This is a genomic window from Niabella yanshanensis, assembly GCF_034424215.1.
In the GTDB taxonomy this organism is placed as follows: Bacteria; Bacteroidota; Bacteroidia; order Chitinophagales; family Chitinophagaceae; genus Niabella; species Niabella yanshanensis.
Genome location: NZ_CP139960.1, coordinates 1,441,785 through 1,557,127 on the forward strand (window position 1 = coordinate 1,441,785; position 115,343 = coordinate 1,557,127).

General features: G+C 43.0%; 69 protein-coding genes and 1 tRNA gene (2 of these 70 cut by a window edge). 21 read left to right on the forward strand and 49 right to left on the reverse strand.

Annotation, left to right across the window (positions count from 1 at the left end):
• From U0035_RS05660 to U0035_RS05670, 3 genes are all read right to left on the reverse strand, one after another.
• Positions 1-659: the 5' portion of a DUF5017 domain-containing protein gene (locus U0035_RS05660; RefSeq protein WP_114789056.1), read on the reverse strand. Its footprint begins 241 nt before the window's first position; only the first 659 of its 900 coding nucleotides appear in the window; it begins with the start codon at positions 657-659; its stop codon lies beyond the left edge, outside the window.
• A 10-nt stretch (positions 660-669) separates the two neighbouring features.
• On the reverse strand, positions 670-2,241 hold the full coding sequence (locus tag U0035_RS05665; RefSeq protein ID WP_114789057.1) for a RagB/SusD family nutrient uptake outer membrane protein: 1,572 nt from the start codon (positions 2,239-2,241) through the stop codon (positions 670-672).
• A gap of 101 nt (positions 2,242-2,342) precedes the next feature.
• A complete protein-coding gene (locus U0035_RS05670) occupies positions 2,343-5,519 on the reverse strand; it encodes a SusC/RagA family TonB-linked outer membrane protein (RefSeq protein ID WP_114789058.1) in 3,177 nt (1,058 codons plus the stop codon).
• A gap of 368 nt (positions 5,520-5,887) precedes the next feature.
• Here U0035_RS05670 and U0035_RS05675 point away from each other — a divergent pair, with 368 nt between their 5' ends.
• Positions 5,888-6,916 carry a winged helix-turn-helix domain-containing protein gene (locus U0035_RS05675; RefSeq protein WP_245957564.1) on the forward strand — a complete coding sequence of 343 codons (1,029 nt, stop codon included), beginning with the start codon at positions 5,888-5,890 and terminating at the stop codon, positions 6,914-6,916.
• Between the two features lie 57 nt (positions 6,917-6,973).
• Positions 6,974-7,540 carry a GNAT family N-acetyltransferase gene (locus U0035_RS05680; RefSeq protein WP_114789059.1) on the forward strand — a complete coding sequence of 189 codons (567 nt, stop codon included), beginning with the start codon at positions 6,974-6,976 and terminating at the stop codon, positions 7,538-7,540.
• Between the two features lie 183 nt (positions 7,541-7,723).
• On the opposite strand, the gene U0035_RS05685 is transcribed toward U0035_RS05680, so the two are convergent.
• Together U0035_RS05685 and dnaA are read right to left on the reverse strand one after the other, a co-directional pair.
• Positions 7,724-7,815: transfer RNA gene (locus tag U0035_RS05685), tRNA-Ser, on the reverse strand.
• A gap of 70 nt (positions 7,816-7,885) precedes the next feature.
• Entirely contained in the window at positions 7,886-9,319 is a 1,434-nt protein-coding gene (gene dnaA, locus U0035_RS05690; RefSeq protein WP_114789060.1) for a chromosomal replication initiator protein DnaA, read from the reverse strand.
• A 21-nt stretch (positions 9,320-9,340) separates the two neighbouring features.
• Between dnaA and U0035_RS05695 the strand changes: the two genes are divergently transcribed.
• On the forward strand, positions 9,341-9,682 hold the full coding sequence (locus tag U0035_RS05695; RefSeq protein ID WP_114789061.1) for a hypothetical protein: 342 nt from the start codon (positions 9,341-9,343) through the stop codon (positions 9,680-9,682).
• Between the two features lie 56 nt (positions 9,683-9,738).
• On the opposite strand, the gene U0035_RS05700 is transcribed toward U0035_RS05695, so the two are convergent.
• From U0035_RS05700 to ribD, 4 genes are all read right to left on the reverse strand, one after another.
• Positions 9,739-10,350, reverse strand: coding sequence for a DsbA family protein (locus U0035_RS05700; RefSeq protein ID WP_114789062.1), 612 nt, complete (start codon positions 10,348-10,350; stop codon positions 9,739-9,741).
• A 208-nt stretch (positions 10,351-10,558) separates the two neighbouring features.
• Positions 10,559-13,174: an ATP-dependent chaperone ClpB gene (gene clpB / locus U0035_RS05705; RefSeq protein WP_114789063.1), complete on the reverse strand. Its 2,616-nt coding sequence runs from the start codon at positions 13,172-13,174 to the stop codon at positions 10,559-10,561.
• Positions 13,175-13,378: 204 nt separating this feature from the next.
• Complete coding sequence (locus U0035_RS05710) at positions 13,379-13,990, reverse strand: IMPACT family protein (protein WP_114789064.1); 612 nt, start codon at positions 13,988-13,990, stop codon at positions 13,379-13,381.
• Complete coding sequence (gene ribD / locus U0035_RS05715) at positions 13,968-15,077, reverse strand: bifunctional diaminohydroxyphosphoribosylaminopyrimidine deaminase/5-amino-6-(5-phosphoribosylamino)uracil reductase RibD (protein ID WP_245957566.1); 1,110 nt, start codon at positions 15,075-15,077, stop codon at positions 13,968-13,970. Before ribD ends, U0035_RS05710 begins: the two co-directional genes overlap by 23 nt.
• 67 nt (positions 15,078-15,144) lie before the next feature.
• Here ribD and prmC point away from each other — a divergent pair, with 67 nt between their 5' ends.
• A complete protein-coding gene (prmC, locus tag U0035_RS05720) occupies positions 15,145-15,990 on the forward strand; it encodes a peptide chain release factor N(5)-glutamine methyltransferase (RefSeq protein WP_114789065.1) in 846 nt (281 codons plus the stop codon).
• Positions 15,991-16,003: 13 nt separating this feature from the next.
• On the opposite strand, the gene U0035_RS05725 is transcribed toward prmC, so the two are convergent.
• The gene (locus tag U0035_RS05725; protein WP_114789066.1) at positions 16,004-17,590 is read right to left on the reverse strand and encodes a hypothetical protein; all 1,587 of its coding nucleotides are present in this window, start codon (positions 17,588-17,590) and stop codon (positions 16,004-16,006) included.
• A 227-nt stretch (positions 17,591-17,817) separates the two neighbouring features.
• On the opposite strand from U0035_RS05725, the gene U0035_RS05730 reads away from it, so the two are divergent.
• The 3 genes from U0035_RS05730 (at position 17,818) to U0035_RS05740 (ending at position 21,659) form a co-directional block, all read left to right on the forward strand.
• Positions 17,818-19,188, forward strand: a complete 1,371-nt coding sequence (locus tag U0035_RS05730) for a hypothetical protein (protein ID WP_114789067.1) — start codon at positions 17,818-17,820, stop codon at positions 19,186-19,188.
• A 231-nt stretch (positions 19,189-19,419) separates the two neighbouring features.
• Positions 19,420-20,751 (forward strand): flippase, encoded by a 1,332-nt coding sequence (locus U0035_RS05735; RefSeq protein ID WP_114789068.1) that lies wholly within the window; start codon positions 19,420-19,422, stop codon positions 20,749-20,751.
• 23 nt (positions 20,752-20,774) lie between these two features.
• Positions 20,775-21,659 (forward strand): glycosyltransferase family 8 protein, encoded by an 885-nt coding sequence (locus U0035_RS05740; protein ID WP_114789069.1) that lies wholly within the window; start codon positions 20,775-20,777, stop codon positions 21,657-21,659.
• A 12-nt stretch (positions 21,660-21,671) separates the two neighbouring features.
• Here U0035_RS05740 and U0035_RS05745 read toward each other — a convergent pair whose 3' ends face one another.
• Positions 21,672-23,339 (reverse strand): GMC oxidoreductase, encoded by a 1,668-nt coding sequence (locus U0035_RS05745; RefSeq protein WP_114789070.1) that lies wholly within the window; start codon positions 23,337-23,339, stop codon positions 21,672-21,674.
• Positions 23,340-23,350: 11 nt separating this feature from the next.
• The gene (locus U0035_RS05750) at positions 23,351-23,914 is read right to left on the reverse strand and encodes a gluconate 2-dehydrogenase subunit 3 family protein (RefSeq protein ID WP_114789071.1); all 564 of its coding nucleotides are present in this window, start codon (positions 23,912-23,914) and stop codon (positions 23,351-23,353) included.
• Between the two features lie 245 nt (positions 23,915-24,159).
• Between U0035_RS05750 and U0035_RS05755 the strand changes: the two genes are divergently transcribed.
• Complete coding sequence (locus U0035_RS05755) at positions 24,160-25,020, forward strand: glycosyltransferase family 2 protein (RefSeq protein ID WP_114789072.1); 861 nt, start codon at positions 24,160-24,162, stop codon at positions 25,018-25,020.
• Complete coding sequence (locus U0035_RS05760) at positions 25,013-25,810, forward strand: glycosyltransferase (protein ID WP_114789073.1); 798 nt, start codon at positions 25,013-25,015, stop codon at positions 25,808-25,810. The genes U0035_RS05755 and U0035_RS05760 overlap by 8 nt, the downstream gene beginning before the upstream one ends.
• Positions 25,811-25,825: 15 nt before the next feature.
• Here U0035_RS05760 and U0035_RS05765 read toward each other — a convergent pair whose 3' ends face one another.
• The 15 genes from U0035_RS05765 to U0035_RS05835 form a co-directional block, all read right to left on the reverse strand.
• Entirely contained in the window at positions 25,826-26,698 is an 873-nt protein-coding gene (locus tag U0035_RS05765) for a beta-1,6-N-acetylglucosaminyltransferase (protein ID WP_162817732.1), read from the reverse strand.
• A gap of 4 nt (positions 26,699-26,702) precedes the next feature.
• Positions 26,703-27,905 (reverse strand): glycosyltransferase, encoded by a 1,203-nt coding sequence (locus U0035_RS05770; RefSeq protein WP_114789075.1) that lies wholly within the window; start codon positions 27,903-27,905, stop codon positions 26,703-26,705.
• A 14-nt stretch (positions 27,906-27,919) separates the two neighbouring features.
• Positions 27,920-29,074 (reverse strand): glycosyltransferase, encoded by a 1,155-nt coding sequence (locus tag U0035_RS05775; RefSeq protein WP_114789076.1) that lies wholly within the window; start codon positions 29,072-29,074, stop codon positions 27,920-27,922.
• A 94-nt stretch (positions 29,075-29,168) separates the two neighbouring features.
• Complete coding sequence (locus U0035_RS05780; RefSeq protein ID WP_162817733.1) at positions 29,169-30,608, reverse strand: O-antigen ligase family protein; 1,440 nt, start codon at positions 30,606-30,608, stop codon at positions 29,169-29,171.
• A gap of 20 nt (positions 30,609-30,628) precedes the next feature.
• The gene (locus U0035_RS05785) at positions 30,629-32,851 is read right to left on the reverse strand and encodes a GumC domain-containing protein (RefSeq protein WP_114789078.1); all 2,223 of its coding nucleotides are present in this window, start codon (positions 32,849-32,851) and stop codon (positions 30,629-30,631) included.
• Between the two features lie 85 nt (positions 32,852-32,936).
• Positions 32,937-33,635: a TolC family protein gene (locus tag U0035_RS05790; protein ID WP_114789079.1), complete on the reverse strand. Its 699-nt coding sequence runs from the start codon at positions 33,633-33,635 to the stop codon at positions 32,937-32,939.
• 26 nt (positions 33,636-33,661) lie between these two features.
• Positions 33,662-34,786 carry a sugar transferase gene (locus U0035_RS05795; RefSeq protein WP_114789080.1) on the reverse strand — a complete coding sequence of 375 codons (1,125 nt, stop codon included), beginning with the start codon at positions 34,784-34,786 and terminating at the stop codon, positions 33,662-33,664.
• Positions 34,731-35,129: a response regulator gene (locus U0035_RS05800; RefSeq protein ID WP_114789692.1), complete on the reverse strand. Its 399-nt coding sequence runs from the start codon at positions 35,127-35,129 to the stop codon at positions 34,731-34,733. The genes U0035_RS05795 and U0035_RS05800 overlap by 56 nt, the downstream gene beginning before the upstream one ends.
• Positions 35,130-35,245: 116 nt before the next feature.
• Positions 35,246-42,460 (reverse strand): non-ribosomal peptide synthetase, encoded by a 7,215-nt coding sequence (locus U0035_RS05805; protein ID WP_114789081.1) that lies wholly within the window; start codon positions 42,458-42,460, stop codon positions 35,246-35,248.
• Positions 42,460-47,658: a polyketide synthase gene (locus tag U0035_RS05810; RefSeq protein WP_162817734.1), complete on the reverse strand. Its 5,199-nt coding sequence runs from the start codon at positions 47,656-47,658 to the stop codon at positions 42,460-42,462. Before U0035_RS05810 ends, U0035_RS05805 begins: the two co-directional genes overlap by 1 nt.
• Positions 47,659-48,106: 448 nt before the next feature.
• Positions 48,107-52,108 carry a non-ribosomal peptide synthetase gene (locus U0035_RS05815; RefSeq protein WP_114789083.1) on the reverse strand — a complete coding sequence of 1,334 codons (4,002 nt, stop codon included), beginning with the start codon at positions 52,106-52,108 and terminating at the stop codon, positions 48,107-48,109.
• Between the two features lie 18 nt (positions 52,109-52,126).
• Positions 52,127-58,741: a polyketide synthase gene (locus tag U0035_RS05820; protein WP_114789084.1), complete on the reverse strand. Its 6,615-nt coding sequence runs from the start codon at positions 58,739-58,741 to the stop codon at positions 52,127-52,129.
• Positions 58,742-59,239: 498 nt separating this feature from the next.
• Positions 59,240-60,403 carry a glycosyltransferase family 61 protein gene (locus tag U0035_RS05825; RefSeq protein WP_114789085.1) on the reverse strand — a complete coding sequence of 388 codons (1,164 nt, stop codon included), beginning with the start codon at positions 60,401-60,403 and terminating at the stop codon, positions 59,240-59,242.
• 219 nt (positions 60,404-60,622) lie between these two features.
• A complete protein-coding gene (glgP, locus tag U0035_RS05830) occupies positions 60,623-62,281 on the reverse strand; it encodes an alpha-glucan family phosphorylase (protein ID WP_114789086.1) in 1,659 nt (552 codons plus the stop codon).
• A gap of 104 nt (positions 62,282-62,385) precedes the next feature.
• Complete coding sequence (locus tag U0035_RS05835; RefSeq protein ID WP_114789087.1) at positions 62,386-63,540, reverse strand: Gfo/Idh/MocA family protein; 1,155 nt, start codon at positions 63,538-63,540, stop codon at positions 62,386-62,388.
• 184 nt (positions 63,541-63,724) lie between these two features.
• On the opposite strand from U0035_RS05835, the gene U0035_RS05840 reads away from it, so the two are divergent.
• Complete coding sequence (locus U0035_RS05840; protein WP_114789088.1) at positions 63,725-64,642, forward strand: L,D-transpeptidase; 918 nt, start codon at positions 63,725-63,727, stop codon at positions 64,640-64,642.
• A 20-nt stretch (positions 64,643-64,662) separates the two neighbouring features.
• Positions 64,663-65,475, forward strand: coding sequence for a toxin-antitoxin system YwqK family antitoxin (locus U0035_RS05845; protein WP_114789089.1), 813 nt, complete (start codon positions 64,663-64,665; stop codon positions 65,473-65,475).
• Positions 65,476-65,487: 12 nt separating this feature from the next.
• Here U0035_RS05845 and U0035_RS05850 read toward each other — a convergent pair whose 3' ends face one another.
• From U0035_RS05850 to U0035_RS05875, 7 genes are all read right to left on the reverse strand, one after another.
• Positions 65,488-68,736: an amidohydrolase family protein gene (locus tag U0035_RS05850; RefSeq protein ID WP_211316328.1), complete on the reverse strand. Its 3,249-nt coding sequence runs from the start codon at positions 68,734-68,736 to the stop codon at positions 65,488-65,490.
• Positions 68,737-68,814: 78 nt separating this feature from the next.
• Positions 68,815-69,111 (reverse strand): SemiSWEET family sugar transporter, encoded by a 297-nt coding sequence (locus tag U0035_RS22910; protein ID WP_114789090.1) that lies wholly within the window; start codon positions 69,109-69,111, stop codon positions 68,815-68,817.
• Positions 69,112-69,375: 264 nt separating this feature from the next.
• The gene (locus U0035_RS05855) at positions 69,376-70,221 is read right to left on the reverse strand and encodes an aminoglycoside phosphotransferase family protein (RefSeq protein ID WP_114789091.1); all 846 of its coding nucleotides are present in this window, start codon (positions 70,219-70,221) and stop codon (positions 69,376-69,378) included.
• A 64-nt stretch (positions 70,222-70,285) separates the two neighbouring features.
• Positions 70,286-70,792, reverse strand: a complete 507-nt coding sequence (locus U0035_RS05860; RefSeq protein ID WP_114789092.1) for a GNAT family N-acetyltransferase — start codon at positions 70,790-70,792, stop codon at positions 70,286-70,288.
• Between the two features lie 267 nt (positions 70,793-71,059).
• Positions 71,060-71,695, reverse strand: coding sequence for a M23 family metallopeptidase (locus U0035_RS05865; protein WP_162817735.1), 636 nt, complete (start codon positions 71,693-71,695; stop codon positions 71,060-71,062).
• A 435-nt stretch (positions 71,696-72,130) separates the two neighbouring features.
• Positions 72,131-72,628 carry an SRPBCC family protein gene (locus U0035_RS05870; protein ID WP_114789094.1) on the reverse strand — a complete coding sequence of 166 codons (498 nt, stop codon included), beginning with the start codon at positions 72,626-72,628 and terminating at the stop codon, positions 72,131-72,133.
• Positions 72,629-72,750: 122 nt separating this feature from the next.
• Positions 72,751-73,914 carry an MFS transporter gene (locus tag U0035_RS05875; protein ID WP_114789095.1) on the reverse strand — a complete coding sequence of 388 codons (1,164 nt, stop codon included), beginning with the start codon at positions 73,912-73,914 and terminating at the stop codon, positions 72,751-72,753.
• A gap of 490 nt (positions 73,915-74,404) precedes the next feature.
• Here U0035_RS05875 and U0035_RS05880 point away from each other — a divergent pair, with 490 nt between their 5' ends.
• The 3 genes from U0035_RS05880 to U0035_RS05890 all read left to right on the forward strand — a co-directional run bounded on the left by U0035_RS05880 (position 74,405) and on the right by U0035_RS05890 (position 76,632).
• Entirely contained in the window at positions 74,405-75,388 is a 984-nt protein-coding gene (locus U0035_RS05880) for a helix-turn-helix domain-containing protein (protein ID WP_114789096.1), read from the forward strand.
• Between the two features lie 171 nt (positions 75,389-75,559).
• Positions 75,560-76,423, forward strand: coding sequence for a lysophospholipid acyltransferase family protein (locus U0035_RS05885; RefSeq protein ID WP_245957625.1), 864 nt, complete (start codon positions 75,560-75,562; stop codon positions 76,421-76,423).
• On the forward strand, positions 76,411-76,632 hold the full coding sequence (locus tag U0035_RS05890; protein ID WP_114789098.1) for a hypothetical protein: 222 nt from the start codon (positions 76,411-76,413) through the stop codon (positions 76,630-76,632). The genes U0035_RS05885 and U0035_RS05890 overlap by 13 nt, the downstream gene beginning before the upstream one ends.
• A gap of 345 nt (positions 76,633-76,977) precedes the next feature.
• On the opposite strand, the gene U0035_RS05895 is transcribed toward U0035_RS05890, so the two are convergent.
• Genes U0035_RS05895 through U0035_RS05920 form a run of 6 tightly spaced genes read right to left on the reverse strand, consistent with a single transcriptional unit; the run spans position 76,978 to position 88,249 of the window.
• Positions 76,978-80,019 (reverse strand): SusC/RagA family TonB-linked outer membrane protein, encoded by a 3,042-nt coding sequence (locus U0035_RS05895; RefSeq protein ID WP_114789099.1) that lies wholly within the window; start codon positions 80,017-80,019, stop codon positions 76,978-76,980.
• A 44-nt stretch (positions 80,020-80,063) separates the two neighbouring features.
• Complete coding sequence (locus tag U0035_RS05900; protein ID WP_114789100.1) at positions 80,064-81,797, reverse strand: RagB/SusD family nutrient uptake outer membrane protein; 1,734 nt, start codon at positions 81,795-81,797, stop codon at positions 80,064-80,066.
• Positions 81,798-81,818: 21 nt separating this feature from the next.
• The gene (locus U0035_RS05905; protein ID WP_114789101.1) at positions 81,819-84,899 is read right to left on the reverse strand and encodes a SusC/RagA family TonB-linked outer membrane protein; all 3,081 of its coding nucleotides are present in this window, start codon (positions 84,897-84,899) and stop codon (positions 81,819-81,821) included.
• A gap of 44 nt (positions 84,900-84,943) precedes the next feature.
• Positions 84,944-85,945, reverse strand: a complete 1,002-nt coding sequence (locus tag U0035_RS05910; RefSeq protein WP_114789102.1) for a DUF4961 domain-containing protein — start codon at positions 85,943-85,945, stop codon at positions 84,944-84,946.
• A gap of 25 nt (positions 85,946-85,970) precedes the next feature.
• On the reverse strand, positions 85,971-86,414 hold the full coding sequence (locus U0035_RS05915) for a DUF5004 domain-containing protein (protein ID WP_162817736.1): 444 nt from the start codon (positions 86,412-86,414) through the stop codon (positions 85,971-85,973).
• A 50-nt stretch (positions 86,415-86,464) separates the two neighbouring features.
• Positions 86,465-88,249: a RagB/SusD family nutrient uptake outer membrane protein gene (locus U0035_RS05920; protein ID WP_114789104.1), complete on the reverse strand. Its 1,785-nt coding sequence runs from the start codon at positions 88,247-88,249 to the stop codon at positions 86,465-86,467.
• A 190-nt stretch (positions 88,250-88,439) separates the two neighbouring features.
• On the opposite strand from U0035_RS05920, the gene U0035_RS05925 reads away from it, so the two are divergent.
• Positions 88,440-89,366: a prolipoprotein diacylglyceryl transferase gene (locus U0035_RS05925; protein ID WP_162817737.1), complete on the forward strand. Its 927-nt coding sequence runs from the start codon at positions 88,440-88,442 to the stop codon at positions 89,364-89,366.
• A gap of 7 nt (positions 89,367-89,373) precedes the next feature.
• On the opposite strand, the gene U0035_RS05930 is transcribed toward U0035_RS05925, so the two are convergent.
• The 4 genes from U0035_RS05930 to U0035_RS05945 all read right to left on the reverse strand — a co-directional run bounded on the left by U0035_RS05930 (position 89,374) and on the right by U0035_RS05945 (position 95,986).
• Positions 89,374-90,231, reverse strand: coding sequence for an ROK family protein (locus U0035_RS05930; protein ID WP_114789106.1), 858 nt, complete (start codon positions 90,229-90,231; stop codon positions 89,374-89,376).
• A gap of 29 nt (positions 90,232-90,260) precedes the next feature.
• Positions 90,261-92,561: a GH92 family glycosyl hydrolase gene (locus U0035_RS05935; protein ID WP_114789107.1), complete on the reverse strand. Its 2,301-nt coding sequence runs from the start codon at positions 92,559-92,561 to the stop codon at positions 90,261-90,263.
• Positions 92,558-93,952 (reverse strand): SGNH/GDSL hydrolase family protein, encoded by a 1,395-nt coding sequence (locus U0035_RS05940; protein WP_114789108.1) that lies wholly within the window; start codon positions 93,950-93,952, stop codon positions 92,558-92,560. The genes U0035_RS05935 and U0035_RS05940 overlap by 4 nt, the downstream gene beginning before the upstream one ends.
• 84 nt (positions 93,953-94,036) lie before the next feature.
• Positions 94,037-95,986, reverse strand: a complete 1,950-nt coding sequence (locus tag U0035_RS05945; protein WP_114789109.1) for a sialate O-acetylesterase — start codon at positions 95,984-95,986, stop codon at positions 94,037-94,039.
• Positions 95,987-96,216: 230 nt separating this feature from the next.
• On the opposite strand from U0035_RS05945, the gene U0035_RS05950 reads away from it, so the two are divergent.
• Positions 96,217-96,447: a hypothetical protein gene (locus tag U0035_RS05950; RefSeq protein WP_114789110.1), complete on the forward strand. Its 231-nt coding sequence runs from the start codon at positions 96,217-96,219 to the stop codon at positions 96,445-96,447.
• 8 nt (positions 96,448-96,455) lie between these two features.
• Positions 96,456-98,402, forward strand: a complete 1,947-nt coding sequence (locus U0035_RS05955; protein ID WP_162817738.1) for a sialate O-acetylesterase — start codon at positions 96,456-96,458, stop codon at positions 98,400-98,402.
• A 9-nt stretch (positions 98,403-98,411) separates the two neighbouring features.
• On the opposite strand, the gene U0035_RS05960 is transcribed toward U0035_RS05955, so the two are convergent.
• From U0035_RS05960 to U0035_RS05975, 4 genes are read right to left on the reverse strand one after another with little or no spacing between them, the layout of a single operon-like run.
• Entirely contained in the window at positions 98,412-99,965 is a 1,554-nt protein-coding gene (locus tag U0035_RS05960; protein ID WP_114789112.1) for a family 43 glycosylhydrolase, read from the reverse strand.
• A gap of 41 nt (positions 99,966-100,006) precedes the next feature.
• Positions 100,007-102,172, reverse strand: coding sequence for a glycoside hydrolase family 31 protein (locus U0035_RS05965; protein WP_114789113.1), 2,166 nt, complete (start codon positions 102,170-102,172; stop codon positions 100,007-100,009).
• Positions 102,173-102,204: 32 nt separating this feature from the next.
• Positions 102,205-104,481, reverse strand: coding sequence for a GH92 family glycosyl hydrolase (locus tag U0035_RS05970; protein ID WP_114789114.1), 2,277 nt, complete (start codon positions 104,479-104,481; stop codon positions 102,205-102,207).
• Positions 104,482-104,485: 4 nt separating this feature from the next.
• A complete protein-coding gene (locus U0035_RS05975; RefSeq protein ID WP_114789115.1) occupies positions 104,486-105,067 on the reverse strand; it encodes an RNA polymerase sigma-70 factor in 582 nt (193 codons plus the stop codon).
• Between the two features lie 198 nt (positions 105,068-105,265).
• On the opposite strand from U0035_RS05975, the gene U0035_RS05980 reads away from it, so the two are divergent.
• Entirely contained in the window at positions 105,266-108,400 is a 3,135-nt protein-coding gene (locus tag U0035_RS05980; RefSeq protein ID WP_162817739.1) for a ligand-binding sensor domain-containing protein, read from the forward strand.
• On the forward strand, positions 108,397-109,167 hold the full coding sequence (locus tag U0035_RS05985; protein ID WP_114789117.1) for a response regulator transcription factor: 771 nt from the start codon (positions 108,397-108,399) through the stop codon (positions 109,165-109,167). Before U0035_RS05980 ends, U0035_RS05985 begins: the two co-directional genes overlap by 4 nt.
• A 69-nt stretch (positions 109,168-109,236) precedes the next feature.
• Here the strand turns inward: U0035_RS05985 and U0035_RS05990 are convergent, their stop codons facing one another.
• Complete coding sequence (locus U0035_RS05990) at positions 109,237-111,960, reverse strand: glycoside hydrolase family 2 protein (RefSeq protein ID WP_114789118.1); 2,724 nt, start codon at positions 111,958-111,960, stop codon at positions 109,237-109,239.
• Positions 111,961-112,061: 101 nt separating this feature from the next.
• Here U0035_RS05990 and U0035_RS05995 point away from each other — a divergent pair, with 101 nt between their 5' ends.
• Both U0035_RS05995 and U0035_RS06000 read left to right on the forward strand, forming a co-directional pair.
• Positions 112,062-114,620: a glycoside hydrolase family 38 C-terminal domain-containing protein gene (locus U0035_RS05995; protein ID WP_162817740.1), complete on the forward strand. Its 2,559-nt coding sequence runs from the start codon at positions 112,062-112,064 to the stop codon at positions 114,618-114,620.
• A protein-coding gene (locus U0035_RS06000) for an alpha-L-rhamnosidase-related protein (protein WP_245957568.1) crosses the window boundary here: on the forward strand, positions 114,604-115,343 show its beginning. 1,654 nt of this gene lie beyond the right edge of the window; 740 of the gene's 2,394 nt are visible here — the first part of the coding sequence; it begins with the start codon at positions 114,604-114,606; the stop codon falls past the right edge of the window. Before U0035_RS05995 ends, U0035_RS06000 begins: the two co-directional genes overlap by 17 nt.

Consider the following 115,343-nt stretch of genomic DNA (forward strand, 5'->3'; position numbering starts at 1 on the left):
AGCTGTACGGAAGTGACACTCCATTTGGTTGTAGGGCCACTGAAGCTAAAAGAACTCCATCCTGCTGTTGCCATTGTAGCAATAGCGGTTTCTTCGTTTTGCTCATTTACGCTTTTCAGATCAAATGAACGGATCACCCAGCGGTTCTGGGCGCCATCAGGCTTCACAACATTAGTCTTATAACGGAAGGCTAATGCCATATTTTTATTACGTGCAGCAAACTCACTCAGGTCGATATTGCCAGAAGAGGTTTGATCCAGTCCGGATGACAGTATTGCTTTACTGGTAATATCCTCCCAGGTGGCGGCAAGTACATTAGCTGAATCATACTTTCCATTAAAATCGGTAGAAACCAGCAACTTTAAAGTGCTCTGATCTACAGGTTTGGGTCCGTATTGAGCAAAGCTTTTAAAGTTCAGCCCGATAATATTACCCTCTACTACGGTCCTTTCTCTAAACTCATACCTGCGGCCTGGTTCACCCGACCAGAACACTATATTATCGGGCTTACCATTAAATGTAAACAAGATCGGCTCTCCCACTTTATAAGTGGCTTTTTCAAGTGTAACAGAAAAATCTTCCACTGATGCCAGCTCATAACGCTTTGTGCAGGATACAAGCGCGGCAGATAGAATGACAATGGCTATAATCTTTTTCATAAATATAATTTTACCAGCCGGGGTTTTGTTGAATATTGGGGTTAACGGCCAGTTCACTGTTGGGGATAGGGAACAGGACCGAGCGTTCTGTGATTCTCTGAGCCTGGGCAATAGCCGGGTCTCTTAAGGCAGCAGGCATATTAGACTGGTATTCTCTTATCTGGGCCTGCATCGTGGAGGGATAAATGCCCCACCTGACAAGATCATGTTTGCGTAAGCCTTCAAAAGCCAGCTCCCTTAAGCGCTCACTCATAATTAAATCCTGGAAGTCCTGCTTTGAAAGTCCGGCGGGGGCGTCTATCGCGGGATCAGCGGAACCCACATCTTTACCGTATCCCCGTCTTCGCACCATATTGATAGCCATATATGCCTGCTGCGAAGGGCCATTATTAACTTCGTTATCTGCTTCCGCGAACATGAGCAAAACATCAGCATAGCGTAACAAAGGCCAGTTAGTACCGGTATAATTCTGATCACGGGGCAGTAGCGTTTCATATTCCCTTCTCCATTTACCATTGCTGCGTTCATATAACTGGTCTGCAGCCCAGGCAGTTCTTACAACGGTTTGCCCGGTTGTCACAAATCTGAAGGGCGCTACCGTCCAGTCTCTCCTTAAGTCGCCGGGATCATATGCGTTATAGAGCTTAGCAGTAGCATGAACATAATCATATCCGTAACCGGTATCTCTATTACCGCAAGTGATGCCGTTATAGCTGCCAATCATACCACCTTCCTGTATTTCGTTTTTGTTGGCTCCTTTAAACTCTACTTCCCAGATGCCCTCCCCTGTGTCGAATGCTTCCCGAACATGATTGATATAAATCTGCCTGAAATCCGGATTAAGCTTGTGTACGCCCGATTGTATGACGCTATCTGCATATTTTCTCGCTTCTGCATATTTTGACACATCGTTAAGGGGAGCGCCTGCCATGGTCAAATAAACCCGGGCCAGTATGCCCTGAACAGCCGTTTTGGTAATGCGAGTATTATACCCATAATCAGAGATGGTTCGCACCAAGCCTTCAGCCTTCTTCATGTCTTTGATAATTTGCTCATAGACTTGGGCAACCGGCGTACCCGGTAAGGGTGGTTCATAGGGGTTTTTACTCGACTGAAGTTTCAGAGGTACAGAACCAAACTCATCTGCAAGCATAAAATAATAGTATCCTCTTAAAAAAAGTGCTTGTCCTTTGATCTCGTTGCGCCTCTGTTCACTAACACTTGTAGCCTTATCAATATTCTCCAATAGCATATTAGCTCTTTCAATACCTACATAGATAGATTCCCAATGCCGGTTTATTTCCAATGTTGAGGCATCAATGATATTGGCATTAATACCCGAAGTTTGGCTCTTCATAAAAAACTCATCGCTGAAAACCAGATAACAGGCCATACCCTGGGAGTACATACGGTTATCGCCGAGCCTGTCGTACACGCCGGCAAGCGCTGACTCAAGCTCCATTTCGCTATTGTAGTAATTGGAAGGATGAACAAAGTCCTGTGGTGTAGTGTCCAGTATTTTATTACAGCTACCGGTTGCCACCAGTAGTACAACCAGAGTATAACAGTAAATCAATTTCATTCGCGGGTATTTATTGAGTTGAATCGAATGGAATATTTTCAAATACACTTCTTTATGAAAAGAATTTTTATGAGTACATTTCATTGTAAAAGCATTTATCGTTAAAAGGTAATATTCATTCCCAGCGTAATCGTTCTCGCCCTCGGGTAAGGGCTCCAGTCAAAACCAGGCGTCAATGCTGTATGTCGTACAGAGACTTCCGGGTCAAGACCGGTATAACCCGTCCATGTTACCAGGTTTTGAGCAGAAGCATGAAGCCTTGCAGATTGTATCTTCCATTTCTTCATTAGTGTTGCGGGAAAATTATAGCCAAGCGAAACCGTTTTTAGACGGATAAAAGACCCATCTTCAATATTACGGTCAGAATATACATTGGGCCCATACCCCCCCGCAACGGGCAATAAACTATTTTGATTATCGATGGACCATCGGTCTTCGTAGGTTTTAAACATATTGACATCCCGGCGGGCTTCTGCGCCTTCAAAAACGATCCTGTTGGCATTTAAGATATCGTTTCCGTAAGACCATTGCAGGAAAAGATTCAGATCAAATTGACGGTACCTGAAATTATTGGAGAAGCCCCCAATATGCACGGGATTAGGATTACCCACTATTGTCTGATCATTAGCATCCACTATCCCATCGCCATTAATGTCCTTGTATTTAATAAAGCCGGGCTTAATATTGGCCCTGTCACCCCCATTGTTAGGCACTTCCGGTTTCAGCTCATAGCTGCCGTTTGGCAAGGCATTGAAATCGTTCAGCTGATACAGGCCATCAAAAACATAGCCGTAGAAGAGAGCCACCGGCTTTCCTGGTAGCGCGATATAAGGCAGGGAGGTATTGAAATTTCCGTTCCAGTTAGATACCCGCGTCAATAAACTCGGCTCGTCACCATTTAGTTCTTCGATCCGGTTTCTGTTGAAAGCAATATTAAAATTAGAGGTCCATCCAAAGCGCTCTGTGTTAATATTTACCGTGTTGAGCGTTAATTCAAAGCCACGGTTCGACACGGTACCAATATTTTTGAAAGCTGTTAAATAGCCGGTGGATGTAGGCATAGAGGCATTCAGCAATAAATCCGTAGTTTTTTTGTAATAGTAATCTGCCGTTAAGCTGATCCGTTCTTTCAACAGGCTGACATCAAGTCCCGCATCCAGGTTGGCAGTACGTTCCCATTTTAAAAGATCATTGCCCACCATCACCGGCACCGTTCCCTTAACATAAGTTCCATTGAAATAATAACCACTTCTCGTGTTGCCCGTATTTGCGCCTACCTCCTGGTCCAATACGCTCAGGTAAGCAAAATCTGATACTCTGTTGTTACCGGTGATACCATAGGAAACCCTGAGTTTGGCAGCGGAAATCGTTTTTACCGGTTTCAGGAAGGGTTCATTTCCCAGGTTCCAGGCAAATGCTGCAGAAGGGAAATTACCCCACCGGTTCGCTGGGGTGAATTTGGAGGAACCGTCTGATCTGAACGAAGCAGTGAACAGGTAACGGGAATTAAACGCATAATTGACACGCCCCAAAAAAGAAACCAGTGTGGCATAAGAACCCGAGGTGGTTTTGTTCAGAATATTACCCTGATCGAGGCCTTTAACACCCAAAGCTTCATTGGGTAACAAAATAGACACAAATCCATTGCCCTCAGTACTACTGCGTTGCATTGTTAATCCTGCAACGGCATCGATACGATGCTTACTATTGAAGGTGCGGTTAAACGTAAGTAGGTTTTCATTCAGCAGGTTTTTTACATTCAGGTTGTCGATGGAACCATTCATCCCGTAAGTAGCGCCGTAGACCGTCCTTGGATTTCCTGCAGCTGTTTTGGAATTATTAAACCGTTCGAAACGCATATCGCTTTCTGTTAAACCTCCATTTACCCTGAGCTTAAAATATTTCAGAAAGGAATACTCCAGAAATGCATTGGTAAAAAATGATTTGTTCAAAACATGCATGTACATATTATTGGAGTTCACTACAGGGTTAACCCTTAGATCCGCATTACCTACCAGGTCATCAAAAGGCTGGTCTATAAAATCATCTTCATTATCCAAACCGGTAACCGGCCGGTATCCCCAGGTACTGAACAAGAGATAAGATGAGGCATTACCGGCTGAAGAGCTATTCAGATCATCGCTTGTTAAATTAGCAATCTGGCCGTTCTTAATAGCCTGGGTATAATTGGTATTAATACCTGCCCTGAAATTCTTGCCAATGCGCTGTTCTATCTGGAAACGTCCCTGGTACCTGGTAAAACCCCCATTAATAACAATACCATCCTGGTCTAAAAAAGAACCGCTTAAAGAATACTTGGTAGCTGCCGTTCCTCCTCTTAAAGAAATGGTGTGGTTTTGCATAAAGGCATCGCGAAAAACATGATCCTGCCAGTTAATCCCTTTTTCCTCTTTATAGGATTCTAAGGTTTTGCCATCCTGGAAGTATATCTGCTCACCAATTGAACGATTCAGTTCCAGCTGGTACTTCACAAATTCATAAGCACTCATCACAGGTATTTGCTTTGGCAGGTACTGCATGCCCAACCAATTATTATAAGACACAACAGGAGGTCCTGTCTTCCCTTGCTTGGTCTTGATCATAATCACACCATTGGCTCCCCTGGCTCCATAGATAGCGGTAGAAGATGCGTCTTTCAATACTTCAATGGACTCGATATCATCAGGGTTAACGGCATTGTTATCCGGGTTCTCTATTGGAAAGCCATCAATAACGTATAAAGGCGCATTGGATTGGGTGATAGAATTGCCTCCCCTGATCACGATATTGCTGGTACTGCCCGGCTGCCCGTCGTTAGAGCTCACCTGTACGCCGGCAACTCTCCCCGCCAGCGCATCTTCAAATGATGGCACAGGCGCCTTTTCCATATCCTTCATATTAACTGAGCCTACCGCCCCGGTTAAGTCTTTACGTTTTACTTCACCGTATCCGATTACCACCACGTCATCCATTACCTGGTTATTGGTGGCCATTTTTACCGCATAGCTGTTCTCATTGCTAATCTTAACCGATTGGGTCGTATAACCGATCATAGAAACGATCATCACGTCGTTCTCCCGTATGTTAGCAAGGGTAAATTTCCCCTGGGCGTCTGTAAGCACCGAGGCAGTTTTGCCCTGAATAGTAATAGTAACCCTGGGCAAGGGGCTTCCTTTTTCGTCTGTAACACTACCGGTTATAGTTTTTACAGCCTGCGCCAGGCAGGCTAATGGAAAACCGATGGCAAACAACAGTAACAATGTTAATTTTCGATTCATATGCAATAATCCTTATTTAAAAAGCTGGTTTATAAATGGGGAACAATCATTGTATCGTAGGCAATAACCATCCGTACTTCATTACAGCAGCCCTATGCTGACTATCATAAAGCTTGTACTGAATCAATAATATCCCTGGTAATGACAAACTACATTTAAGCATTTTACAATCGTTAAAAATAAAAATAGTCTGGTCTGGACTGGTTTGGCTTTACAAACATAAGAAAATATTTATTTCACAACTAATTTTTTTAAAAATCAATATAGATGGGACGTATGCGAGTGTGGATCGGTAACTCTATAGCAAAAGAAAATAACATAAATCTGTTCTGGTTTGGTTTGTTTATTATTTTTGTAAAAATGGTCATATGAATGCAGCGATGACGGCAGCTATCAAGAACGCCAAAATGCCTAAAGATAAAATGAAGTACCAGCAGCTGGCTGACTACATTATCACGCTTATAGAAAATGATGAATTGCATATTGGCGACCAGATACCCTCGCTGAAGCAATTACAGCTACAGCTAAAAATGAGCAAGGAAACATTACTCAAAGGATTAAATGAACTGGTGGAAAAAGGCATCATTGAATCGGTATACCGCAAAGGCTATTTTGTACGAAAAAAGACCATCCAGCATAATTTCCGCGTGTTTCTCTTACTCGATAAAATGAATATTTTGCGGGAGCAGCTTTACCGGAATCTTTTTAACCAGCTACAGCCTCGTGCTGATATTGACATTTACTTTCACCACCATAACTACCAGGTTTTCGAAAAACTAGTCAGGGAAAACCTGGGGAAATATACTCATTATGTGATCGCCACTTTTTTGAAAGAAGATGTAGCACCGCTATTGAATTTGATACCGGATAAAAAAAGAATTATCATCGATCTAAACCAGCAGGGATTAAATGGTAATTATACCTGCATTTACCAGGATTATGGCTATGACATTTTCCATAGTCTTCATAAACTGAAAGCCGAACTGGCCAAATATCAACGCCTGATACTGGTTGCGCATTCTGAGGCGATTCACGCAAGATTGGTGATAGAAGGCTTCCTGCACTATTGTACAGAGATGGAATACCCCTACCTGATCCAGTCGGAAATAGATGAAAAAAACTTTCAAAAAGGCAATGCCTATGTTACCTTTAGCAGGTACGACACTGACGACGTAAAGCTGATAAAGCTGGCCAGGAAAAAGAAGCTGAAACTGGGGAAGGATGTTGGCCTGATCTCTTATAACGATACCGAGGTAAAAGAAATACTGGAAGATGGTATCACTGTTATCTCAACAGATTTTGATGCGATGGGTAAGACCGTAGCCCAGGCTATATTAGACGATAAGATCATTGTAAAAAGAAACACCACCCGGGTAATTAAAAGACATTCCTTGTAAACCGGACTTCGCTGATCAATTTCGGCACTGCCCGCCAACAGGTACAAAAAGGAATCCATGCAAAAAGGAACGCGCAGCGACAAAGCGCTGATTGTTGATATATTAACGAAAGCGTTTAACGATAATAAAAGCGTTAACTATATTATTCAGCAAGACAAACGCAGAATGGAGCGCATCCGGGAGCTGGGTAACTACTCGTGTGAAATGTGCCTGCGGTTCGGGGAAATATTTATTTCTGAAGACCAAACCGCCTGCGCACTTATTCTTTTTCCCGACAGGAAACGAACGACAGCAGGATCGGTTGTATGCGACCTCCGGTTGATTATTAAGGCGATGGGATTATCCAATCTACCAAGAGCACTAAAACGCAACAAGGCGATCAGCAAAGTACATCCGCCGGGATTTCTTTATCATATATGGTATATAGGCGTTGAACCTCAGCAACAGGGTAAAGGTACCGGGTCATTGTTGCTCAGGGAGCTGATAGCCAGAGCCCGAAGGCTCAACAGGAAGCCCGTGTTAGAAACTTCAACAAAGCAGAATGTGCCCTGGTATCAGAAACATGGTTTTACTATTTACCGCCAGCTCAATTTCGGATTTGACTTTTACTGCATGAAATTATAATACATGAATGAATAAAGACCTGAAAAAAGCTGACTGTTGTACGCGCTAAAGAACAACGTGCGAGCAGGATCAGGAATCCATGGATCCCCAAATGCTCATTTAACGCAAAGCGCCATTAATATTTAATAGGATTCTCTTTAAAGTTAAAAAGTCTGAAGTAAATACTTCAGACTTTTTAACTTTTGGCGGTGAGGGCGGGATTCGAACCCGCGGTACAGTTTAACCCGTACGGCAGTTTAGCAAACTACTGATTTCAGCCACTCATCCACCTCACCAAAAGGGATGCAAATATAAGGGAAAATCTTTAAGATTATATGCTCTTAAAAAATGTTTTTTTGAGCCATTTTACATCGCTGCCAATTGCACTTTCTGGTGCAGCTCCAGCACGTTCTCACGGAACAGCGCATCGGTATCCATCAGGTCTTTCACTGTCTGACAAGAGTGTATTACCGTAGTATGATCACGTCCGCCGAAATGTTCACCAATAGTCTTCAAACTGTTTTTAGTAAAGGCTTTGGCCAGGTACATAGTAATCTGCCGGGCCTGAACAATTTCGCGTTTACGGGTCTTTTGTAATAATTTATCGTAGGCTACATCGAAATAATCGCATACCATTTTTTGAATGGTGTCGATCGTAATTTCTTTACTGGATGATTTAATAAAGTTACGCAATACTTTCTTGGCCAGTTCCAGGTCTATATCCCGGCGATTCAATGAAGATTGGGCTAATAAAGAGATCAGGGCACCTTCCAGTTCTCTTACATTGCTGTTAATATTATAAGCAATATATTTCACCACTTCTTTAGGCATATCCAATCCATCGGCCTTCATCTTCCTTTCGAGTATCTCAATGCGGGTTTCATAATCGGGGATCTGAAGATCGGCACTGAGCCCCCATCTGAAGCGGCTTAGTAAGCGCTCCTGCACCCCATCCAGATCTTTCGGCGATTTATCAGATGTAAGAACCAGCTGTTTACCGGATTGGTGCAAATGATTGAATATTGCAAAAAAGGCATCCTGTGATTTTTCAGCTTTGCTGAAAAATTGTACATCATCTACAATTAATACATCTATCAACTGGTAGAAGTGTATAAAATCGTTAATGGCGCCATTGCGGCTATGGTCCATAAACTGGTTGATGAACTTTTCTGAACTTACGTACAGTACTATTTTGTTAGGATGTAAGCGCTTTACCTCGTTGCCTATTGCCTGCACCAGGTGCGTTTTACCAAGCCCTACGCCCCCATATACTACCAAAGGATTAAAAGAATTGGCTCCGGGCTTATCCGCTACTGTTTTTCCTGCTCTTCGGGCTACCCGGTTACTGTCACCTTCCACGTAGGCATCGAACGTGTAATTCACATTCAATTGCGGGTCAATCTGCATTTTTTTAATGCCTGGAATGACAAAGGGATTTTTTACAGAATTATTCACCACGAGCGGAAAGTCCATTTCGTTATTGGAATATGTTTTGTAACCCGTACCCGGTACATCCATTGTAAGCGGCTTATTCTTACTATTACCGCTATCCACCATTATCCTGTATTCTAACCGAGCCTCTTTACCCAACTCACGCTTCAGTGTTTTCGCTAATAAATTTACATAATGCTCTTCGAGGTACTCAAAAAAGAATTGACTGGGTACCTGTATAACTAATACATTGCTTTTTAAAGAAATTGCCTTAATAGGTTCGAACCATGTTTTGTAATGCTGCCATTCTACTATATCTTTTATAATCTTTAAACAATTAGACCAAACTTTGTCGGCATTTTTCTCCATTGAAACAGCGAATTTATTGGGGTGCTACAATTTAAAAAAATCATCAAAAAACATCATCAGACTCACAACTCTATACAACAAAAAAATTTTAAGACGGACGGCGAATATCCACATTTATTCAACATAAAAAAAATAATCGCAAACATTTTTTTACCTGCTATACAAATTCAAATTTATACGCTTGCTGCTTTCGAAATTATTCAACAATTAAACAAAATAATTGCAAAAAAGATGTTCGGTAAAAAATTGCCTTTTTCAATGATTTTATTGCATGGAGATCATTCTACAGGAGGTGCTAAAACGCATGAAACCCTTTACTGTAAAGGGTTTCAGACAAAATATAATAAATATGGAGGTATATAACAACTACTTAAACAAACACTTATAAAATATACTATATAAGTAGCTACAAAACATGCTTACTTCTTTGATTTTGCTGTAGCAGCAGCTGCTTTTTTAGGTGCAACCTTAGATTTGGAAGCAGCAGTTTTTTTACCATTTTTTAATGCAGCGTCAATAGCCGCGCTTATAGAAGCATAGGTAGGCTTGCCCTTTATCATTTCACTATTGACAAAGAAAGTCGGCACTTCCTTAACCCCCCTATCCAGTCCTTCTTTAAGGTCATCCTGAACCTGCCAGCCATAGGTTCCATTAACCAGCTCTTCCAGGAAATTCTTATTCTTTACCCCTGCATCTTTAGAGTGTAACTTCAGACTGGTAGTGCCCAGGTTCCTCCTATTCTGAAACAATACATTGTGCATTTCCCAAAACTTATCTTCCTGCGCTGCAGCAATAGCTGCTTCTGCGGCCTTTAAGCTTCGCTGGTGAATTCTTGTTTGAGGAAAGTGGCGGAAATTGAACTTTACCTGGCCTTCATAATCGGTAAGAATTTGCTTAACTATCTCGTTAGCTTTTGCACAATCCTCACTTTCGTACTCACCAAATTCCATTAAGATAACAGGAGCATCTTTTTTACCCACAAAAATATCTTTAGGTTCTATTATTGGTTCATCGTCTTTCTTTAAGCTCATAACATTAAAAATTTATTTTGGCCAGGTATCTTCCTTTTTTGCTGAAAATTTACGCTATTTTAAAAAGCGGTTGAAGATAATTTTTTTTTTGAACTAACAAATTTTTTCTTCAAAATATCGAAAAAAAAGCTTATAAAATAACAAAATGCCGGAGATGATTGTTCCCGATAAAGTCATGAGGCCTCCCCCTGGGGAAGCCTCATGACTATTACACCGTTTTACTTTCATGCGTTTCATTGCGGAAGACGACCGTGTTATCGAATACATCTATCAAAATGGGCGTATTTCGATCTACATCGCCTGAGAGGATCCGTTTACTTAACTGGTTTACAATTTCCTTCTGGATCAGCCTTTTTAACGGCCGGGCTCCAAATTGTGGATCAAATCCCTGTTCAGCTAAAAAGTCGAGCGCATAATCACTAAAATGCAATTGTAAGCCGCTGTTTTGCAACACCTGTCTTTTTAAACCCTCTAACTGTATCTTGATAATACCTATAATGTCTTTTTTAAGTAAAGGCTGAAACATAATGATCTCATCTACCCGGTTTAGAAATTCAGGTCTTACGGTTTCCCTCAGCAAACTCATTACCTGCACCTTTGCTTTTTCGGTAACTTCCTCAAGATTTTTCTCTGAAACACCTTCAAAAGCTTCCTGTATCAGATGACTGCCTATATTGCTGGTCATTATAATAATTGTATTCTTAAAGTTCACTACGCGACCCTTATTGTCTGTTAGCCTGCCATCATCCAATACCTGCAACAAAACGTTCCATACATCCGGATGTGCTTTTTCAATCTCATCTAAAAGCACAACACTGTAAGGTTTGCGACGCACGGCTTCAGTAAGTTGTCCACCTTCATCATACCCTACGTAGCCGGGAGGTGCGCCTACCAGTCTGCTTACTGTATGCTTTTCCTGGTATTCGCTCATATCAATACGGGTCATCATGCCCTCATCATCAAACAGGTACTCAGCCAGCGCCTTTGCCAGTTCCGTCTTACCTACACCTGTTGTACCCAGGAAAATAAACGAACCGATCGGTTTTTTAGGATCACTTAGTCCTGCCCTGCTACGCCGGATAGCATCCGCCACAGCCGTAATGGCTTCCTCCTGTCCTACTACTCTCTCATGCAGGTGCGCTTCCAGGTGCAGCAGCTTTTCTTTATCGCTCTGCATCATCTTACTCACAGGTATACCGGTTGATTTGGCTACACTTTCCGCAATATCCTCTGCATCTACCTCTTCTTTCAATAATCGCTTTTCGCTATCTTCCTGTAACTCCTTTGTGAGTTTTGCAATACGCTCCTCCTCCTCTTTTATCTTACCATATCGTATTTCAGCTACTTTGCCGTAATCGCCGTTACGTTCCGCCTGCTCTGCCTCTACTTTTAAGCTCTCAATGCCTGCTTTGGCATTCTGGATCTGCTCAACCAATTCCTTTTCTTCCGACCACTTGGCTTTTAGCGTATCCCGCTCTACAGAAAGATTGGCTATCTCAGTATTTAATTGTTTCAGCTTCTCTTCATCATTCTCTCTTTTAATAGCTTCACGCTCAATTTCCAACTGGCGGATCTGCCGGTCCAGCCGGTCCAGCTCTTCAGGCATCGAATTCATTTCAAGCCGAAGTTTAGCTGCACTCTCATCAATCAGGTCAATGGCTTTATCGGGTAAAAACCGATCGGTAATATACCTGCTGGACAATTCTACCGCAGCTATGATAGCATCGTCTTTGATACGCACATGGTGGTGGGTCTCATATTTATCTTTTAAGCCTCTTAAAATAGAGATAGCATCTTCTACCGAAGGCTCATCTACCATTACCTTTTGGAACCGGCGTTCCAGCGCTTTATCTTTTTCAAAGAATTTCTGGTACTCGTTCAGAGTGGTAGCACCTACCGCACGCAATTCGCCGCGGGCCAGGGCCGGCTTTAGTATGTTAGCCGCATCCATAGCCCCATCGCCACCACCGGCACCTACCAGCGTATGAATCTCGTCTATAAACAATATAATCTCACCGTCACTTCCGCTCACTTCCTTCACCACGCCTTTTAAACGCTCTTCAAATTCTCCTTTATATTTAGCGCCGGCTATCAATAAGCCCATATCCAGCGCATAAATGATCTTCGACTTCAAATTTTCGGGCACATCTCCGTTCACGATACGATGAGCTATACCTTCGGCAATCGCTGTCTTACCCACACCGGGCTCTCCCACCAAAATCGGATTATTCTTGGTTCTTCTGCTCAAAATATGAAGGGTGCGACGAATCTCCTCATCCCTTCCAATTACCGGATCCAACTTGCCTTGCCGCGCTAATTCATTTAAATTCTTGGCGTACTTATTCAACGCATTAAACTCCTGTGACTGTGTTTGAGAAGATACGGTTGACCCCTGCCTTAATTCTTTAATAGCAGTAACCAATCCCTTTGCAGTAAGACCTGCATCTTTCAATAATTTGCCGGTAGCATCATTACCCTCCACAATGGCCAACAATAAATGCTCGGGAGTAATGAACTCGTCATTGAACTGCTTTAAGGCAGCTCCCGCCCTCAATACTACGTTATTGGCATCGCGGCTGATCTGCTGCGCCGGCTCTCCTGATGACTTTGGCAATTTGGATATCAACTCATTGAGTTTGTTATCTACCAGATTGATGGTCACATTATTCTTCTTTAAAAGATAATCTACCGGAGAGTCTTCCTGCTCCAATAAAGCTTTTAAAATATGCTCTGTCTCTATATTGGGGTTCTGAGCATTAAATGCCAGTTGCTGAGCTTGTTGAAAAGCCTCCGCTGCTTTTATTGTAAAATTTCCCAGATTCATAATTAAAGTTTCTTAGTTAAAAGTTCATGCCCTGGTATACGACAGCAACAATCACGCTGAAGTTTAGTATAAACAGGACATACCCTGATTATCAAATCAAAATCCAAGCCGGTATTTAATGTAATGATGTCATATTCAGCTCATTAAATATGACTAAAGTGCAGGAAAACAGTAATTGGTATGCTATTTTAGCAGAATGTAGCGCTACTTCTGTATAGGTTGAATGGCAATATCGCGAATATCTCCCAGCTTCATTAATGTTTCTGCCAGGCGGTATTGAGGAATTGCAATATCCATCACACAAAATAGCTGCAGTTCCTGCTTTATTACTTCACATTCAAATTGTTTGACGGTGGTCATAATATCATTCATTTGGGTATAGTCGAACTGCAGGTGGTAAGAAACCAATACCGGCTTCCTGATCAATGGTGTAACCTGCAACGCCATAGCTGCCGCGGATTTATACGCATTAATCAGGCCGGGCACACCCAATAAGGTTCCGCCAAAATATCGAACTACTACAATAAGTATATCAGTAACGCCGCGACTATCAATCTGGCCCAGGATAGGTCTTCCTGCAGAACCTGAAGGTTCTCCGTCATCGCTTACCCTGTATTGATTATTATCGAGCCCCAAACGATAGGCAAAGCAATAATGGCTTGCTTTGGGGTATTCCTTTTTAATATCCAGTAGCTTTTGTTTGCAGTCGGCGATGGTTTTAACCGGGTAAGCTACCGCAATAAAACGACTTCCCTTGTCTTTAAATTCAGCAGCACCTGTTGTATTGATTGTATTAAAGTAATGCGGTACCTGCATGAACAAATGAGTTATTTTGGTTTTTAAAATATATAATTTCGTCGTTTTGCAATACTGTTGCTTTTAGCTTTACCTGTTCTGAAAGCATGGGTGCAGTCACACCTTTACTTACCAGCAGTTCCTTATTAGTAATTACACGGGCTTCATCCCACATACCGGCTTTTATAAAAGACTGGTGCAGGAAAGCGCCTCCTTCAACTAATACACTTTGTATGTTTAATTGGTGTAACTGGCGCAGACCATCCGGTATCATGCTATTTTTATCCATTTTTAAATAGATAATATTTCCCGCAACCGCATCCTTAATAGTATTCAAAATGATCACAACCGCTGTTGTATTAAAAAGACGAAGACTTACCGGCACCTTTAGATTGGGATCAAATACTATTTTCTTCGGAGCAGGTCCCATCCAGTTGCGGTTGTCCAGCAGCGGATCATCCGCTATGGCAGTATTGGCTCCTACCATAATAGCAGCGTGCTCAGTTCGCCAGCTGTGCACCAGGCGATTGGTATAATCATTACTGATCATCAGCCTGGTTTTACCTTCTTCAGAAATATACCCGTTTGCTGTTTGGGCCCATTTCAAGGTAATATAAGGACGAGTTAACTGGTGAAATGTAAAAAAGGCTTTATTTAAGGCGATGGCCTCTTTTTCCAAAACGCCCACTATTACTTCGATACCTGCAGCTTTGAGTTTCGCGATCCCCTTTCCGTCTACCTTTTCAAAACTATCTCTGCAGCCAATAACTACTTTAGGTATTTGATGCCGGATGATCAGATCGGCGCAGGGCGGCGTTTTACCGAAATGGGCGCAGGGCTCGAGCGAAACATATAAAGTAGATAAAGGAATTTTATCCGGATGATTTTGCAAGGCGTCCTGTATACAATGTACTTCAGCATGCGGGCCGCCGTACTGCTGATGATATCCCTCAGCTATCACTTGTCCTTTATGCACCAGCACTGCACCTACCATCGGGTTAGGCGCCACATGCCCCGCGGCTAATCTTGCCAGTTGCAGACAACGCCGCATATAAACCTCATGTGCCTGTTCGTACATTTTTGCAAATGTAAATGAATTAACATCCATCTTCTTCTATTTGCCGGCAGTTTACCATAAATGCAGTGGCCTTCAGTAAATTTTATAAGTTTGTAATATGTCGCTACAAAAATTAAAAGCAGTTTTTATTGAAAAATTAAAAGGTATTTACCCGGCGGACGAAGCCGGCAACCTGTTTAACCTGGCCATTGAAAACCTGACGGGAATTAATCTCCGGAATAATAGTACGGCAACATTTGCTCCCGACGGATGCTTTATGAAAATGTGGGATGCGATTGAAAAGCGACTACAGCAATCAGAACCGATACAATATATCTTAAATGAAGCCTGGTTCTATGACATTCCATTTTACGTCAATCAATCAGTATTAATTCCCCGCCCCGAAACAGAGGAACTGGTGGATTGGATTATAAAGGATCATAAAGAAAAACATGACCTGTCCATTTTAGACATTGGCACGGGAAGCGGCTGTATTCCTGTTATATTAAAAAGAAAAATACCACAATCCCGGGTAAGCTCCTGCGATATCAGCAACGAAGCCCTGCTGGTGGCTCAGAAAAATGCCCGTAAACATAAAACCGAAATCAATTTTATACAAAGCGATTTTTTAAATAAAAACAACTGGTCCTCCTTCTCAGCAACAGATATTATAGTAAGCAACCCCCCCTATATTCCGCAACAGGAAAAAAGCCTGATGCACGACAATGTTTTAGCCCACGAGCCTCACCTGGCACTTTTTGTAGAAGACAGTAACCCGCTTATTTTTTATGCAGCCATTGCAGAAGCAGGTAAAACATTATTGAAAGATAACGGAACGATTTACGTTGAGATATTTGAAGGACTGGGTAAGGAAACGCAGTTGTTGTTCGAAAACCAGGGTTTTAATCCTGTTTTAAAAAAGGACATGCAGGGCAAAGACCGCTTTGTTAAGGCCCGGAAATAATGAATTTACTGAACTAATCAATTTGATCTACGGTTATAAATACGGGACGTTCTGACACCTCAGCAAATATCTCGCCATTATGAATGGTCAGCAACTGCTGCTCACCCGATGTGCTACCAGCTAACAGTGAAATAACGTGGGCGGTTGATGCCTTAGCTGAAAGACGGACAGGAAAATTTTCTACTTTATAGTCTTTACTTGTTTTGGCCCATACTGCATAAACGCCCCGGGGACTCTTGATATCTTTAAATTTATAAACCAACACATCAGGGTGTGATGATTTTACTTCTCCCAGGAAACGCATATTTTTTAAAACATTTTTGAGTGTAGCTACATAATACCAGGATTTTTTCGGCGTCCAATCACCTTTTGGCCCCACTAAACCTGAACTGGCAAATTGTGTTTTATCAGCAGGATTAACATCGCGCAACATATACATTTGCGCCCGGTCTACCCCCGCAGCGGCGAACGCCAGGTAAGCTCTTATCATCCAGATTCCCTGTACCTCCTGCCGATCCATTGATCCTATTTCAGGCACGCTCAACCTGGAGTCAGGATGCGTATCCCACCCAAATTCCGAAACCCACACTTCTTTTCCCGGCAAATGGTCGTTCCTGTACTTAATAACAGGAACCAACTGTTCTTTTAGCCGCCCTTCCTCTGGCGATAAGGCCGGGCCACTATCTCCAAATTGTGAGCCATCCGGAAAGGTATATAAATGGAAATTAAGCACATCCACTGCAAACTTTTGATCCTTCCGGTTCAATTCGAACCAACGTTTCATTTTCTCAACATAGCTGATATCGAATATAGCGAGGCCTCCCATCACCAACTTTACCAAACTATCGGCATTTTTTATACCGTATTTCCTGTTGTATAAATTCATAGTGCCCCCGTGCCCGTCGTAGTCGGCACTTGCCATAGCGGCATACTCTTCGGGTGTAAATTCTGCATTTTCTCCCTCCCATGTTCTGTCCTGTTCATTCCAGTCCTCAATGTATTTTACATAACCCAAACCTGAGACTTTTCGTTCGCCTGGAGCTAATTGGAGCAAACTATCCGGCACCGCGCGACTTGCGTAACGCGCAGCAAACTGGTACATAAAGTTAGCCTTTGCATGGTACGAATAGGGATCGGCAGCGTTGAGACCTGGTGCATCTATTGGTTTATTGGCACTGTGGAAAGAAACAGTTTTTTGCAGCCAGTGAACGGAATTTTGAATGCAGGGAGCCACTCCTACTCCCAGATTATTGACATTACGGTAAAAGTCGTCGTAACTCCAGCCGGGATAACTGGGAGAAAATCGCATCTGGTTATGGGGAAATCCTTTATAAGCAGGATCGCCATTTCCCTCATCCCAATCCCAATTATGATATTCTCGCACAAAACCGGTTGCAGCGATGAGTTGAGGCGGATCGTCAACGAAAGCATTGAGCCCTATAAATTGATCGATAGTAATGGGAGCCGCTGTATCAATGATCCTTCCTTCATATTGGTATTTTTTACCATCAGGCACCACCTGATTAGTGGTTTCAGAACAGCCGGATATAACGAATAACAGTAAAATCAATCTAAAAAGTGTCAAATTTATAGCCATCATTAGCATATTTAAAATAAACACATCGTTTTATTGAAAAAAAAATAAATATGCATAATCCACTAAAAAACAACATAGTTGGCAGGATGTTTGTGAATTTTTCTCCATCATTTCACTTTCAATTTTTTAAAATTTATAAACATTTGTTAAACAGGTAACGCCCGAACCCTAAACCCTATCTTTGCGCGCGTCCGCAAGTAGCGTTGCCCAATCTGTATAAAATTCTCAACATGATTAAACTATTTTTAAGCCCTTTAAAGTACTTTAGTATCTTTATTTGCGCCACCGCATTGGTGCAATTCTATTCGTCTTGCACAAAGGCTACGCCACTCTATACGGGCGGAGACACTACGACTACTCCTCCTAAGGATACCACCACTACAACACCACCCAAAGATACCACAACTACGCCACCCAAAGATACCACAATAAAAGGAAGATCATTCCAGGTGGGCAGCGGTTCGGGCAACCTGACCATAGATGGCAGCAATTTAGTTATTAACGGATCAAATATAGTACTAACGAATGGGGATATAGTGAAGATTAAAGGTGGGTCTTATACAAGTATCACAATCAGGAACGTGAATGTCCCTACCAACGGCGCCAGGGTTACCTTTATTAATGACGGGCTTATTACCTTGGCGGGAACGCGGCAAATGAATTTATCCAACTTGAATAATGTAACGGTTTCAGGCGCGGGAAGCTCACAAAATGACCGGGGTTTGGTATTTACAAACAACAGCTTCAGGGCCGTTGTTTTATCGGGCTCAGTTAACAATTTCACTTTACAAAATGTTCTTTTTAAAAACATCGCCGATTATGTAATCACTTATAACGGCCTGGATAATTTAATTTACAATGGCAGCCCTAATTCTTATGTATCAAATCTCGCTTTCAAGAATATTGACGCAGAAAACGTTGCCCCTTTAATACAACTCAATGGAGATATAACAGCCAGCGGTTACAAAGGGCTTATCAACGGCCTTGAGATCTCTAACATGACCTGTATTAACTCTCCTGGTCTTGGCGCGGTGGTATATGCGGGTTGCGTCATTAATTTCAATATTCATGATAATTATGTAAACAATATCAATACTACCAACGATAATCACAATGGTGTATTTTTTATCCATGGAAATGGTAAATTTTACAATAATCGTGTAACCAATCACCAGGGTAACGCCTTAAGGGCATGGATTTTCAGTGCAGGAGAGTTTGCCAATAATAATACCGTAACTATTTACAACAACATAGTACATAATAGCCGGAAGTACAGCGCTTTTGAAATACAGGTTTTGGACTACATGAGAAGAAGTTCTGTATTCAAAGCTGCCAACACTATTGTGTACAATAATACCGTCGGCAAATTAAACACCGATAAAATGACCTTTCCTGGCAGGCTTATCGACGTGTACAATACCTTCGGAACGTTATCGGTTTACAACAATTTGGTTTTTAATAATAACGATTCTCAAATTTTAAATAATATGTCGAGCACTACTATTGTGAGGAATGAAAACAATGTATATATTGCTAATGAACAGGAAGCCGTGGTAATGTCGACTTTTGCTTCTAAAATAGCCGGTGTAGGAGCTAATTAAGGAAAATTTTCAATAAAATATGTTAGTAAAAAAGTTGTTATATAAATAGCAACTTTTTTACTTTATAGCCACTTCGGGGGATTTGATCAGCTTATTGAATAAATAAGTTCAATCTTAATAAAATTCGTACCTATATTTGTGGAATTAACCATATATTAATTGCTTCATTGCAACTAAAGTCTTCTTCAAAAATACAAACCCCTTTTAATAGAATAAATTAATTAAGACCAGATGGGTTCAAAGAGTTATTGGATAAAAAATGGCTTACTTAACTTGCTCCAAAACATGAGCGGCGTGTTATTCGGATTCGTAAATTTTTTTATTCTGGTTCGTATCCTTTCAAAAGAAGATTATGGCCTTTGGATTATTTTCATGAGTTTCACCGGTATCGTTGAGTTTGCAAAAAACGGGCTGACGCAGGAAGCCTCTATAAAATACTTAGCCGCGGCAGACGAAGAGAACAGAAAGAAAATCATTACTGCATCTTTCGCCATTAATTGTTTGTTTTCATTTATCGCAATTCTTCTCACCCTCATCTTCGCTCCTTTCCTGGGAAAACTCTGGCATTCGGAAAAAATAGTACCTATATTAAATTTGTATGTAATTGTATTTTTTGTATCAAGTATTCTCAACCAGCTAAATTGCATAGAGCAGGCACGCTTGCAGTTCAGAGGCGTTTTTTTTGCTACAGTGGCAAGGCAGTTCTTCTTCTTTATTTTTATTGTTTTCTGCTTTCTGACCAATTTTAAAATAACTTTAATATCGCTGACGGTAGGACTTATAGTAGTGACCATGATCGCTACGGCTGTAGCATTTTTATTTACCCGAAAAGCGATTCAGTATTCTAAAAAACTTGACTTCGCCTGGGTTAAAAAAATAGTCAATTTCGGTAAATATTCGTTCGGAGTATCGCTGAGCTCCATTTTATCAGGCTCGATAGACCAAATGATGTTAGGCTCTATGTTATCTACCTCTGCCAGCGGTTCTTTTAATGTGGCTGTTCGCATCACCAATTTGACCGATATACCGGTTAACTCCATGGCCAATGTTGTCTTTCCCCAAAGTTCGTTGAGGGTGGAAAAAGAAGGACCCGGAGCACTCAAGTATTTATACGAAAAGTCGATAGGCGTTATACTGAGCATACTGGTTCCAGCAATGCTTTTCGTATACATACTATCTGACTATATTATTATTTTCATCGCCGGCGAAAATTACCAGGATGCCATTCCGCTGTTACATGTCACATTACTGCTTTGCATCTTTAGCCCTTACAGCAGGCAGGCAGGCACCATACTGGCCGCTGCAAGCAAAACGAAGATTAACTTCTATATTATTATTATGAATACAGTTCTGCTGATTACGTTGAATTATTTTCTCATTCAGGAGTTTGGCGTAATGGGTGCCGCCTATGCTTCCTTTATATGTACCGCTATTATGTTTGTAATTACACAGATCATTCTTAAAAGACATTTTGGAATAAATGCCCTGGCTCCCTGGAAATATGCATTACACTTTTATCCTGAGTTTTATCACAAATACCTGAAAAAAGAAAGTAGATCTTAAACTCTTACCTAAATTATTTTTTCATGAACGATACAATACATATAGTTGCCGCAACCGACAATCATTACGCTATACTGTTAGCTGCATTGGTAAAATCAGTAGAGGTCAACCATCATACACCGGAACCGGTTGTTTTTACGGTAATCGATGATGGCATCAGCGCCGGAAATCGCAAAAAAATAGCGGCATCTGTACAGGGTGGGCGCGTTAGCATTAATTGGGTTAACTCAAAAAACCTGATCCCGGAGAATATACAGCTGCCCCTAGACAATTCGGCATTTCCGCTTACAACTTACTTAAGAATATTCGGGCCTTACGCTCCTGCAGAAGCGTCAAAAGTTATTTATCTCGATGTAGATACGATTGTACTCGACGACATTTCAAAACTCTGGCATACTGATCTTAACAATAACTTATTTGCAGCCGTGCAGGATGTTCAGGAGACCGTAAGCTGCTCATGGGCCGGCATACCCAATTACAAGGAACTCGGCATTCCGCCGGAAACGAAATACTTTAATGCAGGCGTTCTTCTGATCAATGCCAAACGCTGGCGCGATGAACAAATTGCCGGTAAAGTAATACAGTTCCTGCACGAAAACAGGAAACATATCAACTACGCAGACCAGTATGGCTTAAATGGAGTGCTTTATAACCAATGGCTTCAGCTCGATCCTCAATGGAACTGGTTTGCCTTTAAAGAACATCAACGACCTGCACTCATACACTTTCTCGACATTAAGCCCATTTTTAAAAACTATAAGTCAGAGCCTTTATTTCAGAAATACTTCTTTGAGTACCTGAATCAAACACCTTTTAAAGGAACAAAGCTAATTGCAGGTAACAGAAGAATCCTTAAAAAAATTCGCACCCGGATTAAAAAAGCGCTTATGTCATTAGTCAAAAAATGATCTGACATTCTATTATAGTTCTCCCTTTTTTAACTGATCTACTGCATACGCAGCAGCACGTGCCGTTAATGCCATATATGTAAGAGAAGGATTTTGACAGGCGGAAGACGTCATGCAACTGCCATCGGTTACGAAAACATTTTTCACGTTATGTATTTGATTGTTGGCATTCAAAACGGAAGTTTTGGGATCTCTTCCCATGCGGGCAGTTCCCATTTCGTGCACTGTGAGGCCGCCTGATTTGTGGTAAATAAAAGTATCTATGTTTTTAAAGCCCGCCTCTGTCAACATTTCCCCACAGGTATTCCTGATGTCTTCCATCATTTTCTTTTCGTTTTCCCCGAAAGAGAAATCAATATGTACCAGCGGCTGTCCCCATTTATCTTTTTTTGTTTTGCTTAAATAAACTTTGTTATCGTGATAGGGCAGGCATTCACCCCATCCTGCCATCCACACCGACCATTTACCAGGCGTTGTGAGCCTGGCTTTGAAATCAGCGCCTGTTTCATCTGATTCATACATCCGGTCGGGCCACTCTGCCCGTTCGCCGTCTCCTTGAATATTATAGCCACGGACAAAATCAAGCTTTTCATCTCCGTTATTGATATTCCGGTACCTGGGGATCAGAAATCCGCAAGGGCGCCTGCCCTTGTAATAACTATCCTGAAATCCTTCATGTTGTCCGGATGCGCCTGCGGCCGAATGGTGATCCATCAGGTTATGTCCCAGTGCGCCGCTGTCATTCCCGAGGCCATCGGGAAATCTTGCCGATTTTGAATTAAGAAGTATAGATGTAGAGCCGATTGTTGAAGCGTTTACAAATATTATTCTGGCGGCAAACTCGTAGTGTTGCATAGTTAGCATGTCAATCACCCTAACTCCTTTTGCACGCCGGGTGGTATCATCATAAATAATTTCCGAAACTACCGAAAACGGACGCAGGGTTAAATTACCTGTTGCTAAAGCTGCGGGAATCGTTGAGCTGTTGCTGCTAAAATAAGCGCCAAACGGGCAGCCCCTGGAACATAGGTTCCTGTTGAGGCAGCTTCCCCTACTTCCGATAGGACTGGTTAAATTAGCCACTCTTGCTATCGTGAGCAGCCTTTCCTCATTTTTATTTCTGATGGACTCCTTCAAATGATTTTCAATACAGTTGAGTTGCATGGGGCTGAGAAACGCTCCGTCGGGAAGCTGGGGCAGGCCATCGCTTTGACCGCTTACGCCAATAAACTTTTCAACATAAGTGTACCAGGGAGCAATATCTTTATAACGGATAGGCCAATCTACACCAAAGCCGTCGCGCAAATTGGCTTCAAAATCCAGATCACTCCACCTGTAACACTGTCTTCCCCACACCAGCGAACGCCCTCCCACCTGATAACCGCGTATCCAGGCAAATGGGCTATCCTGTACATAAGGATGATCGTTATCATTTACAAAAAAATGCTTGGAGCCCGGATCACAGGCCTGGCTTTGCACCGGTTGGTCCTGTAAATCTTTTTGAGTGGTCAGAAGCCTGTCTGCAAACTCCCATGGCTTCAGTAATGCTGTAGGATAATCGCCATGCTTCACATCACGGCCTCTTTCCAGAAGCAGCGTTTTCAGTCCTTTTTCACACAGCTCTTTGGCAGCCCACCCCCCGCTGATACCCGAACCTATCACAATTGCGTCGTAAACCATTTTAAAGTACTTTATTTTGTTGCCCAGCTTTTCTGTCCTGGAGTCAGTTTTGTGCAAGGTATATAGGTAGCCGGGATATAATCAAAAGCCAGCCCCCGCGTAGCACCCGGTTCCGACGTACAATAGCCTACTACAACCAGCTCACGTAAAATTTCGGTAAAGCTTCTGCCCGTCAGTTTGCGCTTCACCTTCCTGAGAAAATTATTCATAGGGAACTGTTCCCGCATGTTACTTAAAGCTTCGGATCTTTCTTTGGTCGTACACTTTTCAAAATCTTTATGATATACATTCAGACAATAAGCCTCAAGTTTTTTTAATCCGTTAATGAAAGTATTCTTCTCTGATCTTTCCAATATTTCCTTCACTGCATGTACCACGAACGCGGCAACGCCGGCCTCTTTAGCGCCTGGCGTATCGGTTGCAGGTATTATTGTTTCGGATATTTCTGCGATAAGATAGTGTCTTCCTTTTAAATATTCATAATCGGGAGCCTGATATCTGCTGTACAGTTCAAATCCAAAAACTGAAGCTACGCCGGCAGCTCCGAAAATTTTTATAATCTGACGCCTCTTCATCCGTGTATATATCTATATTGTTTTGGTTTAGATTTTGTCGAGAGCAGTGCTGTAATACGCTTTCGGCGTATTAGTTTTGTTGCTATTGGGTTTCCAGACCTTATTATCCCCGAAATCGAGAATATAGAAAGTGACCGGCAAAGAAACTAATAATAAAGTTAGTATTTTCGTTCAAAATAAATACAAAACATCTTCGTACAAGTTTTGTAATCGTTAAATTGCATAAAAATAAACCTTTCTACGCAATGTATATCTTTTCATCTCCGAGCTGGATACTTAAATACAGGCACGAGTATGATAGTGTTGAGCGTGTTCCGCAAGAGGTGTTTGACAATATCAATAAAAAACTGGACACGAAGACTTCGCCAACGCCGAAGGTAACGGTTGCCATCGCCGCCTGGAACGAAGAAGTTAATATTCTCAACTGCATTTCTAGCATTGCGGACACCAGCAGTAGCGTTCCATTCGAAATTGTTGTTGTAAATAATAATTCAACCGACAAAACGCAAACGACGCTGGACAAGCTTCATATACGATCATTTTTTCAACCTGTACAGGGTTGTGGCCCGGCCAGACAAATGGGGCAGGAAAATGCAAGGGGCGAATATATACTTTTAGCAGATGCTGACTGCATATACCCTAATGGCTGGATGGATAAAATGCTGGAGCAGCTTACTCAACCCGGTGTGGTGTGTGTATACGGCCGCTACTCTTTTATCCCCGATAATGGCTATCCCAGATGGAAGCTGTTTTTGCTGGAAAGACTAAAAGATGTGATTGCCGAACTACGTCACTATAAACGGCCGTATTTAAATGCTTTTGGTATCAGTATGGGCTATGTAAAAAAATATGGGCTGGAAGTTGGCTTTGTTAACTATCAGATACGTGGCGAAGATGGGCGTCTTTGTTTCGATCTGATGAAGTATGGCAAGATCAGGCAAGTTAAGTCAGACCAGGCCCGGCCCTGGACGCCGCCCAGGACCTTACAGCTCGAAGGCAGTTTCCTTAAAGTGTTAAGCAAGCGTATTGTAAGGGAAACAAGAAGATTCGGTTCTATGTTTGTTCCGCACCCCCCGCACGACACCAAAACATCAAAAAATGAATAACCAATATATGGGTACGCATTTTGCAGATATAACACTCCTGGTCACACATTATAACCGCAGCGCCTCTTTAGAAAATCTTTTAGAATCCTTTGTTGCCCGAAATTTAAGTTTCGCGGATATTGTGGTATCTGATGACGGCAGCCAACATTCTCATTTTAGCCGGCTACAGGAACTGCAGGAAAAGTATCATTTTAGACTTGTGCCTGCTGTTACAAATGGAGGATTGGGGAAAAATCTTAATAAAGGGCAGGATGCAGCAACTACACTCTACACCCTATATGTACAGGAGGATTTCGAAGCCACTGACAAACTACGCGACGCGTTAGTTGCTGCACATACGTTTATGGAGGATGATAAGGATCTGGATTACGTGCGGTTTTATGCCTATATCCCATATCCCTATCTGAAAAAATTTAAACACGGATTCTCTAAAATAGAAATTCGTAACCTTGGCCGGAATTACCGGAAGATATATGCCTACTCAGATCATCCGCATTTAAGACGCAGCAATTTCTTTGAAAAGTTCGGCAGATACCCGGAAGGCCTTAAAGGGGACTTAACCGAGTACAAAATGTGCATTTCATTTCTTCAGAATAAAGGGAATGGCCTATTTTATGATCAGTTTTCAGAACTTTTTGTGCAAAAGAATTCTGCCGCAGAACCCAGCACGATGACCCGATCGAATATACGGCAAAGCGATAATTTCTTTATTTCTATAGTGAGAGATATTTACCGTCAGTTTAAATACAACTACGATATTCTATTCATGAAAAGCCTGAAACGTCACTAATATAGTATAGCAGTCCTACCCGGTGCGGTGATCCTTTCCCGCCAACAATTCATCGAGCTTATCGAGAACATATGCATCGACAGATTCGTCAAATTTCCTGGCAAAAAAGCTTTCAGATGCGGATATTGCCTGGAGGTCTTTTATGGTGAGCAACTTAGGCCGCGGATTTTTTTCAGACCAATCAATAAACCGGTAATTATTATTAACGACCCTGGACTTAAAATCCGAATTCATCAGTATGGTAGCGAAAAGATACTCATCCGCCCCCCAGGTAAGTTTTGCGAATCTCCTTAATTTGCGGTTATTCCCGATCGTGTGCGCAAGGAAATAAGCTGCTTCCGCGGGCAACGTCCACCAGGTGGAGCAACTTCCACCATATAGCTTCCAATTCATAGGAAACTTTCTCGTTGGTAATAAGAAGTTCACAAGCCGTTGCGCCATGTACTTGCCTTTTACAGGAAAGTCGTTGAAGTGATATCTGGTTAACCTCACAATATTCTCTTTCCACCAGAACAGCCCCTCTACGTCTTCATAAAAAATAAAACATTTTCCCTTGTTTTCCTGGAGAAAGGCCGTAAAATCGCTTGCCTTTTTAATAGGATAGTCCTGGGCGCTTAACAGATTAATAAACTCATAGGGCTTTCCACCATCCCTGATTTCTTCCAGTGAAGAAACGATGGCTTCGACCAGACTGTATCCCCCCCAGTTAACCTTGACTCTTTTTTTTACAAAACGCACACCCTGACTTTCAAGGAAGGTAAAAGCATTTATATCAGTTTTTTTATCTACATGCACATAAATGTCACTTCCCGGCAGGCGTAAGGACTTTGCCAATCTAGCTACCTGTTCCGGTTTATTATGAGCAATGATTAAATGGCAAATATTCATACACTTATCTTTGTGTGCTGTTAATAGCAGCATAAATAGCCTTCACAGAATTCTCCCAACTGTGAGAATGCGCAAACGCTATCTTTTCTCTTATTGCCGTCTGCGGTTGAGACTCAAGCGCCTTTTTTAATAACCTTTGATAATCCGATGGGGTTTCAGCCAGCAACACAAACTCTTCAAATAATTTCATAGCCTCCGTTCTGGTAGCTATTACCGGCTTTCCCATAGCAAGATACTCATCTATTTTCCTGGGGTAGTTCCCAACCGTAAGGTCATTTATAACCTGCGGATTGATACAGACATCAAAGGCGGAAATATAGGCGGGAAGTACTTCCGGGGGCTTCGATCCGGTAAAGAAAGTGTTAGGCATACTATGCAGTCTGCTCCTCCTGAAATCCTCATCTTCCGGTCCTACAAAAACGAAAAGCAGGGCCTGATTTTTTGCAGCAAGTTCTTCCAATAATGCTATATTCAGCCGGGCTGACAAAAGAGCACCGACATAGCCAATCACCGGAGCCAGGCCAAACTCCTTTTTCTTATTGATAATATCTTCCGGAACCGTTTGCTCCATCGTGAATAAAGAAAAATCGCAGCCTTGCCCTACGTAATGGGAGTTGGGATTAAAGCCGGCACAATGCTCTGTCAGATACATTGAATTGGCTACACAAACATCGGCTTTGGCAATAAGTTTCGGTTGCCATACCGGGCCATGTTTTTTCCAATAGTCTGTTGCATAAAAATTATCACGCAAATAATAAACCGAAACCGAAGGATTGATATAATCCTGTAAGTAAAAGCTTCGGAACATATCGCCATCATTGAAAAGAATGTAGTCTTTAAAGCCCGTCAAACCTATCGCGGTTTGAATACTGCGCGCAAGAAGCCGGTTATTTCTACGGTTAAACAGATCGAAGAGCGCTTCACTCTTTATCCAGTTGATCGATTCAATGACAACATCATGGTACCAGACCCAAAGGTTATCCTGTACCATTTCTAGTGGCTCCTTGTGCCTACGAACTACATCAAGCCTTCTTTTAGTGGAAGCCTTTTCTTTTTGTTGATATCTAGACTTCCTATCCAATGGCGTACTAACATACAAAACACGATTATGCCTGCTAAACTCTACCGCAATATTTTTACAGTTACTGCCAATGTCGGTATCCCAGGACTGCTGGCCAACAATAATTATGTCCCTGTTATTGATCATAACTGTAACGTCTTTTATTCAAAATGTTTAGTAGCAACCGATCTCTTATTAGCGTTTCCGGCATGTATAAGAGATATCACCTGATAGAAAATGAAAGACGGTATATGTTTTAAGGCATTAATAATACGCCTGTCGGCGCCCCGTAAAGGCAGCATAAACCCGAGAACGAACAAACCAAAAGCCAATAGCCAAAACAGCGAATGAGCTGGAACTATAAAAAGATTAAGTATTGCACAGATCACTGATAAAATCAGGAAAATAAACAATGGTGGGCGTAAGAGTACCAATCCAAATATCGCCTGGTTACGATTCAGTCGTTTTACTCCAAGGCCCAATACCCTGAAACCGAACCTGGCATATTTAAACCAGGTGTTAATCCACCGGGCCCGCTGGTTTACCAACTGAGCGGGTCTTGTTGTTTTTTGATCATATACTATAGCCCTTTCGCTAAACGCTATGCGATGTCCCCGTCTTACAATTTCATATTGTAGGACTTTATCAAATCCCGCGCCGGAAACATCCCTGTTGGCCAGGCATTGCTGGTAAAGTTCTACAGAAAAAGTCATTCCTGAACCCGATAAGGTTGCCGAAGATCCTACTGTAAACAGTACTTTACCATCATAGAAGTGATAATATATATCCCGCGCGGCGTCAAGACTCGCATACTGGCTGTCGAGGTTTTTGGCTGCGCGCAAGCCCTGTACCGCATCGAATCCCTGGCTTAAAGCCGCATTCATTTCATCCAGATAATACATATCCACGATGTTGTCGCTATCTATGATAGTCAGATAATCATGCTTTCTTCGAAAATGTTCAATCGCATAAAAATGAGACCGGACGTTACCGCCCAATACTTGTTCGGGCTTCAATAGTATCACACGTTCATCGGTGAATACAAGCGAAGAAATATCTGTACAATTATCCAGTACAACGTAGCAAAGGAAATTGGTGTACTTTAAATTGAGAATAGATTGAACAGTTTCGGGGATGTGCGTTATTTCCTGGTAAGCAGTTACAATAATGGCATAATCCGGCTGTAAGCCGACGGCTGCCGGAAGCTTTGTTTTCTGCACACGAGACTTGTTCCATAAAAACAAAAGATACAGTATTACCGGCAGTACGAGGTTATAGCCGATCAGGAACTGTATCAGATACCACAAATAAATCATGATATTCTATTTTATTGTTTTAATACCGGCTTTTAAACCCCATAAAAAGCATAACAGGCCGGGTATGATGAATATGATAAATGGCATAAGAAATTTATTCCGTTTTATTATTACGCACTGCATTTTCCAAGGCAGCCGCATTAAATACCATTGCAAAAGCCAGGTTCACAAAAATATTGGAAGGCATATTGTTGATGACTTCGTTGCCATAGCTACAAGCGAATATACCTGCAATTCCGGCATTGAGGGCAATCAATTTTACTTTTAGATTAGGATCGCGAATACCCCAGGTAATACCCAAACCTTTACCCAGTAAATACATAATCATACAAAACCATAGGGTAAATCCTACAATACCGGTTTGCGCCCAAACCTTTACCCAATAGCTGTCTGGTTCGATGGTAGACAAGTATTGATCGGCATTATATTCGTGACCAAACGCTCCGATAACACCCAGCCCACCACCAAACGGATGACTGCTAAGGTAGTCTGCCAGCTTCTTTTGATTAATAAATCGTAAATTAAGAGAAGCATCTTTGGGATCCAAGGCACTTCTAAAACGGAATATGGCATAATTACCACTTCCGATAGTGGTGAATTTCAGAAATCCTACAAACAAGCCTAAAATGACGCAACCTGCTAAAAGTATTTTAAACTTTTTTGTAAGTAATAACGCAAAGCCGCCACCGGCAATTAAAGCGAAAAATGCACCCCTGGTTCCCGATATCAACATGGCTATGCCAAATAACGGGACACTGGCCAGCAAGGCCAGTTTTATCTTCGTGTTTTTCAGACCCACAGCCAGTACCAGGGCCACTACTACGAAAACCGCCATTGAAGCACCATACTGCCCGGCATCGATGTAAAAAGAAAAAACCCTTAATTGTCCCCAAATCAAATGTGTTGGGAAATCTTCCACGAACTGCCTGTCACCAGCGCTGAGCCCAATGTATTTTTGCTTCATTCCGTATAGCGCCCCCAGGAACGATATGGTTAACAGCAGTTTTAAAATCTGGGAAATACGTTCCTTGGAGTTGATCAGCAGTAGCCCCAGGCCTGAAATAGCAACGGGATAAATTCCCATACCCCTTATCTCGGCCAGCCAGCCCCGGGGGCTTCCGCCAGCCGGGTTAAAAAGCTGAAGTATACAAAGTGCCAACCACCCCATATACAACCAGGTTAAATTTGTATTGAGCAGCGAGAAGTTCAGTTTGTCTGCATTATACCAGACACTTAACCATGTCATCAAAAGAAAAAATTCGATCCCCACTCCGTAGGGCAAATGCCCTATCTCGCGGTAAAAGAAAAAAAGAACAAAGCAGTAGATGATCAATATGACCAAACCAAAAAATGGATCCCTGAAAACCAGAATCAAATAGATTACAAAGGCCAAGAGCATTATCGGAACGAATGTAATTGCATAATTTTCATTCAAGACTGCAACTACACCAATTATTAGTGCCAATACAAGCCCGAGTGCAATGAGCAGGCGCTCCTTTGTCGACATTCTTATCTGATCGGACAATTTTCTCATAGTAACCAATCCATTCAAGTCTAAGTAGCGCTTACCACTTTTACCTTATTTAGTACCCACCCTAAGAACCCTTTTTGTGTAGACAAGTATTTGACAAACCCCATATCTCCCTCCGTAATTTTATTCCCGGCGGCAAATACAGCGATACTCTTGTCAGTAAACATGAGCCATTCCTTTACATTGTGAAGATCCTGAGCGCTATCAATATCAACGATGATCACATCAAATGTATCTTTTAAAATACTGAATCCGGCTATCAAACTGTTACTATCTTTTAACTCCAACAGCGAACTGTCTGAATTTTTACGATTTAAAATAGTAATCCTGTCTTCAATCAGAATCTCCTTTTTAACCAGAAACGATTCGAATACCTGGGCACCTTCAGCGGTCGATTTGCTCTTTTTGCTTCCACCCTGGTTCGTAACCAAACCCGTGAGGCTCTGATGATCGTTTGAAATCAGGAGCACATTTTTACCCATCATTGCAAAGGCATAGCTAAGACTTCCGGCGACAAAGCTTTTTCCTTCCCCATCAAGCAAACTGGTTATTCCCAAGACATTATTATTGCCCGAAAGTTCTTCAAGTAATTCAAACCTCAGTGATCGCAACAAATCTTTGTATACCGAATAGCTTAAGGTACTTCCCTTGTCTTCCCAAATATCTCTAAGATCTTTGTTGTCCTGATCAATTAAATTCAGGCTGCCAATCACTCTCTGACCAGTTGCTGCTGCCAAATGTTTGGGATTAGCAATAGCAGTATTCAGCATAAAGATCAGAAACAAGGTGAGCAGGCATATCATAAAACTTGATACACCGGAAAGACCGACATACAAAGCATTTTTTGAAGGTTCAGGAAGTTGAGGAAGCCCCGGCTCGGCTAAGTTCAGCCTGATACCGGCCTTCGTCAACATATTTGTTTGTTCCAGCAAAGCCTGGGCATCGGCGTACTCTTTTGCCGCCATTTCTGCATCCCTGGCAAGTGCAGACTGAGCGCCGTTTTCAGCGACCACACTACCGCCTCCCCCGCCGGAAGAACGTCGTGGCCCCAGTTTGGCCAGTTGCTGCTCAATTACGGTTAATGTGCTTTTGGCAGCTGCCAAATCATTCTCCAGTTTTATTTTGTCGTTAATCAGCCCCTGGCGTATAGCTGCTGCATTAGCGCCCACTGCCTGATCGCTACCCCTTGCAATAAGCCTCGCTTTGATACGTTGGAGTGAATCTAAAGAGGCTTTATCTTCCGGGCGAAAATTATTGTTAACCCATCGCTTATTAGCCAGGGCCAGCTGATTATCGATGTTAATGATTTCATTATTATCTCTCGAACTGTTGGGGGTGACATATCCGCCACTACCGCTTAATTTGCTATTTACTTCGGCCATTGCCCCCTGTAACGAACTTATATTTCTTATAACTGCAACTCTCTGAGACTCTGCTTCTGCTATCTGCTGATTGATAAAGTCACTTTGTTGCTGCGCACTGGATGCTCCTGCTGCATTAGATGCGGCACTTATAGATGAATTGATTAAGGCTGAGTTCTTTTTTTGCAATTCTGACTGCTTTTCACGTACAATCGTATCCAGCACTGCCAATGATTGTCGTTGGTTGGTTTGAGCTAAACCTGTGTAATAAGCTATAAAACCGGTGGAAACTGTATTCACCACAAACACAGAAAGTGCCGGATTGGAGGAAGTAAATTCAACTTTTATAAAATCGCTCTCTCCGTTACGATAAACGTCGAGTTTTTCGGACAGGCTTTTATCGTCATAACCAACAGATTTCAACAGATCAAATAGTTTTATTTTTCCATTATCTGCAATTGAAATAAGAGCACCGGTTTGGTATCGCTGTTCATATTCTCTGATGGCCTGCTCCCGCTGGTCCGGGCTTAACTTCTTCATTGCATCGGAATAGGGTTTAAACGGATTCTGAGGATTTTGCAAATCGTGAATAATGAGCTGATACGAAAGCAGGCTGATCCGTTTTTTGGACTTAATCATTTCCAGAAGGTTACCAAATTGCTGACTCAGTTTAAAATAGTCCATATTCTTTTCAGCACTCAGTGCAGCGTCCTGAAACTGGCTGGTGAGCCCTGTTGAAATGAGTGCTTCCGACCTATACTGTCTTGGTAATGTCTTCACCATAAAATAGGTAGCAACCACACATACAATGGGAATCACGATCAACAGCCATTTGAACCGTAGGGCATATTTAATAAATTCCTTCAGGTTAAGATTAAAATTCATACAAACGATAATATATTATTTACAGTGTCGAAGATCTGTTGATTGATACTACTGCCGAGCTGTTTTTCACTCGATAGCGAACAGTTTACTTCACATCTTCCAACTTCTTACCAATAATTTCTTCCAGCAAATTTTTTGATTTCAGGAATGCCACTTCAGCAGCAAGAGCAAGGGCATCAGCCTGGGTAGCGGCGTTTCTCGATTCGGTATACACATCAATACCTATTTCAGAACGTTCATACTTTGCTTTGACATCACTCATAATACCCTTGTAATTTTGAGAGGCAAGCGACCGGATCTCTAGTGTTCTCCTGGCTAATAAAAAATCATAGTAGCGGGATTTAACTTCATTATTGAGCGTAGCGTCGTATTGCTCTCTCTCTGCCTTGGCGATGGTATACTCTGCTTTTGCTGTTTTTACCAGTCCCGGCTTAGAAAAAAGGTTACCGATATTTACAGTGACACCCGTTAAAAAGCCTTGTGTGATAATTTGCCCCTGGGTGTTAATGCCAACACCTCCATTATCTGCGTTTGACCTACTACGCTGAGGCTGATAATAATAACCAATATTGAAAATATCGAGCCAGGTTAATTTAGCAATGTTCACTGCTATCTGAGCACGTTCCAATCGCGCGTCCGCTGCTTTTTTCGCGGGAAAATGCTGCCTGGCAAGCGTAATATATTTATCAAGCGTTTTATCATCAATATCCTCAATAATAGACTCTTGTGAAAACGCAAAGCTGTAACCTGTACATAGGAATAAGAGAAAAAAAATAGCTTTCATGGTAGAAGTTATGTTTTGATCAGAAATTATACTTTTTCTTTTTGCAACATAGCGGGTATAGTCTTAAAAATAATTTTTAGATCCATTAAAAAAGAACCATCCTTCGCATATGTATTATCCAGTAGTTTACGTTCACTTTCAGACATCTCGGCCTTACCCCTTTTGCTGATCTGCCAGAGGCCGGTGATCCCGGCGGGCCCGAGAAACCGCATCGCAAACTCATCAGAGGTCAATTGCTCGGCCTCGTACAGTGGCAAAGGCCGGTTGCCAACAATAGACATATCACCTTTTAGAACATTGATAAGCTGGGGTAATTCGTCTATACTCGTCTTACGCAAAAAGTTTCCGAATCTTGTAATTCGTGGATCATTTAATATTTTGACAAACGCTTTCTGACCACCTTCTTCGCCCGATGCATATTGATTATTGGTTTGACTGAGCTTGGCAAGCTTCTTATCTGCATCCGCCACCATGGACCGAAACTTGTAAAAATCAAATATTTTATATCCGCTCCCCGCCCTTTTGCTTTTATATACCACAGGGCCCCTGCTTTCCAGCTTTATCAAAACCGCAATTAAAATAAACAGCGGACATAATAACAGCAGTAGCACCGACGAAACAAAAATATCGAAAAGTCTTTTTCCTAACGGCATCTTATACTCGGTGGCTTTAACCGACAACTTGCCGGAATCATGAGGCTTTAATAATTTGAATCGGATCAAAAAACTGATTCGCTCAAATATCAATGCGGCGTTAAATGGCTTAAAATAGATATCATTGGCTTTGGCCTCAAGCGCTTTCTGATGAAGTTCAGTTTTATTGGAAGAGGACAATAAAATCACGATAATGCCTGAAGTTAATGCATTTTCCCTGATAGCTTTAACCTGGTTGAAAACACGCAACTCATCATCGTTATACATTTCTATTAACAATGCATAAGGTAAGTCGACCATCGACGAATTAGATAATTGATTATTAAAATCAATTACACTATCATACCTGTCAATGCGATAATTAAGATAACCCTCGCCTTCAACAATTTCATCAAAAAACGTATTTCCTATGTAGGCAATCCCTACAGTCTGGCTTAGTCCGTTAGTTTTCAGAGGCGGTAATCTTTGTGTGTTCGAAAAGTAAATATCTGACTGCATCTTTCAACTTGGTTGGATTAAAGGGTTTTTGAAAAATTTCATTTACAGGAAATGGTAATTGAGTTTCCAGCATTTTTGTATCTGATGTGCCCGTAAGCACTATTACAGGAATTTTTGAAAATATTCCACTGATTTTTATAGACTTAAGAAACTCAGGACCGTTAAAATACGGCATATTAATATCCAATATTATCAAATCAGGTTTGTTACTCTCTTCGAGCCATTGTATGGCTTCATATCCATTGCTTTTCAAAACAGTACTATAATCCTTTGCTAAAACAAACTCCAGGAGCTTTAAAATGGTGGGCTCATCATCGACTATAAGTATAGTTTTTTTATGCATATATTTCATTTAGGGAATACCCTGTAAAATTAAGTACAAGATAGTAAATAACTGATATTCTGCTTAAATAATATCAGCCAATGCCCACTTTGGTGCCAATACGGGGGAGGCCGCCACTATTTGGTGTTCTCCAATGCCTTTTCTATCGTAGTTACCAGGCTTTTATTGTGAGGAGGTAACAAAAATGTTTTATGATCTCCGCTCACATCGTACACAATTACGTCTTTTGTATAATTCCGCCAGCCCAGATAAACAGGGTCGTCAAGAAAATAGATCCGATCCTGAACCCGGAATAAATGGACGCGAACATCAAGTGGCTTCATCCTGTAGTTGCAAAAAGCCCTTGTATAAGCCTCGATCACATTTTCACCATAATCATAGATCTTTTCGTCCTCTGTTTCAACATAGTTCTTAAATACTTTATATTTCAGGAATGACCACTGATATAATATCACCTCTTTAGGCGACCGGAAAAGATTGGCTCCGATAAAGAGCGCCTTTTTCGACTGACGCTGCAGCGTTTGAAATATCTTTTGTGTTTTATTGGCGGGCGCTTCCCGGCCTCCTACATTGGTGTCGAGAATGCCAAGCATCTTAACCTTTTTACCCATGGCCATCAGTTGCCTGGCCATTTCATAGGCTACCACTCCTCCGTAAGAGTAGCCTATAATAATATACGGCCCCTCAGCGTTATGTACTAAAATCTCTTTTAAATATCTTGCAGATATAGTTTCGATACTGTCGAGATGCGCTGTATCTCCATCCAGCCCCAGTGCCTGAATACCATATAATGGTTGATCATCGCTCAGGAAAGGTTCTAGATTTTTATATAAAAGAATGTTTAAAGCGCCCCCGTGTATAAGATAAATGGGCGGCTTCGAACCCGACTTTTTAATTTCTACCAGTATTTTTTGTTCGACAGTAGCATCGGCATTTATAAGCTTTGCGATAGAGACGATGGTGGGATGTTGAAATAGTGTAGCAATAGGGAACCGCACTCCCATCTCTCTGCTAATCCGGTTCATTACTTTAACCGCTATCATAGAATGTCCACCCAGCTCAAAGAAGTTATCTTCGGTAGTTAAACCGTTAATACCCAGCTCTTCTTCCCAAATTGTCATTATTTTTTGCTCAACCTGGCTAATTGCAGCCTGAGGTTGGGCAGGAGCATCTCCAACCGCAGCCTGCTTTCTTTTTTGAAAATCAGGGGGCGTTATTTGTTTAACATCAACTTTACCATTAGGACTAAGCGGGAAAACCTTCTTTTTTACCCAATACGATGGTACCATGAAATAGGGCAGATTCACTCTCAGCTCGTGACCCCAGTTGACAATCGTCTCTTTCGAAAATTCACCGGTTCCGTTCTCTTCATCAATTTGGGGGATAATATAGGCTACTATAGCTTTTTCTCCTGTATGATCTTCAAGAACAGTAGCAACAACGTCCTTTACATTATTGAGACGCGACAGGTGGTACTCTATTTCACCGAGTTCTATTCGGAAGCCCCTTATTTTCACCTGGTTATCGATTCTTCCCTCATATTTTATTTCGCCATTCTTCTTAAAGCGGCCCAGATCCCCGCTTTTATACATTTTCGCGCCGGCAATATTCGCGAAAGGATCTCTTACAAACCGGGTAGCCGTTAAATCAGCTCTTTGCCAATATCCCTTAGACACCCCCTCACCACCTATGTATATTTCGCCCATTTCGCCTTCAGCAACCTCTTTAAGATTTTCATCCAGAATATAAACAGGCGTATCAAGAATAGGTGCGCCAATCGTGATTCTTTCGTCACTCATAATTCTGGTTAATGTACAGATCACTGTAGTTTCTGTGGGGCCATATACGTTATATAATGCCTGGCATCTGGGCAAAAGCTCTTTGGCCAAAGAAGGCAGCAATGTTTCCCCGGCAGAAAGCAGTTTTACAGGTATGCGCCTGCTCCAATCGGCAGTAAGCATCAGCTTAAACGTGATAGGCGTGGCCAGAATGATGCTGATATTCCTTTTGAGCACCTCTTCCAACAAAAGCTGCCCGTCTTTTACCGTTTCATTTCCGGTTAATACCAACTCGGCACCATTGACCAGGCATAAGTAATTATCAAAACACGAAGCATCAAAAGAAATACTTGATACCGATAAGAATTTATCCCGATCGGTAATTTGAAATGCATCTTGCATTCCTCTCAGAAAATGCACCAGGTTGCGGTGAGTTACCATGGCGCCTTTAGGCTTTCCGGTTGAACCGGATGTATATAAAATATAAGCTAATGTATCCGACCCGTAGTTGATTTCCGGATCGGTTATAACACCCTTGTTCAATTCAACCTCAATGGTGGCCAGATCAACCCCGATGGCCTTCCCGTTAGAAAATTCAGTACCAGCTCCCGAGCTGATCATGAACTGGGCATCTGCATCTTCTACCAGGAATGTAACCCTTTCTCCAGGATAGTTAGGATCGATAGGAATATAAGCTGCACCACATTTTAACACCGCCACAATCGATACGATGATATCGATACCCCGTTCTAATATAATCGCCACACGATCGTTTGCCTGGAGCCCGCGGCTGAGCAGGTAATGCGCGAGCCGGTTAGATGCCGAATTGAGTTCCTCGTAAGTCAATGCCTGATCTTCGAGTCGAACTGCCACATGCTTTGGAAAAGCCAGCACCGACTCCCGGAATAAATCTATAATTGTTTTTTCCAGGATCTGTTCACCATTCGAGGCGAGTGACCGCGTGAACAGGCTTTCCCGGTTGGCAAGGGATATATTACTGATGCGCAGCCCGGGATTTGCCGTAACCTGGTTGATCACATTCCGGAAAGAGTTCATCAGGCTCTGGATATCAGTAGCATCGAACAAATCAGACTGGTAATAGATCTGGAAATAAATAAGCCCGTCTCTCTTGTAGGTATCAATATAAAATTCCAGACTACTGCGTTCCTCGGTGATGAATGCAGTCTCATGCTCAATATCAATAAATGAAAAGTTTTTATCCACTTTTTCGAACTGGCTGCCGAAACTTACTGATATAAATTTATTTTTTGCCGCACGATTGAATTTAACCTTCTTCAATACTGACCCAAACGTCACTTTCTGATGATCAAAATCGCTCAACATTTCCGCACGTCTCCGCTCTAAAAAACTGCGGAACGATTGCCCGCTGCTAACCAGCGTTCTAACCGGAAGCATATTGATCGTATGCCCTATTAAAGTATAACCTGACACGGAAAGGTGATCGGTAGCCGGAAGCCCTATAACAAAATCTTTCTGACCTGTCTGTTTATAAATAAACACTTCAAACAAGGTTCTCAGCAGAATGGTAAGGGTTGTGTTCCCGTTTGCAGCGAGTTTCTCGACTGCTTCCGTCTCGGATGCGGACAGCATATAAGCATCAACAGCACTTTTAAAGGTTCGTTGACCGGGATCGGGGTACTTAGATGCTAAGTCCACTGCTTCCGGGATATCCCCGTCGAATTTGGAAATCCAGTAAGCCTGGTCGCGCGCATACCGCTCGCTCCGGTAACGTTTCTGTTCATGCAACGCGTAGCTGCTGAATTTTACTGCCTTATCCAGCTCAGGCAGGTGCCCCAACTGAAACCCGTTATATAATTGGCTGACTTCCCTTATGATCACGTCGAACGAACCACCGTCGCAAATCAGATGATGAATTACGAAAAGCAGCAGGTGTTTTGTATCAGACAATTTTACCAGGCTGACCCTGAAAAGGATATCGTGCTCCAGATCAAAGGGCTTTTCATATTCCTTTTTTAAAAAATCTCCTACGAAAGCTTCCTGCTCCTCGGGCTTCAGGGCCGATATGTCTGTTGTAAATAAAGGTAACGGTGCATTCCGTTTTAAGTACACTTCTGCCCCATCTGAACTGAATGTAGCACGAAGCAACTCGTGCCGACGCATCATTTCCTGAAAAGCATTTTCCAGGGCCTTCATGTTTACATTGCCGTTAAGATATTCGGCATGCGCAACATTATACGAAACATTAATTTCATCGCCGCCAATTATACAATTTTGCCAGATTTCTAATTGGGGCTCAGTTGCAGGAAAAGTTTCAGTGAAAATTTCCTCATCCTGTAAATACCATTCAGTCACCGGCTCTTTATCGGTCGATTGGGATCGAGTGTTTGCCAGTTCCGCGGCAAAATATTGTAATACGGGATACCGGAAAAGGGTTGTAAGCGGCAGGCCGATGCCGGTACGTTTTTCGAGCATCCGTGTAACGCGAACAGCCAGCAAAGAATGCCCCCCTAGTTCAAAGAAATTATCATAAAGACCGATTTCCTCTTTTCCAAATACATCCTTCCATATCTCTGCCAGCAGTAACTCTTCGTTTGTTTGAGGTGCAACATATTTATGCGCCTGCATTTCCGGAGCGGGAAGGCGCTTTTTGTCAACTTTTCCATTTTGTGTTAACGGCAGTTCGTCTACGATTACGAAAATGCCGGGCACCATATAATCCGGAAGTTTGTTCCGGAGTATTTCCCTCCATACCTGCTTCACTTGGGCTTCGTCTTCTACCTTTTCTTTTAAAACCACGTAAGATGCCAGATATTCGTTGCCGGGGCTATCGCTCCTCACAACGGTTACCACGTTCTTTATCCCACTAATGGTTGACAGGTGATAATCGATCTCTCCTAACTCTATGCGATATCCTCTTAACTTTACCTGGTCGTCAATTCGTCCTTTAAACAACAATACATCGTTATTCAACATAACGGCATTATCGCCGGTCTTATACATTCTTCCGTTCGCTACAAACGGATCCGGCAGGAAACGCTCACGGGTTAATGCTTCATTTTTGTAATACCCTTCGGCTACACAAACACCCCCGATATAAATTTCACCCGTAATGCCTTTCGGTACCAGGTTTAAAGCGCTGTCTAAAAGATAAATATTGGCATTGGATATAGGTACACCAATAGGCACAGCCGACAATTGATCCGCAACAGTATAATCATAAATCATACAGCCAACAGTAGCTTCTGTGGGACCATATTCGTTGCAGATAAGCACATTGCCATTAAATAATTCGTGCACCTCCTTCGACACGGAAGTTTCCAGTTCCTCCCCTCCCACTATTAAAGTGATAAACTGCGCCGGTAACCGGCTGCGTATCGCATGGCTGTCTTTTACAAGTTTCAGATGCGAAGGGGTAAGTTTGACCACGTTGATCTGATCGTCGGCAAATATTTTTTCCAGCATCGTCACAGGCTCCTCTTCTTCGTAAATCTTCAGAAGGCTTCCGGATACCAGGGGTGAAAAAATAGAGGTAATAGTGAGGTCGAACGAAATGGATGTGTATAAAGGGAAGGCGCCCGGCTTCCCCTTCAGGTAGTATGCTACCGCCCAGCTTATATAATTCACCAACGATTTATTGGCGATCATGACACCTTTGGGTCGCCCGGTAGATCCGGAAGTATATAATATATACACAAGACTGTCGGGGTTAATCACAACATTGGGCAGCGTAGCGGGATATTCCGACAGATCAGACCTGATATCTTCTACTAACACTTCAAGCGCACCAGTGGTAAACCTGCTTTTATACCGGGTTGAAGTAAGTAATATTTCGGCCCCTGAGTTTTCCAGCATATACTCTATGCGTTCCCGCGCATACTGCGGATCGAGTGGCACAAAAACGCCCCCGGCTTTAACTACCGCCAGTAGTGAGAGTACAAGATCAACGCTTCTATCCATCGCCACACCTACAACCACACCCTTTTGTACACCCTTTTCTATAAGGGAATGCGCCATTTTATTAGACAGGTCGCTAATTTCACGGTAGGTGTAAACCACTCCTTTAAACTCCAATGCTGTTTTTTCTGCGTTGACTAAAGAAGAATCGTTAATCAGCCCGGCAAGCGTTTCGCCTTTATACCGGATATCATTACTACCATTCCAATTGGTCCAGTAGTTGGTCAACGATTGCTCACTCTGGAGTTTTAGATCAATTATTTTTTTTTCAGGATTTTCTACTATCTGTGAAAGCAAAAATGAATACTTTTCCATCAAACCTTTAATGGTTGATGCACTGTATAGCTGCGTGTTATACGACCACTGCAACTCGTACCCCTCTTTATGATCGGCTATATTGAGAAACAGCTCATAGGTTTCAGAAACCCTCTTGTTATGAATCAGTTTATATTCCAGCCCCTCAAATCCCACCTGAAGATCTATACCCAGGTCGATATTTAAAGAAACCGGTGCCAGGGGCATACGCGATAAATCCCGTTGCATCTTCAGTTCCTTCAGAAATGAGCCAAATGTGAACCGTTGTTTCTCATAATCCTGAAGCAGTTTTGATTTACGTAAATGCAGGTAATCTGCAAACCTGGTTTCGGGCAGCGGATTGCTTCGCAGGGGCAACAGGTTGACGCAATGACCAACGAGCGTGAAGTTTTCGGTAGCGGCCTGTCCTGAAGTTGGAAGGCCGATCACGATGTCTTCATGGCCTGTATATTTCTGCAGCAGTACTTCAAAAGCAGCCATTAATATGCTTACGAAGCTTGCCCCATACTTAACTCCGGTTTCCTTAACCTGATCAGCTAAAGCAGCCGGCAGTATATAATCATCCCTTCGTCCTTTATAAGTTCTTACCGGTGGCCGTGGAAAATCAGGCGGTATCTCAAAGACAGGAACCGTGCCTTCGTATTCCTTTTTCCAGTATTGTACAATATCTTTATAAGCGGATGTTTGTTCAAATAAAATGTTTTCCACCGCGTATTTACTAAACTCCGCGGCTTCAACAGGTAATGGTGTGCCTTTGATTTTTGCGTTGTAAAACCGGCTTAGGTCTTCCAGCAAAATACTTAAAGACCATCCATCGCAAACCAGGTGATGTACCGTTATAACAAAGCTGTACTGTTTATCATTCAGTTGAAACAGAGCAAAGCGGATGAGAGGTCCGTGTATGATGTCGAAGGTTGTGGACGCATCCTTCCATAAGTACGCTTCCAGTTCTTTCTGTTGTTGCGCTGCAGTTTCCGATGTCAGATCATAGTAATCGAAAAGGATGTCCTGATTTTCATAAATGATCATTTTACTTCCATCGTCACTGAAAGATGCCCTTAAAGACTCATGCCTTTTAACAACTTCCCGGGCACACTCTTTAAGCAGAACGGTATTCAATTCGCCGGTGAAATGCAAAGACATCGACAGGTTGTAGGCCAGGTTGGCATCTTCACCTCCTAACAGGCAGGATGCAAACACCTCCTTTTGTGATTCGGTGCATGGAACTACTTTTTGTATTATATCTCCATCAAATGGATCAAAATCAACAGGAACCCTGGTGTTTAAATTAGAATGACTCATTAAATTGAAATTTGCAAATATCGCCCCGGGTTATTATCATCCTTTACAAACCAAGCGGGATTTCCGTTTTTATCTTTTCCTAACCTGGCTCCGGCTAGCGGAGCATCTGAGTTGCTTATAATTTTTATTCCGCCCAATAAGGGATTCTGTGTTTCGTTAGATAGCACCTGGGCCTTATCAGCAGCTGATTCACTATTAACGTTATTTACATTGCCATGTGTCGAAAGAATGCCGGCCTGCACTTCCTGTAACCGGGCTACTTGTTGGGTAAGGGCATGCATCTGCGACAGAATAGCTTCCAGAATATGCTTTGTATCTGAATCAGCAGCCTGCAGGCCGGGTTGCTTCATGATGGATGCTGAAGCATTGGCGCGTTGGCGGTCAAAATTCAATATATCGGCCGATACGCTGGTTGCGAGATAGTCTGACAGTTTTTTAATCGTTCCGTACTCCTCATTCAGCTGTTTAAAAGTGATGGGCACTTTAAATTCCCGTTTTAAAGTACTGGCAATCTGGGTTAACAGCAATGAGTCAAACCCTAATTCTATAAAGCTGAGATTGGGATTAAAATCCTCCATTTTATTTCCTGAAGCCTCTTCCAATATGGATATTATTCTTTTCAGCGGTTGATCTGCAGTTAAATCACCTCCATCTGCGCCTTCCTCGTTTTCTGAAGAAAACGCGGAGATTGAACCATCACTGACCTGCTGAACATGAGCTGGCTCAATCCAATACTTCTTTTTATCGTAGGCATACGTTGGAAGATTATGCAGATGAGCAATACCGGTCCCTTTTTGAACAAGACTCCAGTTCATATTGACGCCAGCCGTCCATAATTTGGCAATTGCCTTATTGACAGATATAAGATCGTTATTTACTTTTCCCGTTTCGATAGAATGAATAGCCCGTGAAGCCAGTTGGGTATTGTGTTGCTTAATGAGGGTTGTAGTGGCATTTCCCGGTCCTACTTCCAGGAAAACGGGATTAAGCGCCGATACAAGTTCGCTGATCGCATCACTGAAGTTAACTGTGGCCCTGGCGTGTTCCGACCAATACGCTGCATCCTGCGCCTGGCTATCTGTAAGCCAACTGGCCATAACAGTTGAAAGAATAGGGATTTTAGGAGCTGATAACTTACAGGATGCAATCACATCTTTTAAGGGAGCAAGTATCGGATCCATCATTCCTGAATGAAAAGCATGGCTGGTGCGAAGTGACTTATTGATGATCTGATGTTCGTCAAGCAAAGCCGAAAACCGGTTCACCTCAACCACATCTCCCGAAACAACGCAAAGATTTGGGGCATTAATAGCTGCCACCGACAGCGAATCTGGCATTAGTGAGCGCACTTTATCCCCGGGTGCCCTAACAGACAACATGGTACCGGCAGGCAATTGGCTGATAAGACTAGCCCGTGCCGCGACTATTTTGATTACGTCTGACAACGACATAACACCGGCTAAGTGGGCGCACACAAATTCTCCTATGCTATGCCCTACCATAGCTACCGGATTTATCCCAATGCTCATGTAGTATTTTGCCAAAGCATAAGATACAATGAAGGTAGCCGGTTGTGTATAGTAGGTATTTTTTAACTTTTCTGATGCTGCTTCCGACTCTTCTGCGAAAAGAACATTTCTGATATCTTCATTAATGATATGCATTAGCAACTCCGCACATTCATCAACAGCAGCCTTATAAACGGGTTCGTTGTCATACAATTCTTTCCCCATGTTCACAAATTGCGAGCCCTGGCCCGGAAAAACAAAAACGAGGTTAGGGTCGCTTTCCGCGATGGTTCGCGTCTCTACCCGGAGAAGCTCTTCATCCTCCAGCTGTGCGCGGAGACCGGCGATATCCCTGGCAACCAGCGCTGTTCTTACACCCAGTGACGGGCGTGTGGTTTGAAGATGGCGAGCTATTGCGGTAAGACTGCTACTGCTGTTCTTTTGAATAAAGGATAACAGCTTTTTACCAAAAAGGATGTTGCTCCGTTCCGTTTTCGAAGACCAGCTGATAATTTGCGCGCCAGACTCAACATCCTTTTGGGAAGCTAACTGCTCTACTTCTTCCAGTATAATATGAACATTAGTTCCCCCAATTCCAAATGAACTAACACCTGCCATTCTTTTTCCTTTAACCCTCCAATCTTTCAATTGAGTATTGACAACAAAAGGACTGTTCGTGAAATCTATGGAAGGATTGGGTGTTTTGTAATTGACGGAGGGCACCAGTTTCCTGTTAAATAAAGAAAGAGATGTTTTGATAACACCTGCGACCCCTGCTGCATGCGTAAGATGCCCGATATTACTCTTTACAGAACCTATTGCACAATATTGCTGCTCCTGCTGCTCTCCGAACGCAAGTTTCAATCCTTCTACTTCAATAGGATCTCCCAATGGAGTGGCCGTACCGTGGGCTTCTATATAAGAGATATCAGCAGCTTCTACCCCTGCATCCTGGATTGCCATAGATATAGCTTCTGCCTGACCACCCGTACTTGGCGCCGTAAAGCTACCCTTACCACCTCCATCATTGTTTACACCAATGCCCTTAATAACCGCGTAAACCAGATCCTTATCAGCCAACGCATCTTCTAACCGTTTTAATAAAACCACACCCGCCCCGTCACTGAACACAGTTCCCTTTGCCTGTGCATCAAAGGGCCTGCACCGGCCATCGTCGCTAAACATAGCTCCCTCTTCATACAAATGACCGCTTTTCACAGGTACGTTTACAGCTACCCCCCCCGCAATAGCGGCATCACACTGACCCAGCCTTAAACTTTCTACCGCCTGCGCAATAGCCAGCAACGAAGTGGAACAGGCGGAGTTGACATTGACAGCCGGGCCTTTCAAATTTAAATGATAAGCCACCCGGGTGGCGAGGTAATCTTTTTCCGAAACAGACATGGTTTGGTAGTACCCCTGCGTTTCTATCTTATCTTTATTGAAAAAAACGTTATTATTAAAATATGTGTTGGTGTTGCTTCCGGCAAATACGCCTATTTTATACCCATCATCATCATTCAGCAAACCGGTCGTCTCCAGAACTTCCCTAGACACCTCAAGAAATATCCGCATTTGCGGATCCATCAACTCGGCCAGTTTCGGGTTGATACCGAATAAACCGGCGTCAAAATGATCTACATCGTCCAGTATCCCCCTTGCCCGAACATATAACGGGCTATTTAATATCGATTCGGGAACGGCCTTATCAATCTCTTCTTTCTCGAAAAAACTGATGGTTTCCTTGCCCTCTTTTAAAACTTCCCAGAACGCCTCAATCGTTGCGGCTCCGGGAAATCGCCCCGCCATTCCAACAATAGCAACGCCAGCCCCGTTATCCTTTTTACGCAATTTCGAGGAAACCCTTTTTTCTACGGTACTTTTATCAAGTAAAGATCCTAGTTCACGAATAGTGGGATACTGATACAGCTTGGTAATCGGAATATCATATTTGTGGTGCTGCTTCAGGGCCAGAATGGTTTTTTGAGCCAGAATGGAGTTACCACCCAATTCAAAAAAGTTATCATTCACACCTACAACTTCCATTTGCAACAGTTCCCTCCATACCGTTGCTATATTCTTTTCGGTTTCCCCCTTGGGTTGCTGAAACAGTACGTTCAGATCGGGTCGTTCAAATTTAGGAGTGATCAGTGCCTTTTTGTTTACCTTGCCACTGGCCGTTTTGGGAATTTCATTGAGCCATATAAAAGCAGAGGGGATCATGTAGTCTGGCAAACTCTTTTGTAAAAACGTCTTTACGGCCTGCGTGTCCTTTTGCTCATTTCTGGCAACCATATAAGCTACCAATTTTTTCTGAGCAGCATTATCGCCCTGCGCTATTACTACGCAATTAGCAATTTCAGCATATTGCATCAGCGCTGTCTCAATTTCACCCAATTCGACCCTAAACCCCCTGATTTTGATCTGGTCGTCAATCCTTCCTAAAAATTCTATATTCCCATCATCCAGCAGCCGGGCAAGATCGCCGGTCTTATAAATACGACCAATACCTGTATCTCCTTTATGTTCAATGAATTTTTCGCGTGTCAGGTCTGGCCGGTTAACATATCCTTCTGCCAATGCAATGCCCCCAATATACAGCTCTCCTTGTACGCCGGGCTTTACCTCATTCAACTCCTTATCAAGAATATAAATATTAACAAGTTTTATCGGCCTGCCAATGCCGGGCAAATCAGGCCATTCATTAGCGTCGCCCTCCAGCGCCAGGCTTGTTACAACATGAGCTTCTGTGGGTCCATATTGGTTAAAAAGTTTGACACCGTTGATTTCGGAGAAAAATGCCCGCACCTGCGGCGTTATTTTTAATTGTTCGCCTGCGGTCATCACTTCCTTCAAAGAGCGCGGGTAAGTTTTAGACTGAAAAGCCGATTCACATAACATCTGCAGGGCAACAAAGGGCAGGAACAACCGGTTAATCTGGTGTGTTTCCAAAAAAGAAAGTAAAGCTGCAGGATCGAGCCTCAGATCGTCGTCGATCAGAAACAAAGTGCCGCCGACAGCAAAAGTTGAAAAAATTTCCTGAAACGATACATCGAAGGTAAGCGGGGAGAAATTCACCGTCCGTGATAGCGCGCCCATCTCAGAGTTTTCAACCTGCCATTGGATAAGGTTAACAAGTGCCTGCTGCCTCATTAAAACCCCCTTGGGCCTGCCTGTAGAACCCGAAGTAAAGAGTACGTAGGTATACAATGCGTTTTTCTGAACCTGTAATTGCGCCGCTGCAACATTGCCAGCATCATCATATAGCTCCGGATCGGGATCTATCAGAAGTTTACCTGGAAATAACTGTTTGTATTTGGAAGCCGATACAACTGCTTTAGGACTGGCATCTTCAAGCATAAAAGAAATACGCTCCTGAGGATAAGAAGGGTCCACCGGCATATAAGCTGCCCCTACCTTTAGTATTGCAATAATAGAAATGATTACATCAAAACCTTTATCCAGGCAAATGGCTATAATATCATTAGCTACGATATTTTCAGACGCCAGGTGTTGGGCCAGAATTGTTGCCCTTTCATTTAACTGGGCGTATGTAAGCTGTTGATCTCTGTAAAACAGGGCTACAGCGTCAGGTGCTATAACTACCTGATTGTGAAAAATTTCGATTAGCGAAGTCTCCAAGCTCCATCCGGCTCCAGCTTTACCAGAGGAATTAATTCGTTCATTCATAGCCAAGTTTACTGCTTTTTTTTTTTTACAGCCAAAATCGGTTTTAACGCAAGCCTCAATATGAAAAGTCACCCTCAAGTATAGTTGTATAAACTATTGAAAACCAAGTAATAAAAAATTACTTAAAAACACTTAAACAGTGTGTATACTTAATACAGTTACCATTGGTTTACGAGAAGACTATTATTCTTAGCATTTTGGATGTTTCCTATCTTCAAAGGTATTAATTTATGGTTACATTACGAACAACAAATGACGGAGCCCTAAATTTCCACCCTCACTATTTGAGGTGATGAAGCAACTGCAAGGGCCGGCAACCCGGAGAAATAAACACATCTATATTTGTACAAAATCCCAGCGCGCTCATTCCGGCAGGATAATGGCAGCCCATATTATACTATTGCCCTATACCATAAACATGTCGATACAACCAAGCGAAAAATACTGACTACAAAGGGTTCATATTTGAAAGTGTTTTTTCTATTTCTTCTATAAGTTTCTTATTGTGGGGAGGCAGCAGGAACGTTTTATGATCTCCGTCTATTTCGTGCACTGTTACCCCGCCAATCGCATATCTTTTCCAGCCCAGGTATTTAAAATCATCAATAAAATAAATTCTTTCTTTTACACGGAACAGGTGCACCTTTATAGCTGATGACGGAACCATCTTATAGGTTTTGTAAGCCCTGTCATAAGCCTCCACAACTTCGCCACCATAGTCATAAATGAGCTCTTCTTCATTTTTATTGAACTGCTTTGTCAAAAGTGCCCATTGATAGCGGATGACTTTTGCCGGATCCCTGAATAAATTGCTTCCAATGAATATGCCCTTTTTTATCTGGCGTTTTATTTTGAACAGCATACGGTCAACAACGCCGTCCGGCAAGTCGCGATTGCTGACATTGGTATCCAATATACCGATCATTTTTATCTTTTTACCGGCGGCCAGCAATTGCCGGGCCATCTCATAAACTACCACGCCACTATATGAATATCCTATCAATATATAGGGACCATCCGGGTTTTGGCGCAGTATTTCATCAAGATACCGCGATGCGATGCTTTCTATATGATCCAGATGACGGAGATCGCCGTCAAGACCCAGCGCCTGTATACCATATAAGGGTTGATTATTGCTCAAAAACGGCTTCAGATTCTTGTATAAAAGGATATTAAGGGCACCTCCATGTATAAGGTAAATAGGTGGCTTTGTGCCCGACTTTTTGATCTCTACGAGTATCTTATATTCAAACAGGGATTTATCTTTCAACAGGTTTGCAAAACTGGCAATGGTAGGATACTGGAACAATGAAGCGATAGGCAGTTTAATATTCATTTCTGAATTGATACGGTTCATCACTTTTATAGCTACCATTGAGTGCCCACCCAGCTCAAAAAAATCGTCATTAATACCCACCTTTTCTACACCCAACAGCTCGCTCCACACCTGTACCAATTTCTTTTCTACCTGACTTTCAGGAGCCTGGTATTCGTGCTGTCTCGAAGAAGGTTCATGGGGTTCAGGAAAAGCATTCCGATCTATTTTACCATTCGCTGTCAGAGGGAACCGTTCCATCGTTACATAAAATCCGGGCACCATATACCCCGGTAAGGACTTTCCCAAAATAGATTGCCATCCTTCCCGGTCAGGTAAAATCTGTTCGTTTTCCGGAATGACATAAGCTACCAGGTATTGACCGATCTTTTCGCTATCTTTTGCCAGAACTACTGCCGCTCTTACTTCTTTGATCTCTAAAATCCGGCTTTCAATTTCGCCCAGCTCAATTCTGAATCCCCTTATCTTCACCTGAAGGTCCCGCCGGCCCAGGTATTCTATGTTCCCGTCTGGCAACCACCGGGCCAGATCGCCCGATCGATACATCCGTTCATTTTTTCTGAATGGGTTTATCATGAATCGCTCCTCTGTCAGCTCGGGACGGTTCAGATAACCCCTTGCTACTCCTTCCCCTGTAACAAATAACTCACCGGTTACACCTACGGGTACTGGTTGAAAGTGATCGTCGAGGATCAAGCACTGCAAGGTAGGAATAGGCTTTCCTATATTACTAATGTTGGAATGAATTTCCTTTGCTGTAATTTCCTTGTAAGTGACATGTACGGTAGTTTCGGTTATGCCATACATGTTAATCAATTTACACCAGGTATAAACATCCGACCATTTTTTTAGCATAGAGGGATATAAAGCCTCTCCTCCGAATATAACGTAGCGGATTGTTTTTAAAGCTTCCTTTTCTAATGCGGTTTCCTGCAAAACGTTGAAAAACGAAGGTGTCTGGTTTAAAACTGTAAGCCGCTCTTTCTTAATCAGATTATAGAATAATGCGGCGTCTCTTGTATAATCTGCCGGAACCATTACCAGTTTGCCCCCGAATAATAAAGCCCCGAACATTTCCCAAACCGAAAAGTCAAAATTGAACGAGTGAAACATGCACCATACATCTGTTTCTTTAAAATCGAACAGGGGCGTATCGTTAAAAAACAAACGAACCACATTCCGATGTTCGATTAGCACCCCTTTGGGATTTCCTGTACTTCCCGAAGTATAAATCACATAGAGGATATTATCGGGCTTAATACTTACCCCGGGGCGTACTGAAGGCAGACCAGTCAATATACCAGTTGGTTCGTCTGCATAAATGGTTTGAACACTATCAAAACCCTCTACCAAATGTTGCAGGTTGACGGTACTGACCAGAATTTTCGCGCCGCAATCTTTCAAAATATATGCAATCCGGTCTCTGGGATAATCGGGTGCTATTGGCACATAAGCGGCGCCACATTTAATGATTCCGATAATAGCAACAATCATATCGATATGCCGCTCTATACATAAACCCACCAAATCTTCTTTTTTAGCGCCCCTGCTTATAAGATAATGTGCCAGACGATTGCTTCTTTCATCCAGTTCCTGATAAGTCACGGTTTTGTTCCCCGAAACTACAGCAATATTGGCCGGTCTTTCCCTTACCCGATCAGTTAAGATATCTACTATTGTTCTTGCTGAAAATTCTCCGTAAGCATACTTCTCCTGTTCACGTTCTGTAGCCAAAACCTGCTTAGGCTCCAGCTTCAGCTCTTCAATTTTCTGTTCCGGATCTGCAACCACCTGTTCAAGAAGGTAAGTAAATTTCTGCATTAGTCCCTTAATTGTGTCGAGGGAATAGAGCTGTTTATTATAGGACCACTGAAAATCATATCCCCGCTTATTTTCCGTAATATTTAAGAATATTTCAAAGGTTTCAAAATTACGCGGGTTGTAAACTATTTCATGCGCTGCTTCCTGGAACCGTACATTTCTATCCATTCCGATGTCGATGTTAAAACAAAGCGGCATTAACGGAATGCGTGAAGGATCTCGTCTGACATTCAGTTTTTCCAGCAATGAGCCAAAAGTAAACTGCTGATTTTCGAGATCTTCCAGAATTTTTGATTTCCTTGTCTTAAGATACTCAGCAAATGTATACCCGTCTTGGGGCTGGCTTCGTAAAGGAAGCGTATGCACGCAATGTCCTATAAGTTTATACATTTCCGCAAAAGGTTGTCCAGCCGCAGCCAGCCCGATAACAATATCATTATTACCCGTGTATTTGTACAGTAATATTTCAAATATCGTCATCATAGTGTTGACCCAACTGCCTCCGTACTTCGCACCTGTTTTTTTAGCAAGGCTTGCCACATCATCAGGCAGTGTATAATCGTATCTGTCGGCGTTGTAAGTTCTTTGCTTCGGTCGCGGGAAGTCGGGCTGTATTTCAAAAGCGGGAATATTGTTTCGATACGCCGTCAACCAGTAGTTTTGAATGAGCTCATACGCTTTTGTATATGTAAATGCTGAAGTCTTTTGCACATAATCACTATATAGCAGCGGCCGAAGGGGCAACTCGCTTTTATTCAGCAAGGCATTGTAGATTCCTGAAATTTCTTCCAGCAGGGTGCCGAATGACCACCCGTCACACACTACATGATGCGCGGTAATAATTAAAATATAACGGTTCTCACTCTTTTTGAATAAAGCGAAGCGGATCAAAGGTCCATTAAACAAATCGAAAATGGCTGAAGCATCCGCAGCAACAAAATCACTTATGAGCTCATCAGCCCTTTCCGGATCTTCAGTACTTAAATCGTTATAGGAAAACAGCAGCTGCTGACTGAAGTAAATAAGCATCTGGGTTCCCTCAGCATTAAATGAGGACCTCAGGGCTTCGTTCCTGGCCACCAGTTCCTGAGCAGCCTTTTCAAGCACATCTGCTTTCACTGCTCCGGTCAGTACGATTGATACAGATTCATTGTAAGCCAGGTTCGCGCTGCTTCCACCTATGATACAGGAGGCTAATATTTCCCTTTGCGCTTCAGTAGTGGAAATGGCTTTTTCAATAGGGTTTCCCCCAAACGGGTTAAATCCTGTATTTTCTGTAATTTCTGAATTCATCTTCAATCAATCACTCTTTTATAGTTGAATGTAACGTCCCGGATAATCCACATCTTCAATAAACCACACAGCATTACCCTGTTGATCTCTGCCCAAACGCGCCCCCGGTTCAGGCGGTTCGGCACTACTCAGTATTTTTGCCATGGCCTTATACTGGGGTATTAAGTCTGCTTTACAGAGTTCTGCTATACTCTCTTCAAAGGCCAAACATATGGCATCTATATCGGCATCTGTGTGCGCCGTGGTCAAAAAACAGGGAAAGAGGTCCCAAATATGAATATTACGCAATCGCATCAATGCGAATAACAATTCATAGTAAGGATACTCTTCCTTGAACTTAATTTTCCAAAGAGAAGAGAAATGTACTACCTCTATAGGTACCGCATATTTTTCAGCAATCTGGTTTAACCGAAGCGCCAACCGGGTGGTTTTTTCGTTCAGTCCGTTTTGCAGGCCAGGCCCCTGTTCCTTTAAGTAATTCAATGAGGCTTTAGTAGTAGCGAGCGCCAACGGATGCCTTACAAATGTTCCCGCAAAATAAGTCACTCCTCTTTGCGGTAAGGAGTCGTCACCATATTCCCAGTACCCGCCGTCCAGTGCATCCATGTATTCCCGGCTTCCGGCAATGATCCCTATTGATATACCTGCACCCGCTACTTTACCATAGGTGGCGAGATCGGCTCTTATTCCGTATAACGCCTGAATCCCTCCCGGGTGACTTCTGAACCCGGTAATAACTTCGTCGAAAACAAGCGCGATATCCCGCTCGGCTGTGATCTTTCTAAGCTCCCGCAAAAACTCGACCGGCTGAAATTCAGGTCGCCGGCTTTGAACCGGCTCGACCAGGACTGCTGCAATATCCGAGGCGCGCTCCGCTATGATCTTTAAGGATGCTTCTGTGCCATAATCCAGAATCAGCATGTTCTGCACATTACTGTTTAAAATACCTGAGGCAGCCGGATAGGTTCTCAGCTTTTTGCTTCCCCTTACCAGCACTTCATCCATAATACCATGGTACGATCCGGCAAAAGCGACTACAAGGTCTCTTCCTGTAACAGTGCGAACGATCCGCATGGCACCCAGTACTGCCTCAGACCCGGTATTACAAAAAGCAGCCCTTTCCATACCGGTCATTTCGCAAACCAGATCAGCCACTTCGCCTGCCAGAAAATGTTGAGGGCCTATCTCGTACCCGTCTTCAACCTGTTTTATGATGGCTTCTTTAATTATATCTGCCTGATAACCCAGAAAATTAGAACCAAAACCATTCAATGCATCTATATATTTATTTCCGTCAATATCCCACAAATAGCAGCCCTTCGATTTCTGGGTAACAATAGAATACACCATCTCTTTTGTATAAGGCTTAAATCCTGATACCACCCTGGGATCTGCCATTCTTCCACGATATTGTTGTGTATATTTTTTGCTTTCGGCTGTTTTCTTATTATATACTGTTATAAAATCAGCTATATATTTCCTCTGAGCATCGGAAACTTCAGTATTTTTTTTTTCTATACGGGCGGTAGCACCAAAAGGTTTCTTTAGTTCTATCCTTTCCTCAGCCGTTAAATCGTCCGGAACCAGGTTGCTTTCCGGTGCAGCAGTACCTTTTTGTATAGAAAGATCGCGATTCAGTATAACTGTATCATTAGACAGAACGGGAGCAGTTCCCTGCATAATGGCTACCTGCCGGGATAATATCTGCAACTGCTGGGTAATAAGACTTAGCATATCCCCTCCGGCTACAACCCCTCCATTGAGGGGCAACATTGCGCCTGTGAGTGCAGCAGATGCAGGCAAGGAAGGGGCATACTTTCCCGGAGGCAATTGTTCATCAAAGAACTGCGCAAGCTTTTCCAAACTGTCACAATTTTCACTTAACTGGCGGAAAGTAACAGGAATCGAAAATTCCTTTTTTATAACCGTTGCAAGCTGGGTCAATAACAAAGAATCGAGTCCCAACTCCGCAAAATTGCTTCGGATACCGGCATCCGGTACTGAGATACCGGAAGCAGATTCGATTATATCTCTTAATTTATTCAGTAAAATATCTTTTCGCTTCATTTGATTGATTGGAATACTGATTTCGGGTGCGGTTGCGTTAAATAAAGGCTGATTAAACACCGTTGCCTGCTTGTCGGATAGAACCGGGTCTACCCAAAGTTTTTTTCTATTGTATGCATAAGTGGGAAGACTGTGCAATAAAACAGCATTACCGGACCGGTACAACTTTTGATAATCAATATCTGCACCTAATTGCCATAATCTACCGAGCGCTGTTTTCGCCGCTGCTCTTTCATCTTTTGTAGTACTGGACAGTATGGCAACCGCGCTGTCCCCGGCTCCATTTTGTTTAGCAAAAATAGTTGATGATGACCCTGGACCGGTTTCTAAAAACAGCGGATCCAGGTCTTTCTGTATATTCTTTAAGGCTGCACCAAATTGCACGGTTTCTCTTGCATGACGGGCCCAATAAGCCGCATCGGTTGCCTCTCCGTCTTTAAGCCATTGAGCCGTAACTGTAGACAGAATGGGAATCCGCGGCACTTTCAAAACAGCCTGGTCTATTACCTGTTTCAATCGTCCTACCGCAGCATCTATCATGGCTGAATGAAAGGCATGACTGGTTCGTAAAAGTTTATTGGCTATTCCCAACTGAGTGAGTTGCGCAGCGAACGACTCAATAGCCATCGTTTCCCCGGAAACAACACATAGCTCTGCCGCATTTTGTGCGGCTATAGACAGTGCCGGGGGCAGCAAGTTTTTAACCGTATTTTCTGCTGCCCTTACCGACAACATGCTTCCTTCAGGCAGTTCGCTAATCAGGCGGCCCCGCTCGGCAACTATTTTTAATACATCTTCCAGGGAAAAAACGCCCGCGAGATGTGCTCCCACAAATTCACCTACGCTATGCCCCGCGAATGCAGCCGGAACAATGCCCCAACTCATGTACAACCGGGATAGTGCATAGGATGTTACGAATAGTGCCGGTTGGGCGTAGCGTGTGTTGGAAAGTTTTTCCAAAGCGCTGCTATCGGCAGCTTCTGTAAATATTATGGATCTGATGTCTTCGCCCATATGCTGCTGCAATATCCCGGCACACTCATCTATAGCGTTGCGGTACACCGGTTCTGCATCATATAGTTCCTTGCCCATGTTGGGATATTGATTACCCTGGCCCGGGAAAAGGAAGACTACGTTATTCTTTTTCTCTTTCACAGTGTAAGCTGCGCTCATTAAAGATTCGGTAGAACTTAATTGAGCAGCCAATTCCTCCATGTCTTTTGCCACAACAAAATTGCGGATAGCAAAATCCTGACGCGTAGCGTGTAAAGTATAGGCCACGTCACGTATTCTGCAGGTTGCGTTCGTTTGCGAATAATCCAGCAACCGGGTAGTATAGGTTTTTAAGCTATCTATATGATGAGCTGACCAGCAAACCAGTTCAGGCCCGGTATCATTTTCAGTTGCTCTTTGTAATGCATCCAGATCGTTTGCATATTCCTCCAGAACTACATGAGCATTCGTTCCTCCTACGCCAAATGAGCTCACTCCCGCAAGCCGCTTTCCGGTGGTCAATTCCCATGGTCTTAGTTTTGTATTAACTATAAAAGGGCTTGAATCAAAATCTATATGAGGATTAGGCTTCTTAAAATTGATAGACGGTGGCAATTGCCGGTTGTACAACGATAATACTGTTTTAATAAAGCCTGCTACACCAGCGGCATGAGTCAAATGCCCCAGGTTGCTTTTTAGGGAACCGATGGCACAGAACTGCTTTTGACTTTGCCTGCCAAATGCCAGCTTTAACCCGTCAATCTCAATAGGGTCTCCCAACGGAGTCGCAGTTCCATGTGTCTCAATGTAAGAAATATCAGCTGGTGCTACATGAGCATCTGAAAAAGCCATTGCTATAGCAGAAGCCTGCCCTCCTGCACTCGGAGCGGTGAAACTCCCCTTCATTCCCCCATCATTATTGACGCCCACTCCCCGTATTACTGCATAAATAGTGTCGCGATCTCTTTTCGCATCATCCAGGCGTTTTAGCAGTACTGCACCAACACCATCACTGAACACAGTCCCTTTCGCATCAGCATCAAAAGGTCTGCAATGCCCATCGTTGCTTAACATGGCACCCTCCTGGTATAAATGACCGCTATTAACAGGCACCGTAATTGCTGCACCCCCGGCAATAGCGGTGTCACACTGCCCCGCTCTCAGGCTTTCAACTGCCTGTATAATCGCTACCAAAGATGTTGAGCAAGCTGTATTTACATTTACTGAGGGTCCGGAAAGATTAAGCTGATAACTCACACGGCTACTGATGTAATCTTTATCCGACACCGATATTACCGGCACGCTGCCCTGCCGCTCAATTTTATCGCGATGCCCAACAACATTGTTGTTAAAATATGTGTTGGTACTACACCCGGCAAATACGCCGGTGACTGCGTCCTTCTTTCCTGGTAAATAACCAGTCTTCTCTAAAAGATTTCGGGATGTCTCCAGGAACACCCGTTGTTGTGGATCCATCAATTCTGCCAACCGGGGACTGATCCCAAAAAAATCTGCGTCGAAAAAATCCACGTCATCTATTACGCCCCTAGCCTTTACATAAGCAGGATCACTTTTTACGGTATCAGGTATACTTTTGTCCAATTCATCATATGAAAAAAAACGGATGGTCTCTTTTCCATTTTTGAGTACATCCCAAAATTGTTCTATATTTCCAGCACCGGGGAAATTGCACTCCATGCCTATTACTGCAATTTCGGGGTTCGCCACCGTCTTTTTAAAGTACTCCACATGTGGAATTGATTGCGCTCCCCTCAGAAACTGTTGCAGTCCGGCAATAGTAGGACTATGATAGATACGGGTAATGGGCAGGTCAAATCCGTGTTCCTTTTTTAGAACCGACACCAATTTTTGCGCCAGCAGGGAATTACCCCCCAGTTCAAAAAAACTATCTTCTACACCGATTTTTTCGATCCCTAACAATGCCCGCCAGGAAGCTGCGAGCTGGTGCTCCATATCTGTAGCCGGCGCCACGTATATTCCCCTTTGCAGATATCTGTCATCAGGCTCGGGAAGCGCCTTTTTATTTACTTTACCATTACTCGTAAGAGGAATCGATTCCAATTCAACAAAAAAATCAGGAATCATGTAAGCGGGTAAGATATCTGTCAGCCTTTCGCGAATAATGGCTTTACTGAGTTCTTTCTGGTTACTGGAATAATAAGCAACCAGGTATTTGCCTGAGCTTCTCTCTTTTGCAATAACGACGGCCTGCGTTACGCCGGCTATCTCCTGCATCCGGCTTTCTATTTCACCCATCTCTATGCGATATCCTCTTATTTTTACCTGGTTATCGCTCCGCCCTATATATTCCAGGTTGCCATCGGGCAACATCCTGGCCAGGTCACCGGAACGATAAAGACGCTGACCGCTTCTGTAAGGATGGGTGATAAATTTTTCAGCCGTCAGTTCAGGTCGGTTCAGATAGCCTCTTGCCACCCCTTCGCCTCCCACACATAATTCTCCAACCAGGTTCTCAGGAACCAATTGCAACTGTTCATCTAAAATAATAACGGATAAAGTTGGTATCGGAGCGCCGATATTACTGACGTTAGAAGCAATATCTTTTTCTGTTATTTTTTTGTACGTAACGTGTACCGTTGTTTCGGTAATTCCGTACATATTAATCAACTGGCACCAGGTGTAAACCTCGCTCCATCTTTTTAAAAGATACGGATATAAAGCTTCTCCCCCAAAAATCACATACCGTAGCGCTTTGATTGGTTCTCTTTCCAAAACAACCTCTTGTAAGGCATTAAAGGCCGAAGGAGTTTGATTTAAAACAGTTACGCCCTCATCCTGCATTAATTCATAAAAACGGCCGGCGTCTTTGGCAATATCTTTACTAACAATTACCAGTTTACCTCCGAATAACAATGCACCATACATTTCCCATACTGAGAAATCGAAATTGAATGAATGAAACATAGTCCAAACATCCCTGTCTGTAAATTGAAAAAGAGGTTGATCGTTGAAAAACAAACGGACTACATTTCTATGTTCTATCAATACGCCCTTGGGATTTCCGCTGCTACCCGATGTATAGATCACATAAAGCAAATTACCGGGGATGACGGGTAAAGAGGGATTGCTACTTACCGATTGATTCAGCTCATCTTCGATCAGGTCCAAATAAACAGTAGTGGTACTATCAAAACCTTCTACCAGATAGCTCAGCCCGGAACTACTGATTATTAACGAAGATTGGGTATCTTTTAACATGTATCCGATTCGCTCTCGTGGTGTAGCTGGATCTATCGGTACATAGGCTGCACCAGCTTTCATGATGGCCAGCATCCCTACAATCATCTCTATACTACGCTCCACACAAATACCAACCAGATCTTCTGTTTTTACATTCTTCGACAGTAAATAACCAGCCAGTTGATTCACCCTGACATTAAGGGCCTCATAAGTCATCTCCACACCGTTACAAGTAATGGCCGTATGGAATGGTGTTTTCAGAACCTGTTCTTCGAACAGGTCTATTATAGTTTTATCGGGAAAACCTGCTTCACTATGGTCATCGGCTTTTAATTCATAGTTTTGACTCATTGCTACCCCTCGAATTTAATAATTTAGATCCGGCGCTACTTATCCGAACAATATATGTATTAGAATCTCCTGTATAGTCTAGCCTCCTTGTATATCCGGGCCTTTAAAGACTTATGCGCTATCACCCACAATACTTTACACGCCCAGGTAAAACGATAATTCACTACAAACAACTTGAAGGCTTTATTATAGGATAGATGTTATTTCAAAGATATAAATTTTACCGGAATATCTAAATCAGAAGTCCTGGGAATCTGAAAACCCAAACCTTTATATAGCTTCTTGATTATCGGGGGTCCGCTGTTCTTTTCACCGTCATACCATTTGATCTTATCAACATCCCCCCGGTGCTACTGTTCGTATGTAATGTTATTAATACAGATGCGCCATGTTTTTAGTGAAAGCGCAGCGTACAGGTGTAGAAAAGTAAGCCTGCGGGCAAATCATCCACGCGGCATCACGAAAAATGCGCCGGCGCGTCAGGAAATCAACCTGAGATTAAGCAGATGCCGATTTACCCAAAATTTTTTCAAGGCTGGCCCGCAATATAGGTATGGATACCTGAATATCCTGACAAAGCGCCCTGAACAAATCGCCGTTGATCTCCTCGCTCGTCTCATCCTGATAGGCCGCATAGTGCATATGATTAATACTGGAGAGATAAAGAAAGTAATCTGGGTACCAGCTTTTTGAAAAGAGCTCGTATAAAAAAGTTTCGGGCCTGCACCATATAATATTTGCAAAAGAAGCCCCATGCGGGCCTATTATAAAGGAGGCATTCCTGTAAATTTCAATTTGTTCAGCAACACTTCTTTCCTTATCCTCAATAATAATAAAATTAAATTCCCTAAGTAATTCAATCAGCTCGATTTCATTTTCAATTCTCCTTCTGCCTTTTCTGCTTATATAAATACGGTTGTCAGCTGAAGGAGTTAGCGGTGAAATATTCAACCGTTGCTCTATATTTTTTTTCAGAGACTTAATTTCGTTGACGCTGGGCTTCCAGGAACCGGCGTTTCCAAAGATCACCTTATTGGCTGAAATTTTATAAGCACGGGTATCAATGTAATTCTCTGCTCTGAAACCAAGCAATTCGAGATATTCTTTTTCGTAATGTCCTCCAAAGGAGTGGTAAGCTATAGTAATATCCCGGATGTCCTGGTTGCCCAGGGCGTCCTTAATCCTGCTGAGTTTTGCTGCTACCATCAGCACAAAATCATAGTAGCCGGTTAAAACAGATGGACTTGTCAGATCCTGGTGATGGCTTAACAGCGGAATGAGCTTCTTCACATATTTTAACGGGCGTTTATCTTTCTTCCAAAACCGGTGCTCAAACCCCCGATGATCCCAGTCGGTGCAAAGTACCTTATTATCGATGACAACCGATCCATGTTTTGAAATAAAGCCATTTTGAAAGTCACATTCCCAAACGTATACTGCTTCCGACCTAAACGTATAGGCCTCAAAGAAAACTTTCTGCAGATTATTTTGATATGAGATTTCGGGTAGTGCTACCGCAGACCCGGGAACCGTCCTTATACAAGAAGGTTTAAGGCAACGTATCGTCTCTTCTAAGGTAAGCAGCTGGTATTTCTTAAATTTAAAATAGAAATAAATAACCTTTTTCCTTATTGCAACTATAATATTTCTAAAAGTGCCCATACACAACTCATTAAAAACATAGATTCGTGATTACTCATCTGATTGTTGATGCAGATAACTGTACCGGTACCCGGCTTCACTCACCCCCTAACAAAGATAAAAATCAACCATCCAGGAACAATTTCGTTAATTGAAATAACAAATTAAATATGAAGGGAATAAAAAAAGTTTTTCTCCTTTTTTTATTCCCTTCTACAAACAACTATAGCTATAATTAAATTAAGCGTTGTACAATTTTTCGTAATATTCATGCGCCATGCGGTTACTGTCAAATTGAAAGCGTACGTCCTGCATTCCGTTTTTCACAACCTGGCGCCATGTTTTATAATCTTCGTAATAAAGCGGCAATATTTCGCTGGTTAAAATTTCATACAATTTGTTCAGATCATACTGGTCCTGGTCGTATGTGGACATATTTGCATAATCAGCTTTAGGTATCACAAAACCATTGTGTCCATGGTTAATGAACTCAGGTATCCATCCGTCGTCGGTAGAAAAATTAACCGCCCCGTTCATTGCAGCGGTCATGCCACTCGTGCCTGAAGCTTCTCTTGGTACGCGTGGATTATTTAGCCAAACATCTGCTGCCTGCTTCAATCTTTTAGAAAGACCCAGTTCATAGCCCACTAAAACTGATACGTTTTTATAGTTCCTGCTCAAATGCACCAGTTCATTGAATTCACTGATAGCCGGATGATCCATCGGATAAGGCTTACCTGCCCAGATAATTTGTACCGGATATTTTTGGTTATTCATCAGCTCAAAGAACCGATGAGGATCCGAGGCGATCATTCCCGCTCTTTTGTAGCCGGCAAATCTCCTGGCCCATACAATAGTAAATATATCGGGGCTGAATAGCTTTCCCGTCTGATCGGCTACAATTTCAAAAGCACGCTTTTTCAACCATTTTTTACGATCGTCAAAGCCGTAATCGTCACCCACATCTTTAAACTTATACATTTGCTTATCGGCCCAATAAGTCCAGTTCTGCGCGTTGGTGATTGAGATTATGGGACAGATGCCAGAATATTTGCCCCACATTTCCCTAGATACCTCTCCATGCAGTTGAGATACACCGTTTGCGAGACGTGCAAAACGAAGCGCCACCAAAGAGTGGTTAAATGAATCGCTGTAATCCTGCGTTAACTGTTTTACTTCATCGATACTCAATCCGCAGAAATAAGTCATTTTATGACAGAGATAGATATCGTGCTTCTCATTTCCTGCTTCCTCAGGAGTATGCGTAGTAAACACTAACCTTTTTCTTACTTCCTCAATATTGCGGTTATATTTCTGATAGAGGTAAAATGCGGCTGATAATCCATGTGCCTCATTTAAATGATACACATCCGGATTAAAGTTCAATATATCTACCAGTTTGGCGCCGCCTACACCCAGCAATATAAACTGGGCAACTTTAGCAGCTACATTGCTGTCGTATAGTTTATGTGTGATCGTTTGAGATACATAATCGTTCTCCGGTAAATCGGTACTTAATAAAAATAAAGGCGCCGTTTTAAAAGTATCGGGATTCAGATACCAGGCTTTTACCCATACCGGGTGGTCATGCACATCTATCTGAAACTTGATACCTGTATCTTCCAGGAAGCTGTAGATTTTTTCGTTCCAGGATACGTCCAGCGTCTGATCCTGGTTGCGCTCCTGGTCGTAATAACCATACTTCCATAAGATGCCAATACCAATCATATTCTGGCCTAATTCATAGGCACTTCTTAAATGAGATCCCGATAAAAATCCTAAACCGCCACTGTATATTTTCAAGGGCTGATGGGTTGCAAATTCCATCGAAAAATAAGCCACTTTTTTTGTGTAATTATTGTCAACCTCGTAAGGAACATTATAGTTTTGAAAACTCATAATTTAACTCGTTTTTAAGCTGGGCAAGATAAACTAATTTACCCTGAAGTTCATATTAAGATTATCGTTTGGGTAAAATGTGTGGAAAATACATATTAACCTGGTTAAACGATATAGTTCCACCACTTTTGATCGCTTTGAGAAGAAGCGACCACGTTATCTATAAAAGCCATACCGCGCACTCCGTCTTCCACAGTCGGGTAATCAATAAGCGGATCGGGAGTTTCGTTATTGAGCCGGGCAGATAAGGCCAGAACGAAGTTTTTATAGAGATTCCCGAATGCTTCAAGATAACCTTCGGGGTGACCGCCGGGTGTTCGGGTATTGAACTGCGCAATAGGAGAAAGGTAGCCATTGCCAGTACGGTATACCTGTGCGGGGGCGTCCAGCCATTTAACCAGTAATGTATTAGGCTCCTGCTGGCTCCATTCAAGACCGCCCTTTTCGCCGTAGATGCGTATTTTAAGATTATTTTCCTCCCCTGCTGCCACTTGGGTTGCTATCAATACACCACTGGCTCCTTTATCGAACTTCAGCAGAATGGCCCCGTCATCATCCAGCAACCTGCCGGGGACTACGATGTTAAGATCGGCACAAAGCTTGGTTATTTTCTGTCCCGAAATATACTCGGCTAAATGAGCCGCATGTGTGCCTATATCGCCCATGCAGCCGGCTTTCCCGCTCTTTGAAGGATCCGTTCTCCAGGCAGCTTGTTTATTACCATCGGCTTCACTGAATTGGCTCAACCAACCTTGCGGATACTCTACATAAATTTTCCTGATAGCTCCAAACTTTCCATCCGCGACCATCTTTTTTGCTTCCTTTACCAATGGGTACCCCGAATAGGTATGTGTTAATCCCAGTAAAAGTCCGGTCTCATCAACTTTTGCTTTTAATGCTTTGGCCTGGTCTAAGGTAAGCGTCATGGGTTTGTCGATCATCACATGAAAGCCATGCTCCAGCGCCATCATGGCCGGTTCGAAATGTGCAAAATTGGGGGTAACTATGATCACGAAATGCATACGTTGATCTTCGGGCAATTCACTTTCCTTTTTGATCATTTCTTCATAGCTCCCGTACACCCTGTCTTCAGGTAAAAACAGTTCCTTACCGGATTCTTTAGCTTTCTCAGGATTTTGACTGAGTGCGCCACAGCACAGTTCAATTAATCCATCCATATTTAAAGCAATACGATGTACTGCGCCGATAAATGCGCCTTTACCGCCGCCGATCATACCGGCTCTTAACTTAAATTTCATCTGTTTCTATTTTTATTTTAGCGAGATATTCTTATTAACTGACTTTCGTTCCGCCGGTTGTCACCTTATGCATAACTCCTGTAACAAGTGTTTGTATGCTACGAATATACGTTTTTCAAAATGATGACTGCAGCCCTTCGCAAAATTTCATTTCCTCAAATTATTTCAGCATCTTGCAAGTACCATGAACTTAAAAGCATTTTCTGTATCCAGCCTGGCTTTACTAATAGCTGCTGTTTTATCGTGCAAAAACAAAGAACAAAAGAGTTTACCCGATATTGTGGACAGCACCATGAAAAACGTAGTGGAAACAATAGCGCCTCCCCAAAAAGAAAACCTTAAACCGGTGATCACTTATCATTGGATGAAGAAAAAAGAATGGCAGTCGTTAAAAGATTCTTTTGAGGGCGCCCAACATCTTAATATCCTGAATGCTATTAACCGGGTAGATACCACACATCTTAAAAGGCTGGACAGCATACTGGTGCCGAGCGACTTCTCCAAACCTTTAAGCTTTTACCTTCCGTTTCCCGAAAATATCGACCAGTTAAAAGACGTAAACAAAATCATCCTCTTCTCCTACCCCACGCAGGTTTTTGCAGCTTACGAAAATGGCAAGCTGGTATTAACAGGGCCAACCAACATGGGTAAGAAAAAAACTAAAACACCTGGTGGATTATTCTTCACGAACTGGAAAGCAAAAAAAACAATCAGTACAGTTGACGATGAATGGATATTGAAATGGAATTTCAACGTACACAATAAATGGGGGATTGGATTTCATGAGTATGCTTTACCTGGCTATCCTGCCTCTCATAGCTGTATGCGTTTACTGGGCGCTGACGCGCAGTTTTTATATGGATGGGCGGATCAATGGATCTTAAAAAATGATTACGAACAACTGGCTTATGGTACACCGGTCATTGTATTCGGGCAATATCCTTTTGGCGAACCCCGCCCGTGGTTTAAGGTAACAGAAGATCCCAAAGCTTTAGATATTCCACAAGACACGCTTAGTCATTATATCCAGCCGCATCTGCAGACTATTTTAGAAAGACAACAGCAAAGACAAGCCCTCGGAACGGCTGCGGTTAAAAAATAGTTCTTAACTAAGTCACCGATATGAAAAGAATTTTGTCCCTGTTATCTTTTAGCTTATCGACATTATGTATTAACGCCCAGGAAATAAAAGATATCAACTGGGACCAGGTAAGAAGAAAGTATAATAATGATAGTTCCCGTATGGAACTCAGCCTGAACAATATACTCTTAAACGGCGTCTACAAACAACGTTTTGATGACGGCGGTTACGGACTTTATAATGTAAAAAATGGTATGATCACCGGCGATGTGCTTTGGTACAACGTTGCCGGAAAAGTGTCGGCAAGAATGGGATATAAAAACGGAGTACGTCATGGCAAAAAAGAAAACTACGACGGGCAGGGCAAAATATGGCTGAAAGAAAACTACCTCGATGGCAGGCAGGACGGAATAACAGAGATGATCACTTCCGGCACCACCGCCACTACTTCCTACAAACGGGGCAAAAAAGAAGGGTTGTCGACCCGCTATGTTAACGGTAAAATATCCTCCGAGGAAAATTATAAAAACGGGCTGAAGGATGGCATTTCCAGGACCTATGTGAACGGTGAACTGAATTCAGAAACCAGTTATAAGCAGGATGTAAAAGACGGCATGTCGAGAAATTTTGCCATGGGGCAACCTGTCATGGAAATCATGTACAAGAATGGCAAAAAAAATGGCGTTTTCATTATGTATGCCAATGGGATGAAAACGCAGGACGCTTACTATGTAGACAATAAACAACAGGGACCTTCGCGCATGTATAAACCAGATGGAAGCGTACTGTTTACCAACTATTTTTGGGGCGGTCAAAAAGTAACGAAGGAAGTGTTTGAAAAAAGGAGCCAATAGCTCCTTTTTTGATTAGTGCTGGCCACATCCGCAGCCATGCCCGGTAGTTGCATCATGCCAGGGGAATGCCGTAGCATTTTTATAAAGTTCCCAGGGAAATTTAGTTCGCTTCTTAGGACTGTTACCGATCTCATTCATTTCTTCCGCATCATATAGCCGCCCGTTAGCCATGGTCCATTTTATCGTTTCAGTATTGTAAATATTTTCCAACGGGTTTTTATCCAGAACGATCAGGTCTGCCAGCTTTCCTGGTTCGATAGATCCAAGATTGACATCCAGACCTAAACTTTTGGCCGGATTAATCGTGGCTGTCTTTAAGGCTTCATGCGGCGTCATTCCGCCTTGTGTCATCATCCAGATCTCCCAATGTGCACCTATGCCCTGTATCTGTCCATGAGCGCCCATATTTACCAAGACACCTGCGTCGCTTAAGCGCTTCAGGTTTTTAGATGAAAGCATATGACCGTTCACGTATTCCTCCTCGGGCAGCATCGTACGGTGGCGGCTGCGCGCGTCAATTACTTCACGCGGAGTGAACCGCATGAGCCGCTCTTTCTCCCATACATTGGTATGCTGGTACCAGTAATATTCGCCGCTTACCGAACCATAGTTTACGATCAGTGTAGGTGTATAGGCTGTTTGAGATCTTTTCCACAATTGTATCACGTCATCCTGCAGCACTGCTACAGGCATATTATGTTCGATGGTTGTATGTCCGTCCAGTATCATACTCGTATTATGAAAAAAGAAGGAGCCGCCTTCCGGTACTACTTCCATATGCAACTCCCGGGCTGCCTGTATAATTTGCTGGCGTTGTTCCCGGCGCGGCTGGTTGTAACTTTTTACCGAAAAAGCGCCAAATGCCTTTGTCCGTCTTAGTGCGCTTCGGGCATCATCCAGTGAATTGATCACGGCTTTAAAATCACCATCTGCTCCATACAAAATAGTACCGGTGGAATAAACACGGGGACCTATAAGGGCTCCGGATTTAACCAGCTCCCCGTTGGCAAATACAAATTCACTATTGGCTGAAGGATCATGAATAGTAGTAACACCATAAGCCAAAGCGGCATAATAAGGCCAGTGCTTTTGCGGGGTGATACCGGTTCGGAAATGTCCAGCATGCGCATGTGCATCAATAAAACCCGGAACAATGGTTTTACCTGCCGCATCAATTGTTTTTGCGGAAGAAGGAATATTCACCTCTCCGGTTTTACCTACGGCTTTAATTTTGTTGTCCTCAACTAAAATAGTTCCGTTCTCAATTATTTCATCACCTTTCATGGTAATGATACGCGCGTTAGTGAAAGCAATAGATCCATCAGGCTTGTCCGTTGCTATTTCCAGACCCACTTCTCTGCCCTGCTCCGGCATTTTAAATAAGGAGTCGGGTTTGTGGGCTATAAATTCAAAACGTTCATCCAGGTTGATCGTATAATACTGACTGCCTAAAGTGTAATGCAGTTTCTTGGCATCACTGCTCCAGTGCAGGTTATAGCCTGCATCTTTCGATACCAGTTTCACCGGGAAATCGGAGGAGCTGCCGCTAATTTCAAGGGTCTTTCCTGTTTTGGGAAAAGCGGCCACATAAGCTTTATGCAAATCTGTAAAAGCAATCCATTGCTCATCGGGAGATACCCTGAAATTATTACCATACGTACTTTTCAGCAATACCTTTTCATCCTCACCATTTAATTTACAAGTCGACAAATTGTTACTGCCTGTTTCAAAATAGATCCGGTCGCCGGCAGCATTAAAATAAGGTGTACCTCCCCGCTGAATTACAAACTGCTCACCCGTTCCATCGGCTGACATCAGGTAAATACCCGGCTGGCTGGTATGCGCGGGTCCCAGGGCATCGCTACCGCCCTCTTTGATAAAGATGATCTTTTTACTGTCACTGGAAAAGGATGGCGTACGGAAAATACCTTTTGTTTTAGTAAGTTTTACCGGTCTGGCAACGCCCTCCATATTCATCTTATAGATGGCTCCTGAATTTTCATCATTCCAGGTAGTATACAGCAATTGTTTTCCATCGGCTGAAAAAGAAGGTTCAAATTCAAAATCGGTACCACTGGTCAAACGTTCAGGTTTTCCATCGGGCAATCTTTTCTTCCATAAATAACCAACGGCATTAAATACCAGCCATTTTTCGTCCGGAGCCGTAACAGCCTGCCTGATCACATTTGCCTTGAAATTGATAACGTCAAGATCCTGTTTAAAGCGTACCGCGTCATAGATTCGCTGACTTACATGGCAGGTAAAAGGAACGGGCGTTGCCTTGTTCACTGCATCCGCCTCGACCTTGATGATATTTCCGTTGGCCCAGATGTATATATAACGATCATCAGGAGACCAGGCATAGCCCGTATAAATACCGAATACGGTCCAGGCTTCCTGCTGATCTTTACTTAGCTGATCATACACCGGCCACTCTTCTCCTGTTTCCAGGTTACGGAGGTACAAAACAGATTTAGTACGTACACGTTTTACAAATGAAAGATACTTTCCGTTGTGTGATAGTTGTGGTCGTACGGCTCCTCCTCCGCCACCGGTTACATTCTCTACTCTTCCCTTATCCCGGTCAAACCGGCGGATCATGAATATTTGATTATTGGGATCTTTATTATATTGAAAGTATCCACCGGGATACATATCCTCGCTAAAATATACATAACGCCCGTCTGGCGATACGCAGGGCTCATTGACGTCTTGCTGATCATTTTTACGGGTAGTTAACTGTAACCCGTTACCGCCGGACAAATGATACATCCACATTTCGCCCGCTCCCAACGACCGGCCGGAAGTAAAGTGTTTACGGGCTACCAGGTACTGTCCATCGGGTGTCCATACTGCGTTATTCAGCAGCCTGAAGCTTTCTTTGGTAACAGCCCGTGCGTTTTTACCATCCCTGTCCATTACCCAGATATTATCGCCACCGGCTGCATCAGAAGTAAAAGATATCTTCTTTCCATCAGGACTAAAACGGGGCTGCACCTCAAAAGCATGGCCTCCCCGCAATAATTTTGCGTCACCTCCGGTTGCGGGTATGCTATAGATATCACCCAGCAGATCAAAAATAATTTCTTTACCATCAGGGGAAACGTCGAGGTTCATCCAGGTACCTTCCTTAACAGTAAAAGATACTTCTTTGTAAGGTCCTTCGGGATTAGAAACCTCCCATTTTTTATTATCGGTTTTTGTTTGCGCCCAAACACTAAGGGGCAATGCCGAAAGCAACAGCATTGAGATCAACTTCATATTTGCAACTGATTTTGAACAGGAAAGATAGCAATGCGGGACGGCACTGCAAAATTTTGGCCCTTGCTTAGATTCCTGTCAGGAATGATGTTGCCTCCTATAATATATATTTAAGATTAGCACACTGATATTAATAAGCAGTGATACGGAATTGGAAACAATAATGATATAATCTTCGTCCATAAAGCCGTACCAAACCCATAATGCCAAACCCGTTATCAATATGGCCAGCATCCAGTAAGAGATATCGGACTCCTTTTTTTCGCGTATAATTTTTACGAGCTGGGGAAATAATGACACAGCGGTACATACACTTGCGGCAACGCCTATTATGGTTTGAGTATTCACGGGTTGATAATCTATTATGGTTAGCATTAAAAAGACAATATCTATGCCACCGCTACAGCATATAACAAAAAAACCCGCTTGCGCGAACCTTTAAGCTTTGGCGTCCCAGGCGGGAATTAAATACCGTTGGCAATAATCATTTATTACCAGAAAAAATGTCAAAATCGTGTTGTAATAATAAAATGGCCACTTCTCTGAGGCAGCTCATGTGCCTTTTGAATGCTTTTACACGGTATCAGATTAAAGGCATGAAATTATTTAAGGCTGGCCATTTTGTAAATGCTGTACGCATCACCGGGAACTTTGCAACATATCTAAAGCGATTCGTGCAACGCCCAAATCAATGTCAGCCGTCTCATTATCTTGCGGCTCGTTTAATATCCAGGTAGCCGAGAGACCGCACCAGGCGATAGTCCATTTCAAAAGATGCAGCAGGGGAATATCCGCTTCTTCCGACACAACCTGAAGTTGTTGCTCAAAGCGGCCGGGCGCAAGGGCTATTTCTTTATCAGGGTTGCAGAAAATATTTGCATAGTCGAAAGCCCGTTCCCCCCATAATCGTTTAGGATCAATGGCTAACCAACCTCTATCGCCGGCATAAAGTACATTTTGATGATGTAAATCGCCATGCATCACTACATAATCAGTCTGAGCACCAAGCAAAACCTTGGCTACCTGAGCACACTCGTTGATGATGCCGCCATGCTTAACAGCTCCCGGCCAGAGGTCTTTAAACCATTCGTCCAAAGTGACCAAGTCAAAATCAGGATGACTGCGCCTAGGAGCGTGAAGTTTTTTGGCAACATTACAAAGAATCCTCGTCGCCCCCGAATCCCGTCCCTTGGCAATCATCTCCATTAAAGACAATTCCCCTGAAATCCGCTCCAAAAGCAATGCTTGATGGTCATATTCGTACACTTTTGCAGCTCCTATCCCATTCCACCAATTCATGAGTAAAGCTCCTTTTCTCTCTTCAGCTTCCATCGCAATTTTTAACATCGCGGGCAGGCCTCTATACAGCACCGGCTGCAAAAGACTGCAAGCTGTGTAAAACGCGTCGCCCTCCGGTTTAAGTTTCCACAGCCCGAGATATTCTGTTAAACGTTTTGCCGCTATATCCCTGTCATTTAAGTTCATTGATAAAATTTATTTCTTCCGGCTTACAGCCAGCTAATATTTATGCGTTGTGATCAGGTTCCTGTTAGCGGGGCCTTTTTTTGAGATAATAAACGGTTTCTAAGCCAAATTCGTCATTTTTCCTGAACACCCGGTTAAAGCCGACCTTTAACAGGATACGTTCAGAAGCTTTATTCTCCGGATCAATAGAGGCATAAATATGTTCCAGGTTCAGACTGGAAAATCCAAAGTCTACCAGGTGCCTCGCAATTTCGGTAGCCAGGCCTTTTCCCCAATATGCCGGAACCAGCGCATAGATGAGTTCATTATCCTTAACATCAGCAGAGAATACCAACCCACAATAGCCTATAAAGGCGCCGGTTTCCCTGTCAACTACGCCATACATTCCAAAGCCCTTAGAAGCATAGTTATTTATGGTCACATCAATCCACTTCTGCGTTTGTTTCATTGAAAGCGGCTTTCCATCTCCAACAAATCTCATTAACCGGGGGTCCCCACAAATGGTATACAGCGCCTCAAGATCATTGTGGGTGACCTTCCTTATCAACACCCTGTTAGTTTCGATAATCATCACACATGAGTTTAATTGAATCGATGTTAGACAATATATAAAAATAATTCTCAGAGACCCAAAACAAATCGTAAACAGACAGTCTAAAAATTATAAAAAAATAGTGTTCCAAACTTAGCAATCCTGTTGAGGTAATTACCGGAGAAAGCAAAATATTCTTATTCCCTATTACAATTCCCGGAAGATACCGGCAAAATTAATCACGGAAATTAATTACCGAATTTGCTAAAGGGCGACTGGGCAGGTTTTCTTTAAGATTTGGATTGTTTAAAGAAGACCATCACTTTTTTCCAAAATCGCCGAAGTCGACAAATATACCCTGATAGCTAAATTTCTCAAAACGAAAGGCAATCCTTCGGCACCCAATACCGAGTCGCTGTCTCCCACATGTAAATGAAGGTGTGGTTCTGAAGCGTCGCCGGTAAATCCCACCCTGGCCACTACCTGTCCCTTTTTTACGCGGTCTCCAACTTTGAATCGTATACCTCCGGGTTGCAAATGCTCATAGAATACATATACAACATTTCGCACTTGCAGCGCCAGATAGTTTCCCGAAGCGTCACTCTCTCCGTTTGTAAAATACCCGGAAATTGTTTCACTTTCGCTAAACCCATCCTTCAATGAAACAACGATGGCATCATCTCCTGCTAATACATCCTCTCCATAGCTGTAATAGTTTTTTACAAAATCCTTATTCTGGTGGTACAGCTTTCCTTTATCATCCAGTCGCACGAAGTCGATCGCAAAACGCCCCGGAATTCCTGATTTGCCGTTAACCGTATAGTAGCCCCTTCTATGACCTCTTTTCCATTCGCAATTATAGATGGCGGTCCAGTATTTTCCTTTAAGTGGTGTTGAAAGAACAACAGGCCTTTGTTCTTTAAAACCTGCCTCAATTGTCATTCGACAATCTTTGCTCTGCCCCGTATTGTAGGAAAACATATACCAAAAGCGCTGCCCATCTTTAGGCTTGCCCCAGGGAATGTCAAAGTAATAAATAGTACTGCCTCCAACTGCTAAAGCACTTTTACTATCGTTTGTTAATTTACGCAAGACTTCTCCCCGCGCCTGATACAGCAGTAAACCGTTGTCACTTTCTCCTTATAAAGACACCGCCTCTATGGTAACTTTCCGTTGTTAACGATCCTGACTTCACTAAGAACATAGTTGTTTCCATTTATATTAATGGTACCCGATGTGTGAAATGCAGTTCCTACAATAGCTTTAATATCCTGAGCATGGCAAAACAAGCTCCGATACATTATTGTATATGAGAGAAAAACAACAGTTTGTAACTTCATATCTTACTATTCTGTAAAACAAAATTGCACATTTTTTTTACCCGATCTGATGTTGGGTGGGCCAGGGTCTTCCTTTACCGGTTTCACAATACAGTTTCAAACTATTAAGAAAGATCGCCCAAGTGTAACTACATTCCGCATAGGAAGGACTGTAATCCTTCCAATTTTTATGTTCGAATAGCAGCAAGGTTTTTACTGATAAGCTTCCTTGTTCAAGCTGACCTTTTACTTCAGGATAAGCAGTGATCATAGCAGATTGGTTATGTTGTACCAGTTTGAATGTCAGCGAGGTTCCTATCCATTCTTTATCGCCCTCCAAACAATGCCACTTAACAAAGTCATTAGATATCAACTCAATAATCCTCATTTCTTTTACATAATTGTCCGCAAAAGGAAAACGGGCAATGGTGCCGGTTTCAGGAGTAGCCTCTGTATGAGGAGTCCACCAGGAAGACAACCCTTCTGATGTAGTAAGAGCCTGATAAATCAATTGGGGCAGGGCCTCTATGATCAATGTGTGTCTGATATCTACCATAATTTTGTAGTATTTACATTATTCATGCTTTTTAAAATTTTGCGATACAAAAATAAAACCGATCAGATTGTCACGCTATCAAATTAGGGAGTACTATATTCGTAAAAGGTATTATTTACCTGCTATTGGCGCTTATTGAGTAAAAAAGAGATTAATCCAATTACTGCAAAACCTATCGCCATCGCAATCAAGCCAAATGATAAAAAATAGCTGATAAGTGAGCCAAGCAATGCACCGCCAAGGAAAAAGCAGGTACCATAAAGTGCGGATGCCGTACCAGCATAGTCACCAACGTTATGCATGGCTAAAGAACTGCTATTAGGTTCCACGGCGAGATTAATTCCCAACAATAACGCAATACAGGTGAAGAAAAAATAGAGATCAGGCACAGGCATATAAAAACAAGCCCCCGCCAGCATTATCAGCGCTATTGCCAAATACAGCGATAGTAATCGGGTCAGCGTCTTTTCAGCTCCATAAATGGAAACAAGTTTGGAATTGAGTAATGCGCCTGCGGCCATTATCACGCCAATACATGCAAAGACCCAGGGAAACAGACGCGGACTTCTGTAAATATGGACTATAATAAATTCAGCATTTGAAACATAAGAGGCGATGCCTCCGAATAAAAATGTAGTGATTAAAGTGTAGCGAAGAAACGACCTGTCCCTCATAACAATTTTGAACAAGACGAATTGCCGGGACGCCTTAACACCAGAGCGCTTTCCCACAGGAAGCGTCTCCTTCATTCGAAGCGACCAAAATAGTATCACAATAGCAAATAAAGGCGGTAACATAAAAACAATACGCCAGTTACAAAGCTTCAAAATTGCCAAACCCAGGAATGGAGCAGCAACAGGGGTAAACAAGAAAATGGTAAAAATAAAAGACATTACCTGGGCCATCTTATCACCGTTAAACCGGTCCCGCACCATAGCAATAACGGTCATAAATACCGCAGAAGCGCCGGCACCGGCAATAAAGCGGGCGATTAGCATATACACCAGGTCAGCCGACAGTGCAGCTCCCAGACTTCCAAGTATATAAAGGACGAAGCCAAGGCGAAGTACATATAATCGTCCCAGCCGATCAGACATCGGGCCAAATAAAATTTGAAACAATTGCCCCAAAAAAAATACAGTAACAATGAAAGAGGTGCCTGAAGAACCCGCATCTATTCGAAAATCACGGCGGATGTCGGAAAATGCAGGCAGCATTACATCAATACCTATCGCCGTCAGCATCATACAACAGGCGGATAGTCCTATGAATTCTGAAGACCTCATTTCCTTTTCCTTTTTATGCGACCAAAATTACATTTGGCCACTTGATCCTAAAAGGGCTAAATGGACAATATCAGGGGTAATATAGACATAAACGGTTTTTATGCTGGATGTATCAAACTGTATTTTTAGTGCCGGAGTGTTTAATGAATTGCAGCAGTTTGACAGATGATTTATAAAGGCCGCGGAAAACCCCACTGGGATATTTGCAGAAGCTAAGATTTGAACTGGCAAAAAAATGACCCGGAAGAAACCAATAAGTCCCTACTGGATGTAATCCCGATTGCGGCTATACCGACTAAAAATCGTTCAAGGAGTTGTTTAAAAGGCTGGCTGGTATATCACCGATGGATTATCAGGACCAATATCATGTAAACAGGCTGGAAGAATAAGTAAGATGCGGGAATAAATATTTTTGTCAGGTTAGTAGGGGTAGACATCAACTTAGCTGTAATAATATGAGAGTATAGATATTATTACAAAAAGGTAAAATGTGAAAATAATTATTTCAAAGGCGGACAAGACTGTTATTTCTGAAATTGACGGCATTTCAGGTAACGATTTATCTTCTCAATCGTATACCAGGCTTAAGTACTCCAGTAGTGAAAGTTTTTGGAACAGCCAGGCACATGAAATCAAATATGGAGGAACACATATCGCCAGGCACAACGTAAATGTGCTCGAAGATATATCGCTCAGGACAGTTGATGCACCGAGTGTGGTAAGTCTATTTTTTGTTGAAAAAGGCCTCATTCAGTGCAATCCCGAAAATGCGGGTTCCTGGCAGATCGGCGCTTTACAGCATAACCTGGTCTACAATTCTTACCAGACTCATGAAACTTTTTTTAAACAGCAAAAAGATTTAAAGCTTACCATAGTGAGCTTCGCACCTGAATACTTCATCGAGTTAAGTGAAGGCAGTGATAAAATGAGAGACAAGATTGCTTCGAATGTGTTCAAGGGCAAACATTTTTCCTTAGGGAGTGCACCTAATCTGAGGTTGAACCTACAGATGCTTCAGCTTTTGAACGGATTGGATCAGGCGGGATACAATACTACTGTTGAACGATTGCTGACAGAAGCAAAGGTTTTAGAATTGCTGGCGTTGCAGATAGGACAGCTGGCTAAAGAAGACCCCGTCGTTAGGAATAAAAAGCTTAGCGCTTTGGATATAAAAAAACTGCACGATGTAAAGGATGTTATTTTATCCGATCTATCAGCTGATTTCTCCTTGAATTCGCTGAGCCGGGAGGTCGGGCTAAATGTATACAAATTGAAATTCGGCTTTAAGTATCTTTTTGGTCAACCGGTTTTTCAATTCTTAAAACAAGCCAGGCTGCAGTATGCCGCGCAACAAATCGCAAAAGACATAAAACCTATTGCACAAATAGCTTATGATGCCGGATTTGCTACACCCAGCCACTTTAGTGATGCCTTCAAAAAGCTATATGGCGTTTCGCCTATTAAGTTTCGATAGGACAGATTAATACCTTTTAAGAAACTAAATCTCCTTTTTACGACATATCAGGTACACGGCTAGTATCACTTTTGCCGAAGATTTGAGAAGAACAGGAATGATACTACCTGGTGAATTATTTACCGCACAGTTCACATCGACATAGCAGGCTTTTTATTTATGAAGATAGAAATGGTTTTTAGGTCCGTTAGATACAGATGCGTTTATGCTGGTTTATATGCGGTAAGCCTACTTCCGGTGACCCTACTTTACCAGGTCGCAAATCTTGCTTTTTTTCTTATCTATTACATTATCAGGTATAGAAGAGAAGTTGTGCATTTAAACATGGCCCGTTCCTTTCCAAAACAACGGTACGAGGAAATCAGCATCATCAAAAAGAAATTTTACCGCGGCTTCATGCGCCATTTTGCCGACATTGTAAAAGCTATATCAATTTCTCCTAAAATAATGGATGAGAAAATCGAATTTATCGGATTAGAAATATTAGACGAAGCCATTAACTCGGGAAAAAGTGTAATTGCATCCCTGGGACATTGCAGTAATTGGGAGATGCTACACTTCCTCTCCCATAAGATCAGTCACGAAGTTTATGCAGTGTACAAACCACTCAGTTCGGATGTCATGAACAGGTTAATGATTAAGCTTCGAACTCGTTTTGGCATGAAGGTGATTACTGACAGATCCGTCATACGCCACATCCGATCCAATAATTCACCCCCGGCAGTTTATCTCTTCCTTGCCGACCAATGTCCTCAGGTCAATGACGAAAATTTCAGATACTGTTTTTTAAATCAGGATACCTACTTCTTCTCAGGAATGGAAAAATTGGCTCGTAAAAGTAATTCGGTTGTTGTTTACCTGAACATTAAACAATTGCCGGACCGTAGGTACAAAGTAACCTGCAAGCCCGTCAGCAATCGTACAGATATTGAGTCAGAGGGCGAAATCACCAGGAAGTATGCTGAATTGCTGGAAGAAAATATAAAAGAACAACCCGGCAGTTGGCTTTGGACGCATAAACGATGGAAAAGATAAAACTCATGGATGGTCTGTTGTTAATTATTAGAATTATCTCGGGCATATTAGCCCTCACTTCAATTACATTCATGATGATTTTCTGGGCTTTTTTTAAAACACTTATTGATCAAGATATGGATGGGGCAGAAACAGACGAAGACAGAGGTTTTCACGACGAGGCGCCAGTTCAAACCCTACAATTCGGGGATCCCGGAATTTTTCAATAACAGGAGCACTAACCGCTTCAACGGAACATTTAATCCAAGATCAAAGCCTTCAGGGACTTTGCAAGAGGCGTGAGAGATATGAACTTCTTTCTGTTCCCATTAGCAAAAATCTGTGCCTGGTCCTGCAATCCCTCCCAACTTTTCAACAGGATCCAATATGCCTTCGGAGGGGCTTGAACACCACGCGGTAATCATTGGCTAAAGTGTCACACATGTGCCTCTATTTTTTAAAAATTCAGGTGCTATTCTCCTTTGCGAATCTTCAGGCAAGTCTTTGGGTTAGCGTGTCCGGAACCAAGCACTTATTAACCGGGTCGACACTATTACTTAATAAAATTTCTTATTCTAAAATCCTATTTGTAACCCGACATTAATGACACGCTGGTTCATATATGCATCGCCCGCGGTATTGCTGGTTACCTCAGGGTCTTGTTGGTAAAGATTGTAGTTGGTAAATGTAAACAGATTGTACGCACTGGTATACAGCCTTGCATTATTAATTCCAAAAGGCAAAAGCCTGTTGGGTAACTGGTAGCCCAGATCAACCGTTTTTAAACGCACATACATGGCATTGAGTAGCCAGAAATCGGATAAATAGGATGAAGGGCTGTTGACTGAGCTTGAGTTGGTAGTTAATCGGGGAAACCGCGCATTGGCAGAGTTGGCAGGAGTCCACCTTAACTCGTGTATAGGTTGAAACTGGCTTTGGAAAGGCTCAATACCGGTACCCTGCACGGAAAAGCTATAATTAAAAGACCCCTGAAATAATATATTTAAGCTAATTCCTTTATAGCTGGCACCTAATGTGAGACCGGCGGTCGTATTAGGTAAATTAGGTTTGCCTATAGCAGCCATATCATTTTCGTCGATCACACCATCGTTATTCAGATCTTTGTATTTTAAATCACCAGGTTGTACGGGAACAAACGGCCTGGCGCTGCTCTCAATGTCTGCAGCATCTTTGTAGAATCCGAGATAGGTATAGCCGAATTGCTGGCCAATGGGATATCCTGTACGCAACAACCACGGGAACGCAGGCGTAGCTTCATCCTGGTACAAAATCCTGTTCTTTGCGTAAGAGAACACAGCAGTTACATTATACTGGAAATCCCCGATATGATTGCGATAAGATATCTGGCCGTCAAAACCTGTGTTCAATACTTCACCCATATTGAACCTGGCTGTACCTATACCCAATATCTGCGAGATTGACCCCCTTGAAATAAGCTGATGGTACCTGATATCCCTGAAATAATCAACAGTCATCGATATTTTGTCGTCGAACAGATTCAGGTCTAATCCTATATCCAGCTTTCTGGCTTTTTCCCAGGTTACGTTGTTATTACCCAAATCCCCTTCCAGAACTGATGGGTAGCCAATAACGCTGCTTTCACCAAAAGGGTAACCCGGCCCTTCATTATATTGCTGATTATACAGGTAGCGGTTTCCAAATACATGGTCAGACCCAACCACCCCATAGGAACCACGTAGCTTTAAGAGATTAACGCCTTTTATATTAAAAAAACGTTCCTTATTAATGTTCCATCCCAATCCAATAGCCGGGAAAACTCCGTAACGCCGGTCAGACCGAAACCTGTCTGATCCGTTATAACCCAGATTAAAATCGAGTAGATATCGTTGCAGGTAATCGTAGCCTAATTTAAAACTATAACCCTGAAACTTATTGGGAACTGAAGCAGCGTGTTGATCTGTAAAACTTTGGCGGTTGAACAATAATAATGAAGTAAAATGATGCTCTTTAAATGTTCTGTCATAATTCAAAAAGCCCTGGAGGTTGATATTTTTATTGTAGTCATCGGTATCCCCTACCAGCGTATATCCCGAAAGCTGGTACTGACCACGCGGGTCCAGCGTGTATGTTTCATCAACCGGATTATAGTAATAAGACGGTGGAGAATAACCTTCTAAAACACCTCCTCTGAATAACTGGCGGGATGCCAGTTCCGTACTGGCATAAGCAAGGCGACCGCTAAAAGACAGCCCGGGAGTAATCATGTCCAGCTTTTCTACAAAACCAAACAATACATTCAGGTCGCTTCTTTTATCTCGCTGATAGCCACTGTTGGCGAGGCGGGCATTGAGGGTAGACAGATTGCCGGGGTTATATCTGTCATAGGCGTAACTTCCATTGGGGTTTAGGAAAGGCGCAGAATAGGGCCGTATTTTTTTGAAGTTGTAGATTTCAGAAACGATATTCTGCGCATGAGGCTGATTTACATCTCCAAACCGGGCGGTTACGTCCAGGCGAACCGAGAGACTTTTTGAGGCTTTTATATCCAGATTACTTCTAAAATTATAGCGGCGAAAGTAATAGTTATTGTTCAGCTCGTTTCGCGGATCAGAAAAATCCTTTAGTGCTCCGTTTTGTAAAAAACCGCCCCCGGATACGAAGTATTTTACTACGTCGTTTCCTCCCGACACATCAACATTGGCGTTAGTTTGCAGCGAATATGGCTTAAAAATTGCCTTATACCAGTTTACATTGGGATGCCCGTAAGGATCATCGCCGGTTCTAAAGTGTTCCACATCTTCCTTCGAAAAAGGAGGGTTCAACCCATCATTTGTATAGGCTTCATTTTCGAGCAGCACGCTACGATAGGAATCAAGAAATTTCAGTTTACGAACAGGACTCTGTAACCCGCCCTCCAACCTTGCATTAATTTTGGGCCTGCCCGATACACCCCGCCGGGTAGTTACAATCAATACGCCATTGGCCCCTTTAATTCCATAAATGGCCGTAGTGGAAGCGTCTTTCAAAATGGAAATATTTTCTATTTCATTTACATTTATTTGCGCCAGCTGTTCATACGTAAATTCGATATCGTCTACAATAATCAATGGTTTATTACCATCGGGGTTAAGAGAACTTATACCCCTGATAAAGAAATCGGAGGCATCTCTTCCGGGCTGCCCCGACCGTTGCTGGGAAAAAAAGCCCGGTAGCCGACCTGTAAGAGCATTCTGTACATTGGCTGTGGGCACGGTTCGGATCGCATCGGCCGATATAGAGCTGGTAGCTCCCGTATTAGTTACACGTTTCCTGGTACCATATCCCACTACGACCACTTCGTCCATACCAAGCTGGCTGGGCTGCAGTATGATATCCAGTTCTTCGCCCTCTTTTGCCGGTGCCTCAAATGTCAGGTAACCAACGAGCGTAAAAACAAGAACACTGTTATCGGCCACCGAAATGGAAAATCTCCCTTCCCGGTCTGTAGTGGTGCCTCCTTTCAATCCTTTTATTGTTACAGAAACACCTTCCAATGGCCCTGTATCGTTCTTAACAGTGCCTGATACCATTTTTGTCTGGGCAAACACTGTTATTGAAAAAAACATATAAAGCAGTAAAAAATATATTCGATGCATATAAAGCAATTAAAGCAGTTTACTAATTAAATTTCCACTTAGAACTATCGCCAACCAGGATTTTGAACCATCTCAGGATTTTTAACTACTTCGTCATACGGAATAGGATACAAGTATTGCCTTGTCTTAAACACTGGTGTAAACACCTCTACCCTGCTATAAGTTAGTCTGCCCGAAGAGCCCCTGGTAATACTCATCCCGTGCAATGGTGTATTTGCAACCGTTTCGGCAGTTTTCCATCGTCGGATATCCCAAAACCGGTGCTCCTCAAAAGCCAACTCTATACGCCGCTCATTCCGGATGGCTTCACGCATTTCTTCCTGGGTCATGCCCGGCTTCAGCCCGTACATTTCATCAGCTCCCGCCTCAATACCAGCGCGCTTTCTCAGCTGCTTCAGTACCTGGTACACTTCTTCATCAGGACCGGTAAATTCATTTTGCGCTTCAGCAAAATTCAGGAGCACTTCAGCATAGCGAAAAAGAATAAAATCGTGGTATACACTTGCGAAATTGTTAGTAGCTTCAAAAGCTCCCAGAAATTTCCTCATATAGTACCCGGTTCTTGTTTCAACATTCAATGTCCCGGGATGGCTTCTGCCTCCTTCAAAAGTTTCAAGCGAGGTATTCAGCCATTGATGTCCGTTGTAAAAAATGCTCATATCAAGGCGGGGATCCCTGTTGTTATAGGGGTTGCCAAAATCGTAGCCTGAGTTAGGATCATTAATCTTAAGACCATTTTTCATAGGAAAGGCATCTACGAGTTCCTGCGTGGGACTTGTAATACCGTTTGCTGTACCCGGAGAATATCCAACCGGTGCATTACTTACTTCCAGATTTGTGCTTTGGCTTTCTGCTCTTACAAAAATCACTTCTTTATTGGTTTTTCCGCCCATACCATCGACCGTAATAAAGATGTCGGAGAAGGTTGCCGGAACCAGGTCATATTCATTTCGGGTCATCAATTCTTTGGCAGCATCTGCAGCAAGCTTCCATCGGTTAGCAGCAAAATCAGTGTATCCTGTCTTATCGTTACCGGCGTCTATGTTACCGCCATTGAACAGGGGACTTGCGGCATATAATAACACCTTCGCTTTTAAAGCCAGGCAGGCCCCTTTGGTAACCGAGTGGTATTCGCCGGTTGCTTTGGTTTGCGCGATGGTTCTCAGGCTGTCTTTTATATGGTCGCATTCACTTACAATATAATCAACACATTCTTTAAACGAATTACGTGGCAATTGAACATTATCATCTAGGGTTCGAATATCATTACCTAAAAGAGGTACACCACCATAACGCTTTAAAAGTTCAAAATACAATAACGCCCTGATAAATCTGGCTTCTGCTTTGTAAGCATGCTTTTTTAGAAAGCCCGGCACAACCGTTTTTTTTATGGGAACAATATCAATATTGGAAATAAAAATAGTTGCCTTCCTGATGCCCGAGTAGCCGGTAGCCCAAAAGTTTTCGCCACCCGGAAAAGCTGCAGATGTATACCCCCCGGTTGCCAGGCGAAATACATCGTTGCTTCCCGTGGCAGATGAAATCGCATCATCAGAAGCCGCGTCCAGCAAGTCGGATGCTACCCGATTAAAACCTTTCGGAACGGTATTATAAATACCGCTCAGAAAGCGCTCTGCATTTACACCCAGCGAATCATCTTTATCGAAAATATACTCTATGGTATTTAATTCCAAAGGGATCTTCTCTATATTTTTTGCGCAAGAAACTGCTATCAGCGAAATAGCCAGCAAGGTTTTATAGGGAATGTTTTTTATCATATCTTTTATTTATCAGGTCTCCTAAAATTTGATGTTGATACCCATATTATAAACCTTCTGAATGGGATAAGCCCCATAACCCACTTCAGGGTCTACCCGGTCGTATGCCGCCCAGGTGAAGAGGTTTTGCGCATTAGCAAATGCAGTAATAGCCGACACTTTGAAGCGTGAAGTCCAGCTGAAAGGAAAAGTGTATTGCAGATTGACATTTTTAATGCGCCAATAATCGCCGGAATGCATCCAGAAAGTACTGCTGCTTAAAGAATAGCCATCACCGAAACCACCATTTGCCTTTAGTCGCGGGTAGCTGGCTATAGCGGCTGTTTCCGGTGTCCACCTGTTTAATAGATGTTCATACATCTGGCCGTAAACCTGTCCGTTGGCCCTTAGAATTTCTGTGTTCCAGTTATCGATATATAAATCCCTGTTCTTAACACCCTGCAGCAGGATGCTAAAGCCCAGCCCTTTATAATTAAACCCTGTTGTAAGCCCATAATACAATAAAGGCTTATCGGTTCCGATGGCCGTCTGATCAAACTGATCGATCATGCCGTCACCATTCAAATCTTTAAATTTGATATCCCCCGCCTTTATTTCATACCCGGCAATCACCGCGCCTGATTGCGCTTCTTCATCAGTTTGAAAAAAACCATCGGCTATATAGCCAAATCTTGTATTAACAGGCTTTCCTGTGGCCACATTCCAGGGATAGTCCCGCTGCTGTTCATCCATAAAAAGCACCCTGTTCTTTTCAAGAGAGCCGTTAGCGGTAAAGAAATAATTAAATGCAGCTATATTGTTTTGATAGGTAATCTGCAACTCCCCGCCGGTGTACAAATTCTTTCCCATATTCTCCCAGGGATAGCCGGTGCCTATCAGCGCTATGCTTTTGCCCCTGATCTGCAACAGATCGGAGTATACATCGCGATAAAAATCTGCATTCAGCGACAAATGATTTTTAAATAGTGCAACATCAAGCCCGGCGTTGAATTTATTGCCCTTTTCCCAGGTGATACCCGTATTAGCCAACCCGTTTTCTGCAACTGCTATCTGGGCTCTTACGTGGTCGATACCTGCAATACCTGTTTGATCATTACTCGACGCATAGGTTTGTCTCCAGGTAAAGTAGCCCGAGTTGTCGACACCACTGCCGGTTCGGGCATAAGTAGCTCTCAATTTCAGGAGATCAATCCAGGTCGCATTGTTTTTAATGAAATTTTCTTTAGCGATATTCCAGCCTGCACCCGCAGCATAGAACAACCCGAACTGCTGACCCGGAGGATATCTGTCGTACCCACTGTAATTAAGCGCACCCTCCAGCATGTACTTCTCCATGTAATTATACTGCAGCTTTGCCATGTAATTGGTAGCCGTACCGGGCAAATCAAAATTGAGCGTAACCCGCCTGGAGTCAGCCATAACAGATCCGGTAAAAGAATGCTGGTTAATTATTTTAGAATATCCTAATTCGCCCTGGGCATACCAGTATCTTGCATTTGAAACCGCATAAAAATTATTTACCTGTGCGTTAGCGCTCCCATACCTTGCATAAGTGGTATCTCCGTTGTCACCTCCTACCTGCATCAGGTAGACAGGCACCCGCATACTTCTGTCGGTTATAGTAGCCGACTGTACGGAGAGATTACCCTTTAATTTTACCCACAGACCTTTCGTCCACTTATCAAAACTATATTTCATGTCAACATTAGCCATGATATCCCGGTCGGTGTTCATCATGTAACCCGAATTATCAAGCATGGATCTTAAATTTTGCTGGAAGGAATTATTCCCTCCAAACGAGCCGTCGGGATTGTAAACTGGGTAGGCATTATTTGGGGTTGTTAGCAGGTTGCCTAATATAGAACCAACAGTGGCTCCCGGTTGATTGCCATCCTGTATGCGTCCAAACAACTGTACTCCAATGTTAAAGTATTTGGTAACATCGATATCGACCTTTGAGTTAATCAAATAACGCTCCAGCTGAAGCTTAGCATCGGGGTTCTGAACATTCAGCAGCCCCTCCTGGTTCATGTAGCTTAGAGATACCATATACCGGGCTACTTTGCTACCGCCACCAAGATTCAGATTGTAGCGGTACAGCGGAGCGCTTTTTTTGATCACCTGGTCGTACCAGTTAACATTAGGATACCGGTAAGCATTCGCGCCACTTTTAAACCCTTCCAGATCCCCTACGGTATACAAAGTTTTACGTCCCTCATTTTGCAGGGCTTCATTTACCAGGTAAGCATAGTTAAATGCATCCAGCGGTTGGGGTTGGCTAAGCGGTTGCTGGGTACCTACTTCAGCGGTAAAAGAAAACTGTGGCGGCCCCATCCGGGGTTTTTTGGTGGTTACCAGCAACAGCCCTCTCGAACTTCTTTGCCCCAAAGCAATTGCCGAAAGACCGTCTTTTAAAACGGATACACTTTCGATGCTCTGAGGATCGAGTGAAAAAATATTACGCTGGATACCATCTACCACCACTACCGAATTCTGTCCTCTCAGCTTTAAAGAAATTTCATTATTATCGCTAAACGGCTCTAAACCGGTTCTGGCCAGGGTTCCCGCAAGATCTGATACCGAGTTAGCATCTGACGTACCTGAAAAAGTGCGGTAGCCCTGAATCTGCTCTGTATATAAACCCGCAAGACGACCCGTAAGCGCGTAGGGATACAATGTAGCCGGCGTTGTAGAGAGTTGTGGCGTATGTACCGTAGCCGCCGCACCTAAAAAGAGTTCCTTCTTTTGCCGGCCGTACAGCACATCTAGACTATCGCTTTTAACCAGGTAACGGTTTTGCAGCCGCAATACTATGTCATCTGCAGACCCTGATACATTGTAAATGGCGGCGTCAATTGAAGTACCGGAAAAATAAAGTGTAGCAGGAACACTTACATTTATTTCAAAAATGCCATCTTCATTGCTCTCTACGGTTTTGTGGCTGCCTTTGTCTTCGACGCGTATCTTTTCCAAAGGGTGCCCAAATTCATCCAATACCTTCCCTCTGAGCATTTTACCGGCTTGGGCACAGCATATATTGTACATTAAAAGAACGATCAAAAAACTGCTGGTTCTTTTAAACAACGTACTTATTAAAAGCATAAATATTTCGTTTATGGTTACCTGCTGGCAGGCATTAATCTGTTTTATTCGCAATTGAAGGTGAACCTGAAAGGCTCGTTGTCGGAAGTGCTTCCGCCGTATCCTATTTTTTTAGCATTGGCAGCGTCTGTTAAAAAATATTCCATTCGCTGTATTGATTGATTTTGATGTAATCCAAAAAATGATCTGGGCCAGAAATCAAACCTGAATTTGTTAATACCTGGCGTAGGTTTAAAGGCAAAGTCCTGGGTTTTACCGCATCGCTCTATTACTTCCCCGGTAGCCGTATAGGCTTTAGCGCAGAGATATATTTTTGATTCGCTACTCAAAGGCGTTTCTACCAAATCACCATCATAAAAAATCGTTTGTATGTCATTATCTGTTGCTTTGGCCAGTTCCATCATAGCAATCTGAGGATTTACAAAATCGATCAAATCTCCCGTACCGTTAGTTACTGTTAACCGGGCATAACGGCCATCATGAAATTTGTCATTGCCCGGCGCCTCTAAACCATTACTCGTGTTACCAACAAAATAGCCCAGATTAACCAGCATATTTTGTGCACCCGTTTTTGTAACCAGCTTTACTTCGAAGGTGATGCTGCTATTGATGTCATATGTTTTTGTGGACCTGAAAACCACCCATTCCATATCATTAACAATATTTCCCATCAACGCATAGCGTTTATCCTGCATAAGTGCGTCTGCCCATGGAATCTGCGAAGTAGTTTCTTTTTCAGAAACCGGCATCAAACTCATTTTTTCATTATTGGCTCCCATTGGGATGCAGGTGTAAAAAACAGACGTATGCTGCGCAGCATTCCAGGACTTCGGAACCAGAAAACCTACTACAAGGGTTTTTCCAAGATTTGTTCCCGCAGCATCTATTTTACAATTAACGGTTACAGTAAGGTTACTACCCGCGTCAGCTTCCGAAGGCTGATCTACACTTACAATATCTGTGCTACAGGCGATTATCAGCGCCAGCAGCCCCGTCACTGCAAGGAAGCTCCAGAAATTCTTTTTCCTAAAAAATTTTATTCTCATATATCTGAGTTATCAGGTTTTTGTATTACTTAATCTCTTCCAATGCATATTGATACACATTAGATCTGCATCCGGGCGAGCCCTTTAAAATAATTCTTCGAACACCCTCTACAACCGGGTATTCGAACTCATTTAAAATAGCTTTTGACTCCCCTTGCTGTGTAAAAGATATCCGTAAGGGGTGCGTATCATCATCAAGAGACCAGGTTCCATTTTTTGCAATGATGAAGGGCGCCTGATTGCCTACTATATAACTTCCATCTTCCTTGAATTGAATTTCAAAGGCCGTAAAATCGAAGTAGTTGGTGATGTCTACCCCATTCCTGGAAACTGAGGCAATTTTCCAGGAGCCCGTTATATTTTTTTTTGCTTCAGGATTAGTCCTGGTGCTTTCCTTCTGGCATGAGTTAATCGTCAGCACCAATAAAACGGTCAACGATACTAAAAAAAATCTCCTGCTATAGTTCATAATTTTGTACATTAATTTTATGGTGCTGGTTACAGATACTATGGTTAGCTTTACTGGGCAGTAGTACTCCAATAAGGATTTTGCAATAGCTGATCAGATTTAGCTACCTCGCTTTGAGGGATGGGGAATAAATACATTGCAGTTCTGAAATTTCTCTTACGCACATTAAAAATTTCAAAAGCCGGTGTGGCTGTTTCATTTTCACGCATCACTTTCATTCCATGCAGTGTTGCATTCTCGGTTGTTTCGGCGATCAGCCAACGCCTTGTATCCCAAAACCAGTGTTCTTCAAAGGCCAATTCTATACGCCTTTCGTTTCTGATAACAGCGCGCATTTCCTCCTTCGACAATCCTGCGGGAAGCCCATAACTGTTATCCGTTCCGGCTGTGATACCAGCTCTTTTTCTAATTGCTGTGATAGCGCTGTACACTTCTGCTGTAGGACCGGCAAATTCATTTTCAGCCTCAGCAAAATTCAGGTACATTTCTGCCAGGCGTATCAGTGGCCAGCAGCGCTCTGCTCCATGAATACAGTTCCCGGCTATGTCAGGTTTCAGCATTTTATTAACGTAATAACCGGTTGTAGTACGGTTAAAAACCGCGTCTGCACCTGCATTGAAGTACAATTTCAAGGGTTGTCCCATAATCGGCTGAATAAAATCTGTATATAAAACGATCAGTGAAGAATCGTGCATAATGGTATGGTCGAGCCGCGGATCGCGGTTATCGTAAGGGCGATTGGGATTATATCCCGATGTTGCAGCCGTAATGGGTTGTCCATCCTTCATCAAAAAAGCGTCTACGAGTTCCTGGTAAGGATAAGCACCATTTCCGTCGCCGCCCCGGCTGGGTGGCATCCAACAGCTTTCAAAGTCTCTGTTACCCGTTCTCATACGGGCCAGAATATACTCACTGTTCACCCGCCGGTAGAATAAATCCCTGAAAGGAGGTATGTTCTGTCCGGCTACGTCACTGGCAGTATTATACAGTTCAAAGGCTCCCAGCGAAATAACCATTCTTGCGGCATCTGCGGCCTGTTTCCACCTGTTATCGTCTGCATTGGCATAACCTACAATAGTGCGTAAAGGGTTGCTTAAACCGGAGTTGAATTGATTAGGGCCATTAAAAAAAGGACTGGCCGCATACAACAAAGCACGGGCTTTTAGCGCCAGGCAGGCACCCGAACCGGCCCGTCCATATTCAAGACCCTGTTGCCGAACGGGCAGGTCTTTTGCAGCGGCATCACATTCTGAAACAATATAATTAATGCATTCTTCAAAACCATTGCGACTGGCGGCTATTTTATCCTGGTCATTGAAAATAGTATCGCCTACCAGTGGTACTCCGCCGTAATGCTTCACAAGGATAAAATAATACCATGCACGTAAAAACCGGGCCTCTGCAGCGGTTCTTTTTTGCAGATAAGTTTCGAAAGGCAGCGTAGCGGCATGCTTCAGATACTGATTCACGGCCCTTATTTGTTTATAACAGGTGCTCCAGGCGTCGCCGCTTACTGTTGCAGGCGTAATAGAACCGGTAGCAAAACCTGCCGATGTTGCGGAAACGCCCACTTTGGGCACATCTGCTTCGGAAGATGCCGCATCCAAACCTCCGTTATCAAAACGGGTAGGGCTAAAGCTAAAGCCAATATCTGAGTAAATATTGCTAAGAAATGCCATAGCATAAGCGCTGTCGCTAAATACAGTTTGCTCATTAAGGTTGGTTGTTGTGGTCTCTTCCAGGAATTTATTTTTAGAGCACCCCGACGTTGCGAGTAACACTACCATTATGATAAGTAACCCTATAAACAGCTTGGCATGATTATATATTTTCATACTTTCAGAATCGTTTTTCTCTTACATGAGGTAACTTTAACAAAGCCTTACCTCCACTCCAAATGATATCATTTTTTGCAACCTCATTTCAATTTTACAGGAAACCAAAATAGCGGTAAGTAATCGCCGGTGTTACTAAACTCATTTATACTATTTTCACGTGACCCTCAGGGGCTTAAAAATCCAGTTATTGTATCCAGATCTATATTATCTTTTCAGAGAGCTGTTGGGAATTGAGTGGCCATTGCTGCATCATATCACCACTTTCGGCCTTTCCATAGCGCTGTCGTTTGTTTTTGGCATGTACTATCTTAGAAAAAATCTGCTGCTCAAGGAAAGCCTGGGATATTTTTCTTCCAGGAAAGACACGCTGGTTGATCGGCAAAAACAAGCTAAAGTGTTACCATCAAAAGCACTGGGTATGATCGCCCTCATCAATACAATTTGCGGAATTATTATCGGTAAGATTTTTTACCTGTTGGAAAATGGTCAGGATCTGCAGCCAGGCTTAACCATGTTTTCCTTTTCGGGGATTAATTATTATGGCGCGCTAACCGGTATGTTACTATCATCGGCATTTTTTTGTTACCTGAATAACATCAGGCCATTGGCTGTTTTTGACGCTGCTGCTCCCGGCTTTCTTCTTTCGTATTGCATCGGTCGGCTGGGTTGTCATATTTCAGGAGACGGCGACTGGGGCCTTGTAAATAATTTACCCAACCCTATAAGCTGGTTGCCCGACTGGTTATGGTCGTACAATTACCCGCATAACCTTATCAGACAGGGTTCCATTATTAAATATTGCGACTGGGGTAATTATTGTTATGTGTTATCCAACCCTGTTTGGCCCACGTCTTTGTATGAAGCTATTATCTGCTTTCTGCTATTTCTGCTACTCTGGCGATTGAGAGGAAAAACATATCAGCCCGGATTCATTACAGGAATCTATTTAATAGTCAGCAGCCTCGAAAGATTTTTAATTGAAGAAATCCGTATAAACCCAATGATAGGAGAATTAGATATAACACAGGCGCAATTGGTAAGCATTATTTTGGCAATAACCGGTGTTGTTATTATTGGCCTCCTTCGTTTTTCAAAAAACCGGCGTTTAACCTAGCCGGTCTTTACAACGCCGCGCCAAATATCAATGCATCCTCACCCAATGTTGCCGTATGTACCGGCGTGTTTATACCCATCTCTGACAGTTTTGCCTTAGTAGCCGGGAGAAAAAAAGATGCGGCCTTCGCTATATTACCTCCTATCACAATAATATCCGGGTTGTTCTTTTGTGCAAACAATGCTAAAAACGCCGATAAGTTACCTGCAAACTCTTCAAATACCTGCCGGGCATATGTACAGCTATGATGCAATAGACTTAGCGCTTTTACATCAGGCAGACGCTTATGGGCAAGCTCATGATACCTGCTGAGAAACCACCTCGTTGAAATATAATCTTCAGCAATGCCGCTCCTGAAAGGCATGCACCAAAGATCAGCGTCGGCAGCCTCACCATTTTTATAATAAGAGGTCCCCAAGCCGGTTCCTAAGGTAATACCTATGGCAGTATTATAATTAGAAGGTATTCCGGCCATTATTTCGCCCCTGAGAAAACAAGCCGCATCATTAGAAATATGAATACATTGAACGGGCATATCCAGGTCCCGGGATAATATCTTCTTTATATTTAGACCATAGAGCGCTTCATATTTATCATTCTCCTTCATCAAACATATTCCTGCATCGTAATCAAAAGGCCCGGGCATGGCGATCCCTACGGAGTCAATAGGTTGGTCAGCCAATTGCATCGTAGTTTTTAAGGCGCCGCTCCAACAGTGGATAATCTCCTCTGCTGAAGCTTTGGAGTCGACGCTTACTCTTGAAGCCGAAAGCGGCACAATCCCCCGATTGACCACATCTATCAATGCTGTGGCAATATGGGAGCCCCCTATATCGGCACCCAGCCTTATTCCGGCGTTTGTCATACAAGTATTTTTTGAGCTGTGAATTTTATTTACTGATACCGCAGCGTATGAGGTTTATCACCCATGACCAGATCGAGTTTCCCGCCCTTCATAATATCGCTGTAATCGATATAGCACCGGTTATATGGCTTTCCATTCAAAAAAACTTTTTGGATGTAAATATTGGATGAGGAATTATTCGGGGCGACTATACTGAAAGCTTTGCCTCCGGGAAGCCGGATTACGGAACTTTTAAACAGCGGGCTGGTTAGCTCAAACCTTGTGCTGCCGGGGGCTACCGGATGTATTCCTACAGAAGCCAGCACAAACCAGGCGCTCATTTGCCCTACATCTTCATTGCCAACCAACCCTTCCACCGAATTACGGTAAGCGCTGTCACAAATAATTCTCGTCCATTTTTGTGTAAGGGCGGGCATTCCCAGGCGGTTAAATAAAAACGGAACATGGTGTACTGGTTCGTTCGCGTGATTGTAATAGCTGTTCCACATAAAATTTTTGGGTGTTTTTTCAAAGAAGTCCACCAGATCCGTCAGCACCTTCTCCTTTCCACCCATCAGCTGCGCCATCCCTTCAATATCATGAGGAACAAACCAGCCCTGTTGATACGGGTTCGTTTCAAAAGTGCCATACCAATCGGTTAACCGCCCTGTTGACGGCCAGGGCTCCCAGCTCCCATCTGCCCGGCGGGGCCGAAACCAATGATGATCTGCATCCCATATATTTTTATACGCCTGCGATCGGTCGAGGTATTTATGGCTGGCATCATCCTTACCCAGTCCCTTTGCTATTTGCGACAGGCACCAGTCTGCAAAAGCATACTCCAGTGTTTTGGCGATACTTCCCGGGTCGTATCCCAATTTTCCATTGCCAAATTTTTCTACGGTATTGATGGCATAATCATAAGCTTTTTGTACATCATAATTTCTTATGCCTTTAACATATGCATCCGCCAAAACCACGACCGCCGGGTTGCCGAGCATGCAGCCGCTATATGCATTCAGCAACTCCCATCGCTCCAGGTAATTGCTGTCCGACTCCGCGGCCAATGTTACCAGTGAATTTACCAGATCGTTGACCAGTGGTGGGTTAATGATCGTTTGCAAAGGAACCTGGCTGCGAAAAACATCCCAACCACTAAATATGCTACGTTTCCGAAACCTGCCTGACCGGTGTATTTTTCCATCACCTCCGGTGTATCTGCCATCAACATCGGCAACAATACGGGGATCAATCATTGTATGATATAAAGAAGTATAAAAAACAACTTTCTGGTCTTCGGTAGCCCCGTTTACAGAGATCACATTTAATGCGTTATTCCAAAGCTGCACCGCATTTCGATGCACCTGCCCAAAATTCCAGCCAGGCATTTCGGTTTCAAGATTCTTCTTTGCTCCTTCTATACCAACAAAAGATATCCCTGTTTTTAGTACCACCTGTTCCTGCTCTCTGGCATCAAACTCAGTAAAAAATCCCAGGTGGCGGCCTTTCTTTTCACCGATATTTTTCTCAACCCTGGCATCAGCGATCCATTTCTGGTAATAATCACTTTCTACAGCTTCTCTTTTACGGCTGGCGGTGTCTGGAATATCAGCAGACCATACACCAAAGTTTGTTATGGGCTTACTGAACTGTGCATAGAAATATACCGTATAACTGGCCTTCCCATCCCCGTTACCCCAACCACCGCCGTCGGGAGTACATTGCATCCAACCTTCAACGGTATTATTGTTCACCACCTTCAGGTACTGAAGTGTTGAAGTTCCGCCTACCCGTCTCGCCAGGTCAACCTGTATTCTCGACTGACCTGCAGGAAAAGTAAATCTCAACATGCCACTGTGAGGTGCCGCGGTCATCTCGGCTTTGATATTATGATCTGTTAAATGGACAGCATAATATCCTGCCGAAGCTACTTCACTGGTTTTATCGTAAGCCGACCGGTATCCTTTTCCGGGTTTATCTGACAATTTACCAGATGACGTTTTTAAAGGCCCGGATGACGGCATCACCAAAAAATTCCCCAGATCTCCAAACCAGCCCACCCCGCTCATTTGAGTCATGGCGAAACCTTCTATACTTTCATGCTCGTAACTGTAGCCGGATCCGTTATCACCCCCGGTTATCGTATTAGGGCTTACCTGTACCATCCCGAACGGTGTTGTTGCTCCGGGGAAGGTTTTGCCTAATCCGTGGTAAACACCGGCCTTACCGGTGCTGGTGCTGGCTCCTATAAAGGGATTAACATAAGACGCCGGCAACCGGTTTTGCGCAGTGGAACCGAGTGTTGTCAACATAGCTAACACGCCCGCTTTCACTTTTAATGCTATTTTCATTTCACTTCGCTTATGTAAAAACTATGTTTTCGGGGTTTGTTGATACGGTATATTTGTTCCACCAGCACGTCCATTTGCCGCTGCCATCCCTGCCGTACTTCGGGATAGCGTGCTTTAAGGTAATTGTCTAAATTACCTCTTACAAAACCCTCGTTGATATGCCTGTAAATGGTATCTACCGTTGCCAGATCACCTTTCATTAACAGGCCTTTGTCCATCAAAAAATCATATTCCATCCAGGCATAATCTCTGAATCTTCTTTCTATCTGCCATCGCTCTTCATTCAGCCTTTTTATGGCCATCGCCTGCTCATACTGGGGCGTACGGCGTATTTCGGCCATATTAATGCCGGCATTAAGCTGCGCCCCGCTCCATTCCCCTATTTTATAATTATCAATTTTAACCATATAGCGGCTGCCATTAAGTCCCTTAACACGTAGTATTTCCTCGTTCATCTCTTTATTGAAGGGGATAACGTTTAACGCATCTGCTTCGCGCCGCTGCATGGCACCCCATTCGCCTGTTGACATGGTATCTACGGGAAATGGCAGCGATCGGGCCAGATAGTCGAACTGTACGACGCCAGGCTTCGAACGAATATTGGATATCACACAGTTCACCTGCTTTTCTACGCGGGACGCTGCCGCATTTACGGTAAAGTCAGCCACTTTTGTATGAGCCAATCCCTGTGCCTTTAAAAACAGATAGGCCATAACCAGGTGGCCATCCACCCCTGGATGTATCCTGTCGTTGCCAATCAGGGTGTAGGTTGAGTCTTTAGCCTGTTCGCGTAAGTTTATCGCTGTCATCGGACGCGTAAAATCAACAAACCCCCAACCACTTTTTTTAGCTGCCGCTTCCTGGAACAACGCTACTTTAAGCATGGCATTAGCTTTACCAGGAAACATATTGTTTTTGCCAAATTTGCTGGTTTCATCATAAGGTGAGCCGGCAACAATGATCTTTTTTACTTCAGGATGTTTATTAAAAGATGCTTCCATTTGTTGCAAAGCTTTATACGATCGTTCCAGCTTTTCTTTGGTTTTTTGAGCACTGTCTGATTGCAGAAACTCGAAATACCCGGTATCATTCATGCCAAATGTAACGGCAATTACCGAAGGCTTTTTAGCATACACGTCTGTCTCAAGGCGTTTGTACATCTGCTCTGCTATTTCGCCTCCAATACCGGCATTCACAATAGTAATGGGCATATCGGGAAAACGTGTCATATAGTATAGCCAGATATTGGCATGATAACGGCCTCCATGTGTAATACTGTTGCCTACAAAAACAACTCTTTCACCTTTTTTAAACAGCGATACTTCCTGGCTCTTAACATTAAAAGACACCAGTATGGCCCAACACAGCAATAAATAGCTAATAATCTTCATGAAAATACTTTGAATAAATAATTTTTTGTTCGAAACAATGCTGCTCCCGCCGCTTATCCCGGCAGTTGATATATCGTAATTCCTTTAATTTAAAGCGTCGGAAGTAAATGATGAAGCTGGTAGTCCTTTATCATTAAACAAGGTAGCCACAGATGTTGCATAAAATGCATACCTGACGCCAACCGGCTTCATTGTCTCATCAGCCCTTATTATCACTTTGTCGCCGTCAATCAAAGCTTTGGCGGGTTTCCAAACACCATCCGCGCCCCGTACTTCAAACCCCTGCAATCCTTTATCACCTGCCTTTAAACCACCATATGTATGAGTGAAGGAGATCACTATTTTATTGCCTCTTTTTTCAAAATTCCTGTACAATGGTCCCGAATAGGAAAGACTTGCCTTGTTATAGGTATTATTTAATGCCCAAAGTGCCAGTCGCTTTCCCACATCCTGTTTATTGGCAGGGTGAATATTATTGTTATTACCGATATCCAGCGTAACTGCCATACCGGTATTAGCAGCCAGCGACAGGCTTCGGCGTTGGGCGTCGCGCAATTGCGCCGCATCTACCTGATCACCCCCATATTTAAATGGCGCAATCTGAACAAAATAAAATGGGAATGTTCCCTGTCCCCATTGCTTCCGCCAATCGTTTATCATCAGCGGAAAGAGGCGGGTATACTGCCTGGCCCTTCCCACATTGGATTCACCCTGGTACCATATAGCTCCCTTTATAGCAAACGGAACCAGAGGTGCGATCATTGAATTATATAAAACCGAAGGCTGGTTGGGCCAGGTATTAAAAAGAGGTTGGGGTTTAGTAGCCACCAGCTTAAAATACCATTCGCCGCTCAAGGGGATTCCAACGTCCCTTTTCCCAGCAGCAGGATATAATATCATTTGAGATGCAGTACCGTATATACCGCCTGTACCGCCATCGTCTATTACCTTAACTGCGATAATATTTTCGCCAGCCCGCACCCATTTGCCGGGAATGGTATAATGTCTTTCAACCGCCCAGGTAAAACCCTGCATGGTACTATCCAGCTCCTGCCCGTTAAAATAGGTTATGTCGCGGTCATCAATCGGACCCAGGTTTAATTTCAGATCCTTGCCCACCCAACTCTCTGGAATATTCACCACTTTTTTAAACCACACAATACCATCTACGTCCGGCAGACCTGCGTTTTCCCAAACGCCAGGCAACTGCATTGTCTTCCAATCGTTCATAAGGTTGTTCGAATATGCTTTTCCCCTATCGGTCAGTACCCTCGTCCAGGTAAGGTTTTGAATACTGTCGGCCACGCGGATGGCAGCCCTATTTCTGTTTACTGAGTCAATCTTGTCAAGTTCTTTGTCGAAATCCTTCATCATTCTGAGCGAAGTTTCACTAGTCCATGCTTCTGCAATCGTGCCTCCCCAGCTGGTATGTATCAGCCCTACAGGAATTTTTAATGTATTGTATAATTCACGGCCAAAAAAATAAGCCGTCGCACTAAAAGCTCCTACAGTAGCGGGCGAACAGGTGGCCCAGTTGCCGCTCAGATCGCTTTTGGGTGCAAATGCTATTTCTTTTTCTACAGTAAACATTCTTATAGACGGATGCTTTGCGGCAGCTATTTCTGCTGCCGAATTGAGGATAGGATCGGTAGACCATCCCGAAACAGGCATCTCCATATTCGATTGCCCTGAACATATCCATACTTCACCAACCAATACATCACGTAAAACCATCCTTTCTTTGCTCTCTATACTTATTGTATAAGGTCCGCCTGCGACAGGAGTTGCCAGCTTTATCATCCACCTACCCCTATTATCGGCTACGGTATGCATTTTTTTACCGGACCAGCTTGCGGTTAGGGTTACATTTTGCCCCGGGGTAGTCCATCCCCAAATGGGTGCGTCAGCTTTTTGCTGCAATACCATACTGTCAGCAAAAACAGCTGGTAATTTCAGCTGTGCCCATGAGTTCGATATAAGGCAGTTCGCCACAGTTACAAATGCGAATATTTTTTTTATCTGTCTACCTGTCATAACATGTACGATTTAGAAGGGAAGTATAATGTAGCGTTTACCTTCATCTTTTTAGTTTAATGAGCCTGCGTTAAGCGCCTTTCGCAACTATCCGGTCGACACTAAAGGATATACAAAGTATAGACACGCAACCGGGCTGCTACCGCTACTGCTATTGTTAAAATCTTATCCTCTTATAGAGGTATATGGCAATTTAATGTACTTATCAGTTCCGTTACGAAAATAATACTATGCAGTTTGATTCCCATGTGTTCCGTTCATTAAAGAAAAAATATTGTTGCCTGAAAGGCATTAGTCGCGTTGCCGGTATTTTGGCGTTTCTATGTAATATCCGCATATCCGGAACCAGTGCTGGAAAGGAGCTTTTGGAAGACAGAACACATTCTACATGGGCGGCCTGTAAAATAATGAAACCAATAGTAGAAAAAGCTATTAAAAGGACATTGAATCATAAGCAATAATGTTGACCATGAAACTAAAATTTGTATTCGTTCTACTTTTTCTTGCAGGCACCATTACAACAAGAGCCAATGTAAAACTTCCAGCCTTATTTCAGAACCATATGGTTTTACAACGGGACAAGCCCTGCACGATATGGGGTACTGCTGCAAACGAAGAAAAAATAACTGTCACCTTTAATAATGCTGTCTTTAGCACTACCGCCAGAAACGGTCAATGGAAAATCATCCTTCCCCGGCAACCTGCGGGCGGCCCGTACACGATCATCATAAAAGGCAATAATCTCATTAAGTTATCCGACGTCCTCTTCGGCGATGTCTGGATTTGCGGGGGACAGAGCAATATGCAGTTTAGTGTAAAAGAATCAAAACCTCAACCTGATACTGCAAGTTTCAACAACAATCTGATCCGGCTATTTACGGTAGGCATTGGGGCTGACTTTGTTCCGCAACAAGATGTTAAAAACGGAGCCTGGAAAATTGCAACTGTTAAAGAAGTGAATAGCTTTACGGCAGCCGGGTTTTTCTTTGGTAGTTATCTGCAGCAACATTTGAAAGTACCTATTGGACTGATCAGTTCCAATCTTGGCGCAACAGCCATTGAAGAGTGGATGAGCAATGATGCCATCAAGGCGTTTCCCCAATTTCGACCTTTTTACAATAGCTATATACTACCAGGTAAAAGCATGAAGGAAATGACTGATGATTTTGAAAAGATAAAACACTCCTGGAAGAAAAATTTCTATTTAAAAGATGATCCGGGTTTGAAAGAAAAATGGTATTTGCCGGAAACCGATACTGAGAATTGGAAAACCATGAATCAGCCATCGCATTGGGAAGATAATGACCTGAAAGACTACGATGGCTCAGTATGGTTCAGGAAAACATACGACTCTTTACCCAGAGATTTTATGGGGAACACCAGCATTAGCCTGGGGCAGGTAGACGACTATAACACCTGTTGGGTCAACGGCGTACAGATTGGGGAAGGTTTTGGCAACATGAATATGTATACCTACAAAATACCCGATAGTATTCTGAGGCCCCAAAAAAATGTAGTTGTGGTTCGTGTGTTCGACGCCGGGGGAAAAGGCGGCATGTATAATATGTTTTGGAATCCCTTTCTTGCGGGCTCCTGGAAATACAAAAGAGGCGTGAAAATTGACGCATCTATTTTCCAAAAGCCGCTGGTGGCTAATTCCTATATTTTTGGAACACCCACCATTTTATACAACGCCAACATCGCGCCATTAACGTCGTTCAGTGTTACAGGCTTTATCTGGTACCAGGGAGAAGCCAATACGGGCAGGGCTGCAGAATATAAGCAATTATTGCCCGCGATGATCACTGACTGGCGTAAACAATTTAACCAGGGAGCGTTACCCTTTCTACTGGTACAGTTACCTAATTTTGGGAAAGAGCCGCCAATACCCGAAGACAATGACTGGGCAGAACTTCGCGAGGCGCAGGCTTCGGCATTGCGTCTACCCAAAACAGCAATGGCTGTTACGATTGATATTGGTGAGGCAGACAATTTACATCCACACAATAAATTAGAGGTAGGAAACCGGCTGGCAATGGCCGCAATGGATATAGCCTACCGTATAGACAGCAATGGAACTAGTGCCTGCTATAAAAGTATGCAGGTAAAAGGAGACAGCATTATTATCGAGTTGGATAAAAATATTGAGTGTAGAGATAAATACGGATATATAAGAGGCTTTGCAATGGCAGGCGCTGATAACGTCTTTTACTGGGCAAAGGCTTCTGTTGTTGGTCCCCGATCGATTATTGTTTATAATCCTTTGATAAAGTCGCCGCTAAACGTAAGATACCTGTGGAGCGGCGAGCCAGGCATCATTGATTTATATAGTAAGGGAGGACTACCTGTGGCGCCGTTCAGAACGGACAGCCTCCCTCTAAAAACGGAATACAACTTCTACGAGTTTCTGCCATAGTATTTTTTGTTACTCCTGAAAATAGCGGATATTAAAATCTTCAAAGATAGCCGGTTCTTGCCCCCGCTGCAAAAGCCCCGGTCGCGCGCTCCGGTCCCAGGGTGGTGTCAAATTATTATCAAAATCACCTACCTCTATTTCCTGCCATTTCTGCTTATCAATGCTATAAAAGAACTGAATCGTCTTCTTTCCTGCTACGATCATTTTTAAATGCACAGGCAGTTGCTGACGCAAAACGGCTGTTTGGTGCACCACCATAGTTTTATCATTGGTACTCCAGACTACAACCTGGTTCCCCTGAGCCGCTATTCCTATCGCCTGATCCGCATCGCCGTATAAAACCAGGCCTTTTGAAGACCTGTTGTAATTCAACACGGTAGTGGACAATTCATAATTATATTGTGCCGGCCTTAGGGTTAAAGCAGTGCCTGATGTATTCCCCGCTACTGCAATTCCGGATAAATGCAATTGCCCCTTTTTTACCTTGATATCCAGCCTGGCATGTCTGAAGTCCCATTGCCAGGCGGCACTCAGTCGCTCAGTATTAAAGTCGTCGGTAAATCCCTTAACTTCCTGTCCTGATATCCATTCAAAGTCTGGCCAGCCGGTGTCTTTGTTCCAGTGTACCCGGCTCAGCATGCCTTCTCTTCCAGTGAACACATCCGATTTTTTATTATACGCATGGAACATATAGTAATCGTCTCCTTTTTGATCGGAAACAATCGTACCATGACCAGTACATTTCCAGTTATCAAAGCCATCCATTACGGGATTGTTTTGATAGCTGGTGTACGGTCCTTTCAGCGACGCAGACCTTGCAACATTTACGTGATAGCTACATTGCACACCACAGCAACCACCGGCAGAATACAATAAATAGTAATAGTCATTTCTTTTAATGATGCATTGACCTTCCAGCCCTTTCCTTTTATCGTCCCGAAGTAACATGAAAGGTTGCCCGATTGTGCTCAATCCATCGGGAGATAATTCATACCCCAATAATTCGATAGGGCGATCGTCCAGGCCATAGGCTTTAAAGCTAAGATACCACCGGTCCTTCTCTTCTGTAATAAACGCATCAATTGCCTCCTTCCCATGTTCCACTACAATACCTCTATCCGTAAATCCCTTTTCAGGATCCTCAGAAGTTGCTACACCGATACAGGATATACCATCCGCTTTCTTCCTCGCAGTATAATAAACATAATAAGTTCCATTTCGGTAGAATAATTCGGGCGCCCAAAATGACGACGATGCCCATTCGGGTGTTTTGTCAAAAATATAGCCTGCCTCTTTCCAATGAATCAGGTCCTCAGATTTGAAAAGCGGATAATGCGGCGCCCACTCCGACGAAGTTCCTGTAGCATAGTAAGTGTTTCCCACGCGGATAACAGAGGGATCGGCAAAGTCTCCCGGAATAACAGGCTTGATCCGGCCGGTATCCTGGTAATATCTTTTACTCAGGTTTTGTTGAAAAATCGTAATGGGCTTTACAGCGAAACATTTACCGGGTGCGCTGATAGCTATCAGGCCTAGCAAAGCAACAACTATTATTTTTTTCATATACTTAAAGTAGTCGCTAAAATAAACATAAACGTGATAACCTATTTAATCCATTGAAACTTGTCCAAAAAGTATCGTGCCGGCACTGCCGCACCTTGCCGCATGAGTCTCGGCTTACCTCTTTCCATAAATATTTTCACTTTGTTGAATACCCCTTTTTCATAGTCAAAACTGTGACCGTCATCTTCAAAAAGCCAGGAAGGCCGGGGCGAAGCCCGATACAAACGGCATACAAGTTCAGACCTGGTTGCTTTATCGATATAGGGCAATGGTTTACAAAGAGGAAGTATGGTTCCCTCCTTTACGAAAAGAGGGATATCACTTAAACCGAAAGACAGTTTGTAGGTGTTACCTCCTTCGTATTTTTGATTGTTATTAAAATTATACCAGATTCCCGCCGGCAAATACACTTCCCGTTCGTCAGCCTCGCGCAACAACGGCGCAGCCAGCAGGTCCTGTCCAATCATGTATTCATCAGCAAGGTTAAAGACTTTATCGTCATTGGGATAATCCATCACCAGGGCTCGGAATACCGGGATGCCTGTCTTATAATAATCATAAAAGGCATTGTATAAATAAGGAATCAGACTCATTCTGAAATTCAACAGTTGCCTGACAATGGCTTCATTTGCACCTGCGTCGGGCAGCAACTGGTTATTATTGTTCTTCGCCTTGTCAAACTGAAGCCAGGGTGGGCTTTGCAGGTACCAGCTATTGTACAAAGTTTGCGCAGATAATATAGCCGTTTGGCTCCTTCTGATCAGCTCTTTAAATGAGCCTGACTCTCTCACTTCGGGCGACCAAAGCAAACCACTAAAACCAGAATTACTGATCATTTCCACATACTCCCGGTGATTGTAAGTGTCGCTATAGAGCACCGATGGATAAGATGACGCCATTGCATTGGAAGATCGTACGTCCAAATAAGTCCTCTGATTTTTTTTCCTGAAAATATCGAAGATTGTCTTCTGATATAATAACCCAAACAACTGGTGCATTTGTTCTCCATCAATGCCGGAAGGAAACTGGGAATGCTCCGGAAAACTCCAACGGGCGTTGCCAAACCGGAGATCGGAGTTATCGCATTCATCCATTTTAAACCCAGACACGCCGATATCTACGAAGTTTTGTTTGTGGTGGGAAGCGAATACATGCCTTGCTTGGGGATCGGCAAAATCCGGAACCAGCCCTCCAAATCCCAAATAGTCACCTGAATAGGGAAAAAGCGACGTATACAGCGGGCTCTCCTTTTTCACAAATGCATGTTCCCAAAGATTGATTTTATACCCCTTCCGGCCTAAAACTTCTATCATTTCCTGTGGACGGGGGAACGCTTCTGTATTCCATACGAATGAACAGGGATAAGCGGCAGTCTGCCAACCCGGTTCCAGCCCTATTACGTCCACTGGTATATTATTATTCCTGAAATAACTGGCTGCTTTTAAAACATCTTTTTCATTAAAATCGGCCTTTACCCTGTATTTTATTCCCAATCCCCACAAAGGAGGTAGGGCTCCTCCCCCCGAAAAAATATTGTAGCGCTGCACTGCGGTCCGCATATCGCGCCCGCTAAATATATAAACTTCTATGCCTTTTACATTGGGTATATCCACCAATACATCGCCCGAGGGCTGCCGGTCGGATCTATAAAGATCATCAACCGATAGTTTAACAGCTGTACTCCGCTTTTCCTGATCGCTATTATTATCTTTCGGACGGTTGCCGCCACAATAAAACGTACAATACCGCGCCGTGTTTACCAGTACGGCATAGCCCCTGTTAGATACATAATAAGGAAGTGGCGCATGCGTGTAACCTAGATTATTTAGCGGATAGTCATTTACTATGGGTACTTTCCGTAAGCCATTTTGGTTGAACGATCCGATTTGCAGGCCAAACCCGTAAAGCTGCTCATTATCTCCAAGTGGAATGGATACTTTAACCCCACGCTCATTTACCGTGATATGAACATCTGACAGGCTAAAAGGTAACCGGCCCTGTGGAAGCATCTGCAACGCACCCGCAGACGGTTTTGATGCTGCAATACTCACCGGAGTAAAAGCGGCCGGGCTACCTGCTGTAATCTTAAAAATTCCCGGGTGCACTTCCTCAATCTGCTGTCCATGAAGGACAATGGACCAGTGAAATAAAACAATATAAAAAAACAAAGTTTTTATACTTCCTACAGTTGGTTTGCTATTTGACATGAGTATTGAATTAAAAGAAACGCTGCATTTCGTTAAGGCTGTAGAGAAACCGAGTAAGGCACTGCATCCATACCGGTGCCGCGTTCTTTATTGGGAACAGCACTCATGTCAAACTCCAAAACGCCCCCATCGGCTATGTCCGCATAAGTAATCCAGTTGCGGTTGTGTACCTTATTATTGAGCTTAGCTGATTGAATATAGACGTTCTGCTCACTGTTATTATTGGCTTTTATGACAAATTGTTTTCCGTTTTCAAGCGTTATTGTAATCTTTTTAAACATAGGACTTCCAATAACGTATTGATCTGTTCCGGGGCAAACAGCGTACAGCCCCATAGCGCTTAGTACATACCAGGAGGAAGTTTCCCCCTGATCTTCGTCCCCCGGGAAGCCGTTGGGTGTTGCATTGTATATTTTACGCATGATGGTACGGAGCTGTCGTTGTGATTTCCAGGGCTGGCCAGAGTAATTATACAAATAGGCTGCGTGCTGCACCGGTTCATTGCCATGTGCATACTGACCCAGCCCCTGTATGACCATTTCTTTCATTTCATGAATTTCCCTGCCGTACGAGCCATACTTCACCGTATTGGGCGCCGTAAAAAGACTGTCCAGTTTTGCATTAAATTTTTGCCGCCCCCCCATTAATTTGATAAGGCCATCTATATCGTGAAAGACCGACCAGGACCATTGCCAGGGGTTGCCTTCGGTAAAGGGATCACCCCATTCTACAGGGTCGAAATCCTTTGGAACCCATTTGCCGTTTTTATCCCGGCCTCTTACAAAACCAACGGAGGAGTCATACACATTTTTATAGTTGAACATCTGGCGCGCGAACACATCTTCATAAAATTTATTGCCCGTAGCCTTCGCCAGATAGTAGGCGCACCAATCGTTATAAGCATACTCTAACGATTTGGCACCACTTTCAGATACTTCCTTATAAGGAATATACCCCAGACTGAACCAAAACTGGTGTCCTTCCCGCCCACTCGAACCTCCCCAGGGGCCTTTATTGGTTGCTTCGTGATAATAGGCCTCCAGCGTTTTATGCGGATCAAAATTTCTGACGCCCTTTGCCCAGGCATCTGCCAGTAGCGAAATGGCATGGTTACCAATCATTACACCGGACATACCCGGATTGGACCAGGTAGGAAAGAACCCATACTGTTGCTGCGCATCCAGTAACGACTGCATATAACGTCCCTGCATAGTGGGATGCAAAATATTAGTTAAGGGAAACTGCGCACGGAATGTGTCCCAGAAACCATTATCCGTGTACATGTAGCCGTCATGAATTTTATCATCATAGGGACTAAAATAATAAGGTGTCCCATCTTCTTTCAGATCATAAAATTTGTGACTGAACAGGTTGGCCCTGAACAGGCAGGAGTAAAACGTAGCCTTATCTTCCTCAGATCCGCCTTCCACTTCTACCCTGCCCAATAAGCTATTCCAGGCCTGGTCAGCCGCCAGTTTCGTCTGTTCGAAATTTTTATGACCACCCAGTTCCTGCCTCATATTCAGCCGGGCCTGTTCAATACTGATATAAGATGAAGATACCTTAGCCTGCACCTTCACGCCGGGCTTAAACTGAAGATATGCGCCGGATTTTTGCCCTGAACCTTCCATTGCCCTTTCATGGATCCTTTTCCCTTCCTCTCCCCAGGTTCCATATCCTCTAAAAGGTTGGTCAAACTGAATGACAAAATGATTTTTAAAATTCTTCGGAATAAATGTACCATTTGTAACATATCCCTCTATCTTCCCCTCCTCCGGTAAAATTTTCACATAAGAAAACTTTGTATATCCGTCCAGTATTAAATAAGCATCTGCTCCTTTAGGGAAGGAAAATTTCAGATGCGCGGACCGTTCAGTGGGCGCTATTTCCGTAATGATATTGTTGTCAAATTTTACTTTATAATAAGAGGGCCGGGCAATCTCATTATCGTGGCTGAATTGAACCGCGCGTTCTTCTTCGTTCACCTTCAATTTACCAGAAACAGGCATTAAAGAAAATACACCATAGTCTCCCATCCAGGGGCTGCATTGATGCACTTGCTGAAAGCCGCGGATTGTCGTTGCTTTATATGTGTATTTCCAGCCATCTCCATTTTTTCCGGTTTGTGGCGACCACGAATGAACAGGGAACGGAAGCGCTATGGTAGGATAAACATTTCCATAGGAAAGATCCCAACTGGAATTGGTGCCCTGCAAAGTACTAACGTATTCTACCAGTTGCCTCTGTGAATAGCCATTCACGATAGTGCCCGCGGCGAGCATACACGTTAAAATTATTTTCTTCCTCATCGTTTTAATTAATTGAAAATTCAGAAACCGCCAGATTATTTTTTAAAAGACGTAAAGCTTTGCTGATATGCTTTTCAACGGTGCTGATAGAAATGCCCATACAACCCGAGATATCCTTATACGAAAGATCCTCACTGCGACTCAACAAAAAAGCTGTACGGCATTTTTCGGGAAGCATATTGATGGTCAGTTCAATATTCGAGGTAAGGTCTTTTAGTTCACAGTCGTGACCTGTGTTGTAAGAAAGTAAAAAACCCCGGTGCATATCTACGTGCTTATTATAGGCCTTTCGTACTCCGGAGGATCGAAATTCATTTAAAATTTTAAATTTCATAGATTTCATGAGATAAGCCTTTAGAGATACCTGGATCTCAATTTTTAACCTGCGGTTGAACAGGCTGAGAAATATTTCCTGTACAATATCTTCCGCCATTTGCCTGGACATAAGTATTCGCTCCGCTGCTGAGGTCAGCAGGTCTTTGTAACGCTTGTAAATTTCATCAAAGGCCCGGTTCTCGCCATTTTGAAACAAATGGAAAAGTTCTTCATCCTGCAGGCTGCTATGGTAGTTTGCTACTTTAATCATGGCAATCGTTTTTAAGTTATTCAACAATCATTTTATAAAAGGCTTTGCAATATTGCCGAACTTAAAAATGAAACCGGGGCATTTTTGTTTCATTTATCTCCTTATTTGTACCAGCCCGGAACAAATCATCCTGCAGATTCAAAATTTTCGTTGAAATCAATTATTTTGTTGTTTTATACGCTTGTGCAATTGCCGAGAATGAAAGGAAGAGTACTGATCATATTAATTGTTCTTCTAAGCCAGGTCTACACCGGGATTTCCCAGCCCTTTTACTTCACCCACCACCAGGTAGATGACGGGCTGTCGAATAATGCTGTTTTATGCATGATGCAGGATAAGCTGGGATTTATGTGGTTTGGCACGCGCGACGGATTGAATCGATTCGATGGATTATCGTATAAAGTATTTAGAAACGACCCGGCTAATCCTCATACAATCGGTAGTAATGCAATTATTTGCCTTTCAGAGGCTGACAACAAAAAGATATGGGTCGGCACGGAAAAAGGGCTTTATATATTTGATGAGCTTACAGAAAAATTCACCCAATTTCCCAGCGCCGGCAATGGCGCTATTCAAGCTATCAAGGTAAAGGGCCATATGGTTTACTACATCACATTGTATGTTCTTTACAGCTACAATACAAAAACCAATCAGGTCAAAGATCACCCTTATCCGAAAGAGGCTACCGCGTTTTCCATTTTTGAAGACAACAGTGTTTGGATTGCAACGTCAGCGGGTATGGTGGCCAGGTATAATCCGTCAAGTGACAAATTCGACAATACATACAATGTCTTCTCAAAATCTAACAATCCCGTATCGAAAAGGATACAGTCCATTTGTGATGCAGGAGGGGGAAAAATTCTGGTAGGGACTTCGAACGAAGGCTTAAAAATGCTTGATATTGGCAGAAAAGATTATAGCAACCTGATCACCTATAACGCTGACAAAACAGATATTACCGTAATGGATATCTTACCAACAGGTGATCAACAATACTGGATTGCAACGCAGTCTGGTATCTATATCGTCGATCTTAAAACCAATGGATATAATTATATCAGCAAAAAATTTGAAGACCCCTACTCGTTATCCAATAATATCGTCCAGTCTCTTTATAAAGACAAACAGGGTGGCATCTGGGCAAGCACTTATTTTGGAGGAGTAAACTACTACTCTTCTAAACAGATGAACTTTAAAAAATATTTCCCTAAAAAAAGTGAAACGTCCATCAGCGGGTATGCGGTGGGTGAAATACGCGGCGACAAAAACGGGATGCTTTGGATTGCGACGGAGGATGCGGGCCTTAACCGCTTCGACCCGGCCACAGGCCGGTTTACAAATTTTAATCCTGCCTTAAAAAGCGGAAGCGTTAGCTACTCAAATATTCAATGTCTGCTTGTTAACGGAGATTCTATCTGGGCGGGCACATTCCTGCATGGCCTTGATCTTTTAAGTCTTGATGGCCATCGTATTAAAAATTATAATACCGTCAACTCCAATATTGGCAGCAATTTTTCAGATGCGCTTTTAAAAACATCCACCGGCCAAATTATCGCCGGCACTGATAAAGGGCTCTATATTTTTTCCAAATCCCGTAATAACTTTGTACCGGTTAATGCACTGCCTCAGACATTTTTTAGAGCTTTAGCCGAGGATAAAGACGGTAATATATGGGCCGGAACCTATGGAAATGGCGTGTATAAATATAATCCTGCGACTCAAAAATCGTATCATTATTCATTTTCTGTTGGCCATAATAAGAGTGTTGCCAGTAATATTATCAATTATATTCATTGCGAGGAAAATAAAACGATATGGCTCGCTACAGAAGGCGGACTGTGCCAGCTGGATCCCGGGACGAATACTTTAAAAATATATACAACCCGGCATCAGCTACCTGCTAATGTAATATATACTATTATTGAAGATGAAAAGAAAAATTTCTGGATCAGCACTTCCAGAGGGCTGGTGAAGTTCAACCCATCCAGCGGCCGTGTACAAACATTTTCAAAATCAGACGGGCTACTCACCGACCAGTTCAACTACCGGTCGGCCTACAAAAATAAAAATGGAAACATTTACTTCGGAAGTGTAAAAGGGATGATCAGCTTTCACCCCGATTCGATAAGCGATCCCCGGCTTCAATCGCCCGTTTACATCACCGGTTTCCAGGTATACAATAAGGAACTCAACATTGGAGACGCGGCTTCACCTTTGAAACAATCTATTTTATTTACATCCGATATCAAACTACCTTACAACCAATCTTCCTTCAGCATAGATTTTGCCGCTCCCGACTATAGCGCTCCTATTACATTGAAGTATGCTTACAAGATGGAGGGTTTAGACAAGACCTGGAATCACCTGCCCAGCAACAGAAAAGTCTATTTTACAGAACTGCCACCCGGCAAATACAGCTTTATTGTTAAAAACGACAATAACGCCGACGAATCAGGTGCAGCCCGATTAAATATCGAGATTGTACCACCGCTATGGTTAACCTGGCAAGCCTACGTTATTTATATCACGCTAACGTTATTGCTAACTTATTTACTTATTATGTTTTTTGTAAACAGGTCACGGGAGCGTCATCAACGCAGGCTTGAAAAAATGGCGTTCGAAAAAGAAAAAGAGCATTATGAGGATAAAATAGACTTCTTTACCAACGTTGCACATGAAATAAAAACACCATTAACCCTCATAAAAGGCCCCATGGAAAATATTATGGATGAAGTAGAGAATTCGCCTCTTATAATAAAAAACCTGGATCTGATGAGCCGCAATACGGACAGGTTGATGCATCTCGCTAACCAGATCCTGGACTTCAGAAAAATAGAGCAAAACGGCTTTCATCTTACCTTTGAATGTATCAATATTTCCGAAGTCATTCAAAACCTATTCAACCGCTTTAAGCCTATTGCAGAAAGCAACGATCTACAATTCACGATGGATATAAACGATGAAATTTTTGCGTACGCCGACGAAGAGGCGCTTATCAAAATATTCAGCAATCTTTTTGACAATGCCATAAAATATGCTTCAGGAAAAGTTCATATCACTTTACAACTCGTCGTAGACAGCAACAGCTATATTACAACCATCCAGAATGATGGTTTCATTATACCGCCGGAAGAAAAAGAAAAAATATTTGAAAGCTTCTACCGTATTAAAGAAACCGCTAACCAATCAGGAACGGGTATCGGACTTGCCCTAAGCCGCACCCTGGCAGAGATGCACAACGGTCACCTTACACTCAATACTGATATAAAGGATGCTAATGTATTTGTGCTCAAACTACCTGTTGATCCTAAAAACGAAACCGCTTTTAAATGATGAAACCTGTTATACTTTTAGTTGAAGACAATAAGGAAATATTGGAATTTATAGAAGCTAATCTTATTGACCAATACGAGATAAAGAAAACAACCAACGGTAAAGAAGCCCTTGATATACTTAGAACCGAACTCATTGATCTAATCGTAAGTGATGTAATGATGCCGGTTATGGATGGATTCGAATTTTGCCGCATCATAAAATCTGACCTGGAACTGAGTCACCTGCCCTGTATATTGCTTACGGCTAAAAATACACTGCAGGCGAGGCTTCAGGGATTGGAACTGGGAGCAGATGTATATATAGAAAAGCCTTTTTCTCCCAAGCATCTTAAAATGCAGATAGCCAGCCTGCTGGCCAACCGGAACAAAATTAAAAACTACTTTGCCAACTCTCCCGCGGCACACCTGAAGACCATTGCATACACGAAAGCCGATGAACGTTTTCTTGAAACTGTAAATCAAATTATTGAAGAACATTTGCAGGAACAGGAACTGGACGTAGACCGGCTGGCCCGCTATATGAATATGAGCCGTACTACATTCTACCGGAAAATAAATGCCATTTCAAATCTTACACCGAACGACCTGATTAATGTAACAAGGTTGAAAAAAGCCGCTGCTTTAATGGGTGAAGGATTTAACATCAACGAAGCGTCGGACCTGGTAGGCTATAACTCGCCCAAAATCTTCAGTAAAAACTTTGAAAAACAGTTCGGCATGATACCTTCAGAATATATACACGAACATTTAAAAGGTAAAAGGTAATTAAACCGGACGGTGTTGCCTGCGCGCTGTTACTATTGTCTTTTCTCTCGTCTATTCTCGAATACTTTTTTATTTAAAAGAAACAGAAAGCTTTTTTTGTTCCTTATAGCCATATTGTTTGAGCAAAACGTCGGCTCCATTTGCCAGCTGGCCCGCAGTTGCTTCAATAGTCACCTGTTTTCTCTCCCCCGGCATTAACGTAAAATAATTATCAGACATTATAACAGGTAGAATCCGGGCTTTTGTTTTCCTGTCCACCAGCCTGATCCGGTTTCCGAAAGCAATTGTTTTTGAATGATTAGTGATCATCACAGTCAGCCGTCCGCTATCAGCAGCCGCCCGTCTCTCCTTTATTTCCAATGACATATTTGCTGACGGTAAATCATTTAGCGCTGTATAATCAAGTTCTTTTAATCCATTACGCCAATAAAAGTTATCAGCCAGTACATTGCCCTTTCGATCCTTCAATTCCAATTTAATAAAATGCAGTGGGGAAAGGCGATCCAGGCTATTACTGCCAATGCGTGCATTATCCAAATTCAATGTAAATGCCTCTTTGATATTACCCGCGGCTATATTCACATTTGCCACACTGGCATAGCCGGGTAAAGCTTTGCCATGTATATTATAAATAGTAGCAGTAGCGGTAAGATCCTTTATTTCTGATAACGTACTATTGATCACTTTTACCGCGTTATTGGCAGCATTCCATTGAATATGCACGGGTTCACAGGCTTTTTTGGCGCCCCAGTAAGCTCCTGTTGCATCGTAATAATAGTCGTAAGTCTGCCATACAAAAGAAGGGTATGCAGACTGGCTCATCCATATAATCAGCCCGGCAGCATCATTCCACATTTTATCGTTCCAGGCTTCATACATACCTTTCATCACTTCAATATTAAGGTACTGGGCCTTTTCACAAAACGCTTCCAGGCTTTGGGAGACACCAAACTGCGTATCAACCGATGCCTTATATTTTACGGGGTTAGCATTGGATGCCTCTTTTCCAAAAAAATGCCGGTTCCAAACCGTTGAGTCGGCATTTTTCAAGGCTTCATCCGAGGGTAACGGCCACCACTGATTTGCGGGAATAAATTGCTTTACACTTTCAAAATTCGGAAAGGTCGCCATTCCTATTTCGGAACGCATACCATATCCATGGTCGGTACCATAAGGATAGGCTGGTTTATTCCATGCAAGGTTACTGCCCGAGGTTTCGAAATGATGGCGAGGCGGCTGGTTGCCCCACCAACCGCTACCAGACAACCCGTCCTGGTTGGAACTTGACTTATACATCCTGTCATTATGATCTTCCTGTGCTACAATAGCCCTAAGCCTGTCGTCCAGAGCGGGCTTGGGATGCGTTTCGTTGGCGCCGCACCACAGGGCAATACTTGGATGATTGCGCAAGCGCCTTACTTTATCCACCGCATTCGCAATAAAATCGCCATCGCTGGCTACATCATTATAAGCTACATACAGCCAGAAGTCCTCCCACACCATGATTCCATACTTGTCGCAATACTCATAAAATTCATCATCAGTTACGCAACCAGTCCATGTCCTGATGATATTATAGTTCATGTCTTTATGCAGCTTTATTTTAGTCTCATATTCCTTTCCGTGACACCGCAATAAATATTCGCTCATACCCCAGTTACCGCCTTTCAAATAGATTTTACGGCCATTAACCAGGAAATTCATCACCGGCCATCCTTTTTTATTTTTTACAAACTGGTACTCATATTTCCTGATGCCAAACGTAATTTCCCTGGTATCAGACACAACATTATCCGCGCTGCAGGTGAGTGTGCAGGTATATAAATTGGGATCGCCATAACCATTAGGCCACCATAATTTCGGATGATGCACAATCAGTTGTTCAAAATCTGCCTTATTAAACCGGATCGTGGACACCGATTGGGCGGGCACTCTTATCTTTTTAGAAAAAGTTATGTTGCCGGGATTAACAGTACCGGAAACGGTTACTTCTTTTTCGGTCATGGCGGTGTTTCTTATAGCCGATGACAGGAACAGGTAAGCATATTCATCTGACTCTAACTGCGACCTCACCCAGGGATCCTCCATCACCACATCGCCGGTAATCTCAAGATATGCATTTCCGGTAATACCGGCCAGCCTGCCGGGCACATAGGGCATCCAATCCCATCCGGCAGCAGCGAGATAAGTAGGACTTGCCGTTACACCAAAACCCTCTTTTGCGGTCCTGGTCTTTTTTTGATCGGCATCCGTGATCAAAACAGCTACGGCATTGATACCCTCCTGATTCACAATTCCGGTTATGTCATATTTTGTCCGAAGCATGTGCCCGCTTACATCTTTTGTGGAGTGTGCGGTACCGGACAGCTTGACACCGTTGCAATAAAAGTCTGCATATCGATTGGTATTATCAAAATGAAGCCAAACACGCTGCCCCTGGTGATAAGAGGCCGGTAATTTAAATTCTGCCCGGTACCAGAAAGGCCGGTTAAAAAGAGATTCATCAACCTGGTAAATATTATCACTGTAATCAGGATTGGACACATGACCGGCATTGACATAAGCAGTAAAGACAGTACCTGGAACCACGCCGGCTATATAATTTCGGAATGAGGCCCCGGGCGTTGATATTTTTTGCCCGTCAATACCTACTTCCGAAAGCGGTTTAATTTGCCAGGCAACCTTGTTATCGCTATTCAATGATATTTTTTCCTGCGCCCATGTGTGTTGGGATACCGCCAACAGCACCATCGCCAACAAAACTCTTAGCATCATTTTTAGGTTTTGGATCATAGTACCTTTTTAAAAACTTTACCTCAATACATATGGAGGAAAACATTGCAAAAAGTTACTTTAGAGGGAGATTTTAGCAATTTGTATTCAAATTATTTTGTGTGAGACTTTTTTTGTCGTGTGTGATCATTTGTATTAGCTGCTGCGCGAAAGCGCAACCCCATAATGCTACCACTAATTATTTCGTGGATGGGTACCATGGCGGCATGTATGGCCATTATCCTTTATGGGTAACCCGCTTTATCGCAGATCATATGGAGCAGCGTAAGGACTGGAAACTAAATTTAGAAATAGAGCCGGACACCTGGGACCTGGTAGCGCTAAAAGACCCGGTAAATTATCAGCGTCTCAAAACCCTGATCAATGATTCGACGCATGAAGCTGTAGCAGAATATGTAAACCCAACTTACGCCCAAAGCTATTTGTTTAACAGCTCCGTTGAAAGCACTATCCGGCAATTTCAATATGGGATGGAAAAATTAAAACAACATTTTCCACTCATACGCTTTACCACTTATTCTTCTGAGGAACCCTGCTTTACGTCGGCCCTGCCTCAAATATTGCAGTCGCTGGGCATCAGCAACGCTTCATTAAAAAACCCTAACACCTGCTGGGGCGGCTACGTTAGGGCTTATGGCGGTCAACTATTGAATTGGGTGGGCCCTGATGGATCATCCGTGAAAACAGTACCCAGGTATAGCTCGGAATCTCTGGTAGATGGATCCACATGGCAAACTATAGCCTGGAATCACTCCGAACAATATCTTAATTCGGCGCGTCAGCAGGGCATAGAGTATCCCGTTGGCATGTGTCTTCAGGATGCCGGCTGGAAGAATGGCCCCTGGCTGAATCATCAGAAATCGGCCGCGACCGCATATACAACCTGGCGTAGTTACTTTAACCTTTTGAACAGCGCAACAAATATTGAGAATTGGCGGCTTAGCCAGGAAGATATAAAAGTGAGCCTGGTTTGGGGTGCTCAAATTCTTCAACGCATAGCACAGCAGGTACGCGTTGCTGAAAATAAAATAAAAATAGCCGAGAAAACTGCTGCCCTTGCCCGCTTTTACCGCGGAACTCCCTATCCTAAAGCATTACTGGACAGCGCATGGAAAAATATTTTATTGGCTCAACACCATGACTGCTGGATTGTTCCGTACAACAAATTGAACAAAAAGACCTGGGCTGAAAATGTAGCAGATTGGACAACAAAAGCCGACCAGATCTCGGATAGCCTTACACAACAATCTTTAAGGCGCTTAGCACCGGTCTCCTCTTCCGGAAGCCATCAAACAATAACAGTTTATAATCCCACTTCAGTTAGCAGGGACGAAGTGGTTTCATTTAAAATGTCTCCCTCAACAGAACAGTTTGTTACCGTTGAGTACGAAGGTAAGAAAATCCCCAGCCAGGTGATAAAGTATCAGAACCCTGGGAATATACTGCTCTTTAAAGCAAAAGTACCTGCATTGGGAAGCAGTATCTACACCCTGGTGCCCGGCACAAAAACAAATACGGCCGGTGACGCATCCATTGCCCGCGATAAAGATGGTGATTACATTTTAAAAACGGATTTATACGAGCTGATTGTAGATTCAAAACGTGGTAATATCAGGCAGCTTACAGCCAAAGCGCTCAATAACAAAAACTTTATAGCACCGGGTGAAGATAATTTCAATACCCTTCGCGGTTTTTTTTACAAAAACAATAAGTTCAGTTATAGTTTCGAGGAGTGCCCGAAAATAACTATCCTCCAAAACGGTCCCCTGCAAATTAAATTATTGATCGAAGGAAAGATCAATAATAACCGGTACAGCCAGACGCTGCAGCTTCAAAATGGCGAAAAAAGAATCGACCTTAATCTTTGTATCGACTATGAAAAAGAAACAGGAATTGGCGATGGCTTTAAGCAGGGCGGAGGCTACAAGGCCGAAGACTATCGCAAAGCATTCTATAACGATACCAGCAAACTGCTGGTACGCTTCCCTTTCAACTTGCACAACCAACGAGTTTACAAAGATGCGCCGCTGGACGTGACTGAAAGTGAGCTGGACAACACCTTTTACAACAGGTGGGACAAAATAAAGAACAATGTTCTGTTCAATTGGGTAGATATCACTGACGCTGAAAAAAAATATGGCATCGCATTATTGTCTGATCATGTAACCAGTTATTCGCATGGCGCCCATTTTCCCTTATCACTTACCGTGCAATATGCCGGTGTTGGCCTATGGGGCCGAAATTACACTACGCCGCATACAACCAGTATACGGTATGCTTTGATCCCACATTCCGGCGACTGGCAGAAGGCTAACCTCAATACAGAAACACTGCTATGGAATGAGCCATTAATTACCAGCAAAAATGCCCCCTCGAAACCTTCAGACCCCTTTGTCCACCGTATGGATCCAGGCCTGGAAATAAGTGCTATGTATTATAAAAACGACGACTTGTATATCAGGGTGATGAACACAGGATCAACGGGTATCCATCATAAGGTATCTTTTAACATCAGCGCAGACAAACTGCATTTTGTTGAGCTGGATGACAGGATCGTAAAATCAATACAGCCCGATTCCGGCAAACGGATCAGCTTTAATTGTGATATTCCCCTGTTTGGTTTTAAAACAATAAAGATGACGCATGCAAAACCCTTTTAAAGCTATTACAATGATGTGCAAATACATTTTGGCAACAACCCTCATTTTATTTTTTTCGTCTAACAATAGCTATTCTTCCACCCCACCTGAGCGATTTGAGTGGAATGCGAAATGGATCGCATGCAGCGCCGACGAGGGCCTGCAATATGGAGCTTACTATTTTCGTAAAAAAATAAACCTGCAGGCAAAACCCACATCATTTATTGTAAATCTGTCAGCAGATAACCAGTATAAACTATATGTAAACGATTCGCTCGTATCTGTGGGACCGGCCAGGGGCAATTTAAATAACTGGTATTACGAAACGGTAGATTTATCCCCCTATCTTAAAGCAGGCGACAACCAGGTGGCCGCATTGGTGTACAACGAAGCACAATACCGTCCGGAAGCCCAAATAACATTGCGCACGGCTTTTATACTACAGGGCAACAGCACCAAAGAAGATATTCTAAACACCAATGAAAGCTGGAAATGCATCAGGGACGATGCATTCAAGCCTATTCCCGGCTTTTATTTCGCTGCAAGCAAAGGTCAGTTGGTAGATATGAATAAAACGATTGCAGGATGGGAAACCACCGGGCTGGATGATCGTAGATGGCCGGCAGCCGCAGTGCTTTTTGATGGCAAATTAAAAGGCATGTCCGACGGATTTGCGTGGAGCCTGACTGCTTCAATTATTCCAGCCAGAGAAAGGCACCATGAAAGGATCGCTTTGCTTAGAAG

Excerpts from the sequence above, each read along its gene's own strand:
- clpB (WP_114789063.1), bottom strand. The coding sequence starts at position 13,174 with ATGAATCTGGGAAATTTTACAATAAAAGCAGCGGAGGCTTTTCAACAA.
- U0035_RS05985 (WP_114789117.1), top strand. The coding sequence starts at position 108,397 with ATGATGAAACCTGTTATACTTTTAGTTGAAGACAATAAGGAAATATTG.
- U0035_RS05800 (WP_114789692.1), bottom strand. The coding sequence starts at position 35,129 with ATGCATAAAAAAACTATACTTATAGTCGATGATGAGCCCACCATTTTA.
- U0035_RS05965 (WP_114789113.1), bottom strand. The coding sequence starts at position 102,172 with ATGTCAAATAGCAAACCAACTGTAGGAAGTATAAAAACTTTGTTTTTT.
- U0035_RS05840 (WP_114789088.1), top strand. The coding sequence starts at position 63,725 with ATGAACTTAAAAGCATTTTCTGTATCCAGCCTGGCTTTACTAATAGCT.
- U0035_RS05940 (WP_114789108.1), bottom strand. The coding sequence starts at position 93,952 with ATGAAGATTATTAGCTATTTATTGCTGTGTTGGGCCATACTGGTGTCT.
- U0035_RS05835 (WP_114789087.1), bottom strand. The coding sequence starts at position 63,540 with ATGAAATTTAAGTTAAGAGCCGGTATGATCGGCGGCGGTAAAGGCGCA.
- U0035_RS05670 (WP_114789058.1), bottom strand. The coding sequence starts at position 5,519 with ATGAATCGAAAATTAACATTGTTACTGTTGTTTGCCATCGGTTTTCCA.
- U0035_RS05855 (WP_114789091.1), bottom strand. The coding sequence starts at position 70,221 with ATGAACTTAAATGACAGGGATATAGCGGCAAAACGTTTAACAGAATAT.
- U0035_RS05755 (WP_114789072.1), top strand. The coding sequence starts at position 24,160 with ATGTATATCTTTTCATCTCCGAGCTGGATACTTAAATACAGGCACGAG.
- U0035_RS05900 (WP_114789100.1), bottom strand. The coding sequence starts at position 81,797 with ATGATAAAAAACATTCCCTATAAAACCTTGCTGGCTATTTCGCTGATA.
- U0035_RS05750 (WP_114789071.1), bottom strand. The coding sequence starts at position 23,914 with ATGAAGAGGCGTCAGATTATAAAAATTTTCGGAGCTGCCGGCGTAGCT.
- U0035_RS05860 (WP_114789092.1), bottom strand. The coding sequence starts at position 70,792 with ATGATTATCGAAACTAACAGGGTGTTGATAAGGAAGGTCACCCACAAT.
- U0035_RS05870 (WP_114789094.1), bottom strand. The coding sequence starts at position 72,628 with ATGGTAGATATCAGACACACATTGATCATAGAGGCCCTGCCCCAATTG.
- U0035_RS05765 (WP_162817732.1), bottom strand. The coding sequence starts at position 26,698 with ATGAATATTTGCCATTTAATCATTGCTCATAATAAACCGGAACAGGTA.
- U0035_RS05930 (WP_114789106.1), bottom strand. The coding sequence starts at position 90,231 with ATGACAAACGCCGGAATAAGGCTGGGTGCCGATATAGGGGGCTCCCAT.
- U0035_RS05845 (WP_114789089.1), top strand. The coding sequence starts at position 64,663 with ATGAAAAGAATTTTGTCCCTGTTATCTTTTAGCTTATCGACATTATGT.
- U0035_RS05865 (WP_162817735.1), bottom strand. The coding sequence starts at position 71,695 with ATGACAATTGAGGCAGGTTTTAAAGAACAAAGGCCTGTTGTTCTTTCA.
- U0035_RS05905 (WP_114789101.1), bottom strand. The coding sequence starts at position 84,899 with ATGCTTTTAATAAGTACGTTGTTTAAAAGAACCAGCAGTTTTTTGATC.
- U0035_RS05895 (WP_114789099.1), bottom strand. The coding sequence starts at position 80,019 with ATGCATCGAATATATTTTTTACTGCTTTATATGTTTTTTTCAATAACA.
- U0035_RS05825 (WP_114789085.1), bottom strand. The coding sequence starts at position 60,403 with ATGGGCACTTTTAGAAATATTATAGTTGCAATAAGGAAAAAGGTTATT.
- U0035_RS05810 (WP_162817734.1), bottom strand. The coding sequence starts at position 47,658 with ATGAATGAACGAATTAATTCCTCTGGTAAAGCTGGAGCCGGATGGAGC.
- U0035_RS05710 (WP_114789064.1), bottom strand. The coding sequence starts at position 13,990 with ATGCAGGTACCGCATTACTTTAATACAATCAATACAACAGGTGCTGCT.
- U0035_RS05780 (WP_162817733.1), bottom strand. The coding sequence starts at position 30,608 with ATGAGAAAATTGTCCGATCAGATAAGAATGTCGACAAAGGAGCGCCTG.
- U0035_RS05775 (WP_114789076.1), bottom strand. The coding sequence starts at position 29,074 with ATGATTTATTTGTGGTATCTGATACAGTTCCTGATCGGCTATAACCTC.
- U0035_RS05945 (WP_114789109.1), bottom strand. The coding sequence starts at position 95,986 with ATGACAGGTAGACAGATAAAAAAAATATTCGCATTTGTAACTGTGGCG.
- U0035_RS05890 (WP_114789098.1), top strand. The coding sequence starts at position 76,411 with ATGGAAAAGATAAAACTCATGGATGGTCTGTTGTTAATTATTAGAATT.
- U0035_RS05740 (WP_114789069.1), top strand. The coding sequence starts at position 20,775 with ATGAACGATACAATACATATAGTTGCCGCAACCGACAATCATTACGCT.
- U0035_RS05950 (WP_114789110.1), top strand. The coding sequence starts at position 96,217 with ATGCAGTTTGATTCCCATGTGTTCCGTTCATTAAAGAAAAAATATTGT.
- U0035_RS05815 (WP_114789083.1), bottom strand. The coding sequence starts at position 52,108 with ATGAATTCAGAAATTACAGAAAATACAGGATTTAACCCGTTTGGGGGA.
- U0035_RS05990 (WP_114789118.1), bottom strand. The coding sequence starts at position 111,960 with ATGATCCAAAACCTAAAAATGATGCTAAGAGTTTTGTTGGCGATGGTG.
- glgP (WP_114789086.1), bottom strand. The coding sequence starts at position 62,281 with ATGAGTTTTCAAAACTATAATGTTCCTTACGAGGTTGACAATAATTAC.
- U0035_RS05875 (WP_114789095.1), bottom strand. The coding sequence starts at position 73,914 with ATGAGGTCTTCAGAATTCATAGGACTATCCGCCTGTTGTATGATGCTG.
- U0035_RS05820 (WP_114789084.1), bottom strand. The coding sequence starts at position 58,741 with ATGAGTCAAAACTATGAATTAAAAGCCGATGACCATAGTGAAGCAGGT.
- U0035_RS05735 (WP_114789068.1), top strand. The coding sequence starts at position 19,420 with ATGGGTTCAAAGAGTTATTGGATAAAAAATGGCTTACTTAACTTGCTC.
- U0035_RS05745 (WP_114789070.1), bottom strand. The coding sequence starts at position 23,339 with ATGGTTTACGACGCAATTGTGATAGGTTCGGGTATCAGCGGGGGGTGG.
- U0035_RS05760 (WP_114789073.1), top strand. The coding sequence starts at position 25,013 with ATGAATAACCAATATATGGGTACGCATTTTGCAGATATAACACTCCTG.
- U0035_RS05915 (WP_162817736.1), bottom strand. The coding sequence starts at position 86,414 with ATGAACTATAGCAGGAGATTTTTTTTAGTATCGTTGACCGTTTTATTG.
- U0035_RS22910 (WP_114789090.1), bottom strand. The coding sequence starts at position 69,111 with ATGCTAACCATAATAGATTATCAACCCGTGAATACTCAAACCATAATA.
- U0035_RS05675 (WP_245957564.1), top strand. The coding sequence starts at position 5,888 with ATGAATGCAGCGATGACGGCAGCTATCAAGAACGCCAAAATGCCTAAA.
- U0035_RS05770 (WP_114789075.1), bottom strand. The coding sequence starts at position 27,905 with ATGATCAATAACAGGGACATAATTATTGTTGGCCAGCAGTCCTGGGAT.
- U0035_RS05725 (WP_114789066.1), bottom strand. The coding sequence starts at position 17,590 with ATGATGGCTATAAATTTGACACTTTTTAGATTGATTTTACTGTTATTC.
- U0035_RS05975 (WP_114789115.1), bottom strand. The coding sequence starts at position 105,067 with ATGATTAAAGTAGCAAACTACCATAGCAGCCTGCAGGATGAAGAACTT.
- U0035_RS05885 (WP_245957625.1), top strand. The coding sequence starts at position 75,560 with ATGGTTTTTAGGTCCGTTAGATACAGATGCGTTTATGCTGGTTTATAT.
- U0035_RS05920 (WP_114789104.1), bottom strand. The coding sequence starts at position 88,249 with ATGAAAATATATAATCATGCCAAGCTGTTTATAGGGTTACTTATCATA.
- U0035_RS05970 (WP_114789114.1), bottom strand. The coding sequence starts at position 104,481 with ATGAGGAAGAAAATAATTTTAACGTGTATGCTCGCCGCGGGCACTATC.
- U0035_RS05805 (WP_114789081.1), bottom strand. The coding sequence starts at position 42,460 with ATGAGTCATTCTAATTTAAACACCAGGGTTCCTGTTGATTTTGATCCA.
- U0035_RS05665 (WP_114789057.1), bottom strand. The coding sequence starts at position 2,241 with ATGAAATTGATTTACTGTTATACTCTGGTTGTACTACTGGTGGCAACC.
- U0035_RS05955 (WP_162817738.1), top strand. The coding sequence starts at position 96,456 with ATGAAACTAAAATTTGTATTCGTTCTACTTTTTCTTGCAGGCACCATT.
- U0035_RS05980 (WP_162817739.1), top strand. The coding sequence starts at position 105,266 with ATGAAAGGAAGAGTACTGATCATATTAATTGTTCTTCTAAGCCAGGTC.
- U0035_RS05790 (WP_114789079.1), bottom strand. The coding sequence starts at position 33,635 with ATGAAAGCTATTTTTTTTCTCTTATTCCTATGTACAGGTTACAGCTTT.
- U0035_RS05680 (WP_114789059.1), top strand. The coding sequence starts at position 6,974 with ATGCAAAAAGGAACGCGCAGCGACAAAGCGCTGATTGTTGATATATTA.
- U0035_RS05960 (WP_114789112.1), bottom strand. The coding sequence starts at position 99,965 with ATGAAAAAAATAATAGTTGTTGCTTTGCTAGGCCTGATAGCTATCAGC.
- U0035_RS05910 (WP_114789102.1), bottom strand. The coding sequence starts at position 85,945 with ATGAGAATAAAATTTTTTAGGAAAAAGAATTTCTGGAGCTTCCTTGCA.
- U0035_RS05850 (WP_211316328.1), bottom strand. The coding sequence starts at position 68,736 with ATGAAGTTGATCTCAATGCTGTTGCTTTCGGCATTGCCCCTTAGTGTT.
- U0035_RS05795 (WP_114789080.1), bottom strand. The coding sequence starts at position 34,786 with ATGCAGTCAGATATTTACTTTTCGAACACACAAAGATTACCGCCTCTG.
- U0035_RS05730 (WP_114789067.1), top strand. The coding sequence starts at position 17,818 with ATGATTAAACTATTTTTAAGCCCTTTAAAGTACTTTAGTATCTTTATT.
- U0035_RS05700 (WP_114789062.1), bottom strand. The coding sequence starts at position 10,350 with ATGAGCTTAAAGAAAGACGATGAACCAATAATAGAACCTAAAGATATT.
- dnaA (WP_114789060.1), bottom strand. The coding sequence starts at position 9,319 with ATGGAGAAAAATGCCGACAAAGTTTGGTCTAATTGTTTAAAGATTATA.
- prmC (WP_114789065.1), top strand. The coding sequence starts at position 15,145 with ATGTCGCTACAAAAATTAAAAGCAGTTTTTATTGAAAAATTAAAAGGT.
- U0035_RS05785 (WP_114789078.1), bottom strand. The coding sequence starts at position 32,851 with ATGAATTTTAATCTTAACCTGAAGGAATTTATTAAATATGCCCTACGG.
- U0035_RS05935 (WP_114789107.1), bottom strand. The coding sequence starts at position 92,561 with ATGAAAATAGCATTAAAAGTGAAAGCGGGCGTGTTAGCTATGTTGACA.
- ribD (WP_245957566.1), bottom strand. The coding sequence starts at position 15,077 with ATGGATGTTAATTCATTTACATTTGCAAAAATGTACGAACAGGCACAT.